This is a genomic window from Sphingobacterium sp. JUb56, assembly GCF_014191365.1.
Taxonomy (GTDB): domain Bacteria; phylum Bacteroidota; class Bacteroidia; order Sphingobacteriales; family Sphingobacteriaceae; genus Sphingobacterium; species Sphingobacterium anhuiense.
This window is the reverse complement of the sequence record NZ_JACHWL010000001.1, coordinates 2,941,246-3,056,588: the sequence shown is the minus strand read 5'-3', so window position 1 is coordinate 3,056,588 and position 115,343 is coordinate 2,941,246. Positions and strand designations below refer to the sequence as shown.

Annotated in this window: 117 protein-coding genes, 3 tRNA genes and 1 riboswitch (2 of these 121 only partly in view); of the genes, 64 read left to right on the top strand and 56 right to left on the bottom strand. The window is 35.4% G+C overall.

The window, feature by feature from the left end:
• Both FHR29_RS13045 and FHR29_RS13040 read right to left on the bottom strand, forming a co-directional pair.
• Nucleotides 1-225 carry the 5' portion of a hypothetical protein gene (locus FHR29_RS13045; protein ID WP_183915174.1) on the bottom strand. 180 nt of this gene lie to the left of the window's left edge, so the window shows 225 of its 405 coding nt (coding positions 1-225); its start codon is at nt 223-225; the stop codon falls past the left edge of the window.
• A gap of 27 nt (nt 226-252) precedes the next feature.
• Nucleotides 253-356 (bottom strand) — tRNA-OTHER (locus FHR29_RS13040).
• A gap of 836 nt (nt 357-1,192) precedes the next feature.
• Here FHR29_RS13040 and FHR29_RS13035 point away from each other — a divergent pair.
• The 10 genes from FHR29_RS13035 to FHR29_RS12990 all read left to right on the top strand — a co-directional run bounded on the left by FHR29_RS13035 (nt 1,193) and on the right by FHR29_RS12990 (nt 14,431).
• Entirely contained in the window at nt 1,193-5,899 is a 4,707-nt protein-coding gene (locus FHR29_RS13035) for a phage tail tape measure protein (protein WP_183915172.1), read from the top strand.
• Complete coding sequence (locus FHR29_RS13030) at nt 5,899-6,327, top strand: hypothetical protein (protein ID WP_183915170.1); 429 nt, start codon at nt 5,899-5,901, stop codon at nt 6,325-6,327. Before FHR29_RS13035 ends, FHR29_RS13030 begins: the two co-directional genes overlap by 1 nt.
• Entirely contained in the window at nt 6,324-6,839 is a 516-nt protein-coding gene (locus FHR29_RS13025) for a hypothetical protein (protein WP_183915168.1), read from the top strand. Before FHR29_RS13030 ends, FHR29_RS13025 begins: the two co-directional genes overlap by 4 nt.
• Nucleotides 6,839-9,568: a phage tail protein gene (locus FHR29_RS13020; RefSeq protein ID WP_183915166.1), complete on the top strand. Its 2,730-nt coding sequence runs from the start codon at nt 6,839-6,841 to the stop codon at nt 9,566-9,568. Before FHR29_RS13025 ends, FHR29_RS13020 begins: the two co-directional genes overlap by 1 nt.
• A gap of 22 nt (nt 9,569-9,590) precedes the next feature.
• Entirely contained in the window at nt 9,591-11,996 is a 2,406-nt protein-coding gene (locus FHR29_RS13015) for a hypothetical protein (RefSeq protein ID WP_183915164.1), read from the top strand.
• Between the two features lie 2 nt (nt 11,997-11,998).
• Complete coding sequence (locus tag FHR29_RS13010; RefSeq protein ID WP_183915162.1) at nt 11,999-12,616, top strand: glycoside hydrolase family 19 protein; 618 nt, start codon at nt 11,999-12,001, stop codon at nt 12,614-12,616.
• Nucleotides 12,616-12,951 (top strand): hypothetical protein, encoded by a 336-nt coding sequence (locus FHR29_RS13005; protein WP_183915160.1) that lies wholly within the window; start codon nt 12,616-12,618, stop codon nt 12,949-12,951. Before FHR29_RS13010 ends, FHR29_RS13005 begins: the two co-directional genes overlap by 1 nt.
• 166 nt (nt 12,952-13,117) lie before the next feature.
• The gene (locus FHR29_RS13000; RefSeq protein ID WP_183915158.1) at nt 13,118-13,645 is read left to right on the top strand and encodes a hypothetical protein; all 528 of its coding nucleotides are present in this window, start codon (nt 13,118-13,120) and stop codon (nt 13,643-13,645) included.
• Nucleotides 13,646-13,650: 5 nt separating this feature from the next.
• Nucleotides 13,651-14,100, top strand: a complete 450-nt coding sequence (locus tag FHR29_RS12995) for a hypothetical protein (RefSeq protein ID WP_183915156.1) — start codon at nt 13,651-13,653, stop codon at nt 14,098-14,100.
• Nucleotides 14,075-14,431, top strand: a complete 357-nt coding sequence (locus FHR29_RS12990; protein ID WP_183915154.1) for a hypothetical protein — start codon at nt 14,075-14,077, stop codon at nt 14,429-14,431. Before FHR29_RS12995 ends, FHR29_RS12990 begins: the two co-directional genes overlap by 26 nt.
• 163 nt (nt 14,432-14,594) lie before the next feature.
• Here FHR29_RS12990 and FHR29_RS12985 read toward each other — a convergent pair whose 3' ends face one another.
• Entirely contained in the window at nt 14,595-14,813 is a 219-nt protein-coding gene (locus FHR29_RS12985; protein WP_183915152.1) for a hypothetical protein, read from the bottom strand.
• Nucleotides 14,814-14,843: 30 nt separating this feature from the next.
• Here FHR29_RS12985 and FHR29_RS12980 point away from each other — a divergent pair, with 30 nt between their 5' ends.
• Nucleotides 14,844-15,182, top strand: coding sequence for a hypothetical protein (locus tag FHR29_RS12980; protein ID WP_183915150.1), 339 nt, complete (start codon nt 14,844-14,846; stop codon nt 15,180-15,182).
• Here the strand turns inward: FHR29_RS12980 and FHR29_RS12975 are convergent.
• On the bottom strand, nt 15,175-15,864 hold the full coding sequence (locus FHR29_RS12975) for an SOS response-associated peptidase (RefSeq protein ID WP_183915148.1): 690 nt from the start codon (nt 15,862-15,864) through the stop codon (nt 15,175-15,177). The genes FHR29_RS12980 and FHR29_RS12975 overlap by 8 nt on opposite strands.
• A 45-nt stretch (nt 15,865-15,909) precedes the next feature.
• Here FHR29_RS12975 and FHR29_RS12970 point away from each other — a divergent pair, with 45 nt between their 5' ends.
• From FHR29_RS12970 to FHR29_RS12960, 3 genes are all read left to right on the top strand, one after another.
• Nucleotides 15,910-16,383, top strand: a complete 474-nt coding sequence (locus FHR29_RS12970; RefSeq protein WP_183915146.1) for a hypothetical protein — start codon at nt 15,910-15,912, stop codon at nt 16,381-16,383.
• A 7-nt stretch (nt 16,384-16,390) separates the two neighbouring features.
• The gene (locus tag FHR29_RS12965; RefSeq protein WP_183915144.1) at nt 16,391-16,621 is read left to right on the top strand and encodes a hypothetical protein; all 231 of its coding nucleotides are present in this window, start codon (nt 16,391-16,393) and stop codon (nt 16,619-16,621) included.
• Nucleotides 16,622-16,687: 66 nt separating this feature from the next.
• Nucleotides 16,688-16,963, top strand: coding sequence for a hypothetical protein (locus FHR29_RS12960; protein ID WP_183915142.1), 276 nt, complete (start codon nt 16,688-16,690; stop codon nt 16,961-16,963).
• Between the two features lie 17 nt (nt 16,964-16,980).
• On the opposite strand, the gene FHR29_RS12955 is transcribed toward FHR29_RS12960, so the two are convergent.
• The 14 genes from FHR29_RS12955 to FHR29_RS12890 form a co-directional block, all read right to left on the bottom strand.
• Nucleotides 16,981-17,181: a hypothetical protein gene (locus tag FHR29_RS12955; protein WP_183915140.1), complete on the bottom strand. Its 201-nt coding sequence runs from the start codon at nt 17,179-17,181 to the stop codon at nt 16,981-16,983.
• Nucleotides 17,182-17,214: 33 nt separating this feature from the next.
• Nucleotides 17,215-17,580: an HNH endonuclease gene (locus tag FHR29_RS12950; RefSeq protein WP_183915138.1), complete on the bottom strand. Its 366-nt coding sequence runs from the start codon at nt 17,578-17,580 to the stop codon at nt 17,215-17,217.
• A gap of 213 nt (nt 17,581-17,793) precedes the next feature.
• A complete protein-coding gene (locus FHR29_RS12945) occupies nt 17,794-18,084 on the bottom strand; it encodes a hypothetical protein (protein ID WP_183915136.1) in 291 nt (96 codons plus the stop codon).
• Nucleotides 18,084-18,575, bottom strand: coding sequence for a hypothetical protein (locus FHR29_RS12940; RefSeq protein ID WP_183915134.1), 492 nt, complete (start codon nt 18,573-18,575; stop codon nt 18,084-18,086). The genes FHR29_RS12945 and FHR29_RS12940 overlap by 1 nt, the downstream gene beginning before the upstream one ends.
• Before the next feature lie 16 nt (nt 18,576-18,591).
• Nucleotides 18,592-18,915: a hypothetical protein gene (locus tag FHR29_RS12935; protein ID WP_183915132.1), complete on the bottom strand. Its 324-nt coding sequence runs from the start codon at nt 18,913-18,915 to the stop codon at nt 18,592-18,594.
• A gap of 15 nt (nt 18,916-18,930) precedes the next feature.
• A complete protein-coding gene (locus tag FHR29_RS12930) occupies nt 18,931-19,182 on the bottom strand; it encodes a hypothetical protein (protein ID WP_183915130.1) in 252 nt (83 codons plus the stop codon).
• A gap of 15 nt (nt 19,183-19,197) precedes the next feature.
• Nucleotides 19,198-20,106 carry a DNA cytosine methyltransferase gene (locus FHR29_RS12925; RefSeq protein WP_183915129.1) on the bottom strand — a complete coding sequence of 303 codons (909 nt, stop codon included), beginning with the start codon at nt 20,104-20,106 and terminating at the stop codon, nt 19,198-19,200.
• A gap of 15 nt (nt 20,107-20,121) precedes the next feature.
• On the bottom strand, nt 20,122-20,346 hold the full coding sequence (locus FHR29_RS12920) for a helix-turn-helix domain-containing protein (protein ID WP_183915127.1): 225 nt from the start codon (nt 20,344-20,346) through the stop codon (nt 20,122-20,124).
• Nucleotides 20,343-20,822, bottom strand: coding sequence for a hypothetical protein (locus FHR29_RS12915; protein ID WP_183915125.1), 480 nt, complete (start codon nt 20,820-20,822; stop codon nt 20,343-20,345). The genes FHR29_RS12920 and FHR29_RS12915 overlap by 4 nt, the downstream gene beginning before the upstream one ends.
• The gene (locus tag FHR29_RS12910; protein ID WP_183915122.1) at nt 20,815-21,300 is read right to left on the bottom strand and encodes a class I SAM-dependent methyltransferase; all 486 of its coding nucleotides are present in this window, start codon (nt 21,298-21,300) and stop codon (nt 20,815-20,817) included. The genes FHR29_RS12915 and FHR29_RS12910 overlap by 8 nt, the downstream gene beginning before the upstream one ends.
• Nucleotides 21,293-21,604, bottom strand: a complete 312-nt coding sequence (locus tag FHR29_RS12905; RefSeq protein ID WP_183915120.1) for a hypothetical protein — start codon at nt 21,602-21,604, stop codon at nt 21,293-21,295. Before FHR29_RS12905 ends, FHR29_RS12910 begins: the two co-directional genes overlap by 8 nt.
• A gap of 364 nt (nt 21,605-21,968) precedes the next feature.
• Nucleotides 21,969-22,376, bottom strand: coding sequence for a hypothetical protein (locus tag FHR29_RS12900; protein ID WP_183915118.1), 408 nt, complete (start codon nt 22,374-22,376; stop codon nt 21,969-21,971).
• A gap of 150 nt (nt 22,377-22,526) precedes the next feature.
• Nucleotides 22,527-23,153: a hypothetical protein gene (locus FHR29_RS12895; RefSeq protein ID WP_183915116.1), complete on the bottom strand. Its 627-nt coding sequence runs from the start codon at nt 23,151-23,153 to the stop codon at nt 22,527-22,529.
• 398 nt (nt 23,154-23,551) lie between these two features.
• On the bottom strand, nt 23,552-23,812 hold the full coding sequence (locus FHR29_RS12890; protein WP_183915114.1) for a hypothetical protein: 261 nt from the start codon (nt 23,810-23,812) through the stop codon (nt 23,552-23,554).
• Between the two features lie 556 nt (nt 23,813-24,368).
• Between FHR29_RS12890 and FHR29_RS12885 the strand changes: the two genes are divergently transcribed.
• From FHR29_RS12885 to FHR29_RS12870, 4 genes are all read left to right on the top strand, one after another.
• On the top strand, nt 24,369-24,683 hold the full coding sequence (locus FHR29_RS12885) for a zf-TFIIB domain-containing protein (RefSeq protein WP_132843318.1): 315 nt from the start codon (nt 24,369-24,371) through the stop codon (nt 24,681-24,683).
• A 382-nt stretch (nt 24,684-25,065) separates the two neighbouring features.
• Nucleotides 25,066-26,382, top strand: a complete 1,317-nt coding sequence (locus FHR29_RS12880; RefSeq protein WP_183915113.1) for a TolC family protein — start codon at nt 25,066-25,068, stop codon at nt 26,380-26,382.
• On the top strand, nt 26,382-27,443 hold the full coding sequence (locus FHR29_RS12875) for an HlyD family secretion protein (RefSeq protein WP_183915111.1): 1,062 nt from the start codon (nt 26,382-26,384) through the stop codon (nt 27,441-27,443). Before FHR29_RS12880 ends, FHR29_RS12875 begins: the two co-directional genes overlap by 1 nt.
• Entirely contained in the window at nt 27,443-29,020 is a 1,578-nt protein-coding gene (locus FHR29_RS12870) for a beta-carotene 15,15'-monooxygenase (RefSeq protein WP_183915109.1), read from the top strand. The genes FHR29_RS12875 and FHR29_RS12870 overlap by 1 nt, the downstream gene beginning before the upstream one ends.
• A 63-nt stretch (nt 29,021-29,083) precedes the next feature.
• Here FHR29_RS12870 and FHR29_RS12865 read toward each other — a convergent pair whose 3' ends face one another.
• The gene (locus FHR29_RS12865) at nt 29,084-29,542 is read right to left on the bottom strand and encodes a MaoC family dehydratase (RefSeq protein ID WP_183915107.1); all 459 of its coding nucleotides are present in this window, start codon (nt 29,540-29,542) and stop codon (nt 29,084-29,086) included.
• A gap of 226 nt (nt 29,543-29,768) precedes the next feature.
• On the opposite strand from FHR29_RS12865, the gene FHR29_RS12860 reads away from it, so the two are divergent.
• Nucleotides 29,769-30,290 carry a TlpA disulfide reductase family protein gene (locus FHR29_RS12860; RefSeq protein WP_183915105.1) on the top strand — a complete coding sequence of 174 codons (522 nt, stop codon included), beginning with the start codon at nt 29,769-29,771 and terminating at the stop codon, nt 30,288-30,290.
• A 45-nt stretch (nt 30,291-30,335) separates the two neighbouring features.
• Here FHR29_RS12860 and FHR29_RS12855 read toward each other — a convergent pair whose 3' ends face one another.
• Nucleotides 30,336-31,085: an isocitrate lyase/phosphoenolpyruvate mutase family protein gene (locus FHR29_RS12855; RefSeq protein ID WP_132772940.1), complete on the bottom strand. Its 750-nt coding sequence runs from the start codon at nt 31,083-31,085 to the stop codon at nt 30,336-30,338.
• A 71-nt stretch (nt 31,086-31,156) separates the two neighbouring features.
• The gene (locus FHR29_RS12850; protein ID WP_183915103.1) at nt 31,157-32,074 is read right to left on the bottom strand and encodes a DUF4377 domain-containing protein; all 918 of its coding nucleotides are present in this window, start codon (nt 32,072-32,074) and stop codon (nt 31,157-31,159) included.
• A 58-nt stretch (nt 32,075-32,132) separates the two neighbouring features.
• On the opposite strand from FHR29_RS12850, the gene FHR29_RS12845 reads away from it, so the two are divergent.
• The 4 genes from FHR29_RS12845 (at nt 32,133) to FHR29_RS12830 (ending at nt 37,257) form a co-directional block, all read left to right on the top strand.
• A complete protein-coding gene (locus tag FHR29_RS12845; RefSeq protein WP_183915100.1) occupies nt 32,133-33,014 on the top strand; it encodes a hypothetical protein in 882 nt (293 codons plus the stop codon).
• Between the two features lie 4 nt (nt 33,015-33,018).
• A complete protein-coding gene (locus FHR29_RS12840; protein ID WP_183915098.1) occupies nt 33,019-33,858 on the top strand; it encodes an alpha/beta hydrolase family protein in 840 nt (279 codons plus the stop codon).
• Between the two features lie 135 nt (nt 33,859-33,993).
• Nucleotides 33,994-36,324, top strand: coding sequence for a TonB-dependent receptor domain-containing protein (locus tag FHR29_RS12835; RefSeq protein WP_183915096.1), 2,331 nt, complete (start codon nt 33,994-33,996; stop codon nt 36,322-36,324).
• 111 nt (nt 36,325-36,435) lie between these two features.
• Entirely contained in the window at nt 36,436-37,257 is an 822-nt protein-coding gene (locus FHR29_RS12830) for a DUF4249 domain-containing protein (RefSeq protein ID WP_232789459.1), read from the top strand.
• Here the strand turns inward: FHR29_RS12830 and FHR29_RS12825 are convergent.
• Entirely contained in the window at nt 37,236-37,844 is a 609-nt protein-coding gene (locus FHR29_RS12825) for a polysaccharide deacetylase family protein (RefSeq protein ID WP_183915092.1), read from the bottom strand. The two genes, FHR29_RS12830 and FHR29_RS12825, sit on opposite strands and share 22 nt — an antisense overlap.
• Nucleotides 37,845-37,889: 45 nt before the next feature.
• Here FHR29_RS12825 and FHR29_RS12820 point away from each other — a divergent pair, with 45 nt between their 5' ends.
• The 5 genes from FHR29_RS12820 to FHR29_RS12800 all read left to right on the top strand — a co-directional run bounded on the left by FHR29_RS12820 (nt 37,890) and on the right by FHR29_RS12800 (nt 42,945).
• On the top strand, nt 37,890-39,260 hold the full coding sequence (locus tag FHR29_RS12820) for a TolC family protein (protein WP_183915090.1): 1,371 nt from the start codon (nt 37,890-37,892) through the stop codon (nt 39,258-39,260).
• A 20-nt stretch (nt 39,261-39,280) separates the two neighbouring features.
• Nucleotides 39,281-40,582, top strand: a complete 1,302-nt coding sequence (locus FHR29_RS12815; RefSeq protein ID WP_183915088.1) for an efflux RND transporter periplasmic adaptor subunit — start codon at nt 39,281-39,283, stop codon at nt 40,580-40,582.
• Nucleotides 40,583-40,672: 90 nt separating this feature from the next.
• Complete coding sequence (locus FHR29_RS12810) at nt 40,673-41,617, top strand: ComEA family DNA-binding protein (protein WP_183915086.1); 945 nt, start codon at nt 40,673-40,675, stop codon at nt 41,615-41,617.
• A 2-nt stretch (nt 41,618-41,619) separates the two neighbouring features.
• Complete coding sequence (locus tag FHR29_RS12805) at nt 41,620-42,150, top strand: adenine phosphoribosyltransferase (RefSeq protein ID WP_132843339.1); 531 nt, start codon at nt 41,620-41,622, stop codon at nt 42,148-42,150.
• A gap of 30 nt (nt 42,151-42,180) precedes the next feature.
• Nucleotides 42,181-42,945, top strand: coding sequence for a TerC family protein (locus FHR29_RS12800; protein ID WP_132772921.1), 765 nt, complete (start codon nt 42,181-42,183; stop codon nt 42,943-42,945).
• A 65-nt stretch (nt 42,946-43,010) separates the two neighbouring features.
• Here the strand turns inward: FHR29_RS12800 and FHR29_RS12795 are convergent, their stop codons facing one another.
• Nucleotides 43,011-44,423: an alkaline phosphatase gene (locus FHR29_RS12795; RefSeq protein WP_221197855.1), complete on the bottom strand. Its 1,413-nt coding sequence runs from the start codon at nt 44,421-44,423 to the stop codon at nt 43,011-43,013.
• A 221-nt stretch (nt 44,424-44,644) separates the two neighbouring features.
• Between FHR29_RS12795 and FHR29_RS12790 the strand changes: the two genes are divergently transcribed.
• Nucleotides 44,645-46,165: an OmpA family protein gene (locus FHR29_RS12790; RefSeq protein ID WP_132772917.1), complete on the top strand. Its 1,521-nt coding sequence runs from the start codon at nt 44,645-44,647 to the stop codon at nt 46,163-46,165.
• An 80-nt stretch (nt 46,166-46,245) separates the two neighbouring features.
• Entirely contained in the window at nt 46,246-46,551 is a 306-nt protein-coding gene (locus FHR29_RS12785; protein WP_183915084.1) for a hypothetical protein, read from the top strand.
• Here FHR29_RS12785 and FHR29_RS12780 read toward each other — a convergent pair.
• A complete protein-coding gene (locus FHR29_RS12780) occupies nt 46,548-47,081 on the bottom strand; it encodes a lipocalin family protein (protein ID WP_183915082.1) in 534 nt (177 codons plus the stop codon). The two genes, FHR29_RS12785 and FHR29_RS12780, sit on opposite strands and share 4 nt — an antisense overlap.
• A 134-nt stretch (nt 47,082-47,215) precedes the next feature.
• On the opposite strand from FHR29_RS12780, the gene FHR29_RS12775 reads away from it, so the two are divergent.
• The 3 genes from FHR29_RS12775 (at nt 47,216) to FHR29_RS12765 (ending at nt 50,452) form a co-directional block, all read left to right on the top strand.
• Nucleotides 47,216-47,680, top strand: a complete 465-nt coding sequence (locus FHR29_RS12775) for a DUF4268 domain-containing protein (RefSeq protein ID WP_183915080.1) — start codon at nt 47,216-47,218, stop codon at nt 47,678-47,680.
• Between the two features lie 67 nt (nt 47,681-47,747).
• Complete coding sequence (locus FHR29_RS12770) at nt 47,748-48,542, top strand: S1/P1 nuclease (RefSeq protein ID WP_021188444.1); 795 nt, start codon at nt 47,748-47,750, stop codon at nt 48,540-48,542.
• A gap of 128 nt (nt 48,543-48,670) precedes the next feature.
• A complete protein-coding gene (locus FHR29_RS12765; protein ID WP_132843355.1) occupies nt 48,671-50,452 on the top strand; it encodes an ABC transporter ATP-binding protein in 1,782 nt (593 codons plus the stop codon).
• On the opposite strand, the gene FHR29_RS12760 is transcribed toward FHR29_RS12765, so the two are convergent.
• Nucleotides 50,449-51,372 (bottom strand): multidrug resistance efflux transporter family protein, encoded by a 924-nt coding sequence (locus FHR29_RS12760; RefSeq protein WP_183915078.1) that lies wholly within the window; start codon nt 51,370-51,372, stop codon nt 50,449-50,451. The genes FHR29_RS12765 and FHR29_RS12760 overlap by 4 nt on opposite strands.
• Nucleotides 51,373-51,544: 172 nt before the next feature.
• Between FHR29_RS12760 and fabV the strand changes: the two genes are divergently transcribed.
• Nucleotides 51,545-52,741 (top strand): enoyl-ACP reductase FabV, encoded by a 1,197-nt coding sequence (gene fabV, locus FHR29_RS12755; protein ID WP_132772906.1) that lies wholly within the window; start codon nt 51,545-51,547, stop codon nt 52,739-52,741.
• A gap of 188 nt (nt 52,742-52,929) precedes the next feature.
• On the opposite strand, the gene purH is transcribed toward fabV, so the two are convergent.
• The 4 genes from purH to FHR29_RS12735 all read right to left on the bottom strand — a co-directional run bounded on the left by purH (nt 52,930) and on the right by FHR29_RS12735 (nt 56,880).
• Entirely contained in the window at nt 52,930-54,456 is a 1,527-nt protein-coding gene (gene purH / locus FHR29_RS12750; RefSeq protein WP_183915076.1) for a bifunctional phosphoribosylaminoimidazolecarboxamide formyltransferase/IMP cyclohydrolase, read from the bottom strand.
• A gap of 107 nt (nt 54,457-54,563) precedes the next feature.
• Nucleotides 54,564-55,199, bottom strand: a complete 636-nt coding sequence (locus FHR29_RS12745) for a uridine kinase (RefSeq protein WP_183915074.1) — start codon at nt 55,197-55,199, stop codon at nt 54,564-54,566.
• A gap of 34 nt (nt 55,200-55,233) precedes the next feature.
• Nucleotides 55,234-56,118: a LysM peptidoglycan-binding domain-containing protein gene (locus FHR29_RS12740; protein WP_260292093.1), complete on the bottom strand. Its 885-nt coding sequence runs from the start codon at nt 56,116-56,118 to the stop codon at nt 55,234-55,236.
• 9 nt (nt 56,119-56,127) lie between these two features.
• Nucleotides 56,128-56,880, bottom strand: a complete 753-nt coding sequence (locus FHR29_RS12735; RefSeq protein ID WP_183915072.1) for a hypothetical protein — start codon at nt 56,878-56,880, stop codon at nt 56,128-56,130.
• A gap of 45 nt (nt 56,881-56,925) precedes the next feature.
• Here FHR29_RS12735 and FHR29_RS12730 point away from each other — a divergent pair, with 45 nt between their 5' ends.
• Nucleotides 56,926-58,275 (top strand): nodulation protein NfeD, encoded by a 1,350-nt coding sequence (locus tag FHR29_RS12730; RefSeq protein WP_183915071.1) that lies wholly within the window; start codon nt 56,926-56,928, stop codon nt 58,273-58,275.
• Nucleotides 58,276-58,339: 64 nt separating this feature from the next.
• Here FHR29_RS12730 and FHR29_RS12725 read toward each other — a convergent pair whose 3' ends face one another.
• Together FHR29_RS12725 and FHR29_RS12720 are read right to left on the bottom strand one after the other, a co-directional pair.
• Complete coding sequence (locus FHR29_RS12725) at nt 58,340-59,905, bottom strand: hypothetical protein (RefSeq protein WP_183915069.1); 1,566 nt, start codon at nt 59,903-59,905, stop codon at nt 58,340-58,342.
• Nucleotides 59,906-59,975: 70 nt separating this feature from the next.
• Nucleotides 59,976-61,112 (bottom strand): hypothetical protein, encoded by a 1,137-nt coding sequence (locus FHR29_RS12720; RefSeq protein ID WP_183915067.1) that lies wholly within the window; start codon nt 61,110-61,112, stop codon nt 59,976-59,978.
• A gap of 176 nt (nt 61,113-61,288) precedes the next feature.
• Here FHR29_RS12720 and proS point away from each other — a divergent pair, with 176 nt between their 5' ends.
• The 4 genes from proS to FHR29_RS12700 all read left to right on the top strand — a co-directional run bounded on the left by proS (nt 61,289) and on the right by FHR29_RS12700 (nt 65,605).
• Entirely contained in the window at nt 61,289-62,761 is a 1,473-nt protein-coding gene (proS, locus tag FHR29_RS12715; protein WP_021192306.1) for a proline--tRNA ligase, read from the top strand.
• Nucleotides 62,762-62,778: 17 nt separating this feature from the next.
• Nucleotides 62,779-63,564, top strand: a complete 786-nt coding sequence (locus FHR29_RS12710; RefSeq protein WP_183915065.1) for a GDP-L-fucose synthase — start codon at nt 62,779-62,781, stop codon at nt 63,562-63,564.
• A 40-nt stretch (nt 63,565-63,604) separates the two neighbouring features.
• Nucleotides 63,605-64,750 carry a cystathionine gamma-synthase gene (locus tag FHR29_RS12705; protein ID WP_183915063.1) on the top strand — a complete coding sequence of 382 codons (1,146 nt, stop codon included), beginning with the start codon at nt 63,605-63,607 and terminating at the stop codon, nt 64,748-64,750.
• 78 nt (nt 64,751-64,828) lie between these two features.
• A complete protein-coding gene (locus FHR29_RS12700) occupies nt 64,829-65,605 on the top strand; it encodes a TIGR02757 family protein (RefSeq protein WP_183915060.1) in 777 nt (258 codons plus the stop codon).
• Between the two features lie 66 nt (nt 65,606-65,671).
• On the opposite strand, the gene FHR29_RS12695 is transcribed toward FHR29_RS12700, so the two are convergent.
• A complete protein-coding gene (locus FHR29_RS12695) occupies nt 65,672-66,547 on the bottom strand; it encodes a LysR family transcriptional regulator (RefSeq protein ID WP_183915058.1) in 876 nt (291 codons plus the stop codon).
• 91 nt (nt 66,548-66,638) lie between these two features.
• On the opposite strand from FHR29_RS12695, the gene FHR29_RS12690 reads away from it, so the two are divergent.
• The 5 genes from FHR29_RS12690 (at nt 66,639) to FHR29_RS12670 (ending at nt 73,084) form a co-directional block, all read left to right on the top strand.
• Nucleotides 66,639-67,370, top strand: coding sequence for a class I SAM-dependent methyltransferase (locus FHR29_RS12690; RefSeq protein WP_183915056.1), 732 nt, complete (start codon nt 66,639-66,641; stop codon nt 67,368-67,370).
• A gap of 380 nt (nt 67,371-67,750) precedes the next feature.
• On the top strand, nt 67,751-70,027 hold the full coding sequence (locus tag FHR29_RS12685; protein WP_183915054.1) for an ATP-dependent helicase: 2,277 nt from the start codon (nt 67,751-67,753) through the stop codon (nt 70,025-70,027).
• 52 nt (nt 70,028-70,079) lie between these two features.
• Nucleotides 70,080-70,895 carry a DUF4290 domain-containing protein gene (locus FHR29_RS12680; protein ID WP_183915051.1) on the top strand — a complete coding sequence of 272 codons (816 nt, stop codon included), beginning with the start codon at nt 70,080-70,082 and terminating at the stop codon, nt 70,893-70,895.
• Between the two features lie 113 nt (nt 70,896-71,008).
• The gene (murA, locus tag FHR29_RS12675; RefSeq protein WP_021192300.1) at nt 71,009-72,334 is read left to right on the top strand and encodes a UDP-N-acetylglucosamine 1-carboxyvinyltransferase; all 1,326 of its coding nucleotides are present in this window, start codon (nt 71,009-71,011) and stop codon (nt 72,332-72,334) included.
• 114 nt (nt 72,335-72,448) lie between these two features.
• On the top strand, nt 72,449-73,084 hold the full coding sequence (locus tag FHR29_RS12670; RefSeq protein ID WP_183915049.1) for a YceI family protein: 636 nt from the start codon (nt 72,449-72,451) through the stop codon (nt 73,082-73,084).
• Nucleotides 73,085-73,180: 96 nt separating this feature from the next.
• On the opposite strand, the gene smc is transcribed toward FHR29_RS12670, so the two are convergent.
• The 4 genes from smc to FHR29_RS12650 all read right to left on the bottom strand — a co-directional run bounded on the left by smc (nt 73,181) and on the right by FHR29_RS12650 (nt 78,867).
• A complete protein-coding gene (gene smc, locus FHR29_RS12665) occupies nt 73,181-76,723 on the bottom strand; it encodes a chromosome segregation protein SMC (RefSeq protein WP_132772886.1) in 3,543 nt (1,180 codons plus the stop codon).
• Nucleotides 76,724-76,866: 143 nt separating this feature from the next.
• Nucleotides 76,867-77,568, bottom strand: a complete 702-nt coding sequence (locus tag FHR29_RS12660) for a DsbA family oxidoreductase (protein WP_183915047.1) — start codon at nt 77,566-77,568, stop codon at nt 76,867-76,869.
• Nucleotides 77,569-77,621: 53 nt separating this feature from the next.
• Entirely contained in the window at nt 77,622-78,254 is a 633-nt protein-coding gene (locus tag FHR29_RS12655; RefSeq protein ID WP_132843383.1) for a nitroreductase family protein, read from the bottom strand.
• 1 nt (nt 78,255) lies between these two features.
• The gene (locus FHR29_RS12650; protein ID WP_021192297.1) at nt 78,256-78,867 is read right to left on the bottom strand and encodes a TetR/AcrR family transcriptional regulator; all 612 of its coding nucleotides are present in this window, start codon (nt 78,865-78,867) and stop codon (nt 78,256-78,258) included.
• A 593-nt stretch (nt 78,868-79,460) separates the two neighbouring features.
• Here FHR29_RS12650 and FHR29_RS12645 point away from each other — a divergent pair.
• On the top strand, nt 79,461-79,694 hold the full coding sequence (locus FHR29_RS12645; RefSeq protein ID WP_021192296.1) for a hypothetical protein: 234 nt from the start codon (nt 79,461-79,463) through the stop codon (nt 79,692-79,694).
• A 74-nt stretch (nt 79,695-79,768) separates the two neighbouring features.
• On the opposite strand, the gene FHR29_RS12640 is transcribed toward FHR29_RS12645, so the two are convergent.
• The gene (locus tag FHR29_RS12640) at nt 79,769-80,596 is read right to left on the bottom strand and encodes an alpha/beta fold hydrolase (protein WP_183915045.1); all 828 of its coding nucleotides are present in this window, start codon (nt 80,594-80,596) and stop codon (nt 79,769-79,771) included.
• Between the two features lie 188 nt (nt 80,597-80,784).
• On the opposite strand from FHR29_RS12640, the gene FHR29_RS12635 reads away from it, so the two are divergent.
• From FHR29_RS12635 to eno, 8 genes are all read left to right on the top strand, one after another.
• Nucleotides 80,785-80,858 (top strand) — tRNA-Arg (locus FHR29_RS12635).
• Nucleotides 80,859-81,028: 170 nt separating this feature from the next.
• Nucleotides 81,029-81,739 carry a hypothetical protein gene (locus tag FHR29_RS12630; protein WP_132843385.1) on the top strand — a complete coding sequence of 237 codons (711 nt, stop codon included), beginning with the start codon at nt 81,029-81,031 and terminating at the stop codon, nt 81,737-81,739.
• Between the two features lie 476 nt (nt 81,740-82,215).
• Nucleotides 82,216-82,289 (top strand) — tRNA-Arg (locus FHR29_RS12625).
• Nucleotides 82,290-82,359: 70 nt separating this feature from the next.
• Nucleotides 82,360-82,929: an adenylate kinase gene (locus FHR29_RS12620; protein WP_132772880.1), complete on the top strand. Its 570-nt coding sequence runs from the start codon at nt 82,360-82,362 to the stop codon at nt 82,927-82,929.
• A 44-nt stretch (nt 82,930-82,973) separates the two neighbouring features.
• The gene (gene obgE / locus FHR29_RS12615) at nt 82,974-83,972 is read left to right on the top strand and encodes a GTPase ObgE (protein WP_132843387.1); all 999 of its coding nucleotides are present in this window, start codon (nt 82,974-82,976) and stop codon (nt 83,970-83,972) included.
• Between the two features lie 112 nt (nt 83,973-84,084).
• A complete protein-coding gene (locus FHR29_RS12610; RefSeq protein WP_132843389.1) occupies nt 84,085-84,417 on the top strand; it encodes a TM2 domain-containing protein in 333 nt (110 codons plus the stop codon).
• Between the two features lie 280 nt (nt 84,418-84,697).
• The gene (carA, locus tag FHR29_RS12605; RefSeq protein ID WP_183915043.1) at nt 84,698-85,798 is read left to right on the top strand and encodes a glutamine-hydrolyzing carbamoyl-phosphate synthase small subunit; all 1,101 of its coding nucleotides are present in this window, start codon (nt 84,698-84,700) and stop codon (nt 85,796-85,798) included.
• 211 nt (nt 85,799-86,009) lie between these two features.
• Nucleotides 86,010-87,305 carry a phosphopyruvate hydratase gene (eno, locus tag FHR29_RS12600; protein ID WP_021192290.1) on the top strand — a complete coding sequence of 432 codons (1,296 nt, stop codon included), beginning with the start codon at nt 86,010-86,012 and terminating at the stop codon, nt 87,303-87,305.
• 110 nt (nt 87,306-87,415) lie between these two features.
• Here the strand turns inward: eno and FHR29_RS12595 are convergent, their stop codons facing one another.
• Together FHR29_RS12595 and FHR29_RS12590 are read right to left on the bottom strand one after the other, a co-directional pair.
• On the bottom strand, nt 87,416-88,294 hold the full coding sequence (locus FHR29_RS12595) for a DUF72 domain-containing protein (protein ID WP_183915033.1): 879 nt from the start codon (nt 88,292-88,294) through the stop codon (nt 87,416-87,418).
• 176 nt (nt 88,295-88,470) lie between these two features.
• Entirely contained in the window at nt 88,471-89,106 is a 636-nt protein-coding gene (locus FHR29_RS12590) for a YceH family protein (protein WP_132843394.1), read from the bottom strand.
• A gap of 128 nt (nt 89,107-89,234) precedes the next feature.
• Here FHR29_RS12590 and FHR29_RS12585 point away from each other — a divergent pair, with 128 nt between their 5' ends.
• The 3 genes from FHR29_RS12585 to FHR29_RS12575 are packed head-to-tail and all read left to right on the top strand — an operon-like array spanning nt 89,235 to nt 92,305.
• A complete protein-coding gene (locus FHR29_RS12585; RefSeq protein WP_183915031.1) occupies nt 89,235-90,140 on the top strand; it encodes a histone deacetylase in 906 nt (301 codons plus the stop codon).
• Between the two features lie 22 nt (nt 90,141-90,162).
• Nucleotides 90,163-91,218: a nucleoid-associated protein gene (locus FHR29_RS12580; protein ID WP_183915029.1), complete on the top strand. Its 1,056-nt coding sequence runs from the start codon at nt 90,163-90,165 to the stop codon at nt 91,216-91,218.
• 16 nt (nt 91,219-91,234) lie between these two features.
• Nucleotides 91,235-92,305, top strand: coding sequence for a DUF3810 domain-containing protein (locus FHR29_RS12575; protein WP_183915027.1), 1,071 nt, complete (start codon nt 91,235-91,237; stop codon nt 92,303-92,305).
• Nucleotides 92,306-92,347: 42 nt separating this feature from the next.
• On the opposite strand, the gene FHR29_RS12570 is transcribed toward FHR29_RS12575, so the two are convergent.
• A complete protein-coding gene (locus FHR29_RS12570; RefSeq protein ID WP_132772865.1) occupies nt 92,348-92,986 on the bottom strand; it encodes a hypothetical protein in 639 nt (212 codons plus the stop codon).
• Between the two features lie 65 nt (nt 92,987-93,051).
• Nucleotides 93,052-94,161 (bottom strand): lipid-A-disaccharide synthase, encoded by a 1,110-nt coding sequence (gene lpxB, locus FHR29_RS12565; RefSeq protein ID WP_183915025.1) that lies wholly within the window; start codon nt 94,159-94,161, stop codon nt 93,052-93,054.
• Nucleotides 94,162-94,472: 311 nt separating this feature from the next.
• On the opposite strand from lpxB, the gene FHR29_RS12560 reads away from it, so the two are divergent.
• On the top strand, nt 94,473-94,778 hold the full coding sequence (locus tag FHR29_RS12560; RefSeq protein ID WP_132772861.1) for a septum formation initiator family protein: 306 nt from the start codon (nt 94,473-94,475) through the stop codon (nt 94,776-94,778).
• 84 nt (nt 94,779-94,862) lie between these two features.
• Here FHR29_RS12560 and FHR29_RS12555 read toward each other — a convergent pair whose 3' ends face one another.
• From FHR29_RS12555 to FHR29_RS12540, 4 genes are all read right to left on the bottom strand, one after another.
• Complete coding sequence (locus FHR29_RS12555; protein WP_183915023.1) at nt 94,863-96,350, bottom strand: amino acid permease; 1,488 nt, start codon at nt 96,348-96,350, stop codon at nt 94,863-94,865.
• A gap of 361 nt (nt 96,351-96,711) precedes the next feature.
• Nucleotides 96,712-97,416 (bottom strand): hypothetical protein, encoded by a 705-nt coding sequence (locus FHR29_RS12550; RefSeq protein WP_183915021.1) that lies wholly within the window; start codon nt 97,414-97,416, stop codon nt 96,712-96,714.
• A gap of 111 nt (nt 97,417-97,527) precedes the next feature.
• A complete protein-coding gene (locus FHR29_RS12545) occupies nt 97,528-99,477 on the bottom strand; it encodes a M1 family metallopeptidase (protein ID WP_183915019.1) in 1,950 nt (649 codons plus the stop codon).
• An 87-nt stretch (nt 99,478-99,564) separates the two neighbouring features.
• On the bottom strand, nt 99,565-99,912 hold the full coding sequence (locus FHR29_RS12540; RefSeq protein WP_021192277.1) for an ArsC family reductase: 348 nt from the start codon (nt 99,910-99,912) through the stop codon (nt 99,565-99,567).
• Between the two features lie 226 nt (nt 99,913-100,138).
• On the opposite strand from FHR29_RS12540, the gene fbaA reads away from it, so the two are divergent.
• Together fbaA and FHR29_RS12530 are read left to right on the top strand one after the other, a co-directional pair.
• Nucleotides 100,139-101,218, top strand: coding sequence for a class II fructose-bisphosphate aldolase (gene fbaA, locus FHR29_RS12535; protein ID WP_183915017.1), 1,080 nt, complete (start codon nt 100,139-100,141; stop codon nt 101,216-101,218).
• 178 nt (nt 101,219-101,396) lie between these two features.
• Complete coding sequence (locus tag FHR29_RS12530) at nt 101,397-102,071, top strand: head GIN domain-containing protein (protein WP_132772856.1); 675 nt, start codon at nt 101,397-101,399, stop codon at nt 102,069-102,071.
• Between the two features lie 57 nt (nt 102,072-102,128).
• Here FHR29_RS12530 and FHR29_RS12525 read toward each other — a convergent pair whose 3' ends face one another.
• The 5 genes from FHR29_RS12525 to FHR29_RS12505 form a co-directional block, all read right to left on the bottom strand.
• Nucleotides 102,129-102,992, bottom strand: a complete 864-nt coding sequence (locus FHR29_RS12525) for a fumarylacetoacetate hydrolase family protein (RefSeq protein ID WP_183915015.1) — start codon at nt 102,990-102,992, stop codon at nt 102,129-102,131.
• A 184-nt stretch (nt 102,993-103,176) separates the two neighbouring features.
• Nucleotides 103,177-104,109, bottom strand: coding sequence for a 30S ribosomal protein S6--L-glutamate ligase (gene rimK / locus FHR29_RS12520; RefSeq protein ID WP_021192273.1), 933 nt, complete (start codon nt 104,107-104,109; stop codon nt 103,177-103,179).
• Between the two features lie 66 nt (nt 104,110-104,175).
• Complete coding sequence (locus FHR29_RS12515) at nt 104,176-104,610, bottom strand: RimK/LysX family protein (protein ID WP_021192272.1); 435 nt, start codon at nt 104,608-104,610, stop codon at nt 104,176-104,178.
• Nucleotides 104,611-104,663: 53 nt separating this feature from the next.
• On the bottom strand, nt 104,664-105,842 hold the full coding sequence (locus FHR29_RS12510; RefSeq protein WP_183915013.1) for an AIR synthase related protein: 1,179 nt from the start codon (nt 105,840-105,842) through the stop codon (nt 104,664-104,666).
• 59 nt (nt 105,843-105,901) lie between these two features.
• Nucleotides 105,902-106,387 carry a DNA-deoxyinosine glycosylase gene (locus FHR29_RS12505; RefSeq protein WP_183915011.1) on the bottom strand — a complete coding sequence of 162 codons (486 nt, stop codon included), beginning with the start codon at nt 106,385-106,387 and terminating at the stop codon, nt 105,902-105,904.
• A 121-nt stretch (nt 106,388-106,508) separates the two neighbouring features.
• On the opposite strand from FHR29_RS12505, the gene FHR29_RS12500 reads away from it, so the two are divergent.
• The 5 genes from FHR29_RS12500 (at nt 106,509) to FHR29_RS12480 (ending at nt 111,669) form a co-directional block, all read left to right on the top strand.
• Nucleotides 106,509-107,381, top strand: a complete 873-nt coding sequence (locus FHR29_RS12500) for an SPFH domain-containing protein (protein ID WP_021192269.1) — start codon at nt 106,509-106,511, stop codon at nt 107,379-107,381.
• A gap of 17 nt (nt 107,382-107,398) precedes the next feature.
• Nucleotides 107,399-107,587: an Arc family DNA binding domain-containing protein gene (locus FHR29_RS12495; protein ID WP_183915009.1), complete on the top strand. Its 189-nt coding sequence runs from the start codon at nt 107,399-107,401 to the stop codon at nt 107,585-107,587.
• A 166-nt stretch (nt 107,588-107,753) separates the two neighbouring features.
• A complete protein-coding gene (pepE, locus tag FHR29_RS12490; RefSeq protein ID WP_183915007.1) occupies nt 107,754-108,458 on the top strand; it encodes a dipeptidase PepE in 705 nt (234 codons plus the stop codon).
• 67 nt (nt 108,459-108,525) lie between these two features.
• Nucleotides 108,526-109,842, top strand: coding sequence for a magnesium transporter (gene mgtE / locus FHR29_RS12485; RefSeq protein ID WP_183915005.1), 1,317 nt, complete (start codon nt 108,526-108,528; stop codon nt 109,840-109,842).
• A gap of 93 nt (nt 109,843-109,935) precedes the next feature.
• Complete coding sequence (locus FHR29_RS12480) at nt 109,936-111,669, top strand: thiamine pyrophosphate-dependent enzyme (protein WP_183915004.1); 1,734 nt, start codon at nt 109,936-109,938, stop codon at nt 111,667-111,669.
• A 51-nt stretch (nt 111,670-111,720) separates the two neighbouring features.
• Here FHR29_RS12480 and FHR29_RS12475 read toward each other — a convergent pair whose 3' ends face one another.
• The 6 genes from FHR29_RS12475 to ubiE all read right to left on the bottom strand — a co-directional run.
• A complete protein-coding gene (locus FHR29_RS12475) occupies nt 111,721-113,016 on the bottom strand; it encodes a voltage-gated chloride channel family protein (RefSeq protein WP_183915003.1) in 1,296 nt (431 codons plus the stop codon).
• Nucleotides 113,017-113,066: 50 nt separating this feature from the next.
• A riboswitch (Fluoride riboswitch) is annotated at nt 113,067-113,129 on the bottom strand.
• Nucleotides 113,130-113,135: 6 nt separating this feature from the next.
• Entirely contained in the window at nt 113,136-113,510 is a 375-nt protein-coding gene (locus FHR29_RS12470; RefSeq protein ID WP_183915002.1) for a DUF423 domain-containing protein, read from the bottom strand.
• Nucleotide 113,511: 1 nt separating this feature from the next.
• Nucleotides 113,512-113,967, bottom strand: coding sequence for a GNAT family N-acetyltransferase (locus FHR29_RS12465; protein ID WP_168125866.1), 456 nt, complete (start codon nt 113,965-113,967; stop codon nt 113,512-113,514).
• Nucleotides 113,968-114,017: 50 nt separating this feature from the next.
• Nucleotides 114,018-114,467, bottom strand: a complete 450-nt coding sequence (locus FHR29_RS12460; protein ID WP_021192262.1) for a GatB/YqeY domain-containing protein — start codon at nt 114,465-114,467, stop codon at nt 114,018-114,020.
• 16 nt (nt 114,468-114,483) lie between these two features.
• Complete coding sequence (locus FHR29_RS12455) at nt 114,484-115,245, bottom strand: SDR family NAD(P)-dependent oxidoreductase (RefSeq protein WP_183915001.1); 762 nt, start codon at nt 115,243-115,245, stop codon at nt 114,484-114,486.
• A 29-nt stretch (nt 115,246-115,274) separates the two neighbouring features.
• On the bottom strand, nt 115,275-115,343 hold the end of the coding sequence (ubiE, locus tag FHR29_RS12450; RefSeq protein WP_132772838.1) for a bifunctional demethylmenaquinone methyltransferase/2-methoxy-6-polyprenyl-1,4-benzoquinol methylase UbiE. 672 nt of this gene lie beyond the right edge of the window; only the last 69 of its 741 coding nucleotides appear in the window; the start codon falls outside the window, past its right edge — the gene reads right to left on this strand; its stop codon occupies nt 115,275-115,277.

Genomic DNA, 115,343 nt, shown 5'->3' with positions numbered 1-115,343 from the left:
TTCTGCCTTAGCGATTGTAATCTTAGCCTGAGCCTGTAAGGTTGCTGATTCGTTTTCAGCTTTTGCTGTTTCAATTGCTGCTTTCTTAGAGTTCTCAGCTTCTGCTAGGACCATCTTGCCATTGTTTTCGGCATCTTTTAAATTTTGATCCCGATTGAAGTCATAGCAAGATGTTACTGAGAATAGCATTGCACCCAGTGCAATTAATAAACCTACTTTTTTCATGATTTTAAAGAACATTAGTTAATAAAGTGGAGAAGAAAGGATTCGAACCTTTATTTGCTATACGTTGTGAGTCTATCTAGCTTTCATCTCACTGCTTCTACGTAAGTGTAATACCACACTACCACTTCCCCTTTTTGTCTGTCTTTCCAGACTGTCACTATGGTTAAGGTCTCCAGTTATTCCCTCGGTTGGGAGACTCCACGGAACTATAATAGTTTCGAGTTTTTAACTCTCATCAGCCGTGTTAAAAAAAATCGAGGCTAGATGTCAGCTGTAGCCATAGACTGGCCCACGGGTGAACAGAGCAGGAATCGAACCTGCATGAGAAAAGATTTGTCATGCCTTTGCTAACCTCTACGAGGCTATGTTTTGGAATCTCCTTCAAATAATGCAAGTATTTATATTAATTATTTAATAGCTATACCTTTCTCCTTTACATTATTTTTATCTCTTATTGTCTTTAGCGTCTCTATTCCGCCACCTTGCTATATTTTAATCGTTCATAGGGGTTTCAACCTAAGCCATCTTTTCGGGACTATTACCCTCATAGGTTCCACTATTTTAGAACGAATTATCTTTAAAAACATCTTCCTCAGGGTCATTAGGTGGAAAAAATTCCGAAAACCACCATAATCGAGATTTTACGATTCCTTCTTGCGTTATGATTCACTCATCCGTACAAGACGGATAGAAGATGTTTTTATTGTTTCTTTAAAGAAGCGACCGCCGCAGGCTAATAGGACGTTATGAGCACCCTTGTTCAAGCATTTGTGAACCCTTATTGTATTTTGATTTACTCACCCGAAGGAAACGGTCGCTAAATATTCTATGTCAATGAACTATTGTAATGCAATTATAGAAATAAATATTAAGTAATCCAAATAGATTACTTAATATTTTGTAAAGTGGTCAATTACAGAATGTAATAATTAAATTCAAAATTGGCTTAAAGTACCTTTGAGCCTACATGGCAGAGGTAAAATTTAAATTCGTTGGTGATGATTCGGAGCTAAGAAAAAAGCTTGCAAATCTTGCTAAGATGCAGGCTGATATTAGCAATAATTTCAGGTCCACTCTTAGCAAAGGGGGGACTAATGCTGTGTCGGAAGCAATTAAGCAAGTTGGTAAAGATGCTATTGCTGCAGCAAAGGAAGCTGAGGTTCTAAATCGTACCGCGAATAATTCAGCTATTCGAGATGCTAAGCTTGCGGATATTGCTGCTATTAAAAAGCTAAGAGACGAACGATCCAAAGAAATAAGTGAATTAAATTTTCTAAAACAAGTTGAGCAGGAGCACAAAGGAATTTTAGCTGATAAAAAGTCAGTCACCGAATCCCTTATTCAAGAGGAAAAGGAATTAAGTATAGAATATAAAAAAGGGCAATTAAGCCTACAAGAATATAATAAATCACTAAAAGAAGCTGCAGAGGCTCGTCGCAAAGCAAGTGAAGAAGAACGTAAAGCGGAGAAAATTCTTCGAGATTCTGAAAAAGCTCGTAAAGATGGTGATCGAGAAGAAGCTAAAAGGCAAAAGGATCTTGAGAGAAGGAAAAAGCTATTAGAGCAAGAAAGCAGTGAATATTTTAAACTGAATAAAGCTTTAGGTGCAGTTAGAAAAGAAGCGAAAGAAGTTCTAGCTGAAATGTTCCGCATGGAGCGTCAAGGTCATAAAAATACTGCTGGTTATGAGGCTTTACGCAAGAAGTCAGAAGGTTTAGTTGCTCAAACTCAATTATTAGATCGGGGCATTAAGAAGATTGATGCTACTCTAGGAATTCATTATCGAAACGTAGGTAACTATGGAGAAGCGCTGGAGCTTATCAGTCCTCAGATCGCAAACATAAATCAGCACCTACAGATATTTGGAACTTCACTTGACGATTTGGCAAATAAGCCAGGTGCAATAAAAGAAGTTGGTGCAGCATTTCTTTCTATTGGGAAAGGAATCTTAGGATTTGTTCTTTCTCCAATTGGACTTTTTATTACAGCATTGGGTGCTTTATTCATGTTGTTTAAAGGGAATAAGCAAACTGTTATTGATTTCAATAACGGCCTACTCAACGTTGGTAAGACTACCGGTTTAGAAGGAAAAGCTTTGCAGGCTTTAGCTGATGATATCGTTGGACTCTCAAGAGCTCTAAAAACTGTATCAACTGATAAGCTACTAGAGTATGCTACTGTTGCTGGGCAACTAGGTGTTAAAGGTTCTCAAAATATACTTGCATTTACTGAGGCTCTTGCTAAGTTGGAAACCGCATCTGATATCAAAGGCGAAGAAGGAGGGTCTGAAATAGCTCGTCTGTTAACACTGACCGATGGAGGTGTTCAAAATATAAAAGCTTTTGGTGATGAGATCGTAAATCTTGGAAATAATTTCGCTGCTACTGAAAATGAAATTCTTAGCAATGCTACCAAAATAGCTCAATCAACTGGTGTATATAAAGTTGGAAGGCAAGAAGTATTGGCTTTTGCTACCGCAACTAAATCAGTAGGTGTAGAGGCTGAACTCGTTGGTTCCACAATGGGCCGAACATTAGGAACGCTTGAGAAAGTTATCAGATCGGGCAAAGGATTAGGAACGGTCTTGAAGCTAGTCGGTGGTACACAAGCTGAACTAAGCAAAAGATTCAGAGAAGATGCCAGTGGAGTCCTAATCGATTTTATCGGCGGTTTGAATCGTACCGGTAAGTCAGCAGCTGATTTCAACAAGTCTTTGGAAGCTGTGGGTATAACAGCTATTAGAGATCAGGCTGTGCTAGGATCTCTTGCCTCTAATGGTTTCGACATCCTAACAGATGCACTTACAAATGTTAAGGACGCAACTGGTGCTATGGATGCTGAATTTGAAACTGCTTCTGGTAAAATCGTCAATCAATCTGCTCGTATTGGAATTGCTTGGGACAATATGGTGCTTTCAATCGAAAATGGATCGGGAGCTATTGGGGTAGCTTCTGTTGCAGTAGTAGGTTTCTTTGCTGAAATTCTTGAAGGCATTACGAATGTAGTAACCTCAAGTTCTTGGGGCGAGTTTTTCACAAGAATTAATCCTACGAATTGGGGCAGGGGCGGTGAAATTAATGACGCTTTGGGTTTAAAAAAGGTGTTTGATGATGTAAAGAAGTATAATAAAGAAATAAGCAAAATAGGTGATGGATCAAACGCCTGGATAAGAACTGAGTTTTCCAATATGACTAGGCAAGATTTTGAAAAATCTTATAAGCTGGCTAAAGAATATTCTGATAAAATGGCAAAAGCTTCTTTAGAATATGAAGCAGCTGTGCTATCTGGTAGATTAAGTGAAAATGAAGATACTGTCAATGAATATAAAAAGCAAGAATCAATAGCTCGACTTCACCTTTCTCGAATGGAGCAAATCCGGAGTAAGAAAGGATATGATTTTTCAGGAAAACCGAAAGTGGGCATAGCAGGACTTGAAGAAGAATCTGAAAAAGAAAGACTTAAAAGAGAAAGAGCCGAAGCAGCGGCAGCTAAAAAAGCTGAACGAATAGTTGAAAATGCTAGAAAAGCGACAGAGCGTCAGCGTTCTCTCCAACTTGAAATTGATAAAATAAATGAAACAGCTTCAAGAAACCAACTTTCAAGAGATGAATCTGAGGTAGAATCTGTAAAAGATAAATACGCTAAAATAAAAGAAGAAGTAAGAAAATTCTACTCTGATCCTAAAAATAAGGGACAAAAAGTTGACACTAGTGGATTACTGGCAAGTGAAAAATTTGAGGTAAACGAAGCTGAGACTAAGTCTGGCACCAAACTTTTAGTTGAGTCTTTAAGCAAACAGAAACAGTTACTTGATGAATATAATGCTTTTGCTACACAAACTTCCAAAGAAGAAGCTGATAGACGATATGCAGACGAAATAAAAGCATTTAAAGGATATAAGGAGCGTCTAAGAAAAGAGTATATGGATATCATTGCTCTTCAAACTACAGCAAGCAGTGAAGGTTTCGAAGGATCTAATGTAAAACTAACTCAAGCGCAAGAAGAAAGGGCAAAGATCTTAAGAGAATTGATCGCATCTTTTGATAAAGAAGAAAGGGATAAGGAGAATGAAAAGTATATCTCGGCAGTACAGGCTTCCAAATCCTTTAATGACCAGATTATTGAGATTGAAAAAAAGCATCAACAGTACATGACATCTTTAGGTGAAAATGCTACTGACGAGCAAAAAAAGATTCTTAAAAAATCTTTGGAAGAAGAGAAAAGTGCAGTTCTTGTTGCTCAATTCGATCGTATCGCCAATACGGAAAGAATGTTTGAAAGATTATCTTTTCTAGGTAAAAAGGCATCATTAGATGCAATTGCAGCAGCCCGAAAAGTCTTAATTGAACAGCGCGCGAAAGGGATGACTGATAGAGATTTTGAAAAGAAAACTATTGAACTTGATAGTGCTGAAGCAATAATAATTATAGAAAAATCTTGGATAGCCTCCACACGAGCGCTAAAAAGATATAGAGAGCAACTTGCTTTGTACAGTAAAGATTCCGATCAAGCAAAACGATCTCAAAAAGATATGTTTTCTGCTTTGGCTTCTGATCTTCAAAACGCATCCTCAATAATTGGTGATGTAGGAGGTTTGCTTAGCTCATTGGGTGCTAGCGATGGAACTCAGAATACTGTTAATCAAATCGGTCAACTGGTTGGTGGAATGTCTGAGCTAGCCACCGGTATAGCATCAGGAAATCCTGTATCCATTATCTCCGGTAGTATAAAAACATTGACTTCTGTCATTGACATTTTTAATACCAAAGACAAGAAGATCCAAAAGCAAATTGATGCTTATAAAGATCAATTAGACTCTTTAGGTAAGGCATATGATAGATTACAAAATCAAATTAACAATTCTGTAGGTGAAAACTATTACACCGATAGCGACAAAGCTATTTCCAATCTCAGGGAGCAACAGAGGCTGCTTGAAGAAATGGCTAAATCGGAGGAGGGGAAGAAGAAAACCGATAAAGAAAAAGTTAAAGGATACTACAATGAGATCGATTCGATCAATAGTCAAATCGAAGAGCTTCAAAAAGCCATATCGGAAAATCTTGTACAAACTTCATTTAAAGAACTTTCTAATTCACTTGCTGATGCTTTACTATCAGCCTTTGAAGCGGGAGAGGATGGTATTCAGGCTCTTGATAAAACATTCGATCAATTCATCAAAAAAGCACTTGTCAATAGCTTAAAGCTTAAAATGATTGAGCCTATTGTTAACGAGATGGTTTCAAAAGTATCTGAATACATGAAGGGAAATAACAATTCTTTGATTGGATTTGATTTTGACTCTTGGAAGGATAAGATCGGAGAAGCAGGAAACAACTTTAATTCCGCATTGGATGAAGCTTATAAAGGAATTGGCCTTGAAAAAGATTCTACTAGTACTGGAGGTGGATTGTCAGGTTCTATTAAACAAGAACTAACAGAGGCTACAGGTAGCGAATTGACAGGGCTCTATCGATCAACTTTTGACTTAGCTAAAAGAAGTTTTCAGGAAAGCCAAAGCCAAGGATTAACCCTGAGCAAGCAATTGGATATTGCAAGCAGCAGCTTAACCGCTTTGAATGCAATTCAGAATAATACTGCAAATACAGTAACTGAATTAAAAAGCGCGGTGTATGAACTGCAAAAAGTAAATAAGAATCTAGGAGGAAAATTCTAATGAAAGAAATATATGAATTAGCTAAGAAAGCTGGGGCTTGTTCTCCTGGACTCCGTGAAATACAGAATGCGATAAGTGTAAACGACTTGATCCGGTTAATGAAAACAGGTAAGGGAATCGAGTTCATTATGGAAACGAATTTCTTAACAAAAACAGTATATAATCAATATCGCTCCGAACTGGAAAAAGAAAACATCTTCCTAGATGGTCCACATAAGCTTGTAAATCCCCGACTAGTAATTATTATGGGAGATACAATTGATATAGAAATCAGTGGTTTTCAGGTCTGTGAAATATATGCTAAGAATTCAGCTGTAGTCAATATTGTTGCTCATGATAATGCTTATGTGAGTGTAGAGCTTCGTCAAGATGCGAAAGTAAAAATTGAGAGTTACGAACAGTCAAAAGTAAAGGAGTATAGAAAATGAGCTTTGAATTAGATAATAAAAATATTGAAAGCTTAGGTCTTTTCTTCAAGCAAGGAACTCTTTACAAAGAACTTTTGAAGTTTCCGAAGCCTAAAACTCCCTTTACATACAATTGGGCTGATCAGCATGGTGAGGAAAGGGATACAATTTCCCCAGTTCGATATGAGCCTTTGCAATATGCTCTTGTATGCTATATGGTTGCAGATAATGTTGATGATCTAATGGCTAAGCGTACAAAAATTTTAGAACTGATATCTAATCCAAAAGGCTTTCTATTAAACTCAACAACGCTTGGTAGAAGCTTTAAACTGTACTATGAAGATAGCCCATCGTTTAATTTACTTACTCCAATACTAACCGCAGCAGGAAAGATCTATTGTGAATTCATCTTGAATGTGATAAATAATTTCGATGAAGTTGGGCTTATAGTTCCTCTCCAAGATATCAACTCTTATGTTTTGACAGAGTTGGGCCAGCAAATATATGTAACGATAAATAAACAATTGTTTTAATGAAGATCCAGGTTAAAAGAAAAGCAGTTGATACGGTCATGTTGCCGTTAAATCAATCAACATTCAATAAGAAATTGATGAGTGATCATAACCTTGCGTTCTCATTTGCGAGTATTACTAAACTTGATTTACGTATAGGTGATACGATAACTTATAAAGGCGAGCTTCTTACAATTAATCAAGAACCAAATTTAAAACGTGATCATCTATACCAGTATGATGTAGTATTTGAAGGCCATAGACACACGCTGTCTCGCTTTATCCTAAAAGACGAAGGAGCATTTACATTTAGTTATACAGGTCAACCTGATGATTTCATGTTCATGTTTCTTGAATGTATTAACTCGGTTGATTCTGGTTGGACTTTAGGTGAGATTGAAGAATCAGAAGATGTAACGATCGACTTTGATAAGGTTGATTGCTTATCTGCCCTCACAATGATCGCTCAGGCTTTTGAGGCTGAATGGGATATCAGAGGTAAAGTGATTTCACTTAAAAAGACCATCGGAGTTGCAAAAGACTTTCCTGTTTCCTATGGAATGGGTAAAGGCCTTTATTCTTTGACTAGACAATCTATCAATGATAAGGTGATAGTTACTCGTGCTTATGCTGTTGGAGGTGATAAGAATCTTCCTGAAGGTGTGAAAGGAAATTTAAAGCTGAATGATTACTTAGAAAACAATGTAGATCTATATGGAATCAGAGAAGGAATTTTTGAAGATGAAGAAATCTATCCAAAAAGAACCGGTACTGCCACTGCAGTTTCACAGAGTAGCGAAGAAATTTTCACCTTGACTGATACGTCGATAGATTTTAATCTTAATGGACTTAAGGTTGAAGGGGAGACGCCAAAGATAGTTTTCAAATCAGGATCGTTAAATGGGAATGAGTTTGAGATTACCAGCTACAATCATTCTACTAAAACTATTCGATACAAAGCAAATAAAGATAGTAACGGCAATTTCTTTCCTTTTGGGGTTACTGTAGCTGAAATAGGAGATAAATACACATTGGTTGGCATCAGAATGCCTCAATCTTATGTTGATGCTGCTTATGCAGAATTAACAGCAGGACGACTTAAATATTTAACTGGCAACTCAGCACCTAGAGTTGTTTATGATCTTGAGCTTGATCTTCTTGAATTGAAACGTCGTGAGACTTTACCAGATGCAGGTGATATCATACCTGTTACTGACTCAGAACTTGGAGTCAATGAAAATATAAGAGTGACAAGCGTGTCTTATCCCGGGCATTATCCAGATGTATTAGAAAATGGAATGACGTTCACCGCGGAGGTAGGCAATGAAGTTACATACACGCTAATTCAGAAAATCCAGAATGACGTTAAGGAGCAAAAGCAAGTAGTTACACAATATTCAAAGCAAAGTTGGGAAAACGATCGTAGAAATGCTCAAGCGTTGAATGAGTTTATCGGTAAGGTTTTAGATCCTGATGGCAATCTTGCACAACCTCTTCAGCAGGCTATTGTAGGAATGTTTGGTACTCCAAGTATGTATTATGATCTTGATGGTATTTCCATGTCTGTAAATGATGGAGGCAATCCTAATGCTTTTGCGATGACAGCAGGTAGATTAATCCACCGTGTTTTCAAAATTGATGGGTTGGGTTATATCTGGAATCTTGATCCATTTGCTGTTACTGGGCTTAATCCTTTGAAAAGCTATTATCTAGCTGCTAAATGTAGTAAGATCTCATTAACCGGCGAATGGGTTCTGACTGAAACACAATTCCCGACAGAAGGAGACGTGGCTTACTGGTATTTCAATTTCGGGATCCTATCATCAGTACTCGAAGGTGTAAGATCATTTAGAGCAACCAAGGGTTTTACGGTTATCAGTGGGGGACAGATTGAAACTGATGTCATTACTGCTTTTATGATCAATGTTCAAAGGTTATTTGCTCAATTGATTACGGTCGGTTCTGATGGATTTGTGAACGCTGGTATTTCGGGACTAGCGGATAAAGGAAATGAATCGCAGCGTTTTTGGGCAGGAGCTACCGAAGAAAACCGATATACAGCGCCATTTCAGGTCTTGAATGATGGAAACATCAAATCTTACAAAGGTGAAATAGGAGGATTCGAATTAACACCTACGAGTTTTCAATCAAAAGTAATCGATCCTGGAGGAGATCCCACAAGTGCATCATCTGGTATAATTCTAAGTGATTGGGGAGTTCTGAGCAGAAACGCAGGTATGAGCTTTTTACCTTCTTCAACTGGTCTCGATTTTTCGGCATCATTAGTAGGCGAAACATCGGTTGTAAGACCTATTGAAAGACCATTTTCAATTGCAGACGTTAGAGCTGGCATCTTTGGGATAAGAAGACAGGATTTAACAAGTCATGTATTAGATCAATTATGGCAGGCATGGGGAAGATATGGAGGTATGTTCTCAAGCCTAAAAGTACTCGGGGCAGTATATGAACCTGTAAGAGTTGACAATGAGAATGCAGATACCTATATGACTGAAAATGACTATTTCCTTGTCAAAGGAGGAAGCAATAATAAAGTTTTTTTACCATCTGAAGGTGTCGAAGTTGGGCGTACAGTGAGTATAAAAAATGCAAGAGGAGTTACAGAAATTGATGGTAATGGTTATGATATCTACATGATCAATAATTCAGTTTCAAGAACTGTTATCCTAGCTAGTGGAATAATTAGAGGGTATCGATTTTCAGGGAGTCAGTGGATAGAAACAAACGGTTAACAAAATATTAAATTATATTAAAATGGCAGGAGAAGAAGAAATAAAGAAACCTTGGCCAAGCGGGTACACCGAGGCCAAATCTGTCGAAGACTTTGATTATTTCATGACTGGTAAAGAGGGCGAACCTCTTACAAAAGTGCCAAAATCAAGATTAGCTGAGGTAATAGGAGTCGTTGGCGAGTCTATGCCTGCAATTCAAGGTGGATTAACTGCGGCAACAGCCGTTGCCTTACCTGCCGGACCAACTGGATATAACAGATTTTTTGATGCGAGTTGGGGTTATTGGAAGTACAACAATATCGTTTTAAAGAACCCAAAAGGAACAGATGGAATACCAGAAGGAAACGATGGGACATTATATTGGAACGGAACAGCAACAACTCCAAGCTGGAGTATCAGTAAGATGCAGGCTTTGCCTATCGCAACAGGAACAAATGTGGTTATCCCAGGAGGAACAGAAGTAGTTAATCAGGATGGAGTTTATAGATATTCAGCGACAAAAGATGAAGTAGCAGATAGTATTTTAGGTATAAGGGTCAATAAATTCAATAAAGATTCTCCTGATTTAGCTGTTTCTTTTAACATAAACCCTAGTAGTGGAATTTTATTTTCTAACGTAGGAACGAATGTATCGCCATTTATAAAAGTAATAGGCAGTACACAATATGCTGTTACTTCTAGGAGCCATTTGGTCTGGTTTGATGCGAATAAAGTTTATATAAGTGGTTTGAATTTTTCTACAAATACCGCATTGACTTTTGTTTCTCCTGCTAATGCGGTTTATGTTAGATACGGATATCTACAGAGTGTCAATGTAAATACAATGATGTTTGCTGAAGGAACCACTATTCCATCAGCTTATGTTCCATATTCTAAACAAGTTCTTCCTAGTGATGTCACAGTAACTAAAACTAACTTGCCAGATTCAATACCTCAGAAAGGAGAAATTATTCAACCTGATCTATTGTTTGCTGAAAGAAAGACTGGCATAAATTTGTTTAATAAGGATGATTGGCAAGTAACATTAGGTCGGTATATTAATAGTGCTACGGGTGGTCTTTCCAATAATGCAAGTTATACTGCATCTGGTTATATTGAGGTAAAAGCAAATACAGATTATTACTTATCAGCTAAAACACACCTTGCTTGGTACAATAGCAATAAGGTATATATTTCAGGATCGGGTTTTGAAAATCCCAACAATCTGCAAAGGTCGCCTGTTAATGCCAAATATCTAAGAACATCTATAGCTACTGCAAGCGGTTTGGGTAACTTCTATGTAAACGAAGGTTCTAATAAAGGAAATTCTGCTTATGAGGAATATTACGAGCTTAAGAACACCAAAGCAGGTATAGAATCATCTTCACGTGATGAGTTTTTATTGTTTATACCTGATAATATATATGTTGCAGAAGGGCGAACAATTGAAATGTATTTTAATCAGATATCATGGTGTGGAAATCACGATAACTACCATTTCCTTGTTACCGGAATTGGGAAAACATTAAAGAGAAAATGGCAAATTACGGGTACCTCAAGTAACCATGGGTCTTATTCTGCAACTTGTGTGGTGTATGATAATAATATGAAAGTAATAGCCTCTAAAGTTTTTACTGTCATTATAACGACAAATGTCATTTCATCTGCATTCACTGTTGTTCCGATTGGCGATAGTTTAACAAATGCGAAGCCTTGGTTAACAGAGGTCAGGAGTTTGGCAGCTAATAACATCAGTTTCGTAGGTACAAGGTGGTATGGTTTTCAAGAAAATGGAGTGACAAGACACGAGGGAAGAAGCGGCGCTACATCAGCATATTACACAGGGAATAATTCATATACTTTTGATACATCAGGAGAACAAGGGGTAGATGGTAGAGCACAAAATCTAAATCCGTTTTTCAACCCGAATTTAAACAAGGTAGACTGGACTTACTATAAATCTAATTATAATAAGAATCCAAATAAAATGATGATTTGGCTTGGAACGAATGCATTGGCCTTAGACCCTTTGACCTCAGTTTCAAATCTCAGGACATTTATAAATGGGTTACGCTCTACTGGTGCCTCTACGTTACCAATCTATATTGTTTTCACTCTTTATAAAAGTGACCAAAATGGAATTGGCAACCAAACTGGAACGGATGGATTTAATCCGAATCCCTCTTTAAAATTAATTGAAGACCGGAAGATATTCAATTTATTGAGTGCTATTTATACTGAGTTCAAAGGCGATGCGAATACTTATTTTATTCCTGTAGGATTATGTCATGATAGTAAAAATAATTATGGGGATGTGCCAACTCCAGTAAATCCTAGAGCATCTCAATTAGAATCATTTCCTGTTGAATCAGTACACCCTCAAAATCAAGGTTACATGCAATCGGCAGATGTTATTTTTTCAACGTTAGTGGCAACACAAACATTATAGTTATGACAAAGACAGAATCAATACAATATATACAGCATGTCGTCGGAGCTAATCCTGACGGCGTGCTTGGTAACGAAACACTAACTAAGTTCCAATGTCATTTTGGAATATCAACCAAGGCTATGGTAGCTCATTTCTTTGGAAACATGGTTCATGAAAATGGTGATTTTACGATCGTCATGGAAAACATGAGCTATACTACTATTGCAGCACTACGAAAAACATGGCCAACCCGTTTTACATCCAATGCATTAGCTGAGCAATATCTGAGACAGCCTGAGAAACTAGGGAACTTTGTTTACGATAATCGTATGGGCAACGGCAAAGGAGAAGGTTACAAATACCGCGGTCGTGGCTGGATGCAATTAACCGGAAAAGAAATGTATGATCTTTTTAGCAAATACATTGGTGAGGATTGCGTGAAGAATCCTGATCTGGTAGCGACAAAATATCCTTTGGAATCAGCTGTTTTTATGTTTAATCAAAAAAAGCTTTGGAACCTTGTGAAAGACGTAAATGATGAGGATATCAAAATTATTCGTAGAAGGGTTAACGGTGGATTGATCGGAATCGAAAGAGTGATTCCATTAGTAAAAAGATTTTTTAATATGATGAAGTAATGGCAGAAGAAAAGGTAGTTCAAAAAAAGCCAACATTTGCACAGGTTGTAAACCATCCGGTTACTTACGCATTGTTAGTCATTGTTTCTGTATTCTGGGCAGTATTTTATTTAATCATCGATGTAAATAAAGATTCTAGGGAAAGTGACAGAAAGCAAGCAGATAAAATGCTTGAGATGCAAGATAGACTTTACAAGCAGATGATTGAGGAAGTTAAACAACAAGTTACGCCGGCAGTAAACAAAGTCAATGAGGCGGCAACAAAAGTCGATAGTGCAGCAGTCAAAGTTGATAGTATTGCACAGCAACAAAAGAGAAAAGGAGGTAAAAGATGAAATGGATTTTAATAATACTATTTGTCAGCTCGGTATATACTGATGCAAGACCGAAGGTGCCAATGAAGCAACCCAAGGGTATTGCTAAGCCTTTGGAAGATTTAGTTCCTATGTTAGACGAAGTGACAAACAAACTCACAGATCTATCTCAAAAAATTGAAAAGCTATGAGAATAACCATGATATTAATAGTCTGCATCCTTATGAGTGGGTGCGGACTATTCCGTAAAACAACTAAGATTGACAAAAGCTCTGTTTCAGTAAGTACTTCCAGTGATGTCAAAGTAACTACAGATGTAAAAGTTAATAAGGTTGAGAAGGCAACAGATAAGACTATTACCTCAAGTGAAAGTGATGATCAGGTAAAAGTCTATCCTAAACCCGGTACTGAGGTTAAGATAGCTGCCGATGGATCGATGACATTAGAAGCTGACAGTATAATTTCCAATACAAAAAAGAAAACAAATCAGGCGAGGGATCTTACTAATCAGGTAACGACAAACCTGCAAAAGAAAGTCGATAGTATTGCGGCGAAGGATAGTACAGCTAATGAGAAGAGTTATAAGAAGGCTGTTACCAAAAAACCCAGTGCAAAAGGTATTTTTAGTAATTGGATAGGTGGAGGAGTTGTTTTAATAGGGTTAATAGCTTTCCTTCTGTGGTATTTTGGAATAAAACCTAAAAAGAAAAAATAATATGTATGTTTATAAAAATTAATTACTTTTGGGGAAAATTAACCAATATGCCGGATCATATAAAGCAGATTTTAGAACATGCAACTTCACAAGGATATAGGTCCAATGTCCTAAAGCCATTATATGGATTAATGGTTATTTTATTATTGGGTATGTGTTTAGGTTTATATTTAAAGAATGAAACTATAGCTTATATTTGTCTTGGATTTGCATTATTAATTGCAATGTGTTTTTTGGTTTGTTACTTTTACTGCTTATTTAAGAATCCTGATTTATTAAGATCGGAAAGATTTAATTTAGAGAAAACAGCATTAGAGAAAATATCTGTCACAGGAGATAGTACAGTTGGGAAGTTGAAAATGCAAGAGACGGATTATGTTGTAATTCAATCTGAAAACGTAAATGTTAAGTTAGAACAAGATTTGAGTAATGAGAATATACCTAGTAACGATTAGTGCACCATCTAATGAAGCCGATGAAAAATTCATGAAGTTCATCGAAGATAAAAATTTGGAATGGTGGAGATATATGCCTACTGTTTGGGGGTTAGCTACTCCTGATACCTTATCTACTAATGAAATTTTATTTAAGGTTCAAGCTTGTTATGGAACCACGTTTAGTTTTGTTCTGGAGGTTGAAATAAAAGATGTAGCAGGAATGTTCCCAATGTCTAAGGAAATGAAGGATAGTGTACCTGAAGGATGGTCTCCATTTACGTGGTTCAGTAATATTAGAGATAAAACATTTGTTCCTAAATGGGAAAAGGAAACTAATACAACAAAGTGATTTGCTAATTATTGTATTTATTCTTAATGGCCTTTTTATTTATTAAGGTGACTTTTTTGGTTAGGAATTATTTTGGTATTTAAAAAAGAAATAACTATTTTAGATAATCATAAAATAGGTTAAAATATGGCTAAACAGCTTTAGGCGCCCGCTTAAAGCTGTTTTATTTATGTATCTCTTTAATGGATTCAATGATAGCTCCGGCTAATTCTTCTTTCATAGTTCCATAAGCTAAGTGAAAGTCACCTTCATCATACTTTCTAAAGTAGTATACAGCTCCATTCTTTCCATTAATTATATAGTTCACTAAGCCATACTTACGTTCAAATTTGTAAGGTATTAATACCTCTTTTTTATTTACTATAATTTTTAGTACACTCATTAGCGTAAAATTAGTAAAATATGTCTAGTTTTGAATAAAATTAAAATTATGCAACCGTGGAGAGTAAAAGATAAAAAAGAAATTCCAGCAGAAGTGACTTCTTTGCACCGCTTTGCAATTCAGAATAACTGCTGGATATATCATGATGTTTCTCGGCTATTTTATACACCCGAAGAGTTTTTGGAGAAATGGGAGCGGATATATAAAGAGGAACATACTGGGTTAAGTAATATAAAAGAATTTGTAGTAAAAAGTCCGTACGCTGCTATTAAACAGAGAGCAGGGTGGATAAAAAGGGCAAATGAAGAGTTACAAGCCTTATTGATAAAGCTTGAAGATTATGATATAACTTTCAAACCACCTAAATAGCTTTTTGAATGTCTGGGTGATTTGTGTCTGTCAGTTTAGGATCTGTTACACGTACAACTTGATGGCTACCTAGTTCACCATCGTAAGGCTTCATCAATTTAATGATGTCTTCTTTATTGGTGGCATGTAACCAGGCATCTTCATCTTTTTGTGCAATGATCAGAGGCATACGTTTCTTTTCATTGTGGATTTCAGCAAGTAGGGGATTAGCCTCAGTTGTGATTATGGAGAATGTAGGATAAATTTCTCCAGTCTCATAATCTTTAAACTCACTGAAAACAATACCAAGGGTGAAGATCTCCTTTGATGGAGTGTAGATATAATAATTTTCGGTGTCCTTTTGTCCTGCGACTTTGTGAGGCTCATAAAAGCCATTCACATACAGGAGGCCCCGATTTTTCATTATATAGTTTTTGTAGGATGCTTTTTCGAAAATGGTACCGGAATCAGCATTCAATGTGTTAGCATACTTTTTTGCGTCATCTTCAGTTTTGACCCAAAAAGGAATTAATTTCCAACGAGCCTGAACAATCTTATCATCCTGATTGTTAAGTGTTACCGGTAAGTATGGGCGAGCGAAACCAGAGACGTGATAAATTTCTGATCCTTCAAAGATCACCTCTTTCTCAGGTCTTGCTTTCTTTAGATAAGTAATGTCCGGTGTGGAAACATGATAGCACATAATACAATAGTTTAAATGTTTAACAATTTTAAAACTTATATGTTTATGGATCAAGATAAATTAAATATGGAAGCTCGTGTTATTGCCTATGATAAGCATTACGGGTTTGTTGAAAATCCTCAGGATTTCAACTTTGAATATAATCCTCATCGTTTAATCGTTAAGAACTATGCACTTAGAACGGGAGATAAGGCTGCATATAATAAGTATTTGGATACCTTTTTTCCGGAGTTGACTGAAATTGAACTTAAGAACTTTGATACTGAGGTAAAGTATATCAAAGCATTGGACAATGAAGAATTGGCTAGGTGGTTAGCTAGTAATGATATTAAGCTAGTAGAATCAGATATTTCTGCAGACGATCCAGATGCTATTTTTAAGATGGTTGATGTATCTGATTCAGAAGATCCTGATATGTACGTAATCGAGGAAGAGGATTTTATCCTAAACCGGATATTGCCACGGACTCTAATAAAAACACCAAATAAAACTTGGGTAAATATTAAACTATCTAAATGATATAGTCATGGAATACGTAAAAGTAACACACGCCGTACTAAGTGAACTTAAGAAAGATCACTATAATGTTCTAGTTACTGATTCTACGGCAGATGACGATGATCCCAAATTCATACCAGAATTTAAAGCTGACCTTTGGGGTTATCTTGAAAGTCTGGACGGTGAATTAGCGTGTGCTGTGATCGATGATTTACTAGCGCTTAAAGAGGAGGATCTGAAAGGAACTGTTTTGTATTAGGGAAGGGGTAGAGAAATCTTTAAATCGGTATATTTATATTTGTATTCAATCAATTATAAAAAATGAATGAAAATTGAAGATCTAACTAAAAGCTCTTATGGAAGTACTAGTACTACCAATATTCCTGGTGATCCAGTATTATTTTACTCTTACGCATTCTACAAAGGAAAACCGGTTGGAGTGGGGGTATGGGATTATGCAAGTGAAAAATGTCTTTCAGCAATTATACTCGGAGATGATAAAGAAAAGGTTTACTTAAATAAGATTGATCCAAATGACCTTAGAATGTCAGGGGCATTGCACGAATTAGAAAGTTCATTCGAAGTGTTTTTAAAAGAGTAGGTTTATAGCCTACTCTTTTACATGTACTCTTTAACGTACCAAGCAAGGTGGAATATGTCTGTTGGATCAACATCGTACCCTTTCTTTGGGGTGATCTCCATACTTAGTTCATTAAATTTGACATCGTATGTTAAAAAGAATCCTTTGACGGCCATACAGTCTTCTTTGGCTTCCTGAATTGCCTTTATAACATCAGATGATGGTAGTGTTATTTTCATGGTGGTAGTTTAATAATTTAAAATTTGTTATGATTACGGATTTCCGTATGTCTCAAAAAAGAACGTAACTTCTGTAGGAACCTCCGATACTAATCCATAACGTTTTGCAAACTTGTACTGTGTTGAATCCCGATTAAGAGATTTAATAAATCCGCCTATAAGTTGTCTAAAGCCTTCTAAGCTCAATGAATTCTTAACTATATTACAGCTTGAACAAGAAGGATTAAAGTTGTCGATTCGATTGTTTTCTGGTCGCTCACATGTACCGTTCGTCCAGTTTCTAACTATAGGTTCGACATGATCCGCATGCCAGCGGTCGGGTAGGAGATTACCGCAATATGCGCAGCGACCTCCATATTTTTGTTTTAGCTGTTCGCGTTGTTGTTTGTTTAGTTTCATTTCACAATTTTTAATGACTCCTTTTTCTTAAATGATACTTTGCTTATGCTAATTATATAATCTTCTTCCTCAAAATTTTCAATGTCGATAGGTCTAAGGGTAAATGTTTCATTGTCAAAATTTGCAGATACTAAAATCATTTCAATATCTCCATAATGACTATGATGAATCAATATCATATATGGCTTGAAAGATCTTTTAATCATTTCTTCTCTAGTCATCGTATATACCTCCAAATTTCTCTACAAAAGGTGCTTGTTCGTATTCTCCCTGCTCGTTTACCCAACTAGGGCGATGACCATCTACATAGGAGATATGAGCGTGAATTACTTTTGCACCATATTCGTAAACTGTTTTGTATTTAAAGAATTTGCAGATCCTTTCCGCTTGTCCATGGATATCGGTTTTCTTCATCTCCTTAGGAAAGAATCCTACTTTGCGGAGTGTATAAAAATCGATGTGATCATTCAGGAAGTCTTTCAGTAGTTTATCGTCTTTTGTCATTATTCTACCTCCGTTCCATCAATATATTTCAAAACTCCGTTTTCCTCGTCCCAAACATGGTGATCATCACAACCGTTTTCATCATAATATTTATCACAAAATTTGCAATAGTCTATGGTGCCATATACTTCATGACTTAATTCTTCGTTGAAAGGGTCTATAATGTTGTTGCGTAGCGGTAATGGGTTCTTTAGTCTGGTGATATTTTTTGGTTTATACTTATCACTAAAAGAAGCTGACTCATGCATCCAGTATGAAGCTCCATTATATCCATCTACGTATGTAGGCGCTTGAAGATCTCTAATTGATCCACCGCCCCCAGAATGGTAATACATTAAGTTCTCATCATCATAGCATGACTTGTAAAAGTCGAAGTGATCACAGTATCCATTATCAGAACAGGTAACCTGATGAGGTACACCGTCTTGATATTCTATGTAAACCACTTCTAGTTCTTTAACTCTATTCGCGTAATCGTGTGTAAATTTCATCTTAAACCTCCTTTATTTAAATGTTATGATGTTTTCGGACCTCATCAAGCATTTGCCTGTACGATTGTCCAGTTGAACTTTTATTATTAATCTTCTCCCATTCAACTGCGACATGTGTCCAAAAATCATCCGAAGAGCAACCGCCATCGTCTAGATCATCCCAATCGATAATCTTTTCGACTATCTTATCGCAATGTATATGAGACTTCCACGTAAAAGCTGAATCACCTACATTAAATGATCGATTGTATTGTTCCCCTATATCTATAGGCATACCGCAGAAGTCACATCTATGCGACTTCTTTGCGGTTAATGTTTTTGAGCTTAGCATTTGTGTCATAATCTTATTTGATGGTTATTTGATTTTAAAGTCCATTTTTATCTGTGACCATATTCTCCAATTAGTGGCCATGTCTTTTGGAAGTTCCCCTGTATCCGTTAGAGCGGTGAAATAAACTTCTTTATCTTTATTGACGGCACAATAGATATAGTGCCCTTGCTCATGGATAATGTATTCTATGCTGAATTTCTTCTTTCTTCCTTCATTGAGATCATCTAGAAAGTCACATATTCTTGTATGAGCTATGCTTGTAAATAGATTGTTCATTTGATGGTTATTTGATTAGTTAAAATACTTCATTAGCTGTCTTCCTGCCCAAATTCCCATTTCCCTTGGTACTCCATTTCCGATGTACATGTAGTTTTTTTTAATATCACTACCATCTTTATGTGTTGGAAAAATAAAATCATCTGGCACACCCTGCAGTCTCGCATATTCACGAACGGTAAATGGTCTTACCCCATTTTTAAAATTCCTATCCTTTACAACCCGTGTGCCCTGGTCTTTAGAATAATGGGCCACACAACAAGGTGCAAATGAATTGCGGTCGTTTGGATCGACAATTATTGGTTTGTCCCGATAGTTTCCGTTAAATCGAGCGTAAAAATTTGGTGGAATGTTTAAGATCGGATCTTTCTCAATTATGTCCTTAATTGTTTTTGTCCTGACACTATTGGGAGCTTCAATGTTAAAAGGCTTTTTAGTTCCAATGATAATTACACGTTTACGATCTTGAGGCAACCAGTTCAACGCATTTACTGGGCAGAATACCTGCACATAATATTGAGGTAACTTTGTCATTGCTTCAACAACAACCGGAAATTTCATCATGCCCGGGACGTTTTCCAAAACAAAAGCTTCCGGCAACTCTATTGCTACATGTCTAAAGAAGTGTAAGTATAGTTCGTCTCCAGTTCTCACACCGTGGATATCACCAATGTCTGAATATTTAGTACACGGGTATGTTCCTATCACCATATCCGTTTTTGTTTGTGGTGTGACTAACATATCCTTTATATCCTCTGTTATTACTTTATGACTAAAGTATTGTGGATTCATTTTCATTATCTTGGTAGCGCCCTTGTCAATGTCAAGTGATTGAATTATATCTAATCCTGCTTCTTGAAGACCTATTTCAAAGATTCCGATCCCCGAAAAATATCCTTTTGCTGTTGGTTTATAATTGTTCATATTCTTATTTGATAGTTATTTGATTAGTTTATCCCCAACTATTTCAGGGTCGTTTATTTTACTTTGCCTTACCTTCATTGCAAGAATTGGATCACCTTCATACAGCTTTACCCAGCATTCTACAGTATGAGAGTTTAATCCAAGTATCTCAGCAGTCTTGTATCTAGGTATCCCTAATCCAATAACCATTTCGATTGCTTGAATTTTCAATGCGTTTGGGTGGCTGTATTGATTCTTCATAATCCTAACTTTAGTTGTGGGCGTGGTTGATTGAGATCGGGATTGTCGCTGTCTGTATTTTCAATTGGAATCAGCCTGTAACCTATCTTTTTAAAAGTTTCTTGTAGGAAGCACATTCCAACATTTGATCCTAACCATTGAATTGCTGTCGCTACTATCATTCTTTCACGTTTTGACAGTATGATAACTTCTCGTTTTGATTGTTCAGCATAGCTGATGAAAAGATCTTGTAATATTCCATTACCATGATTAGTTCCATGGGAGGGAATATTTTCTTTTAACCATTGCTCATGAAATGCTTTTTCACGTTCATTGAATTCCAATCGCTTTAAACTGATGCCCTGGTTAGCTTCGTAAGCATCTTGCCTTCTAACAACATTCATGAGTGTGATAATCTCATCTTCTGTTAGATTACATGTTCCGCCTTCTTGTTCAACGTTCGATATGAAAGCTTTAATCAAATTAATTTTACTCATGTTTTCCTTCTTTCAAAAATGCCATCCAAATAGTTTTTCCATTTTTACCCGATGTATGACCAAATAGTGGCTTGTAAGGGATTAGTTCTAAAATTCTTGATATCGGTATTTGAACTTCGTTCCATTTGAAAATTAAAGTTCCGTTGAATTTCAAAACTCTCATGCACTCGTCAAATCCAAGCTTTATATCAAGTTCCCAAGTAGGTAATAGAACACCGTATTTTTTAGCCATCCAAGTATCTTTACCTAACTTCTTTAAATGAGGGGGATCGAATACTACCATCTGAAAAGATTCGTCTGGATAGGGCATGTTTCTAAAATCAGCTACAACATCTGGACTTATTTCAAGAGGTCTACCATCACATAAAATATGGCTCTCTTCTCTGATATCTTGAAAAACTACATTCGGATTTTCTTTATCAAACCAGAACATTCGAGATCCACAACATGCATCTAGGATTAATTTTTCGTTACTCATATTTTTTCCCTTCCAGATTTTCCAAAATGTATTTTATTCCAAATCTCCAGCCATCTCTAAAAAGTCCTGATATCTTGCTATAAGAATATGCATCACGTTCCTTTCTAATTTCTTCATTCGTAGGTAGACTTATTTCCTCAAGCCAATGAGTAACACCGCTACAGTCCAGCATCTCTTCGTTAAAGCTAAATTGCTCTAGATATGAAGCTGAAAACCATTCACCGTGACTCTTTACTAAATATCTTCCCTCTGTTTGAGGCAAGCGATCTGATACGCTTACCTGTCTGTATAGTTTATTTTCCATTTGTTTACTATATTTATCCATTGGAAATGGATATTGAATTTTATATTTTTTTAATGGTTGTTGGCATCTTTGGATTAGCATTATCAATCAATGATTTGAAAAATCCTCAAAAGAAAGCAGAGCACGTTGCTTATAGAACTAACTATTTCATCCTCTTTTTTTGGAGTTCAATCTGTATATTAATTGCACTAGCTTACTTCATGAAATCTTATCTTATTTAATTTTAGCATTCACAATGACTGAAACCCATACTTCAAGTTTGTTTATTGCAGTTTTTTGCGTACTGCTTGGTTTTTATTTGAAAAGGTCAAAAGAGTATGACTCATTGCATGTTCGTTTTATTGGATTTGGTATCTTCCTTATTTTACTGATCATTTTTGACGCTTTTATTTGGACTAGGTGATTCATCTTGGGATCCTTCCATTTTTAACCAGCCCATATTAATTAATTCACCGACAGAAGCCCCCATAAAGGGAACTGCATAACCTTTTGATCTAATAAAATCACATTGTGTGCAATTAAGATGCTCTAGATATATTCTGCCTTTTTTAAAAGAAGGTTGAAAGGGAAATCTATTCCACATTATTTCAGTAAAATCCTCATCAGTAATCAATGAAACTGATTTAAGCTCTAAATGCATATTAAGTAAATGGTGCTTAGTCATGTGAGTAATCCCAACTTTACTTTTCATTGGTGCATCATTCCATTTGAAAACTTTTTGACCCCAATAAAGGGCAAAGAACTTTGCTTTGTTTTCTAGGTTGTTTTCCATGTTTTATTTCTATTTTTGATTATGACCGATGACCATGTATCCGGATTAGTAATTGCGACCTTTTGTATTGTAGTTGGCTATATTTTGAAAAGAATGGGTGAACCATCCTATTGGTATACTAGGCCTATTGCTCTAGGTGTCTTTGTCATTCTATTGATCATTTTTGACGCCTTTGTCGGATTTAGATAATTCATCTTGTATCTCGCTTTCTTTGCCTAGATATTCTCTTAGTTTAGGTAAGAACTTAGATAACCATACATTTTTTTGAGGCGTTTTAGTAACGATAAAATGCCACGGCTCTGTTGAAATGTAATTTATCATCTCGGTAAAGTATTCTTTGCCATTAGTGTATAAATCCTCACCTTGGTAATATTTTTCAAGGTTTATTGCCATCATTTGATTTATAAAATCATTTTGGTCAAAAGCAGTATTTTGGATGCTATTAAGGGTTGATCTTAATTCCTTATCATCTTCTGGTGAGAAGTACCACTTCCATTCAGTATCTTTTTTAATAGCTGATCGAACATTTACCATAGTTGCTTTCATGTCAATAGGACCTTCATTGTCTCTATCTCCAAGCTTATTAATCAAGTAGCCGTCATTCGTTTTTAAAAGAAACTTTTTAAGGTCATACCCTTGTCCCATTGATCCCCAGTAGTATGATAGGTTGTAATCGTAATCATCATTAGACAATATGATTTTACCCCTTCCTTCTTCGTAATCTTGAAGGAAAACATCAGTACCCAGCAATCGAAAATTAGTTAGCTTGTTTTCCATTTGGTTTCTTTTCTTTAATATTGCCCCATGTATATTTTAGAGCGAATTGGTTTTATAATTTTCTTTTTATTTTTGGCTTACCTTGGATATAGATCTCTGAAATCTGATATTAGAGATGATATGTCTACTTCATCAAAAATCAAATCTGTTTCTGTAATTGTACAAGGTGTTTTCTTTGCTATTCTTATGATTTATCTAATTTTTCAAGAGAAATAAGCTTATTTAATTATTATAAAAAACTGCTGTTAAATCAGCAATTGATGTGTAGTTCCGTCCTTGATATTCAGCCTGACCCAAAATCAATATTTGATTTACCTTTCCCTTGTACAGATCAATTTTGCGCTTTTTAGCTCTCTTGTTACAGAGCTTTCTTTTAATAGAGTAGGGGATCGCTATGTTCATCGTTGTTTATAAAGAATTACTTCCGCACAATAAAGAGAATGGTTCATTCCTATGAGATCATCAATAAGAGACTCACGGATGATTTCGCTAATGAACCGAGGTTCGGGTTTTACAAAACCTTGAATTGTTTTTTTGTCTGCTGATTTTCTGTTTTCTTCAGAAATCATTTTCATCCATTCATTATATCCATTAGGATCATTAGGATTCCAATCTAAAGGGTAGATTGATTTTTCGATAAGTAATTTGTCAAGCTTCATAATTTTGACGTTAAATAATAAAACCTGATCAGGTTTAGAGGAGTGCAGCCTCCGCCCCCGATCAGGCTTAAAATTTCTTTAGATATTTGCTCAGCTTCTGCACTTCTGAACTATCGACAGTTCAAAGGTGAATAATTAACTTAAGTAATCCAAATGGATTACTTGATATTTTTGTAAACATTTGTGTTACAAAGAATTAATTTACAAATAGTTTACAGTGTTGTTTTGTTTATGTTGTAATGTATTGAAAGGTAGGTGTTTGTTTCAATTGGATGATTAATTGGATACATTAATCATGTTGCAAAGATATGCTTTATTTCTCTCTTTTTTTAGAACATTTTTAAAGGTATTGTAAAGTAAAAGACATGTTATTCTTGAAATTTTGATAACGATATAAAAATATCAATGACACTAAATGCAGCGGATAACTGCTATTTTTATATCAAAATGAAATATCCTGTTAAATAATGTGAAATGTCGGACATCGTTGCTAGAACACAACCTTAATTTCAGTAAATTGCTATTTAATTAATTGAAAAATTAGAAATAGAAAAATATGAAATGTCCAAATTGCAACGAAACTTTATTGATGACAGAGCGTCATCAGGTTGAAATTGATTATTGCCCTATTTGTAGAGGTGTCTGGTTGGATAAAGGAGAACTTGATAAGCTGATGTCTTATGCCGCTGAGCAAAACAAAGTATCTTCAAATACTTATGAAGATCGATCGCTCCGTACAGAGCATAGCAATAGGGAAAGATCCGATTATCGTGAACATTACCGTGAGGGTCACCGTGATGACCATAATAAACATCAACAATATCCTAAAAAGAAGAAATCATTTCTTTCAGATTTCTTTGATTTTGATTAAAATCTGTTCTTAAATTATAACTGTTTTATTATAGCCAGCCAAGGAATAAGTTAGGTTTTTACGGTTGGGTCTGGCTAAAAAATATATGATACCATAAGGAAAAGGTCTGCTGAATACATTACCGTTATTCAGTAGACCTTTTTTACGTCATATGGGCTTTATATTAGAAAAAAAGACAATATGACTTGTAAATATATTTCTATTATAGAATTTAATTTTCATTAGCAGAATTATTATGTTTTTATAACGTGTCTTAATTGAGTTGTTTGGTATATCATTTATTTGATTTTGTCTTTTATGCATAATATATTGGCAATTGTGAAGAAATTATTTATCCAAATAGTCTCTATGTTTGCAACGCAAAATTTTTATAAAAACGAAAGTGATATTTATTACCAGCATGGTAAAGCAGGTGCTAACAATTGGGTTGTTGTTATCTGCTATTTCAGAAGTACAGGCTTCTGATACGTTACGAACATCTTTAGAAGATATAATCAGTAAGGCATTGCTGAATTCCAAGCAAATAGAAACGTCCTATTTGCAGATTGAAGAAAGTAAATTGGCGATCCAGCAACAGCGAATGGAATTACTCCCCGAAATTTCGTTACACGGTGCTGCCAGTTATGCGACCAATATGCCAGTTTATGATCATGGACTATTGAACAAACCAAGTCAACACGATGTCATTCATTATTTATATGATACGGGAATTGACTTTTATCTAAATCTTTACAATGGGCATAAAGATTTAATGAAAATCGAATCCCGAAAACTGGAACAGGAGCTTGCTTCTATTGCTTGGGTAAATGATAAAGCACGTATTAAATTGGATGTCTGTAATCTCTTCTTAGATCTAGAAAGATCTTATATGGATAAAACCCTAATTGAATCAGATATTGTCGATCAGAAAGCACAGTTAAAAGAGATAAAAAATTTATATACTTCGGGTGTTTTACTCCACAGTGATGTATTGCGTATGGAACTGGAACTTTCTAAACGCGAACTGTTGCTGGTTCAAATTGACCATGATATTCAAGCATTCAATCAGAGATTAAATTTCATTATTGGTGGCGATGCCACAATCGTTCCAGTGCTACATGATTTTATAGTAAAGGTTGATAGTTATGATGAATCCTGGGCTTTTGCTAAACACCATGCTTTTGTGTTGCAGCAGTCTGAGCAGGAAGTAAAAATTAAACAGTTGGCAATTAAACAATCTAAAGCAAATTATCTACCTGAACTTGGTTTTGCCGGTAATTTTACCTTTGCCAATCCACAGATATTTCTATACCCATATAATGATAGTTGGTATAATTTAGGAATTGTCGGTCTCAAATTGAAGATCCCAATTTCAGCTGTTTATCGGAATAAAAATCTCGTAAGAATTGCGCAAGTTGCATTGGATAGAGAAGAAGTAAAGCACCATCTAGAAGAAGAGAATATGCAACATCAACTTTTACAAGCACATCTGGATTATAAATTAGCTTGCGTACAACAAGATGTTTGCCTGAAGAATGCAGGTCTTGCCAAAGAAAATGCGCGTATTATCAAAAACCGTTATTTTAAATCATCAGCTCTTGTCACAGATCTGTTAGACGCAGACATGGAGCACCTAAAAACATTATTTGAACTCGAAACTGCTAAAATAGCAATACAAAAACACTATTATTTTATTGAATTCTTAAAAGGTACTATTTAATGAAACCCAAATCTCGTTGGTCATTGACCGATGCTAAGTTGACAAAATTAACAAACTGGATCGCAGCTCTTGTCCTATGTGCATTATTGTTCTGGGGAGGACGCACATTATGGATTCGGTTAAACTATGCTTACACAAATGATGCCCAGGTATCGCGATATATCAATCCTATTATCTCCCGAGTGGGAGGGTATATTGTCTCTGTGCATTACCACGATCATCAATTTGTAAAACGTGGTGATACGTTGCTGATTATTGATCAACGTGAATATAAATACGAGGCCGATCAAGCTAATGCTTCTGTATATAAAGAGCATGCTGAAATGAACGTATTGAGCAGTCAGAAGCAGATCTTGATGGAGGAGCACGAATCTTTAAGGAAATCTATTGCCGCCAATGAGGCTAGGGTAACGAAGCAACAGCTCGAGTATGACCGATATAAATTTCTTTACGAAGAAAAATCTGCCACAGCCCAGCAAATGGAAGATGTCAAAGCGACTTTAGACGTTTATAAAAGTGAATTGGCTGCACTTCAGCATAAATTGGAAGCTTCGCAAGAGCGGGTGAGAGATGTCGAAGTACAAAAAACAGTAGTCAGTGCAGAAAAGAATAGACTATCTGCGGCTGCTGGGAGAAAAAATCTGGATGTAGGATACACAGTGGTTCGTGCTCCTTATGACGGTATGATCGGTAAACGGAGTATTGAAGAGGGGCAGATGGTCAATGCTGGTGAAGTATTGGGATTTATTGTTAATGCTGAGACACCGACTTGGGTGACTGCAAATTTTAAAGAAACCCAATTGCGCTATCTGCGTATTCAAGATTCGGTAGAGGTGATCGCTGATGCTTATCCCGATCAAGTCTTTAAAGGGAAAATTATTTCAATTTCCCCTGCCACAGGCTCTTCTTTTTCTTTATTACCTCCCGATAATGCAACTGGAAACTTTGTTAAAATAGTCCAACGTGTTCCAGTGCGAATTGAATTGGAAAAGAAGCAGGGTGAACAAATTTTGCGTTCCGGCATGAACGTAAATGTATCTGTTGCTAAAAATAAAAAGTAGTGAGAGAGATATTTAAGGAATGGGTTCCGGAATGGTTGATTAAGCTAATATTATTTAGCTGCTTAATGCCGAGTATGGTATTATTCTTTTTGCCTGGAGCCAATATTCAAGTTACTGCAGGTTATTATGGCAGTCAGCCCAGTGATGTTCAGTTTTTGATAATTCTATTCTATGCCGGATTTGTTGGCTTTTATATCTTAGAAAGACGTTTCTTCCTCTTTTTTCCAGTAAAGCAGTATTATGTTATATTCAATTTATTACAGATACTGAATTGTTTTCTGATGTATCGAATTACGGATATTACCTGGGTCTATGGATTGCGCTTTCTGCAGGGAATGTTATTTGCCAGTGCGGTAAACCTATCCATATCGATGATTTTTTCAAGGTTAAATAGTGAACGAGCTAAGGAGGTAAGCTATTCTATCTTCTTCGGAATGTTGCTCTGCAGCTCCCCCTTCAATAGTTTTGTAACTGCAGAGTTTATTGATTACTTTAATTTCGATGTATTATACCTCTATGCTGCATTAGCCTTTATGCCGGGCTTATTAATGATACTGCTTTCGATGAAATCAATACGTCATATTAGGCCTTATCCTTTGTTTTCACTAGACTGGCCAAGTAGTATCTATTTTAGTGGTGTCATCATTGCCTTTGGTTACATGATGGTGTATGGACAAGAAGTGTATTGGTTTTCAGATCAGCATATGCAGGTTGCATTGTTGTTGGGAATCGCTTTGTTGATTTGCTTTATCATCCGTCAGTTGATTTTAAAACGCGTGTATGTTGATATTTCCATTTTTAAAAATCGACGCTTACTTTTAGGGTTATTGATCCTTTTTATGATGTATATCGAACGATTTTCGCTTTCCGTGTCCAATCAATATTTTTCTCAGGTTTTAAAATTAGATCCGATCCATTTATCCTATGTGCAATGGTTTAATATTTTAGGAATTATTATGGGGGTGTTATTTTCCATGTACTGGATTATTGCCCATAAAGCAGTCAAGTCGATCTGGATATTAGGTTATTGTTTTTTATTGAGTTTCCATCAGGTGATGTTTTTTTCTTTTGAAAGCGAAGGGAATGATTATTATTTCTGGATTCCTTTATGGCTCCACGGATTTGGGGTTGGATTGATCATGGTCCCAACTATTTTATTTACAATAGCGAGTGTAAAGTCACATTTGGCCGTTTCTGCGGCAGCGGTTTGTCTGGCTATACGGTATTTGGGATACACCAGTAGTATCGGTTTACAAAATTTCTTCAAATTATTTGACACCAATCAACATCAGATGGTTTTTCAAGACTATCTGCAGCAGAATAATATCATATTACAGCGTTATTTTGAAAAAGAAAGTGCAACGTTGCTGAAAAATGGTCTTCAGTTTCATGAACATGCAACAGCAGTCAAATTGGTGACAGAACGTGTCAAAAATCAGGCTTTTGTACGTTTTGCTATGGATTATTATGAATTGATGTCACTCATCAGCATTAGTATTTTGATTGTTATTTTTTTATCTCCGTCGCTTAAAAGTATGTATAAAAAACTTAAGCGGAATATGGTATCTCCCGCTTAGCTTTTCTTAAATATACAAAGCATCCATGTCCAATTATATGAACATGGATGCTTTGTATATTTACTACATGAAGTGATAAAGGAATATAACATCACCTACATATGCAGGTTTAGCATTATCTTTAATCAATAATGTAGCTTCGATAATAACTTTTATAACACCCCTTAAATTGTTCACAGATTTTACTTTTGCTTGCAACTGAACTTCACTATCAACTAAAACAGCTTGACCAAATTTTAGATTTTCAATACCGTAATTAATCTCCATTTTTACATTTCTAACCTCAGCAATCTGCTTCCAAAGGTAAGGAATGAGTGAAAGCGTTAAGTATCCATGAGCAATAGTAGATTTGAAAGGTCCTTCGGATTCGGCTTTTTCTTTATCGACGTGAATCCATTGATGGTCTAGAGTAGCATCAGCAAAACTGTTGATCTGTTGCTGATCAATTTTGTGCCATTCTGATAATCCCAAAAGCTTTCCTTCATAGGATTTATAATCTTCGTAATTGTTTATTGTAAGCATATTTGTTTGATATGTTAGTTGTAAGCTGATTATTTTTGATCATGTATCAGTTTGTTTAAATGAATATAGCGATTATATATTAAAATAAGATTAACATTTTAAGGAATATAGCAAAGGGTTATCTTTTGTTTTATTAATCTTTTGATTGTGAGGTTAGTATTTAGTTAGGCCTATCATAAAAGTTGATAAAAAATTCTATTTTTGAGATTGGACTACGGGTGATGTTATGCGAGTTTGTAAAAAAAATATAGGATGGTTAATTTCGGTGATCGGATTATTCTGTTTCTCCTTTATTGTTTCCATCAATATAAAAGATTATTCAGCAAGATTGCAGCAAGATTATGATGTTTTATTTGAAAATAGTGATGGTGAAGATATCAATTTAAGCAATCTGAAAGGCAAGGTTGTTGTGATCAATTATTGGGCAAAATGGTGTATACCCTGTTTAGCTGAGATGCCGGGACTGAATCAACTATATCTCGACATGAGGGAAAATAGGAATATCATTTTCATGGCAGTAGATATGGACGGCAATGCAGTTAAAGGAGGAAATTTTATGAAAAAAAGAAAGTATAGTATTCCAGTATACCGTATTAAAACAGAGCTACCATTGGATCTGCAAACGAAATCTATACCAACAACAATTATTCTGGATAGAAAAGGGGTACTGGTAAATAAACATGTAGGGGGAATGAACTTTAAGTCAACTAAATTTAAAGAAGCATTACAGCAGTTGAGTGAGGAGTAAAATTATAAAAGCCATTTTACTAAGATAAATGGCTTTTATAAAATATCATTTAGGAAGTTTTGGATTGGCCAAAAAATCATGAAATAGTTTCGTATTTTGAGCGACTAAATATTCGTAAATTTTTGCACCATGGCTCAGTCTTTTCACACCTAGTTCTGCTAATACAGCGGGTTTTGCGAGTTTATCCGTTAGAAATAAATTAAGCGGTAAACGTGTTGAATTAACAATTTTTTCAATATCTGTTTTACTTTCTGCTAGTGGTACAAATAAACCATCGGCACCTGCCTCTTCATAAATTTTAGCTCTTTTAATGGTTTCTTCGAGCGCATTTTCATGCTTAGTGGTAAAGGTATCAATTCTAGCATTGATAAATATGTTTTTAGTGCTCGATTTAATGGCTTCAATTTTTTCTGTTAAAATACCTGTTTTACCAAGCTTGCGTCCAGACTTAACCACCTTTCCGTCCTCCAAATTGATTCCTACAACGCCCATTTCAGAAAGCTGTGTTACATATTTGGCAACTTCAAATGGGTTGTCTGAATAACCAGATTCAAAATCGACAGAAACAGGTATTTTTACGGATTTCACTATTCTTTCGACGACAAATAATAACTCATTCACAGGTATTTGCTCTCCATCGGCATAGCCAAGTGAATTAGCAATTGCATGACTGGAGGTACCTAAGGCCTGAAATCCGGCAGAGGCCGCTATTTTAGCACTATGTGCATCCCAGACATTTCCTAAAATCAGCAAGTTACTCTGCTGATGCAGTTTTGTGAATTTTGTATATGACATAATTTCGATCTTTTTATTGTAAAACACATCATCCTACATATTTGTTTTTGTAAAGAGCATATATTGAAGACTTATTTTTCTGTCAGGCCGAAAATAGCAACGTGTTTATTTTTAATATACAGATTAAACGTCTGCTCCGCTATATCGTAATGAAGTTCCCTATTTTCAAGGACTTGATATAAGTCAGATTCAATATTATCACCCATACATGCCCGCATTGTGGTTCCTATATTTGGAAATTCAATCGTATTACTAGTTATGATAAATGGTCCAAAGAAATTATTACAGCTCGAGTTTCCTGATATCCGGCCCTTTTCAGCATCAAAAAGTAGGTGAGCATTATATTTAGCTACATCTTTTCCATTTAAACTAATCAATTTCCACTTATGTCTTGATAAGAATACTGCTGCTGTTGGTAAAGACCTTTTGTTTTTACTTGCTGTTTTCGTCACAATTTTTACAAGATCATAGTGATAAGCTGAAGCATCTTGTGGCGGATTTTCGATTTTGGTACGCTTCACTATTAATTTATAAATATAACCTTCTTCGTAATCAAATCCGTTTATATGACTGTGAAAATATTCCCAATCATCTTTGGGAGTAGACCTCACCTGTAGGCACTTCATTTGTCCTACACCCTGGCAGTCTACCCATTTATCATTAATTTCTAAGATTATTTTCTCCGAGTTTACCTGAGATTTTTGTACTGTATTCAGGAGAGTATAACGATAACTAGGTTTATTAGGAACTGAATTTGCTACTTTTGTTCTTCTAATTCGCAGTTCATAACTATAATTGGGATCGTAGGAGAAAGATTCTATTTTAGCATAAAAAGGTTCCCAATCTGCACTATTATAATATTTTACCTGCAATGCCTGCTCTTTCTGGATACCACTTTTCATTTTAATTGTAAAATCATTTGTTTGCGCCAAAGATGTTAAACTAAATGCTGTAAGAGGTAAACAGAGTAGAGTTGAAAATTTGATCATATGCTTCATTTGTAAATAGAAAACGTTGTTTGATTAAAAAATATTGTATTTTTAACGCATGAACCTATTAAACAAAGTTATTGTTTTTTCCTTTTTGTTTTTACAATTTCATATTGCATTTACCCAAACCAGTAAACCTCTTTTTAAATCGCAGGTAGCGTTAGGTGAGATTTCTGATAAGAAATTAAATGAATTGTCTGGAATTATCAGTGCGAAACAATCATCCTGTTTTTGGGTGCACAATGATAGTGGAGATGAGGCGCGGATTTATTTGATCGATAAGAAATGTAGGTTGTTATGTACATATGAACTGGAATCCGTTGCTGTAAAGGACTGTGAAGATATCGCGCGTGTGATCATCAATGGAAATTCATTTTTAATTTTGGCAGATATTGGTGATAATAAGGCTGAACGTGAAAATATTAAACTTCACATATTTCCTGAACCAACATATCAGCAAGAAGATACGCTAATTCATATTCCGAAGAAAACAATCCGTACCGTTACGTTGCGATATAAGAATGGACCTCGAGATGCAGAAGCTTTATTTGTTGATCCCGTAGATCATCAGCTTTATGTGATTTCGAAAAGAGATTTTCAATCAACAGTTTATAGCGCTTCAATATTTAATAATGTGAAAAAGAATTTCAGCCTATTGACACCGGTTCAAACATTGCCATTTACTTTTACAACTTCCGCAAATATCAGTCCTACAGGTAGTGCGATATTAATTAAAAACTTAACGCAAATATTTTATTGGACTAGAAATCGGACTGAGTCAATTGAACAGGTTTTGTCTAGGAAACCCACATTAATTCCTTATCAGATTGAACCGCAAGGGGAAGCTATTACTTTTGGATTAAACGGAGAAGGATTTTATACCATCAGTGAACGTCCGTTTGGACTTAAATCATCACTTTATTTTTTTGAAAAATTATAATACAATGAACATGAAACTCAAATATTTGTTAGTGGCACTATTTTTTTTATTTCTTTTTAAAGGTCATGCCGCAATTGTAGATACATTAACGATCAATAGTAAAAGTATGCTAAAGGGAATAAAGGCTGTCGTAGTCCTTCCTGAAAAATATGAGAAGAAAAATCAATATCCCGTGCTTTATCTACTTCATGGTTTTGGTGGCCGTTATGATAATTGGGTAAATAATGTTCCTGCTGTAAAAAAGCTTGTTGATAACTATCAATACATAGTTGTCTGTCCTGATGGAGGATTTGATAGCTGGTATTGGGACGTAAAAGGTGATCAAAATTATCAGTATGATACTTTTGTTAGTCAAGAATTAATAACTCACATTGATGCTAATTATTCAACAAAGAAAGATCGATCAGGACGAGCAATAACAGGATTGAGCATGGGAGGACATGGAGCCATGACATTAGCGCTTAATCATCAGGATATATACGGTGCCGCCGGAAGTACCTCTGGTGGATTGGATATTCGTCCTTTTCCTATGAATTGGAATATCAAAAGTAGAATCGGTAGCTATGTGACTCATCCTGTTGAATGGGAAAACAAATCAGTTATCAATCTGGTTCATTTGCTTGAACCCAATAAACTGGATCTGATCATAGATTGTGGTAAGGAAGATTTTTTCTATAAAGTAAATCTGGCAATTCATGATAAATTAGATTACAACAATATTCCACATACATTCATTACCCGGTCAGGTGCCCATAACTGGGATTATTGGTCTAAATCAATCATTTATCAGATGGCATTTTTCAATGAGTTCTTTATAAAAAAAGATACTTTTGTAAAAAATTAATAAATAATTGGCTATTATGAATAAATGATTTAATTTTGTTTTCCAAAATCTTTATTAATTAATTATAAACTTATGACACAAAGCCTTGCTAACCACAAGGCTTTTTTTATCTTTGGTAAACACTAAATCAAAATAATGTTACGATCTCTTAGACCTGCCTTCTTTGTCTTATTCTTTTTATTTTTTTCTCAAATTTTTGCTCAAGGCAAATTTCAATATTCTGGATACATTAAGAATGCCGCAAATGGCGAAACCCTTATTGGAGCTGTGATTCGAGATTTGAATTCTAGTCAAATTGCTAGAACAAATAATTATGGTTTCTACTCCATTCAGTTGCCGGCTGGAAGTCAGACTATTGCAGTATCCTATGTTGGCTTTGATGAAAAAAATTTTAATCTGCAGATTGAGCGGGATAGTGTACTCAATATTGATATGACCCCTGGAGGAAGAAAGCTGGAAGAAGTTGTGGTATCAGGAAGACGTAAGATCGGTAATGTATCTGGTGTGCAAACCGGTTTGGTCAAATTAGAAATAAAAGATATTAAAAATATTCCCGTTGTTTTTGGAGAGCAGGACGTTTTAAAAACAATTCAATTGCTACCAGGAGTGACAAGTGGAGGAGAGGGTAGCAGTTCTTTTTATGTGCGTGGCGGTGGAGGTGATCAGAACTTAATACTACTGGATGAAGCAGCGGTATATAATGCGTCACATTTATTTGGTTTTTTCTCTACATTTAATTCTGATGCGATTAAAGATGTAAATTTCTATAAAGGTGGTATGCCGGCACATTTTGGAGGTAAGGTTTCCTCCGTTATGGACATCAGTATGATTGATGGAAATAACAAAGAGTTTGGTGTAGAAGGAGGTGTGGGCTTAATCGCATCTAGACTTAAAGTGGAAGGACCTATAGTAAAAGACAAAGGGTCTTTTATGATTAGTGGGCGTCGAACTTATGCCGATTTATTTCTTAAATTATCGAAGGATGAAGATGTCAACAAAAGCAAATTGTTTTTCTATGACCTGAATGCTAAAGTAAATTATCGTTTTGATAATAAGAATTCCTTGTTTCTATCTGGTTACTTTGGAAAAGATGCAATGGCTTATAGTGATTTGTTTGATTTTAATTGGGGTAATGCGACTGGTACGATACGCTGGAATCACGTTTGGACTAATAAGCTCTTTAGTAACACGACATTTATCTATAGCGATTTTAATTACAACGTGAATATTGAAGATAATTCAAACTTCAAAATCACTTCAAAGATTGAAAATTTAAATTTTAAACAAGATTTTCAATATTATCCTAATAATGATCATCAGATCCGGTTTGGAGTTCAAGCATCTGTTCAGACAATTCGTCCTGCCAGTCTTTTTGGGGGAGAGGGATCCGCAGTAAACACAATTGAGATCGAACCAAGAAAAGGGTTGGAGACGGCTGTTTACGTGTCAGATGAATGGTCTATATCAGATAAATTTAAAGCATTGTACGGTATACGTGTTAATAACTATAGTATGTTAGGGCCAGGTACAATCTATAGTTTTGATGCCGATGGAAATGCCACAGAGAAAACTATTTATGAGAAAAATCAGATAATTCAAAATTACCTCACTGTAGAACCACGATTGTCATTAAATTATATGTTCAATGACAATCAAAGTATAAAGGCATCCTTAAATCGTAATTCTCAAAACTTGCATCAGCTGACGAATACAACATCAAGCCTTCCAACAGATCAATTTGTTTTAAGTTCCAATAATATCAAACCACAGTTAGCAAATCAAGTATCACTAGGTTATTTTCAGAATTTTGAAAATGCAAAATATGAAGCTTCGGTAGAAGCTTATTACAAAGATCTGCAAAACCAGATTGATTTTAAGAATGGTGCTGACTTACAGGCAAACGAAATGTTGGATGGAGAATTATTATTCGGTAAAGGAAGAGCTTATGGCGTAGAATGGTTTGTGAAAAAAAATAAAGGAAAATTAACAGGATGGTTGAGCTATACGCTATCGAAAAGTGAGCGTCAATTTGATCAGATTAATAATGGAGCATGGTTCAATGCCAGACAAGATAAAACTCATAATGTCGCTTTAGTAGCAATGTATAAGCTGACAGATAAATGGACTTTGGGCTCTACATTTGTTTACTACACAGGTGATGCGGTTACTTTTCCTTCTGGAAAATATCAGGTAGACGGTAAAACCTTGTTTTATTATACAGATCGCAATAGTTATCGGATGCCTAATTATCACCGTCTTGATGTATCTGCAACTTACGATCCAGGTGCCAAGCTTAATAAAAGGTATTCCTCATCGTGGTCTTTTGGGCTATATAATGCATACAACAGAAAAAACGCGTACTTAATTGATTTTAGAGAGAATGAGGATAATGCTAATATTACGGAGGCTTATCGAATCGCTTTATTCGGTATAATTCCTTCTGTGACCTGGAATTTTAAATTTTAATGATTTTAAAAGTAAGATACTGATAGGTACTCAAGAAGTTAAATCATCAAAACAAACATTAGCGTGCTGATCTATAAAAACTGATTATTAATGAATAAATAAATTATTGTGATGAATATAAAAACTGTTTTTAATTGTATCGTGTTGGTAACGGCCGTATTTTTAAGTTCATGTGAAGATAAAATAGATTTAGAGTTAGATGCTGTAGTCGGTAAATATGTTATTGTCGGAGATCTGCATAATGCAAATGTATCACAAATCATCTCCATTAATCGTGTTGTCGACTTTTCGAATACATCACCTAACGATCCGGTGCTAGGGGCGCATGTGCAGGTAACAAATATGAGCAGTGGCCGTTCTTATCAATTTGCTGATAGGAATAATGGTAGCTATATCATTGATAGAATGACTCTCAAAGAAGGTGATCGATATGCCTTATCAGTTACAATGTCTGATGGAAGCCATTTTGAGTCAACCTGTATTATGCCTAAATATGTAGCTGTAGATTCCATCGGTTTAGTTCGTAAAAAAAGATTTAATGATGAATATATATATGCTTCATTTGGTTTTAATGATCCGGCTAATCAAGAAAACTATTACAAGTATAAGTTGAAATTGAATGATGAGGAATTCAAATTTAGCGATGTATTTAGTGATAAATTTAATGATGGATTATTTGTTGAGCATGAAATAAGTAATGAAGATGAAGACATAAAAGTTGGAGACGAAATTCAAGTTTTGAGACAATGTATCGCCAAGGATGTATACACATATTGGTCCAATATTAAAGGGTTAAACCCAGGTTCTGCAGCTCCCTCGAATCCGATATCTAATATATCTAATGGTGCACTTGGATATTTTAGTGTTAGTAGTGCACAATACTATGAACTAAAAGTACTGGAAAAAGCAAATCATAACACTTCGAATCGGTAGTTTTTTTCTAATAGATAAGCTATAGTTTTAGGAAGTGCATATTCTACACGAGGTATTGCTTTTATGTTGTCGTGAAAAACGATAATTGATCCATTTTCGGTATTTTTAATTGCATTTTTTAAACATTGTTCGGGCGAAAGTGAGAGGTCAAAATCACCAGTTAGAACATCCCACATGATAATTTCATATGCAGAATAGAGTTCTTTTAATTGAGATTTTTTAGCTCTTCCATATGGAGGGCGAAATAGCTTACTTTTGGTAAGCTCTTGACACTGTCGGATGTTTTCGAGATACTTAGCATCGTCAGTTTTCCAGCCTTTTAAATGATTGTAAGTATGATTTCCGACTTGATGGCCTTCAGACAAAATTCTTTCGAATAAATGTGGATTTTTTTTAATATTTTCACCTACGCAAAAAAAAGTCGCTTTGATGTTGTACTGTTTTAAAGTATCTAAAACAAATGGAGTTAATTCCGGAATAGGACCATCATCAAAAGTGAGGTAAATTTTGTTTTCTTTCCTTGATTTATTCCAGATTGATTTTGGATATAATAATTTAAGAAAGAAAGGTGCTTTAACGAGATACATACATTTTTATTTTAGCAAAAATATTAAAACTATTAGGTTCTTACTATGGACGATAGAAAAAATTATAAGAAAATGGCTTTTATGACCATCATGTTTTCCTTGATGGGGTATGCGGGGTTTGGACAAGGACAAATAACCGTAGAGGAAGCTATTCGAATTACTTTAGAAAGAAACCTGCAGGTCAAGCAGGCTAGTTTAAATAAAGATTTAGCGGCGCAGGACGTCTATCAGGCAAAATCCAATTTGTATCCCGATTTGAGCCTAGGTGTGAATCAGCGATTTAATAATGGATTTGCATTTGACCAAGTATCGGGTACTGTGATCACAGGAAATGAATGGACGAGGACATCTAGCGCTTCTGTGAGTTCTAATGTAACCATTTTTCAAGGTTTTCAGAAGATCAACCAAATCAAAGCTAATAAATTACTATTAGAGTCGTCCGCTACGCAAATTGAAAAGATAAAATATGATTTGATGTTATCTGTATTGGTTAATTATTTGGAAGCAATCACAAACAGTGAATTGACGATTGCGAGCCAACAGCAGATTCTTTTATCCAAAGAGCAGGTGAAAAATGATTCCATCCAATTTCAAGTAGGTAATAAAACTTTGGCAGATCTTTCTCAATCTAAAAATCAAGTTGCCACGGATGAGCTTAATTTGGTCAATGCTAGAAATGCCTATGAATCTTCTTTATTGACATTGAAACAATTGATGGAGATGTCTCCACAAGCAGAGTTGAAATTGGTTAAACCAGAAGTAGAAGCGGTGGACTATGTGCTAGGTCAATATTCGGCAGTTAATGTCTTTGAAAAAGCTAAAAGTTTCAATCCAGAGGTAAAGAAGGCTCAATTAGATAAGGAAGTAGCATTAAAACAAATTGATATTGCCAAAGGAGGCTATTATCCTTCTCTTTCATTAGGAGTGAGTTATGGTACCAATTATTCTTCCAAAGGAAGAAATTTAATTACCGGAGATTATCTTCCTTTTGGTGACCAGTTTAATCAAAATAAATCATTTGGGGCAGGACTGACTTTGTCGGTACCAATTTTTGACAATAATAAAAACCGAATAAATGTATCAAAAGCTAAGATTAATCTAGAATTGGCAGAAACCAGTCAACAGCTTTTAGAAACAAATTTAAATAAAACCGTTAATCAGGCTGTTTTAGACCTTTCTGCCGCAGCACAGCGTTATCAATCTAGTTTAGCTGCTTTTAGTAGTGCGACAGATGCATTTCAAGTGATCAAAGAACGCTATGATATAGGTATGGCGAATGGTATTGAACTGTTTACCGCACAAACAAATAGAAATAAAGCTGAATTTGATTTAATCCAAGCAAAGTATAATATGATCTTTAAAGATAAAATAATTGATTATTATGTTGGAAATCCAATTAAATTTGATATTAAATAACCCCTTAATGAAAATCTGAAATGGCTAAAAAGAAAAGTAAATTACCAAAAATCATATTAATAAGTGCAGTTGTTCTATTAATATTGGTTTTAGTTGGCAGCAAATTGGGATGGTTCGGAAAAGGGGATATCGTTAAAGTTGCTGTAGATCCTGTAAAGGAAATGAATATCAATGAGCTGGTTTCTGCAAGTGGTAAAATTCAACCAGAATTTGAAGTTAAATTGAGTTCTGAGGTATCTGGTGAAGTTGTGGAACTAAATATTAAAGAAGGTGATTTAGTGAAAAAGGGACAAGTTCTCTGTCGTATAAAACCTGATATCTTGCAATCGGGTTATGAACGGTCTATTGCGACTTTGAATTCTCAGAAAGCAAATCTGGCAGCTGCACAACAACAATTAAAACAGCAACAAGCTAATTTTAGTAATGTTGAAGCAACTTACAAGAGAAATCTTGAATTGTTTAACAAAAGAGTAATCTCAGCAGCTGAAATGGACAAAAGCTCGGCAGAATACTACTCAACTTTAGCAGCTATTGAAGCACAAAGACAGACTGTATTATCTACGAAATTTGGTATAGACCAATCTCAAGCAACTGTCAAAGAAGCAAAAGATAATTTAGATCGTACTACAATTTATTCGCCAAGTGACGGTGTCGTGTCATTATTATCTATTGAGTTAGGCGAGCGTGTTGTTGGAACGGCACAGATGGCGGGTACAGAAATCATGCGTATTGCCAATATGGACGCTATGGAGGTCAATGTAGATGTGAATGAAAATGATATTAATCGTGTCCGTGTAGGAAACGAAGCAGAGATTGAAGTTGACGCTTATCAAGATCGTAAATTTAAAGGTATCGTTACTGAAATTGCTTCTTCATCTAAAAATATTGCTACAGTGACTGCTGGTTCATCAACCGAGCAGGTTACAAACTTTAATGTCAAAGTGCGTATACAATTGAGCTCTTATGAGGATTTAATTAAGGAGAATAGTGCCTCTCCTTTTAAACCAGGTTTATCTGCAACAGTACAGATCTTTACTAAACATCAGAAGGGGTTGGCTATTCCGATACAATCTGTTACCATAAGAAATGGTACAGGAGCAGATAGTTTAAGCACAGACAGTTTGAAAGAATATGTATTTGTCTTTAACAATGGACTGGTTAAACAAACCGTTGTGAAAACAGGCATTCAGGACGATAAAAATATTATAATTTTATCGGGTCTTAAAAAAGGTGATGAGGTTGTCTCAAGGCCATTTGATGCTATTTCTAAAACTTTAAAGAACGATAGTAAAGTAGAAAAAGTTGATAAAAATAGTTTATAACGTATTTTGATGTAGTATTTATCTGGTTTTCAGATTATTTAGTTTTGTTTTATTTAAATTTTATGTATTTTAAATGAAAACTAAATTATTGTGCTACGTCAGTTTTTTAAATACTTCAAGTTCTCAAGAATTGAACAGAATGGATTCTTTGTACTGAGTATATTGATGCTATTCCTGTTCAGTTTTCCTTTTATAGCCAATTTTTTTAGTAAATCCGACTTAAATTTAGAAAGTTACAATATTCAGGCTTTTACATCTGTTGAAAATGATACAACAGGTGTTGGTCAATCGAATGATTATCGGTCTTTAGGGGATCATAGGGATAAAGATACTTATGATAAAGGGGGTGAAGGTAGTTTATTTCGATTTGATCCCAATCGTTTGGATAAAGCAGGCTGGATAAAACTGGGATTGAAAGAGAAACAGGTTCAGGTTATACTCAATTATAGAGAAAAAGGAGGCCGATTTTATAAAAAGGAAGATTTAGCTAAGATCTATTCTATCTCTCCGGCTAAATTTAAGCAATTGGAAAATTATATTGAAATTGCACCAACGACAGTTAAAAATCAGGTTCAAAATATAGAAAAAAATAGTGCAGGTTGGTTTACAAATAATGCTGAAAATAAATTAAAACCATTAGAGGTCGAGATAAACAATGCGGATACTACTGCTTTTATAGCGCTAAGAGGTATCGGTTCAACTTTTGCCAAAAGGATTGTGAAATATAGAGAGTCTCTGGGTGGCTTTGTATCTGTTGATCAGATTAAAGAGATTTATGGGCTGCCTGTTGAAACATTTGATGCCATACTTCCTTTTCTAAAGATTAGTCCTCATCATGCAGTTTCAAAATTAACAATTAACGAGCTGGATGTAAAGTCTTTGTCTAAACATCCTTATATTAGTTTTAAGCAAGGTACTGCAATCGTCAATTACAGAAATCAACATGGTCATTTTCGTAATTTGGAAGATTTAAAAAAGGTCATCTTATTAGATGATGATTTTTTGCGTAAACTTGCTCCGTATTTAATCTTTTAAAGATGCTTGAAGAAAAATTAAAACATATTATTCGGGATGTATATGATTTCCCTAAACCTGGAATTGTTTTTAAGGATATTACACCGTTACTGCAAAATGCGCAGCTGTGTGAAGAGATGGTTGATGCTTTTGTAGAACAGGTAAAGGATTGTAAACTTGATGCTGTTGCTGGTATTGAGAGCAGAGGTTTTCTGTTTGGAATGATGTTGGCCAATCGTTTGAAGATTCCTTTTGTTCCCATCCGTAAGCAGGGCAAATTACCCTTTCATACAATTTCAGAGTCTTATGCTCTTGAATATGGGCAGGCGACTATAGAAATGCATGAAGATGCCTTTCCAAAAGGTAGTAGAATCCTGATCCATGATGACTTGCTGGCTACAGGTGGCACTGTAGTGGCTGCAAGTAAATTGATTGAAAAATTAGGTGGTGAAATAGCTGGATATTGTTTTGTCATCAGCCTAGATTTTTTAAATAGCCAGGGAAGATTAACCCGGTTTAGTCCCCATGTTTTTTCATTAGCACATTATAAATAATTTAATTTATAAAAACCCTCAACATATTTTATGGAATGGATCTCAGACCCACAGATTTGGATTTCACTACTGACATTGACAGTACTGGAAGTCGTGCTCGGAATAGATAATATTGTTTTTATCTCTATTCTTAGCGGTAAACTCCCTGCCGAACAGCAAAAGAAAGCCCGTCAGTTAGGTTTGATGTTGGCATTAGTGACTCGTGTGCTTCTGTTATTTTCAATTAAATGGATCATGTCTTTGACGGAACCATTTATTAATCTTGCAACTACTTTTGGTATCAACAATCCGGACTGGTCTCGTTATCTCGAATTGTCAGGTAGGGATCTGATTCTATTTATTGGAGGTCTATTTTTAATTTATAAAAGTACGACCGAGATACATCATAAAATGGACGGGCATACAGAAGAACATACAGTCAATAAAAAGGGCGTAACTTTTTTAAGTACAATTTTTCAGATATTAATCTTAGATATTGTTTTTTCATTGGACTCTGTGATCACTGCAGTTGGTATGGTCGATCAAATAGGAGTGATGGTTGCGGCAGTAATTATTGCTGTTGTTATCATGTTACTATCCTCCGAGCAGATCAGTAAATTTGTCAATAATTATCCTTCCGTGAAAATGCTGGCTTTGTCTTTTCTTCTTTTGATCGGGGTATCGCTGACAGCAGAAGCATTTGATCAGCATATTCCAAAAGGCTATATTTATTTTGCAATGGCTTTTTCTGTTTTAGTCGAATTTTTAAATATTAAAAGTGAGAAAAAACAAATGCATAAACAGCATGATAAATAGATGAAGATTTAAAATAAAAATGCGGGGGTAATCATTTTTGATTACCCCCGCATTTTTGTTGCTTATTATAAGCTTAATTCCGCAGCCTGTGCGATTTTCTTAGGAATATCCGTGTTTTCCATTTTGTGAGTAAATAGTTCAGAACCAGCTCCGATTGCATAAACAGGAACGTAACCTGCAGAGTGATTACCAGAAGCCCATGAAATATTAGCGACTTCATTTAATGTTTTGACAGCTTCAGCTACTAGTTTTTCGTCATTCGCATACAGGCTTTTTTCTGTTGCGTTTACATGTTTGATAAAACTATTCTCATAAGCCTGGAACATAGATTTTTCTTGACGTTCATTGACTTTAATTTTTGTCCATAAACCAAGATTCTCAGCAAGTACACTTTTGATCTGTTCCCAAGTTGTCTTAGGTTGTTCTACACGTATTTTAGTAATTATTTTAGAAAGTTCTCCCTGAGAAACTTTTTGATTTACGAGGGCTTTGAAGTTTAAATTGCTACTTCCATTTCCTAAAGTCATACCACCTGTTTCGTGGTCTGCGGTAATAATGATCAATGTTTCTTCCGGATGTTTTAAGTAAAAATCATAAGCAGCCTGTACCGAGTTATTGAAATCGACTACTTCATGCAGTGTAGTTGCCGCATCATTGCTGTGGCTGGACCAATCAATCTTACCACCTTCTACCATTAAGAAAAAGCCTTTGTCATTATTTTTTGTCAGCGACTCAATTGCGACTTCAGTAATTTCTTTAAGATTGAGATCTCCATCTTTTTGATCAATTGCAAATTTTAAAGATTCGGGATCAGTATCTTTATTGTTCATTAAGATGATTTTATCAGCTTTTGTTTTTAGTCGATTATAATCCGATTTTCCGAAAGCCAAAGTATAACCTGATTTCTCAAATAAAGTAAAAATAGGGGTAGCAGTTTCTTTAGAAGCTGTCGTATTATGATTTAAAAAGCCAGACCCCCCAAAAAAATCAAAATTTGATTTGGCGATATCGGTTGCTATTTCATAATATTTGTTTCTACTTGTTTGATGTGCATAGAATGATGCAGGGGTAGCGTGATCAATACTCACACTCGTGGTGATGCCAACTTTTAAGCCTTTTTCTTTAGCCGCATAAGCGATGCTTTTTAAAGGTTTTGTTTGTGTTGAGTCCATTCCAATTACACCATTTTTAGTTTTTGACCCTACAGCAAGTGCAGTTCCACCAGCAGCCGAATCGGTAATGCCATTGGATAGGGAGTATGTGGAGGCAAAAGTAGCGACAGGAAAAAGCGAAAATACTAAAGGTTTCAAACCGATTCTATTTTCAAGGTCTGCCAAATAGACTTCTGTAGAATTGACCTGATTGAGTCCCATACCATCACCGATCATATAGAATATATATTTAGGTTTATTTTGAGCAAATAAAATAGATAGTGATGCTAAATAGAAAAATGTCGTTGCGAGTGTACGTTTGATCATGTTTAATAATAGTTGATGTTGGTATTTATAGTCTTAATATCATATTAATGGGCTAATATAGCAAACCCATATTTGTTTAATGTTAAGTTTTAAAATTCAGCATTATATATTGTGTTAAAACAATTCTTGGTATGTAATTGTTAAAACAAGGTGAAATTGTAGCATAGCACTTGATCGTGAAGTGTAACTTAAAGTAACGGATAAACTAAAATTTGAACATTATGGAAATTAACCTTTTAAATTCTGCTAAAGAATTTTTTAATGATGAAGTCTTATCTAAGCTCGGTAATTCCGTAGGGGAAGATAAAGAAAAAGTGAAATCAGCTATTGGAGCAATTGTTCCTACTGTTTTCTTAGGGTTGCAAAAAGAGTCAGGAACTGGCTTAGCTGCAATTGTAGAGAAAGCTAAACAATATTATGGAGATTTTAATTTTGGTGACTTTTTAAAAACCAATACTGAAACAGGACGTATTAATGGATTGGTAGATGCAGAGCCTATTGAACCTCATCACAATGACCTTTTACAATCTATCTTTGGAGACAAGTTTAATTCAATTATTTCGAGCTTAGGCAGCCTTGTTGGAGGCAATGAATCCACTGTTGAAAAGTTATTAAGTGTTTCATTACCTGCTGTATTCTCGGGTTTAACACAAAATGGAACAAATTGGGATGTAAGTGCAATCGGTCGATTATTAAATGAAAATAAGGATAATTTTACAGCCGCATTGCCTTCAGGATTAGGACTAGCGGCATTTGGAACTTCTTTTGCTCAGGCGGATCAAATTAGATCCTCTTCTACTGATAGTGAATTACACGATAGCAGTATTACGGATAAGCCTGTAGAAGCAATATTGGTATCAGTGCCAGTTACAAAAGAGGAACCTAAAGTAACTCACCCAGAAGAGGTCACAAATGAAGCTGTTTCCAAAGATGAGGAGCTATCTATTGAAACGCCTCCGCTTGTTCCACCGCCACCTGTGCATCATGATACCCCCGTGGGTGTAGCACCTCCGATTGTACCTCCTATAGATCATGTGCCTATTATCCCACCTCCTCCTTCAGGCCCTATTGTTGATCCATTACATACAGAAACCCCGTCTTCTGGCGGTGGAGGAATTTGGAAAATTTTAATACCCATCGTAATTATTGCTGTTCTTTGGTTCTTATTCGGGAAAGGCTGTAAAGGTGATAAAGATCAGGTAGTTGTTACCGATAGCATGAATACAACAGCTGTAGACACAAGTTTGACTGTTGTTGCTGTTACTCCGGTCGTTCGCGAAAGTTTAGAGGTGATTTTGCCGGATGGTGTAAAGTTAAAAGCCTATAAAGGTGGTATTGAAGATCAGCTGGTGCAGTTTCTAAAAACAGACTACAAAGCGCTAAGCGAGGATGAACTGAAAGATAAGTGGTTTAATTTTGATAATTTAAATTTTGAAACAGGTACGGCTAAAGTGCTTCCTGAAAGTCAAGTTCAATTAGAAAACATAGCGGCAATTCTAAAAGCTTTCCCTGCAGCAACTGTAAAGATTGGCGGGTATACAGATAAAACTGGAAATGAGGATTTTAATAAGAAATTATCTACAGATCGCGCTGAGGTAGTTAAAGTATATTTGATTGGAAAAGGGCCTAGTAGTCAGGTTATTGGCGCTGAAGGTTATGGTTCTGAGTTTGCAAAAGCAGCAGCTGATGCACCTGAAGCGGAACGCGTATTGGATCGTATCGTTGCTATAAGCGTACGATAGGTCCAATTGGAACAGAAAAGGAGGTGAACGAAGTTTATCTCCTTTTTTTTATTTCACTATAATATTGCATTTTTGCGGATATGGAAAACAAGCTAAAGGAAATTTTAAAATCTGACTTTGAAAAATATATGCGTTTTGCAGTACATTCGGGCGCAGGATTTGGATTTGACATTTTCGGTGAATATGCAGTATCGGTATTAAATTTTTATGTGGGAAGTGCAATTTTAACCTATGAAAACAAGCTTCAGGCTTCCTTGTATTTGCTTGAATTATACAATAAGGGACTTGGTGGGATTATCACGGAGGAAGATCGTGAAGAGCTGGCTCGAGCTTTTGCTCAAGACCCAACTCTTGACTATGGTGTATTAAAACCTATTTTTGGCTAATCTTGTTTGGTCCAAACCAGGTTTTCGATGGCATAACCAGATTTACGCGCAAATTCCAAATAGGCTACTTTAATATCTTCAGGTATTGTCTTTTCTCTGGATAATATCCACATATAATCCAAATTGTCTCCAAAAATGAGTGCATATTGATAATCTTGATCAATTTTCACTACATGATAACCACTGTAAAATGGACCGAAAAAGGATACCTTTAAAGCTGCTTTTTTTGATGAATCAATAGGCTTTGCTTTACCGATTGACTGTTTCCATTTATTTTTTTGGTCATGAAATCCCTGATTATTTACCGCAATGCTACCATCATTATTTTTGTTATAAGTAGCAGTAACCTGTGACAGACCTTTTTCCCATTTAAAATCTAGCCTTGCTATTTCATACCACTTGCCTAAGTAACGATCTATGTCAAAAGGTTCGATGACTTTGACTTTGGATTTTACTGGTTTTAACGCATTGTAAGCGAACGTGACGGCAGCGGTAGCGGCGAGTATGAGAAGTGATTTTTTCTTATCCATAATAATTATGATTTGTTCATAAATCTGTGAGCTGTTCCTATGGGTACATGCAATAAAAACGCCAAAGTGGAGACGAATGTTTAGTCATTTATGAAAATAAAAGTAGTAATTTCGTCATTTTAAAATTAAGTACCATGTATTCAAGAGAAGAAGTAAAACAGTTGAAGGAGACTTTTTGGACCCGATTTGGACAGTATATGGCTTTAAATAACTCTGCTGATGGAGAGAAAATTAATTGGGTAAACTATAGAACCGGTATTAAAAATCTACGCTTTAAGATGGAGGCAGATAAACGCCTTTCTTTAATAGCAATTGAGTGGAGTCATCATGACCTATCAATGCGTAAACTTATGATGGAGCAGTTTGAAGAGTACAAAACCATTCTAACAGCTATACTAGGAGAGGAATGGACCTGGGAGCTGGAGGTGGAAGATGAACAAGGGAAATCTGTAAGTATGATCTATATGACTATGGAGGGAAAAAGTATTTTTAAACAAGAAGACTGGCCCGATCTGATATCATTTTTCAAACCAAGATTAATTGCTCTCGATGAGTTTTGGTGTGATGCTCAATATGGGTTTGAAATTTTCAAAAGTTAAATTATTACGTCAATAGGGTTTTATTTGAGGATGTAATTTTTACCTTTGCGCTAAAATTGTATTGTTTATGAAAAATATACTAAAAAGTCTAATTGTACTCGCAATGACTTTGCAGATTTCTTCCGTATTCGCATGGGGATCTACTGGACATCGTGTCGTTGCTGAGGTCGCAGAACGTCATCTGACAAAAAAAGCAAAAAAGAATATTCAAAAAATAATTGGAAAACAGAAACTAGCTTATTGGGCAAATTGGGGTGATTTTATTAAATCTGATCCGCATGATGAATTTAAAAAATTGGGGAATTCTCATTTTATAAATACTAATCCGCATCTACCTTGGGCTGATTTTCAGTTAGCAATGGAAAATTCCAATGAAGAAAATTTATACAAAACGGTGTTGCGATTGGAAAAATCATTTTCAGAAAAAGATTTAACGCTTGAAAAAAAGAAACAAAATTTATACATGCTGATCCATTTAATCGGTGACGCTCATCAGCCGATGCACGTAAGTAGAGCCGAAGATCAAGGTGGAAATAAAATTGAAGTGAGCTGGTTCGGAAAAAAATCTAATATACACCGTGTATGGGATTCAGATTTGATCGATGGTGAAAAATATAGTTATACTGAATATGCAACAGTGTTGGATATTTTAAGTAAAAATGAAGTTAAGCAGGTGCAAGGTGGTACATTAGCGAGCTGGTTGTATGAGTCAAATCAGCTTTCAGATAAAATCTATGCAGATGTTGAGCTCAACGCAAACTTATCTTATAACTACATTTATAACAATATTTATAAAGCAGAAAATTGTATGCTTAGAGGTGGTTTACGTTTGGCAAAAATCTTGAATGATGTTTTTGGTTAATCATTAGTCTTATAAAATAAAAAAGGGAAATGAATGTATTCATTTCCCTTTTTTATTTTCGGTATTATTGTTGTTGTCAGATTAATACAACGAATTTTCTTGTCGTTTTTATTTTTACGCCTTAATATATGACCATATCACTACTGTTCAAGAAGATAACACCATTTGCCAAGCCCTATAAAAACCTCATCTTTTATACCTTAGTTTTAACCTTGGTCGGATCTTTTGCCGCGCAGATTAATGCCTTCATCTTGAAATATACGGTAGATACTATCAGTGACTTGATGGTCGCTAAAGAACCGCTGTCTAGAGGTATGCATTTGATCGGGATTATCTCTGCAGTTCTTTTGGTAAAAGAGATTGTCTATTCCTTTATTCAGTTTGGACAGAAATTCTACGGTGAAAAGCTACGTATATTTATTGCAAGAGATTTTTCACAACAGATTGTAGAAAAAATATTGACGTATAAAATGGCTTTTTATACGTCAGAAGAAAATGAAAGCGGAAAATTGCAGACACGGATTGATTCGGGAATTAGCTCGCTGACACGTTTAGTTCAGAATTTCTTTATCGATATCCTTCCTTTATTTGCGAATGCCATCGTGGCGCTCGTATGTATGTTTATGGCTAATGTGTACGTCGGATTGGTTGGGCTCGCAGTTATACCAATTTATTTCTACATCAGTCAAACACAAGCTGGAAAACTCAGTGGATTTAGACGGCAAATGCGAAAATATAGAGAATCCAAGAATAATAGAATCATTAATTTAATTGACTCTATATTGGTCATAAAATCTTTTGTACGCGAACCTGAAGAAGCAGACCGTCATGAGAAGATTCAATTTGAAATGACGGAAAATCAGATGCAAACACGAAAGACGAGTTTCATTTTTGATAGTCTAAAGAATTTTATTGAGCAGATAGCAGTTGTTGCAATTATTGTTTTAACTGCTTTTCTGGTGCTGGACAATCAGATTACAATTGGAGCGATTATGTTTCATATTATGTTATTTTCAAATGTTTCAGCTCCGATTCGTCAACTGCATCGTATCTATGATGAGGTAAATGATGCTTTAATTTACTCGGAATCATTTTTCGAAATATTGGAGTCTGATGATTTGATTGAGGGAAGCGGTACTTTTATACCAGATAAGATCAAAGGCCATATTGTGATTGAAGACGTATCATTTGAATATCCTAACGGAACCCATGCACTAAGAGATATTTCTTTTCAAATCAAACCAAATCAGATCACAGCGCTTGTTGGATTAAGCGGTGCAGGGAAAAGTACAGTTATAAATCTTTTAGATAAATTTTATGAACCTACAGCTGGTCGGATTTTATTAGATGGAGTTGATCTTAAAAACTATGATACTAAATTTTTAAGAAAAAATATCGGTATGGTTCTTCAGCGCAACCATATTTTTAAAGGTTCTATTTTTGAAAATATTGAATATGGAAAGATAGGGAGTAGTAAAGAAGAAATTGTTAAGGCAGCTAAAGAAGCTTACATTCACGAACAGATTATGGAGTTGCCTCAAGGTTACGATTCTGGAGCTCATTTGCTTTCAGGGGGGCAACAGCAACGAATAGCAATTGCGCGCTTGTTTTTGAAAAATCCTCCGATTATCTTTCTAGACGAACCTACTGCGAATTTGGATGCCATTGCTACCGAACAAATAAAAAATAGTTTGGATGCTATAAAAAAGGATCGTACGGTTATTATTGTGTCTCATAGTATTTCCCAAATTATAGACTCCAATGAAATAGTGGTGATGGAAAAGGGTAGGGTAGTCGAGAAGGGCATTCATGAAGATTTATACGATCATCGTGGCACTTATTATAAGATCTTTTCTGCTATGGCTAATAGTCTCAATTTGGATAAAATTAGTAAAACATTAAATCATTAATGGTTTTTGCTGTGCAGGTACATACCTATTACTACAAGTAAAATACCGCTGATAGCCAAGTTGTTTGGGAAAGCAGTTTGCAGTATGATAATTTCCCCTATTAATGTGAAAATCACTTCCATAGCCTGTGTCGCCTCAACGGCGGCAAGTCCTTTATGGTCGTGTTGTACTAATTCTGTCCCTTTAAAAAAAAGTAGCGTTGCGATAACACCAGAAAATAAGGCTATCAATAAGGTCTGTAACAATTGACTTTCATCGGGAAGTCCATGCTCCTGATAGCCAAAGAACATCAGAATAATCCAGAATGGCATGCTTGCGAGCGTCATACCCAATGTACGCTGGTACGTGTCCAAAGAGCCTTTTGTTAAGGCCATCATTTTACGGTTACCAACAGGATAAGCAATTGCGGCTATTAGTACAGGAATAGTTCCGAGCAATATTGTTGACAACGGAGTAGATTTAGCCTCAGAAATTTGCATGACTAGGATACCCAAAAAGATGATACAGGAAAAAAATAATGTCGCTTTAGAAAATGGCTGTCGATTTTCTTTACGTTGCATGAAATGACCTATAAACATACCGGCAATAATGGTAAATTCAAAGGTTCCTGCAACTAACCAGGAAGGACCATAGCTTGCCCCAAATGTCAACAGAGCATAGAAAATTCCAAATCCAAGTGTACTCCAGAGCAACCATTGCCCTAGATTTCTCTTCATTTCAATCAATAATTGTTTTAAATTTCCACGTATAATAACGATAAGTAACAATATCGGTAGCATCCATACAAAACGTAAGGCTGAAGACCACTGCCATCCACCTCCAGAAACTGCCATGATGCGGTTGAGGACAAAAGTGCTAGCAAAAAATAATGAGGCTAATATACCAAATGAAAGTGCTTTTGATTTAGTGGTAAGGAGCATGTTTATATAAGAATCAGGATTTGTAACTTCTAAAGTAATTAATGAATAGGACAATGTCAAGACCGATTATATGATATGTCTTGAAAAGATATTCTTTATTTATGCATCAATTGTTACTAAAATTTGTTTATTTTGCATCCTTAATAAAACATGAGTAAGAAAATTAATCATTATGATTATACAACCAAGAACTAGAGGATTTATTTGTTTAACCTCGCATCCAGAAGGAACTGCGAAAAACATTAAAAACCAGATTGAATACGTAAAATCTAAAGGTGAAATTGCTAATGGCCCTAAGAAAGTATTGGTCATTGGTGCATCAACAGGATTCGGTATTGCATCTCGTATTTCAGCAGCATTCGGTTCTGGAGCAGCAACAATTGGCGTATTTTTTGAAAAACCGGCAGCTGAAGGGAAACCTGGTACAGCTGGTTGGTACAATACTGCTGCTTTTGAAAAAGAAGCACATGAGGCTGGTCTTTATGCAAAAAGTATCAATGGTGATGCTTTTTCTGATGAAATCAAAAAACAAACTATAGCATTAATCAAGCAGGATTTAGGTCAAGTTGATTTAATAATCTATAGTTTAGCTTCTCCGAGACGGACACATCCAAAAACAGGTGTTTCATATGCTTCTGTTTTGAAACCGATTGATGTTCCTTTTACAAATAAAACAGTGGATTTTCATACTGGTGTGATTTCTGATATCACGATTAATCCGATTGATAATGAAGAAGATATTGCGAATACAGTAGCAGTAATGGGGGGAGAAGATTGGAAATTTTGGATTGAAGATTTAAAAGAAGCTGGTGTATTAGCAGATGGTGTTAAAACAGTGGCTTATTCGTATATCGGTCCTGAGTTAACATTCCCGATTTACCGTAACGGTACAATTGGCCGTGCGAAGGATGATTTAGAAGGTACTGTACCTGCTTTAAACGATTTATTGAAAGATATCAACGGTGTTTCTTATGTTTCGGTTAACAAAGCTTTGGTAACGCAATCAAGTTCCGCAATTCCTGTTGTTCCTTTATATATTTCTTTACTATACAAAGTGATGAAAGAAAAAGGTATTCACGAAGGTACAATTGAGCAGATGCAACGTTTATTTGCAGAGCGTCTTTACACAGCTGACGGTAAAGTTCAATTGGATGAAAAAGGTCGTATCCGTGTAGATGATTTGGAAATGAGAGCTGATGTTCAAGCAGAAGTAGCGGCACTTTGGGAAAAAGCCTGTACAGAGAATCTATCAGAAATTTCTGACATTCAAGGTTACCGTGACGAATTCTTTAACCTATTTGGTTTTAATTTTGATGGTATCGACTATAATGCAGATACAAATGAATTGGTAAACGTACCAAGCATTTAAGCTGTTACTATTATATAATAAATAAAGGCGACCATTGGTCGCCTTTATTTATTATATGCTATTTTATGACACTTTTAAAGATTGTCGAAAATTGCTTCGTTCTGCAGATTGACTTTATTTATAAAAAAAAGAGACTGTCTCCTTATTAGGTAACAGTCTCCTCTATTGTATATGATTCAATCGGAAGATTAGTGTTTGAAATGACGCACTCCTGTCGTCACCATTGCTAATCCTTTTTCATTACACATATCGATTGATAATTGATCTTTGATTGAGCCTCCTGGTTGAAGAACTGCTGCAATACCCGCTTCAGCTGCAATTTCAACACAGTCAGGGAAAGGAAAGAAAGCATCAGAAGCCATTGAACATCCTTTTAAGTCAAATCCGAAAGCATTTGCTTTTTCAATAGCTTGTTTTAATGAGTCAACTCGTGATGTCTGACCAACACCTGAAGTGATCAATGTGCCATTTTTAGCAAATACAATTGTATTTGATTTGGTATGTTTAACAATTTTGTTTGCGAAAAATAAATCTTCTAATTGAGCCGCTGTTGGGACAACTGTAGTAACAGCAGTCATTTGCTCAGGTCCTTCAACGGTATTGTCTTTATCTTGTTGTATAACACCATTTAACAATGTTTTGAATTGTTGTGATGGTAATTCAACCTCCTTACGAACTAGAATAATACGATTTTTCTTTGCGGTAAGAATTGCAATTGCTTCTTCTGAGTAAGCAGGTGCAATAAGAACCTCGAAAAATAAATTATTGATTTCAGTAGCAGTTTCAGCATCTACTTCACCATTAGTGATTAAAACACCACCGAACGCAGAAACAGGGTCACATGCTAAAGCATCCACCCATGCTTGTTTGATTGTAGGACGTGAAGCTACACCACATGCATTTGTATGTTTTAAAATTGCAAATGTAGGCTCCGTAAATTCATCAATGATAGCAACTGCCGCATCTACATCTACCAAGTTGTTGTAGGATAATTCTTTGCCGTTCAGTTTTGTAAACATAGCATCTAAATCACCATAGAAAACACCTTTTTGATGTGGATTTTCACCGTAACGTAATACTTGAGCTTTTTGTTCCGATTGTTTGAATACATCAAGCGTATTTTCTTTATTGAAATAATTGAAAATAGCAGTATCGTAATGTGAAGAAGTATTGAAAGCAAGCTTAGCAAATTCTTTACGTTGCTCCAATGTAGTTGTACCTTCTTGGTTTGCTAACATTTCCTCTAAAGCTGTATAATCATTTTTAGAAGATAGGATAACAACATCATTGAAGTTTTTAGCCGCCGCACGAATCAATGAAATGCCACCGATATCAATTTTTTCAATAATGTCCTCTTCAGAAGCTCCAGAAGCGACTGTTTCCTCAAAAGGATATAAATCAACAATGACTAAATCGATTTCCGGAATTTCGTATTGTGCTAATTGCTGTTGATCGCTTTCTAAAGGTCTTCTCGCTAATATACCACCAAACACTTTTGGGTGCAATGTTTTTACACGACCTCCTAAAATGGAAGGATAGCTCGTTAAGTCTTCTACAGGAACTACATCAATACCTAAATCTTTGATGAAAGCTTCTGTGCCACCTGTAGAATAGAAGGTAACACCGTATTTGTTTAATAATTGAATTAATGGTGCTAAGTTGTCTTTATAATATACAGACACTAAAGCATTTTTAATCTTTACAGAATGGCTCATTAGTATAATTTGTTTGCTGGCGCAAAGATAGGTAAATAATAAGTATACACAAACCCTTTAGGAACGAATGAAAATAAAAAAGACTGTTCTACACAGTCTTTTTATTGTTATTTGTAAATTTTATCTTTTAAATCCGCGCAGATATCATCTGTGATCTTCCATATCGGTTCAGGATCGTCCGTATTATTAATTATTACCTGATCACAACTATTTTTGTAGGGCAATAAGTATTCATTGTAAGACGGTAAAACATGGTTTATCCACTTATAACGAACATCATCTTCAAAATAACCACGCTCTATTAAATCTCGTCGTAATCTGCGTTCCAATGCGATATCTTGGTTTGCATCTAAAAATATCCGATGATCGATTAACTTATTTACTTCTGTATAATGATATATAAACAGTCCTTCAATAATCAAAATAGGTGCTGGTTTAATTTCCAGCATCTTTGGTTTTATAGCAGGGTTATTGAAGGTGTATTCTTCTTTACAAATTGTTTTCCCGTCAAATAGATCACTAATGTCTTTATAAAAAGCATTTCGGTCAATCGAAGTTGGAAGATCAAAATTATACAATTTATTTTCTTCCTGCGTCTTTGTATTTGCTGGTATGTAATAGTCGTCTTGTGAAATAAGCGTCACTTCGTCGGGACTAAAGTGTTTCAAAAAACAGTTTAGAAAAAATGTTTTACCAGAACCGCTACTACCTGCGATTCCAATGACATATGGTTTTTTATTCATTTAATATATAATATTCGAAAAGAATCGATCAGCACTAATCCTCTAAAGGAACTCCGTAAGTAATTTCGACTTGAAAGCGCTTATCTAAAGCGCCTATGTAAGCGGCCGCAGATTTTGATAAAACAACAATGGCGTTATGTGTATCTGCATTTTCATTAAATTTACCAACCACTTTGGCGTAGGTCACGCTTCTTGTCATCGGATTGGTAATTTTAAGCACGGTACCTACTGCTGCAGTTTTATGTAATGCTAAATTACTAGTCCCATTTTCATTCAGTCCATCTATCCAAACGCCAATTCCACGTTCCGTTTTCTCGCGAATACCATATTTGTTAGCTGCAATAACGGGTTCTTCTATAGCAGTGGTATCTGGACCGATGAATAGCGTGTCTGGTTTTTGAGGTATATTTAAGTTTCTGTTATTAGGGATTTTTAATATTTGGCCTCCGCTGATACTGTTTGACCGCAGATTATTTGCTCTCTTTATTTCTTCAACAGTTACGTCAAATTTACGTGAAATAGCATACAGAGTCTCTTGGTCACCAACTTTATAATCGATCAGTTCTTTTTGGGAGCCTTTAACCGTCGAATTCTTTGAATTGTTTGGAGTTACATAAAACATGCGACCGGTCGGGATTTTGACAATCTGGCCAAGAGCTAAAGTTTTGTTCCCATTTAATTCCGTTATTTTACCTACGGTAGTTTTATATTTTTTGCTTAACTGGTAATAGTTATCGCCTTTTTCAATTTTGAAAAGAACATATTCTTGTCCATCAATTTTTTCAACTCCGATGGAGTCTGGTGTTGCTGCAATCGTAAATGTGCTCGCTGACACATTGTTATGATTTATCGCTAACATTGCTAATGATAAGAATGCTAGTGTTTTATATGTGGTAGATTTTGATAGAATGTTCATCATGTTTTACAATTATACTAAATACGATACAAATTCTTGTTTATTGTGTGTTAAAAGAAAAATCTGACACCCAATTTGAAAATAGATTTGCACCAGTTTTAAATCCAGATCGCTAATAATTAACGTTTCATCTAGAACTTGTTTTTTATCAGAAAGCAACAATCTGATGGTATATTTTTTGTCCCGTTTTTCATGATAAGACCATAGAAAATGATCATTGCATTTACTGATCCATAGATCTTCATTATTTTTAATATGCTGCAAAAATGAAGGTTTTTGCGCATTAAATTCCAAAGGAAAGACTATATCATTTTCAAAAGGTTTAATTTCTGAAGGTATTGTCGTTAAAATTTCTTTTGAAAGAAATGAGAAATACTGTTCGAAACCTGCAGTGATATGTTGTGGACGAACATGTACATAACCATTGAGTATCCCAAGATATTGGTATTGATGGTATAAATAAGTCGTATCTGGTTTTTGATGAAATAGCATCCAAACACCTGGAGATACAGGACTATTTTCAGAAACTTTCCTTAAAACGACAACTTGATCTTGGATAGCCGCTAAAGTCCATTCCTTTTCTGGTAGTCTAAAATGATCTAAATACACTGTACCTTTAAAATCCAGAACTGTGATGTAAGGAATAGTATTTTCAGGATCGCGGCACTCAATAGCAATTAATCTGCTTATTTCATCTATTTCTATTTTCCAGACCGAAAATCTGAAGGTTTGAGAAAATGCGTTAGAAATAGTATATTTAGACATAGCAAATGTATTAATCGCTTGTTTATTTTTTTAATAATCTTATTTATGGAAGGCAAAATTAGTAAATCATTTTTAATAACAGTCTTTTTAAGCTTGGTATTATTCACATCAAGTTTTGCCCAAAAGGTGTATGTGTTTGAATTAAAGGATGATATAGGGCCAAGTGCCTGGCGTACAGTAAAACAAGTTTACGACAGCGCACAGAGTAAAAAGGTGGATTATGTATTAATGGAATTGAATACATATGGAGGAGCCCTAAATTTTGCAGACTCTATCCGGACAAAATTGCTTGACTCAAAGATTAAGACGATTGTTTATATTAATAATAATGCAGCTTCTGCAGGAGCGCTGATATCCTTGGCGAGTGACTATATTTATATCCATCCGGGTGGAAGTATAGGTGCCGCAAGTGTTGTCAATGCTAATGGAGAAGTGCTTCCTGAGAAGTACCAATCTTATATGCGAGGACTGATGCGCGCAACGGCAGAGGTAAAACATCGTGATCCGAAATTGGCAGAAGCTTTTGTTGATCCTAATGTATCATTGCCGTCGATAAAGCAAGATGGACAATTGTTGACTCTAACAAGCAGTGAGGCTGTTAAGTTTGGACTGGCAAAGGGGGAAGTTAGCAATCGTAATATGATCTATAAAGACTTAAATATAGTCAATGTACAAGAAACAGTCTATCGTAAGGGTACAATTGATCATATTATCAGTTTTTTAATAAATCCAGCTGTAAGTGGTATACTGATTTTGTTAATAATAGGTGGTATTTATGCCGAAATGCAAGCTCCTGGTTTAGGATTTGCTATTGCTGTTGCGATTGTAGCGGCATTACTGTTCTTTGCACCACTCTATATTCAAGGTTTAGCTGCAAATTGGGAAATAGCTGTCTTTATAGTAGGACTTGTATTAATTCTTTTAGAAGTTTTTGTTATTCCCGGTTTTGGAATTGCCGGTATATTAGGAATAATTTTCGTTATTTGCGGTCTGACTTTTAGTCTTGTTGCCAATGATTTTTTAGATTTTAAACTCGCTTATCCAGGTATGTTATTTAATTCATTTTTATTAGTTGTAGGAGCCATGATATTGTCGATCATATTGATGGTCATCTTTGGAAAAAATCTGTTAAAGGCTCCAGTTTTTAGACGACTTGTTTTAAAGGAAGAGCAAAAATCGGAAGAAGGATATACCTCCTCTATTTTAAAGTCCAATTTATTGAATAAGGAAGGAGTAGCAAAGACTGTATTGCGCCCATCTGGTAAGATTGAAATAGAGGGAGTCTGGTATGATGCTGTGGCTTTGGATGGATTTATTGAAGAAGGGGAGGAGATTTATGTAGATAAGCATGAGAACTACAACTTATTTGTAAGACGAAAAGCAGAAAAGGCTTAACGGTAACTTATACGAAAAAAAGCCTATTTCATATGAAATAGGCCTTTTTTTCGTATAATAGGATCTAGAATTTTGATCCTATCGTTAACATTACATTTGTTCTGCTATTCTTAACATCAACACTTGGACTAACCGTATTCCAGTCGCCTTCATAAGTGATTCTATAAGGATTTTCTTTATAGTTGTTGGCATTATAAACACCTGTTAGATCAAGATATACACCACGGCCTAATTTAGCACCTAGACCAGCTGAAATGCCATAAGTTTTATACTCAGCATCTTTGTACGGATTACCATTATAATTGAAACCAGCTCTTCCGCTTAGTATCTGATTAAATAATACCTCGCCACCTACGCGTACATTGAAGGCTGCCTGGTATGTGCTTTTGAGGTTATCATTAATGCGTTTTTCTGTTAATCTGTTGTTATAAATATCTCTATAACGCATGCTAGCATAATCAACAAATTCAACTTCAGCAGTTAATAGACCGGCAGCGAAATATTGTGTTACACCAGCAGATAGTTTGTAAGGAGTTTGTAAATTATAGTCGTAAGAACTATCGTAAAAATCAGATTTATAAGTCGAAAACGAAGTTTCTTCGTTAGGTTTGAAATAGTTGATATCTGTATACGCTGTGGATTCGTCAGTAATAGATAAAAACGTAGGTGTTTTAGCAGTGAATCCTAAGCTAAGAGAGGGAATGGGTTTATAGATCATCCCCAATTTAAAATCATAACCGGAACCATGTGTTACTTGACCATAATGATCAAATAGTTCGTAGTCTACATCAACAAATTTTGCTTCTTCTTTATCAGGTTTTAAGTAATCGGAATTAGGATTCAATGCTTTAATACCAGCCGCATCTTTCGTTATTCCGTATTCTGTAAATACAGCAGATTTTTCATAACGGAAGTCTGTTAGGCTGAAAGTTGCTCCGATATAAAATTTATTACTATAATTGGAACCAAAAGATATTGCTGTTTCAGATTTCCCACCTTTGGTCCATACTGAATTTAGTTGTTCGCTCCCTTTATCTTCCGCTATTGGAAAATAAAATTTATCAACCTTATCAAAAGCTTCTTCGAACATAAAAGAACGATAAAAATCATTTGACCACGCAGAACCATCTTCATCAATCATTCGATCTGCATACGCATGTGTGATCGAATTGTCACTATTCATGCCACTATAGTCTAATTTATTGTTAAAAAGATTCGTACGATTGTAAGCAATACCAACATTAAAATTTAACCAGCCTTTTGTTAAGTCTCCGCCGTAACGGGTGGTTGGTAAATGAAATACAACACCACCGTTATCCAGGTTAAAATTGTCTGTTTTGCTATTGGTTTTGTTACCGAAATAATCCATCTTATTTTTCCCATATTGGTAACGTAAAGTTGCAGAAGCATCAGATTGGTTATAAAAACCTAAACCTGCAGGGTTTCCTGTTATAGCGCTAATATCACCACCTAATGCAGTTGAAGCACCTCCCATAGCCTTGAAACGAGCTGTTCCTCCATTGTCTCCTTGAGAAAACAAAAGTACATCTTCCGTCATTGACTGGGCCTTTGCGGTGCCAACCATACCTATAGCTAGTACACTCCCAAAAAGTATTTTTTTAATAGTCATATAGTTTTATATATAGTAGTAATGAAAGAGTGATTGAATTTTCATCAACCACTCTTCTTATGAATCATATTTATCTTGTACGGCCTCCACCACTGCGTGTAGCACCACCACCTCCGCCACCACCTGATGAACGAGTGGCACCACCGCCACTGTTAAAGCTTCCGCTTGATTGTGATCGCATCGTTGGTTGCGATGAACGAACCGGTTCGCTAGAACGTGTTCTTGAAGGTTGATAAGTATCTCTACTTGTACTTCTTGTCGCTGGGTTTGATTGTTGTACTCTTGTTGAACTTGTAGAACGTGTTCTGCCTATATTACCATTTGAGTTGTTGTAATTATCGGAACGTGTTGAACGTGTTCTGCCAACACCATTATTATAATCACCTCTGTTGGTATTGCTTGAACCGATACGTGTTCTTCCTGCTCTGGTATCATTTGGATTATTGCTTGATGCAGAAGAACGTGTTCTTCCAACACTGCTAATTCTACCGTTCGCATCTCTAGAGACGACAGCATTCGAACGTGTACGTCCAGTAGTTCTTCCACCATCACTGTAACGCGTACCTGATCTCGAACGTGTGTTGTAGTTATCACGGTAAGGTGAACGTGCTGCTAAGTCACGTGATCTGTGGTTACCCCAGTATCCGCCACCATAGCCACCACCCCAGTAGCCGCCGCCCCAATATCCATTTCCCCAATATCCACCGTAGCCGCCGCCCCAGCCCCATCCTGGGTACCATGGATTGTAACCCCAGCCAGAACCATAGCCGAAACCAAAACCAAGGCCAATGGACCATCTGCCACCTCCAAAACCATTACCATATCCGAAACCAAATGAAGGACCATAAAAGCCTCCGTATCCCATTCCCATACCATACCAAGGATCAAAGAATGGATCAAAGTAGGTCATACCTGGTGAAGAATAATAAAATCGATTAATTCGATTCGCATATTCCAAGTCTTCGTATTTTCCTTCTTCATATTCTGCATCAGAATATTCATCACTATAATATCCGTTATCTTGGACTTGATCAGCTTCACTTTCATCCGCATAGTAGTAATCCGGACTTTGATAAGCTGGTCTTGCCTGGGCATTATTATTATAGACATCATCACTATGAGTGATTGGTCTGCTAGTAGTACAAGATCCCAGCGTAAGGGCTCCTGAAATCACAATAGCGCCGAGTAAAAAACTATTTTTTTTCATAATATACTAAGTCGTTATGTTCGACAATACAGTCTAATTTACTATCTTAGACCCAAATTTCAGATAAGGGTTTAATCGTGTTCTCAAAAATAATAAATATTTATTTTTAAAACTTATATTCCTTTATTAGACGGAATTCTTAATCACAATGTTACAATAATTTTTGAATTAATAATATGGGTAAAGGTATAACAAGTCGTGAAGAAGACTATTCGCAATGGTATAATGACCTTGTGATCAAGGCTGACTTGGCAGAATACGCTGCTGTGAGAGGTTGTATGGTTATAAAGCCATATGGATATGCTATTTGGGAGCGTATGCAAGCGGTTTTGGATAAAAAGTTTAAAGATACTGGTCACAGTAATGCTTATTTTCCTTTGTTCATCCCTAAGTCATTTTTCTCGAAAGAAGCATCACACGTAGAAGGTTTTGCAACAGAGTGTGCAGTAGTGACACATTACCGTTTAAAAAATGATGGTAACGGAAATATTATTGTTGATGAAGATGCTAAATTGGAAGAAGAATTAATCGTTAGACCAACATCTGAAACGATTATTTGGAATACTTACCGTGGCTGGATTGAATCTTACCGGGATCTTCCAATTTTAGTGAACCAGTGGGCTAACGTTGTTCGTTGGGAAATGCGTACCAGATTATTTTTGCGTACCACTGAATTCTTGTGGCAAGAAGGCCATACCGCGCATGCAACTCAGGAAGAAGCAATTGAAGAGACCGAAAAGATGCTTCATGTATATGGTGACTTTGTTGAAAAATATTTGGGTGTGCCGGTTATACGCGGTCGTAAGACTGAAAACGAGCGTTTTGCGGGAGCGATAGACACGTATTGTATTGAAGCATTGATGCAGGACGGTAAAGCTCTGCAGGCAGGTACTTCACATTTTCTTGGTCAAAATTTTGCTAAAGCTTTTGATGTGAAATTTACTTCTAAAGAAGGTAAATTAGAGCATGTATGGGCAACTTCATGGGGTGTTTCGACGCGTTTGATGGGAGCTCTGGTTATGGCACACTCGGACGATCAAGGTCTGGTATTGCCTCCAATGTTGGCGCCAATCCAAGTTGTTGTTGTTCCAATCTTTAAAACAGCAGAAGAGAAGCAAGCAATTGATAATTTTATCGATGCTTTGTCTGGCGAATTGAAAAGTAAAAATATTTCAGTGAAATATGACGATCGTGATACGCAAAGACCTGGATTCAAGTTTGCAGAATGGGAATTAAAAGGTGTACCATTGCGCTTAGCTATTGGAGCACGTGATATGCAAAATGGAACTGCTGAATTAGCAAGACGTGATACACAGACCAAAGAGACTGTTGAACAAGCTGGATTAGCAGATAGAATCGAAGGTTTATTGACTGAAATTCAGGAAAACATTTTTAAAAAGGCTTTGGATTACAGAGATTCTCATATTACTGAAGTAAATTCATATGATGAGTTCAAAGAAGTTTTGGAAACGAAAGCTGGTTTTATATCTTGTCACTGGGATGGCACTGTGGAGACAGAAAAACTAGTGAAAGAAGAAACAAAAGCGACTATTCGTTGCGTGCCTTTAGACGCGAAAGAGGAAGCTGGTATTTGTATTTTTACAGGTAAGCCTTCGACAAAACGTGTTTTATTCGCAAAAGCGTATTAATCTATAATCAATCACTCATGCGTTATCTCATATTAGGTTGTGGATGGGTAGGAGAGTTTGTCGCTAATTTATGGTTGAAAGAAGGACATGAAGTCTGGGCATCTACCACTACAGCAGAAAAATACCATCGGTTAATAACCGATGGTATTTTTGCATTTGAGCAAAATTTCGACGAACCACTAACTCCTGCTATTAATTTGCCAAAAGACTTTGATTATATCTTGGTGAGTGTTCCTGCAACAAATAAATCAACAATAGAAGACCTGACTAAAAGGTTCCTTCGAGTAAGTAACTTTCTATCCAGTTTACACTATTGTAAAATAATATTTTTAAGCTCGATTGGAATATATCCCGATGTTTCGAAAGAAATAGATGAGGATAGTTTTGAAGAAGATGAACTACAGTCCAAATTACTGCTTGCTGAAAAATCTATCGGTTTATTTCCAAATACGCATATCTACCGTCTAGGAGGCCTGTTTGGTCAAAATCGCATTTTTGCTAAATATTTTCAGCAGAAAGAATGCACTACAGGCGGACAGCCTGCCAATTTTATTCATTTGGAAGATGTTGCGTCGCTGATAAGTGAGGGTTTTGTAAAGCCTTTAAACTATAAAATATACAACGTGGTATGTCCTCATCATCCATTAAAGCAAGCTGTTGTCGAAGCATCAGCACAGAAATACGGTTTTGAGCTACCAACTGCTTTTAATAATAGTGATTCATTTCAGAAAATAGTAAAGTCAAATCGTTTGCAAAATGACTTGAATTATACTTTTAAATATGAATCTCCGTTAGATTTTTAATAAATTTACTTTTTCAGAATTAATATAAATATTAAATAATATGGCATATAAATTTGCAACTAAAGCGATTCATGCTGGTCAACAGTCGGACCCTACAACGGGTGCAGTGATGACTCCTATATATCAGACTTCTACTTATCAACAGGCTTCTCCAGGCGAGCATAAAGGTTACGAATATTCAAGAGGAACAAATCCTACACGGAAAGCTTTAGAAGACTGTTTAGCTGCTTTAGAAAATGGTCAGCATGGTTTAGCCTTTTCAAGCGGTATGGCCGCTACGGATTGTGTTTTGCGTCTATTGAAACCAGGAGACGAAGTCGTTACGGGAGACGATTTATATGGTGGTTCCTACCGTATTTTTACTAAAGTTTATGAAGCCTATGGAATCACTTTTAAATTTGTAAATACTTCAGATCCTGATGCTGTACGGGAAGCGATAACGGACAAAACGAAGTTAATCTGGGTAGAAACTCCGACTAATCCGACATTGAAGATTGCGGATGTTGCGGCTATTGGCCAGGTTGCTAAGGAAAAGAAAGTGCTTTACGTAGTTGATAATACTTTTGCTTCTCCATACCTACAAAATCCTTTGGACCTTGGTGCTGATATTGTTATGCACTCAGCTACCAAATATATTAATGGTCACTCGGATGTGGTTATGGGGGCACTAGTTATGAATTCAGACGAGTTATACAAACAATTATTCTTTTTTTATAATGCCGTAGGCGGAACTCCTGGACCACAGGACTCATTTTTAGCGCTTCGTGGCATCAAGACATTACATTTACGTATGGAGGCACATTGTGCTAATGGACGTAAAGTTGCTGAATATCTTAGAAGTCATCCAAAAGTGGAAAAAATTTATTGGCCAGGATTTGAAGATCATCCTGGACATGATATTGCTAAAAAGCAAATGCGTGATTTCGGAGGTATGATATCTATTGTTTTAAAAGGTGCTGATCTAAACGAAACATTTCGCATTTCTTCGCAATTTAAAGTGTTTACACTAGCTGAGTCACTAGGAGGAGTGGAGTCTCTGATTAATCATCCAGCAACAATGACCCATGGATCTATTCCAAAAGAAATACGTGAGAAAGTAGGTGTGGTCGATAATTTGATCCGAATCTCAGTTGGCATCGAGGATGCTGATGATTTGATTGCTGATCTGGAACAAGCGTTAGTTTAATAATAGATTAAAAAGTTTTAGCCGTCAGTTCCTCCTGATAATTTTAACGGGAGGAACTGATGGTTTTTATTTAAATAGATGGCAGATTTTAATATTAAGGATTTTTTGGATAAAAAAGTCGAACAGTATAATCAACCCAATTTCATTCCGAATGATCCGATTTGTATTCCACATCGTTTTCAAAAGAAAGAGGATGTGGAAATCATGGGGTTTATAGCGGCAATATTAGCTTGGGGGCAACGGAAGACCATCATTAATAAATGCACAGAGTTGATAGAACGTATGGATGGAAGTCCACATGATTTCATCATGAATCATCAGGAGGTTGATTTAAAGCAGTTGCTCGGATTTAAGCATCGTACTTTTAACGATACCGATCTTCTGTATTTTATTCAGTTTTTTCGTTATCATTATAATCATTTTTCCTCTTTGGAAGATGCATTTTTAATTGGACAGGAAAATACGGCTACAGTTGTACTAGAAAAGTCTTTAGATGAGTTTAAAAATTACTTTTTTTCTCTTCCTGATTATCCATTAAGAACGAGAAAGCATATTAGTTCTCCAATACAGAAATCTACTGTTAAAAGGATTAATATGTTTCTGCGGTGGATGGTACGTCATGATGATAAAGGAGTAGATTTTGGAATTTGGAGCCGTTTAAATCAGAAGGATCTTATTTGTCCATGTGATCTTCATGTCGAACGTGTCGCTCGTAAATTTGGATTAATAACCTTGGATAAGGTAAACTGGAAAACAGCGCTGGAGCTTACTGAAAATTTGAGAAAGTTAGATTCACTGGATCCGGTTAAATATGATTTTGCTTTATTTGGCCTGGGAGTAGAACGTCAGTTGTAAAAAAACAGATCAGATGTTTCTTTGATCAACTGATCTGTTTTATAATTCAGAGCTTATAACTATGCGTTAAGCGGTATAATATTTTTTAATTAATGTAATAAATTGCTGTAAAACGGGATGTTGACTTTTGTTGTCATAAGCTAATATGACCTCCGTCTGAATATCCTGTTCTTTTAAAGCATGAAATTCTAATGGCAATTCGGTATTCTGTTTTGCTACCGAAGTTGGAACAAATGCTATACCTAATCCATTCGCTACCAATTCTAATATGGAATGCATGGTGTTACATTCGTGTACAATTTGTGGATGGAAACCGATCCGGTTTGCACAGGCTATGATCTGATTATGGTAATCATCAGCATAACTTGAATTGTACGAAATAAAATCTTCTTGCATTAAAGTAAGTGCATGAATGTCCTTACCCCACTTTTTAGGCGTTGCTAAGCAAAAGGAATCTTTAAACAAAGAATACACCTGAAGATTAGTTGTAAAGATAGGTGCTCGTAGTATTCCTAAATCAAGTTTCCCATTTTCTAATGCCATTTTTTGTTTCTGAGAAGAGGTCTCATACAGATAGACATGCAAGTAGGGAAAATCATTTTTGATTTGTTTCAATATCTTAGCCAGCATTTTCTTTGGGGTCGAACTAATGTAACCGAGTCTGAAATCTCCTGAAATAGCCTGATGTAATTGTTTGGTCATGAGCTTAGCCTTTTCCAGCTGCTGCATCAGTTGATCACATTCCTGTAAAAAATAGCGTCCTGCATTTGTCAATTCAACACGTTTATTATTTCGGTAAAATAAAATGACCCCTAATTCTTTTTCCAGATCTTTAATCTGACGGGTTAAGGGCGGTTGAGAGATATGCAATTTTTCTGCCGCACGACCGAAGTGTAACTCCGTTGCCACTGCTTTAAAATAATGTAAATGTCTTAATTCCATCGATACTTGAAAGGTATTATTAATTGCCTAAAATAGTATTTTTAAAGTATTATTCAATGTTTTAGATTTGAAAATATTAAAAATTAGAAAGATGGAATATAAATCAACGCTAAAAGAAATTGAAGAACGGTTTGACCAGGATGTAACACGGTTTTCAAATCTTGACACAGGACAGCAGACGACTTTAGATGCTTTGTTTAATATGGAACTGATTACAGATGGTATTGTCGCTGTGTATCCGGAATTAAATCACGTGCTAGATATTGGTTGCGGCGCGGGTAATTACCCTGTTAAATTAGCGCAAAAGATGTCCGATTTTGACTGTACTTTGGTTGACTTAAGTCAGCCGATGTTGGAAAAAGCACAAGAACGTGTACAAGAAGTCATAACTGGAGAGGTTCAGATATTAAAAGGTGACTTTAGAACTGCCGAGCTAAAAGAAAATCATTATGACGTTATTATTGCAACTGCTGTTTTGCATCATCTTCGTGATGACCAAGATTGGGAGCATGCATTTAAAAAACTGTACAGCTTACTCAAAGAGGGCGGGAGTATCTGGATTTTTGATCTGGTGATTCATGATCATGATGCCATTCAAAAATTGATTTATAATAATTACTATGGTAAATACCTTACAAGTTTGAAAGATGAATCTTACCGTGATCATGTTTTTGCTTATATCGAACATGAAGATACACCTCGGAGTTTAACTTATCAGCTTGATTTGCTTAAAAAAGTAGGATTCAATTCTGTTGATGTGCTCCATAAAAAATTGAATTTTGCCTCTTTTGTAGCTTTTAAATCTGGAACTACGGCTTCTTAAAAAGTATAGTTGATTCTTTTTAAATGACGATAAATTTTAGTTTGCAAATACCACGTTGTTGAGCTGCTATTTAATAGGAAATATACTGATATATACCTTATACTAAGGTACTATTTTTAGAGATATTCTAAAGGGATAATAGAGGGTTTCTAGAGATAAGCCCCTATAAATCCTCTATTAAAGCTGGATTAAATCTTATGAAAATCTTACAGAATATTTAACCATTATTATCTGAAGTGCAAAACAGTCTTTTACATCTTCATAAGAAGATGCAGATTTTGTTAAAAAATTATTATTTGTGACGATGACTGCCTATCCGCCAAATGATTTTCGTACTTTTATAAGCTATTTTAAATAACATATAATATTAGGAGAAAGCTTTGGATTTTTTAGCAGGATTGAACCCTTCTCAAAGAGGAGCTGTAGAACAAACTGATGGACCAGTAATGATAGTTGCTGGGGCTGGATCAGGAAAAACACGTGTCATTACTTATCGCGTTGCCCATTTAATACAAAAAGGAGTAGATCCTTTCAATATATTAGTTTTAACTTTTACTAATAAAGCCGCAAAAGAAATGCGTAATCGTATTATGTCGGTGGTTGGTGCTGAGGCTAAAAATATTTGGATGGGAACATTTCACTCCGTATTTGCCAAGATTTTGCGTGTAGAAGCTGAATTGATCGGATACCCGCGTAATTTTACGATTTACGATACGGATGATACGAAAAGTTTACTACGTTCCATTTTGAAAGAAATGAACTTAGATGACAAACTTTATAATGTCAATCATGTGTATGGGCGTATTTCTCAAGCGAAAAATAATCTCATATCGCCACAGGAGTATAATAAAAATGAAGCACTAAAAGCGGAAGATATTTCTAACGGGAGAGGTCAGTTAGGAGAAATCTATATGACGTATGCGCAACGTTGTTATCGTGCAGGGGCTATGGATTTTGATGATTTGTTGTTCAAAACCAACGTTTTGTTGAATAAGCATCCTGAAGTGTTGCATAAATACCAGCATCAGTTTAAATACTTGATGGTCGATGAGTATCAAGATACCAACTTTTCACAGTACTTAATCGTTAAGCGATTAGCTGCTGTTAATGAGAATATTTGTGTAGTTGGTGATGATGCACAGAGTATTTATGCTTTCCGTGGTGCAAATATTCAGAATATCTTGAATTTCCAAAAGGATTATCCTGCAGTCAAGGTTTTTAAATTAGAGCAAAATTACCGTTCAACTCAAATGATTGTTAACGCCGCGAATTCGGTTATTGCTAACAATCAAAATCAGTTGGAAAAGAATGTCTTTTCTGATAATGAAGAAGGAGAGAAGATAAAAGTTTCCCGTGCATTTTCAGATAATGAGGAGGGCAAAATTGTTGCAGAGTTAATTTCGCAAGAAAAGTCTTTAAAATCTTATAATTATAAAGATTTTGCTATTCTTTATCGCACCAATGCGCAATCTAGAGCAATGGAGGAAGCTTTAAGAAAAATAAATATCCCTTATAAAATATATGGTGGTACTTCTTTTTATCAACGAAAAGAAATTAAAGATTTAATTGCATATTTTAGACTTACTTTTAATCCAAACGATGAAGAGGCGTTGAAACGTGTGATCAATTATCCTCGTCGTGGTATTGGTGATACCACGGTTGAGAAAATCGTGATCGCCGCAGATCAACATCAATACCGTCTTTGGGATATTGTAGCGAATGCTCAAATGTTTATGGACGGACGTAGTGCCGCTTCTGTTGGAGGATTTGGTCAAATGATCTTGAGTTTTCAAGCGCTGGCAAAAACTAATAGTGCTTTTGATACGGCAATGCATATAGCACAGCATTCAGGTATATTAAAGGAACTATATGAAGATAAGTCTGTTGAGGGATTGACACGGTACGAACATATACAGGAATTGCTCAATGGTATTAAAGAGTTTTCCGAACGCGAGGATATTGAGGAACGTGGGTTAGACATTTATATGCAGGATATTGCTTTGCTGACCAATGATGACAACGATAAAGATCCAAATGCGGATACGGTTTCAATGATGACGATACACTCGTCTAAAGGTTTAGAATTTCCTGTCGTATTCATCGTTGGCTTAGAGGAAAATTTATTTCCATCTCAGTTGGCACTTAATTCAAGGACTGAACTGGAGGAAGAAAGAAGATTATTTTACGTTGCAGTTACCAGAGCTGAAAAAAAATTATTACTTTCGTACGCAACTTCTAGATATCGATGGGGAACACTTAATAACTGTGAACCAAGCAGATTCTTGGATGAACTGAATCCATCTTGTTTGGATCTGGATTTTAAACCAAGACAAAGTTCTTCTGCAGAATCTGGAAGTTTCCAAGGTGAGCGTATTGCCTGGCAGCAAAAAGAGACGGATAGTTTTTCGAAACCTAAGCCGAAACCTTTTAAAACTACCTCGATATTACCCAAAGCGCATACACCTTCCGCTGGTTTTACTCCATCCGACACAAATAGTTTGCAGGTTGGCATGGAAGTGGAACACGAAAGATTTGGTTTCGGAAAGGTTGTTAACCTCGAAGGATCAAAGGGAGAAGTAAAAGCAACTATTTTCTTTAAAGACTTGGGACAGAAACAATTGTTGCTTAAATTTGCAAAACTGAGAATTATTCAATAATTTAATACCAAAGTACAGAATACAACGTTGTATTGGTACTGAAATTCACTATATGAACTTTGACTACAACAGCACAAGACCGAAGCTAATCCTAGCTGAATACGGTAGGAATGTGCAAAATATGGTAAACTATATTTGTGATTTACCTACAAAAGAAGAAAGAAATAAGTATGCTCAAGTTGTCATTGATATGATGGGGGTGTTAAATCCTCATTTACGCGACGTGGCAGATTTTAAGCATAAATTGTGGGATCACTTGCAAATTATTTCTGATTTCCAGATTGACGTGGATTCTCCATATCCTAAAGCAACTCCAGAATTGGTGAAGCATGAGCCAGAATTGTTATCCTATCCGCAGCATAATATCAAGTACAAGCATTATGGTTTTACAGTGGAGAAAATGATTAATAAGGCAATTTCCATTACGGATGAAGAAAAACGTCAAAAAATGGCGCTTTCAATTGCCAATTTCATGAAGATGGCGTATACAACATGGAATAAAGATGCGGTAGCAGACGAATTTATTATTCAAGATTTAGCAGAATTGTCAAGTAAGGTATTGCAATTGCCAGAAGGTACAGTTTTGACCAAACAAGATTTCAAAAGTGCGCCTCCGGGAAATAGAGTTAAAGGAAATAATCCGACACAAACTACTAATAACAATTCCGGGCATTCTAATAATAACCATAGTCGGAGCAACAACAATAATAACTCAAATAACAGAAGACCTTCGGGAACAAATTCGTTCCAAAAACGAAGCAATTCAGGTGGCGGAAGTAGTAACAATAACAATAGACGTCCTTACCAAAATAATAATAACAGCAACAATAATAATAGCAATAGTAACAGCGGTTATAAGAGAGGATAATTGTTAATACTTTAAGTATGATATAAGGCAATTGTGAAGTGATTTATATTTCTTTTCAATTGCTTTTTTTCTTATAACATCAAAGGAAAATATAAAAAGATATAGGTGTACGCATGAATGCATTTGAAATCAATGGCGGGAAGCCATTAAAAGGAGAGATTATTCCTCAGGGAGCGAAAAATGAAGCATTACAGATTTTGTCTGCAGTATTGTTGACTGAAGAACCCATCACAATTAGTAATGTTCCAAACATTAAGGATGTCAATAAATTAATAGATCTCTTAATAGCATTAGGTGTACGTGTCAATCGTATTGATGAGGATACTTATGTTTTTGAAGCTAAGGATATCAATATAGATTATTTCCAATCGTCAGAATTTAAAGAAAAAGGAGGGAGCTTAAGAGGTTCTATTATGATTGTAGGACCCTTATTAGCACGTTTCGGGAAGGCAGCTATTCCAAAACCCGGAGGCGATAAAATTGGTCGTCGTCGTTTGGATACTCACTTTTTGGGTTTTGAAAAATTGGGAGCCAAGTTTATCTACGATTCGGAAAATCATTTCTTTAATGTCGATGCTACTCAATTAAAGGGAGCTTACATCTTGTTAGATGAAGCATCTGTTACAGGTACTGCTAATATTGTTATGGCGGCAGTATTGGCTAAAGGTAAAACTGAAATCTATAATGCAGCTTGTGAGCCTTATTTGCAACAGTTATGCAAAATGTTGAATCGTATGGGAGCTAATATCTCCGGTATTGGTTCAAATTTGCTCACGATAGAAGGTGTGGAGCGTTTGGGTGGAACAACACACCGTATGTTGCCAGATATGATTGAAATTGGCTCTTTCATCGGATTAGCAGCTATGACTGGTTCTGAAATTACCATTAAGGATGTCTGTTACAAAGAATTGGGGATTATTCCTACCGTATTCCAACGTTTAGGAATTAAAATGGAGTTGCGTGGTGATGATCTTTTTATTCCAGCGCAGGATTCATACGAAATAGATACATTTATTGATGGTTCAATTTTAACGATATCAGATTCACCTTGGCCAGGATTTACACCAGATTTATTAAGTATTGTTTTGGTTGTGGCAACACAAGCAAAGGGAAATGTATTGATACACCAAAAAATGTTTGAAAGCCGTCTTTTCTTTGTTGATAAACTGATTGATATGGGGGCTCAGATCATACTTTGTGATCCACACCGTGCAACTGTAATCGGATTGAATAAAATGTATCCTTTACGTGGAATTGAAATGACTTCACCTGATATCCGTGCAGGCGTATCTTTATTGATCGCAGCATTATCTGCAAAAGGTACTTCAACTATTCATAATATCGAGCAAATAGAGCGTGGTTACCAGAATATCGAAGAGCGATTAAAGAAATTAGGCGCTGATATTCGTCGCGTTGATGTTGCTCCTAAAGGACACTAAAACATGTTATTGTCATAATTTGATATTGTATAGTATTTTAGTAGATTTTATTTAGATCTTATAATATCTTTGGTTAATCAAGTGTTTAAACATATAAAATAGATTAAGTTAGTTATGAAAAAATTATTAGTATTACCTGCTATCGCAGCTGTTATTATGTCTTCTTGTGCTGGAAATCCAGAAGGAAAAAAAGCGGAAGTGCAAGATTCTGTTGCGACAGAACAAATTGCTACTCCAGCTGGAGAGGTGTTTAATGTAGATGCAACACAGTCAAAAGTTGTATGGACCGGAACGAAAGTGACAGGTGCACATACAGGTACGATTGCGATTAAATCAGGTTCATTAAATGTGAATAATGGTGTGTTAACCGGTGGTACGTTCACATTGGATTTGAATACAATTAGTTCTACAGATCTTGAAGGAGAGTACAAAGAGAAATTAGATGGCCATTTAAAAGCTGCGGATTTCTTTGATGTTGCTAAATTTCCTGAAGCTACATTTGTTGTGACTAAAGCTGAAGCTGGTGCTACAGCACAAGATGTGAAAATTTCTGGTAATTTAACAATCAAAGGTATTACTAAAAATATCTCATTTGATGCTAAGGTAATTGAATCAAATGCTACAACAATCAAAACAGAAGCTGATTTTAACATCGTTCGTGCTGATTGGGGTGTAAGTTATGAAGGTAAAAAAGATGATTTAATTTCTGCTGAGATAAACTTTAAGGTTTCTCTAGTAGCGACTAAATAAGCTCATTAGAATAATTATAAAAAAGGGAGTGATACACATCGTATCACTCCCTTTTTTATAATAGCAAATCTAGTAAATAATAAGATCTGTTATTTCTTAAGCGACATCTCGTAAGTCAACTGCAACAACACGTGAGACACCTTGTTCTACCATGGTAACTCCATAGATGATGTCTGTGCTCGCAATTGTTTTTTTGTTGTGAGAAACCACTATAAATTGTGAGTTCTTAGAAAAATCACGAATGATATTATTGAATTTATCAATGTTAGTATCATCTAATGGTGCATCTACCTCATCAAAAATACAGAATGGTGCAGGCTTCGAAAGATACAGTGAGAATAGAAGTGCTGTTGAGGTGAGTGTTTTCTCTCCTCCTGATAGTTGATTGATCGACAATGGTCTTTTTCCTTTAGGACGCGCAATAATATCAATATCCGAATCTAACGGTTTAGATGGGTCTGTAAGGATTAAATCACAGCTATCTTCTTCGTTAAATAGGGAGCGGAAAACTTTGATGAAATTATCACGAACACTATTGAACGTAAACATAAATTGTACCTCTGCAGTATCATCAATCTCTTTAATGGTTGCCATTAAAGATTCTTTTGCCTCCAATAGATCTGATTTTTCTTTATTGATGAAGTTATAACGTTCATTCATCTCATCGAAAGCCTCTTTGGCCATAAGATTGATTGAACCGTACTCATTCAATTGTTTTTTGAGTTTCGTACACTTGGCGACAAGTACATCTTGATCTTCTGTGATTGTTGGCGTTTCTTCTTGTTCTAATAGATCTTTTAATTCAATATTAAACTCTGCAGAAAGGCGTTCTTTTAAAGTATTAAGATCAATTTGAAGTGCTGTTTTCTTATCTTTTATTTCAGAAATTAGGAGATCATCTTGTTCTTTTGATCGACGGTATTGTATAATTTGCTCTTCTAACTCATTTATTTGTTTACGAACACCATAGTAGCTCTTTTCTAATTCTTCTAAACCTTTTTCCAGTGCATCCTTCTGCGTATACATTTCCACCAGATCTTGGTCTTCTTCATCTACAAATTGGGCTGTATTTTTTAAAGATAACTGTACTTCTTCGAGATCTTTTGTATTACGTTCGATACGAGATTGAAAATCCTCCTGCTGCGTTTCGCGGAATTCGAGATCTTTATTGATGTTTGAAACTTTATTCTGTTGCTGATGGTATCCGAGATTTCCTTGATTGTAACTTGCGGATTTTTCAGTTAAAATCTCTGAAATTTCATTAAATCGGTCCTGAAATTCTTGAAGATCACCTACCTGCTGCTCACGTTCGTTTTTGAAATCTTGAATTTGAGGTTCGACAATCAGTAAATCATTTTCAATAGCTATTATTTTATCTTGAATATCCTTCTTGCGGTTTAGTGCATTAGTAATGAAGGTTTGATATTGTTCTTGTTTTGTTTTGACAGATATCAATTCATTATTTAGACGGTTTAGTTGAAAACGAAGCTCATCAATCATTTCCTTTTGGGAATTAGACTGTAATGCTGCTAAACGTCCGGATTCGTCAGCTATTTGATCCTGTAGCTTATTGATGTTTTCATTAAGAGCTTTGATTTCCTTTGCTAAGATTTCGATGTTTTTAGCGCGTCCGATTCGTTTACCTTCAAATAATCCCACAGAACCACCTGATAGACCTAACCTGTTTTTCGAAAATTTACCATTTTTCTGCAAAATAACAATATCTCCCTCGGGCAATGGTAATTCAAGTTCATGGTCGCGTTCTCGTTGCAAAATATAGACATTTTGTAATAAAACTTCGCAAAGAGGCTTGAATTTGTCATCAACAGTAATAACATTCAAAGCTGGAGTTAAGATATCATCATTAATCGATGAAGATGTCTTTATGGATGGGATGGCATCCAATATGAAGAAATTTGCACGACCACGTGCAGCATCGCTTAAAAGATTAATTGCCTGTACCGCATCTTGCTGTGTTTCCACGACATAGTGATTCATGATCGATTCCAGGTAATTTTCAATAGCTACGCGGTAGTCTTCCTCGCAAAAAAGAACATCTGAAAATAATGGCGGTTGTTTTTTCCAACCTGCATTCTTCTTTAAAAATCGGATTGAATCAGGAAAACCTTCTAAATTATCAATTAAGGATTTAGTTAAGTTATATTCATTCTGTTTCGCATCTGCTAACCTTGACTCTTTATTTAATTCGTCCTTAAGGGTATTTATATTTGCTGTATGATTTTGAATTTGCGATTGCAATTCTTCTTCCATCTGTATGGCGGTCTCATACTGTTGTTGCTGCGTTTCTACACGGCCCTCTAATTCAGCTACAGTAATATTAAATTGATTTAACTCGGCTTCTTTGGATTCAGTATCTGTTACCGTTCGGATGGATTCTTGTAATAAAGCTTCTTTTTGAATATTTAAAACAGCAATATCTTTTTCAAGCTTATAGATATTGTCCTGTAAAGTTGTACTGGCCTTGTTATAGCTGTCTAATTTTCCTTTGGCAGTTTGTTGCTGACCTCTTAGCTCTTCGACTTCAAATTTATCCTTTTCTAGGTTTGTTTGGAAATTATCCAATTGCTGTTGTTCATGAAATAACTCTTCATTTAACCTTTTGATCGTATAAAGAACATGATTGAGTTGTTGATTGTCATTGTTGATTTCAAAATTCAATCTGCTTTCTTTATCCTGAAGATTCTTAAGCTGTTCGTTTTTAACTTTTTTTTCCGACTCGTAATTTCGGATTTTATTAATAAATTCCTGGGTGGCTTTCTGTTGTATGGAAACATTTTTTTCCTGCTCCAGATTGTCTTCTCGGATTTGCTTTAGTGCATTTTCAGCTTTATTAATATGTTCTTGTGCGTCGGTACTCTGCTTGTTTAATTTGGATTCCTGACCTTGGAGACGTTCCAGTTCACTGCTAAAATCGGCAATGCGGTAATAGGCTAAATTGATACTACTCTGGCGGTATTCATCTTTTAAAAGCGTATATTTTTCTGCTTTTTTAGCTTGTCCTTCTAATGATCTTAGATTTTTGGTAATCTCAAACATTAAATCATCTACGCGACTCAAGTCAAGTTCAGTATCTCTTAGCTTATTTAGCGTTTGTTTTTTACGGACTTTATATTTGGATATTCCAGATGCTTCTTCAAATAGATTTCGACGGGAGTTTTCTTTATTATTGATGATTTCATCAATCATTCTCAGTTCGATGATCGAATAAGAATCTGCTCCAACTCCTGTATCTAAAAACAAGTCTGTAATATCTTTTAAGCGACATTTTACATCGTTCAATCGGTATTCACTATCACCGTTTCTAAACAGCTTACGTGTCACAGTGACTGTTGTAAATGCTGTTGGAAGTACGTTTTTATTATTGTCAAAAGTGAGTGAAACTTCTGCCAGGTTTGCCGCTTTACGATTTTTCGTCCCATTAAAAATGATGTTTTCCATTTTTTCTGAACGGAGCATACGTGTACTCTGCTCTCCCAAAACCCAACGTATCGCATCGACGACATTTGATTTGCCACAACCATTTGGGCCCACAATTGCGGTGACGCCTTCATTAAAATTGATTGTAATCTTATCGCCGAAGCTTTTGAATCCTTTTATTTCTAGTTTAGTTAACTGCATTTATACTACAATTTTTCTGCATTAAATAGGAAACGAAATTAAGAAATAAGTTCAACTTATTTGCACGATTTTGGGATTCGGGAGCAGAAGTTTAGCTAACTCTTTGGTTATGTCTGACAATCAAAATTGCTAATAGTAAACTATTAGCAATTTCCGGTTTCACTGTCGCAGCTAGGTCCTTCATTATCATTCATGATAATAACTGTTTTAGCATCTTCATATGCTTGACGGAGTGTCTGTTCAAACATTTCTAAAGGTTGTGCTCCAGCAATACCAAATTTTTGATTAAATACGAAGAATGGAACGCCACGTAAACCTAGATTTACACCTTCTTGAATATCCTGAGTGACTTCGTAAGTAAAACGATCAGAAAGCAGCATTTCTTGGACTTCTTTTTTGTCCATCCCCACTTCCGCAGCAAGGTTTACTAATATATTGGTATCATTAACGTCTACTCCTTCACTGAAATGGGCTTTTAGTAGGCGTTCTTTTAAAATATTACCAAGACCATGCTCTTGTGCAAAATGTATAAGACGATGTCCATTGAGGGTATTGACAATTAGTGATTTTTCGAAATCAAAATCAATCTCTAGAGATTTTCCTATGGACTGAACCTGTTGCATCATACCTAAAGTTTCTTCCTTAGTTAGACCTTTCGCATTTTTAATGTACTCTACTGCGGGAATACCAGCTGCATCTTGTGGGAATTGCGGGTGTAGTTGATAAGATTTCCAAATAATCTCAACTTCATCACGATGAGGAAATGAAGCTAATGCTTGTTCCAATCTTTTTTTACCAATATAACAAAATGGACAAACGATGTCCGACCAAATTTCTATTTTCATAATGTATGTTTAAGAATCGGGAACTCCTAATAATTGAGTTCCCAAAATATGTTTTAGTTGAATTTAATAATGAAATCTTCGTGGCTTGGTCTTACTTTCTTTAAGTTAACTAACCAATCGTTTGCTTCATCGCGGTAACCCAGGGCTAAGATTGTAACCGATTTAAGGCCTAATTTGTCTAACTCAAGTAAGGCATCTAACTGTTGGTTGTTAAAACCCTCCATAGGAGTTGCATCAATTTTTTGTTCTGCCGCCGCGGCTACGGCTAATCCAAAACCAATATAAGCCTGACGTGCCGCATGGTTAAATTGCTGTTCTTGGGACAACGCTGATAATTGTGTATAAAGATTGTTTTTATAATCATCTGCAAATCCTGATGGCAATCCTCTTTCTTCCGCCTGTTGCGCAAATGGTGCTTCTACACGTTCTTTAGTATAGGAATCGTAAGCTGCGAATATTAAAATATGTGAACTGTCTACGATTTGGGATTGACCGTAAGCGATAGGTTGAATTTTTGCTTTCAATTCGCGATTTGATATTTCAATTACTCTATAAGGGTGTAGCCCAGAAGAGGTAGGAGCCAAACGAGCAGCTTCTAAAATGTAATCAACTTTTTCTTGTGCTACTGGAGTGCCATTCATCTTTTTTGTGGCATATCTCCATTTTAAATCTTCTAATAAACTCATGTTATTTATTGTGGTGTTTTAATGATATAATAAATCCCTCAATAGCATCTGTTAAGATAGGGGATACTACTTCTGGATCTGTTGCTGTATTTGATATGAATTCGATGGTAATAATACCATGTAAAATAGACCAAAAGGTTTTGAATTTTAAAAATAGATCAATTTGTTCGACTTGATTCTCTTCAATACATTTGGAAATACAATTTAACATGACATCTGATGCGACTTTCATCTCTTTGATACTGTTCACAACTTCGCATTGGGGAATACCCAAACCGAACATAATTTCATAGTATTTCTTATTTTCGAATGCGAATTTCCAGTAAGATGTCGCTAGATGATACAAGTTCAGGTCTGCGGTTCTGCTTGAATCTACAGCAGATGCAAGTTGTGTTGCCAGCAAAGAAAAACCGACTTTTGTAAAATAGGCTACAATAGCATCTTTGTTTTCAAAATGTTTATAGATAACGGGAACACTATATTCAATGGCATCTGCTATTTTTCTAATGGATAGTGCTTGCCAACCTTCCTCCTGTACAATAAGCCAGGATTGTTCAATTATTTGTAACCTAATTTTTTCTAAATCTCGCAATTTCCGCTCTGATACACCCATCTTTAAAACTTTAGTTAACAGTGTTAGCAAAAGTAACAATGATTTTTTTTAAATTAAATAGCCTGTAAAATTTAGTACATTTTTATGACAGATTATAATTATTCAAGATTATAATTATTCAATCGTAGAGTTTGTCTAAAAAAGCAATTTGTTATTATTAAAATTTGGCTGCAGTACTGGAGGTAATTAGAGGTCATTTTTTTATTTGCTCTTATTTTATAGCTGTTTACAAAATCAAGTAACTCGTTCTTTAGCTAAAATTTTCCGCGTAGCATTTGTTTTTGTCTAAAAAAATTAGTACATTTGAAGTTGATGTAAAATTAATTACTACAAGTTTTTTAATTTTTGTCAGTTTTTAAATATAAATCATTGCTAAAACTTACCGGTTTTACCTTCTCCATACACTATTGATTTTTTTAAAAATTGACCTGATATTTTGATTTATCAATATATTGGTTCTTCTCCACCAGTTAGTTTTCTGATCATTTATATTTTTCAGTAGGCTAGCCATTTCAAGATACGGCATCACAGGTTTTATTCAGACGTCTGGCGGTAGAGTCAGCGTATTATTCAGTCACTTTAAATTATACGAAATGTTAGGATTTATTATGAAATTTTTATTAACGGTTATTGTTTCAACTTGGTTAATTATGCAGGGTACTACGGGTAGCTTCTTGAGCATACCTGTTCTTTTTGCAATATTGGTGTTTGCTTTGTTTATATGGGATTCCATTATTTCTTACCGTAAATCGGAGGAAAGAAAAGAAAACTTACAACATTTGAATGATTTCTTTAAATATAAACAAAGTAAATACCGTGGTTTATAAGAAATGTTTTCTTTTGGTACATCCAATTTAATGCAGTGTTGATTTTTATCCACTGCATTTTTTTATGTCTGTAACTAGAGCGAGTTTAAGAAGGAGTTGACCTCTCCACTGAATTTTTCGGGCTCTTCCAAATTAGGTAAATGACCTGATTCCGTAAATTCAATAAATTTAACGTGGGCAATATTGTCAAGTAAGGTTTTGGTCTGTAGATCTGTGATTAACTTATCTTCTTTCCCTTTGATGACCAATGTGGGCACTGTTATAGTGTTTAACATAGCTGTTGTATCTGTACGGGCCGCTAATGCTAATTGTGTCGCACAAATGTTTTGCAGATCGTTTCGCCGAATGGCACTCTTTATTGTTTCAATCGCTTCTGGGTTTTCAGTTAATGTCTTTTTTGAAAATACTGTTTCAATAAAACCTAATGAAAATGGACGTTTTCCATATTTTAGTAAAGCTTGGATTGAATCAAAACGTTTTTGTTTTGCCATATTGTTATCGGCAAAAGAATGGGTGTCACTTAAAATGAGTCCTTGAAGTGTACTTCCTATTAATTCGTAAGTGCGCAGTGCAATGTAGCCTCCCATCGAAATACCACAAAGTACAACGTTATTTAAATTTAAATGTGTGATGAATTGGATTAAATCCTTTGCAAAAACATCCACACTAAAAAAGCCATGACCTCGCGTGCTGTGTCCGTGTCCTCTAATATCTATTGCTATTCCGATAAATTGTTCGTCTAATTGTTGCATCTGTGCGCGCCACATATTTTTATTGAAAGGGAAACCGTGTAAAAAGATAACTGTTTTTTCAGCTTTATCTGTCTTACTAGGTCTTATCATATATGAAATGCTGATGTCGTCAATACGTATTTTGCTGAGTTTCGTTTCTTTTTTGGACATAAGTACGTCTTTGTGAAAAAAAATATTAAAAAAATAACCTTTGTAAATGTAATACTATCAAGAAGATAATAAAAATATTACTTTTTTTGTCTAAAAAAGTTTAAAAATAGTTTGCAGAATTGAAAAAAGTCCCGATATTTGTATCACCAAACAAAAGGGTATGACTTTAAATAAAAGTCGCTCAAAATGCACTCATGGCTCAATTGGATAGAGCACCTGACTACGGATCAGGAGGTTAGGGGTTCGACTCCCTTTGAGTGCACTACTAGAAAGCTTAGTCCATTACGACTAAGCTTTTTTTGTTCCATTCCAAATTATAAATAGAAGGTTTCATCATATAGTTTAATTGGGGTTAATAGGAATATGACACTCCGTTTAAACTCTTTATTTAACTATCCGCTATTTTTGTTGCTATATTTAAATTTCGCCAAAATGAATTATAAAAGTATTTGTCTCCTTTTTTTACTCTTCACTTTCAAAATAATATCTGCCCAGCAAGCTCATTATCCTGATAAGCCTAATATTCATGGAATGTTATTGATGGGGATGGAGACTATATATGCTGAACATTTACCTATGTTTCATCAGCCACACGACTATCAGATTATTCTGGAGCTTGAATTTTCTAAGGCCGATCTAGAGCAATATCGCACTAGCCGTTTAGCATTTCCTGAAGAATTTGTTTATACGATTGAACCAGAAGTTTTTGTTTTGCCAGAAATGGTTAATCAGACCAAAGTATTTAAGGCAAATGTATATAGAGGTCATTTTGAAAGGGGAGGATTTAAGCTTTTAGATTCGATTTCTCTTAAAATCAAGCAGGTTGTCTATTATAAACAGTTTGATAAAGATAATCCAAGGCCTGTAGATTTGCAGTACATCTTATTCGGAAATATGAAAGAACAATTTCTGAGCCATTTGATCAGTAGAAAACCTGATTTTCATGAGGTTTTGTCTGTTAAGTTATCGGATGTTAAGCAGATGAAAACAGACAAGTCTTATCAGCTGCTCGTTTTGAAGGAAAGGGAGAATCGTGTTCCTTTTTCTTGGAGTAAGTCGAAGGCAATGATTCTGGGAACTAAACGACCGGTTAGTTTTATAAACCACAAACAGCTGTATGTTGAATTTGGTGATTTGGAATAAAGAATATTCCATATTCCTTTTATACGAGTCTTTCTGGTTAAAAGGTTTTTATTTTCTTCTATTTTTAAAATAAGATCTAGTTTATGGGTTGACAGAGGTACAGGTAAAGTATTTCAAATGCAATCAGCATTTTATATAGTAACTGAAAAAATTGCTTTAGAGTTTTGGGAAACTTTTTTTAATTATTTTAAGATAATCCTTTCAAAGATGAAATAACTTGAATACGTATAATGGGTGATTTAGGGATTAAAAATTCTTCTTTGGTGGTTATATATATCGAATTTCGCCGTGTGCGAGCTCTTTATATCTGTTGATTATGATTAAGCATAATTGTATTTGATTGATGATTTTTTATTTTGTTTCATTATCAGTCTATTAGATAAAAATTGAAAAAAAAATTTGGAGGCAGTGCTATTTTGCCTATATTTGCATCACCAAAACGGAAGAACAGCAATGAAGATGACGTAATGGTTGACGCGCTCATGGCTCAATTGGATAGAGCACCTGACTACGGATCAGGAGGTTAGGGGTTCGACTCCCTTTGAGCGCACTATTTGAAAAGCCTAATCAATATAGCGATTAGGCTTTTATTTTTTTACTCTATTACTCTAAATACTACTATGCTAAACCTTGTAATATTTGGCCCTCCGGGGGCAGGAAAGGGAACACAATCGCAGAAGCTTATCGATAAATATCAGTTAGTTCATGTTTCAACAGGTGATATCTTTAGAGCTCATATTCAAAACCAGACAGCTCTAGGTCAACAAGTCAGTCAGATTATTGCTGACGGAAACTTAGTGCCTGATTCGGTTACGATTGCGATGTTGGAAGAGGAGGTGAAGAAAAATCCGGACGCAAAAGGATTTATTTTTGATGGCTTTCCACGTACTGTGGCACAAGCAGAGGCGTTGGACGCATTTTTAACTGGTATTAATTCTTCTATCTCTGTAGTTATAGCTTTAGATGTAAATGAAGATGAATTAAAAACACGCATTGCTAAACGTCAGGAGATTTCTGGCCGTGCGGATGATGCTGCTGATAAATTGGTAAAACGTATTGATGAATATTTTACAAAAACTATTCATGTGTTACCATATTATGAAGCACAAGGTAAATTGTCCAAAGTAAACGGTATTGGTGATATCGATTTTATTTTTGGAGAATTGACTGCTATTATTGACAATTATTAAATAATAAAGCGGAGACGTTTTAATAACAAATATATTTTATTTCTATGGCGCAAGGTTCTAATTTTGTCGATTATGTGAAGGTGTGTTGTCGATCGGGACACGGAGGATCAGGCTCAGCGCACTTACATCGAGATAAAACAACCATGAAGGGTGGACCCGATGGAGGTGATGGTGGTCGTGGAGGTCATATTATCCTTAAAGGGAATACACAATTATGGACTTTATTGCACCTAAAATATAGGAAGCATATCATTGCTTCCAGTGGTGAATCAGGTAGTTCCGCTACAAGTACGGGTGCCTCAGGGAAGGATGAAATTTTAGAGGTTCCTGTAGGAACAGTGGCTAAAGATGCTGAAACGGGAGAGGTTTTATTTGAAATCACTGAGGATGGAGAGATGCAAATTTTAACTCCCGGTGGTAAAGGTGGGTTAGGTAACTGGCACTTTAAATCTTCAACTCAGCAAACGCCACGTTTTGCGCAGCCGGGTCTACCTGGACAAGAGCGTTGGATTATTCTAGAATTGAAAGTATTAGCCGACGTAGGATTGGTTGGTTTTCCAAATGCGGGAAAATCTACATTATTATCTGTTGTTTCAGCGGCGAAACCTGAAATTGCGAACTATCCTTTTACTACCTTAGTTCCTAATCTTGGTATCGTGAGTTATCGTGATGGGAAATCTTTTGTAATGGCAGATATTCCTGGTATTATTGAGGGTGCCTCTAAAGGTAAGGGTTTAGGGTATCGATTCTTAAGGCACATTGAACGAAACTCTGTCTTATTATTTATGGTGCCTGCAGATACGGAGCGCACGATAAAGCAGGAATATGATATTCTATTAAATGAGCTTTCAGTTTATAATCCAGAACTTCGTGATAAACCAAAATTATTGGCGATTACTAAGGCTGATATGTTGGATGATGAATTGGAGAGAGAAATGGAAAAAGAAGTTCCGGAAGGATTACCGTATATCTTTATATCATCTGTTGCAGGAAAAAATATTTTGCAATTGAAGGATATGATCTGGAAAGCAATCAATTTGTAATTGATTATTTTTTGGTAAAAAAGCGATTACATACGATGTAATCGCTTTTTTTATTTTTTAGCTCCTGTATTGAACGGTAGTTTGTAACTTTAGTGTCTAAACTAATTATATTATGAATCAAGCAGCACAAAAATATTGTGTAGAATGCGGAGCTATTATTAATGCGAAGGCAGAAATATGTCCATCATGTGGTGTTCGTCAACCGATGTATTATACCCAGCAATCTAATAATCAAAATAGAGATGAGAGGTGGTTAGCCTGTTTATTACTTTGTATTTTTTTAGGACCGTTTGGTGTTCACCGTTTTTATGTAGGTAAGATCGGTACTGGGATTATTCAATTATTGACCTTTGGCGGATGTGGTATCTGGTATATTATTGATCTTGTTATGATTGTCATTGGAAATTTTCGCGATGCATCGGGCAATGTAATTGAAAGTGATTAATAAACACTTCATTATCTTATTAAGATTGGTGATTTTAACGTTATATTTTGGGAATATCACAATATTATAAAAAAAGTCTTTTTACTTTGATGATTTTGTTATACCTTTGTCTCCTGTGAAAATTGAAGTAAATGCTTTCGCAAATGTTGTAAAAAACGATAATTTCGTTATCGTTGAATCAATTGTTAATTGATTATTTAGCCCATTTAGGGCTTTTTTTATACACCAAAACTTCGATAAAGCAAGGAATTAGGAAAAACAATTTTATATTTAATAAATAATGACCAACTACAGCAAATTGCCTGCAATTTTAGTTTTAGAAGACGGAACGGTTTATCACGGAAAAGCAGCGGGAAAAATTGGAACGACTACTGGCGAAATTTGTTTCAATACCGGAACTACAGGTTACCAAGAGATTTTTACCGATCCCTCATATTTCGGACAAATTATGGTAACAACCAATGCCCATATTGGTAACTATGGAATTGATGAAGATGATACTGAATCTAGTAAGATTCAAATCGCAGGATTAGTTTGTAAAAATTATAATATTAACTATAGTCGCAAAATGGCCGACGAATCTATTCAGAGCTATTTTGAAGAGGGAAATTTAGTTGGTATTTCAGATATTGATACGCGATCTTTGGTGCGTCATATCCGTAATAAAGGTGCAATGAATGCTATTATTTCATCTGAAAACTTAGATGTTGAAGCATTAAAAGCTACTTTAGCTACTGTTCCTTCCATGGATGGACTTGAATTATCATCTCAGGTTTCTACAACAGAACCTTATTTTTATGGTAATGAAGATGCTCCTGTACGTGTGGCAGTATTAGATTTAGGTATTAAAAAGAATATTCTTCGCAATTTCTCTCAAAGAGAAGTGTATGCAAAAGTATTCCCTGCTAAAACTACTTTTGCAGAAATGCAAGAATGGAATCCTGCAGGATATTTCATCTCTAATGGTCCTGGTGATCCATCAGCGATGAGTTACGCAATTCAAACGGTAAAAGATATCTTAGCGGCAGACCAACCGATGTTTGGAATCTGTCTTGGACACCAGATATTGGCTTTGGCAAATGATATCCGTACGAAAAAAATGCACAACGGTCACCGCGGTATCAACCATCCGGTTAAGAATATTATTGCTAACCGTTGTGAGATTACCTCACAGAATCATGGCTTTGGTGTTGTTGCAGAAGATATTGAACAGTCAGAAAAAGTTGAAGTTACGCACATCAATTTAAATGACCAATCGATTGAAGGTATCCGTGTAATTGGAAAAAATGCGTTCTCGGTACAATATCATCCAGAGTCGTCACCTGGTCCACATGATTCACGTTATTTATTTGATGATTTCATTGAGTTGATTAAAAAATAATCGATCAGTATAAAGATAGGGGTTAGCAATTTGCTAACCTCTTTTTTTGCACTTTATATATTCATTCTTGTCATAAAATTGTGGTTTACGTTTTTTAATAAGCTCAATTTTATTTATATTTGATTATTAAATCAGAATATAATTTTTTAGTGTAAAAATTACACTAAGTATTGTATAAAATACTATATAAAAAGTTTAAACCAATATTACAATGAGTTTAATTATTGATGTACATGCGCGTCAGATTTTGGATTCGCGCGGAAATCCTACTATCGAAGTAGATGTAACGACACAAAATGGTTTCGTTGGACGTGCTGCAGTGCCTTCTGGTGCTTCTACAGGTGTTCACGAAGCAGTAGAGTTGCGTGATGGTGATAAATCAAAATACTTAGGTAAAGGTGTTTTGAAAGCAGTAGAAAATGTAAACACTAAAATTGCTGAGGCTTTAGCAGGTGTTGATGTTTTTGAGCAAAATGCAATCGACAAAATCATGATTGATTTGGACGGTACTGAAAATAAAGGAAACTTAGGCGCTAATGCTATTTTAGGTGTTTCTTTAGCTGTTGCAAAAGCTGCTGCCCAAGAGTCTCGTCAACCATTATACCGTTATATTGGTGGTGTTAATGCTAATACATTGCCTATTCCGATGATGAACATCATTAATGGTGGTTCTCACTCTGATGCTCCTATTGCTTTCCAAGAATTTATGATTATGCCAGTAGGCGCTCCTTCATTCTCTGAAGCTTTACGTTGGGGAACGGAAGTATTCCATAACTTGAAAAAGATTTTACATGACCGCGGTCTATCTACTGCAGTAGGTGATGAAGGTGGCTTTGCTCCGACTTTTGATGGTACTGAAGATGCTATTGAAACTGTATTAAAAGCAATTGAAGCAGCTGGTTACAAACCAGGTTCTGATATTTGTCTAGCTTTAGATTGTGCTGCTTCAGAATTTTATGTAAACGGTAAATACGATTATACTAAATTTGAAGGTGATAAAGGTGCTATCCGTACTTCCGAAGAACAAGTTGCTTATTTAGCAGAATTGACTGAAAAATATCCAATTATATCTATCGAAGATGGTATGCAGGAAGATGATTGGTCAGGTTGGAAATTGTTAACAGAAAAAATTGGCGCTACTATTCAATTGGTTGGTGATGATTTATTTGTTACAAATACAAAACGCTTGCAACAAGGTGTGGATACAGATACTGCAAATTCAATCTTAGTAAAAGTTAATCAAATTGGTTCTTTAACTGAAACAATTAATGCTGTTACTTTGGCACAGAATTCAAACTACACTTCGGTTATGTCTCACCGTTCTGGTGAAACTGAAGATTCAACAATCGCTGATTTAGCTGTTGCTTTGAACTGTGGTCAAATTAAAACTGGGTCGGCTTCACGTTCTGATCGTATGGCTAAATACAATCAATTGTTACGCATTGAAGAAGAATTAGGTGCAAATGCTCGTTTTATTGGAAAGAACTTCCGTTTTGCGAAAAAATAATTTGCAATAAATATCAAAAAGAGGCATCCTTTATTTAAGGATGCCTCTTTTTTTACATGATATTCTAAATTAGATTTACAATTTACATCATGCACTGCTAAGTGATAATTTTAAAATAATTTATCACTACCTGGAATATGTAAATCAAGTTTTAATTCCTTGTTCAGCTTTTTGATGAAATAACTTGCTAAAAGTGGTGATTCCAGTTCGATGTTTTGATGAATGAAAAAATATAGTTTCTGTAGACCTGCTTCCCGCCATTGTTTGATGACCATAACCCAGTCGTCCAATCTGGTGTAATCAGACGGATCATTGGCTCCGACATAGCGAATGAATGCCGATGGAGTAGTTAAACGCATATGTAAGAGGTCGCGTCTTCCTGCTGTGTCAACTAAGACATTTGTAATGTCAAATTCCTCAAGTAACTTGTAAAATGCAGTTGCTGTTTCAGCTTTGGAAAACCATTCCTGATTACGAACTTCTACTGCAAGTGGTAGTCCTTTCGGAAATTTAGAGAGAAACTCACGGAGGCGTTCCATATCTTTTGGTTTATAGTTATCATGCATTTGTAAGAAGATCATTCCTAACTTTTCTTCAAAGAGAGCGATGTTATCTGTAAATTCCTTTACTTTTTCATCAGTGTTTAATAGACGGCTATAATGACTTATTGATTGCGGTATTTTAGGGAAAAATTTAAAGTCTGTGGGAGTCTTTTTTTTCCAAGTCTCAACTTGCTCTTTTGATGGTGCATTATAAAAGGTTGCATTGAGCTCAATACTGTTAAACTGGCTACTGTAGTAGGGAAGTTCATCTTTTGTTCCTTTCGGATAAAAGCCCTTTAAGTCCGATTTATTCCACTTAGCACATCCGACATAGATGGCAAATGCTTCCTTGTTTTTATTCTTTTTTAATAATTTTAGCGTATCCGGGGAAGTAGGGGGTAACGTAAAATCTATTTCTTGTGGATTTGATACCTGTCCAAATTTCATGTTGTTCCGTTTTATATTGTTTATAAAAAGTAAAGCGAAGCTGCGGATTTAAATAATGTAAACTGATTTTATTTTTATCTTACATCACATGATCTTTTTTGAAGTTGAGCTTACCATTGTGCGCTCGCGATTCTTAATATATCACATTGAAAGAAGGATAAAATAAGCAGTATATTTTAATGCAGTTCATCCCAAAGTTCTTGAAATTGTTGTTTCAATTGTGCTAATTCTTGTTCTAATGTTTCAATTCTTTTATGAAGGAGTACCGTATTTTCGGATAGGGGATGTATTTGCTCAAATTGTTCCAAATCGATATCACCGAGTAAATGTATATATCGCACTTCCTTATGTCCTGGTTGTTTTTCTAATGCTTTTACAAATCCTTCTGATGCTAATTTTTCAAGATGTTCTGTAATGTCTTCCAAGGCTTCAAAATCATACAGACGACCTGAATTTGAATTTATTTCTCCGGCTGTTAATGGTCCGCGAAGTAGTAGAAGACAGATGATTGCTAGTTCTGATGGAACTAATGGAAATTGTATGGCAAAATTATGTTTATACTTTGTCACACGGCTACCTCCACCTACAACATGCGCGATAAGACCCTTTTTTTTCAGTATGGCTAAGGTATTGATAATGGTCTCATCGGAATATTGTACCACAGGTCTTCGAGCCGTTTTTTGGTTGCAGGCACTTTGGAGACCGTTCAGTGACATCGGGTAATATTCTGGGGTGACCTTTGACTTCTCGATTAAAGAGCCTAATACACGTTGCTCTTCGGCTGATAATTGTGGTTTGGTGCTAAGTTCCATAAATTTAATTAGTTGAAATCAAATATGCTATTTTTTAGAGGGGGAAACAATTATTTTTAAATATTATCCACAATAAAAACCATTAAATATCCTTTTTATTATCTTAGTGAAGTTTTAAATATACAGCTTTGTTAAAGATCGCGTTCCATCCCGAATATATTCATCCTGTACGTGCAGGCCATCGATTTCCGATGGAAAAATATGAATTGATTCCATTACAGCTATTACACGAAGGGGTAGTGAAAGCGGAAAATTTTTTTGAACCTCTACTTGTGTCATTTGAAATTGCTTGTTTAGCGCATGATCCCGACTATGTGCAGACTTTATTTGATTTGACATTAGATCCTAGGATGGTTCGGAGAATTGGTTTTCCGTTAACAGGGAGTCTAGTTGATCGTGAACGTTATCTGGTAGATGGTACGATAAAGTCCGCACTATATGCGCAGCAATATGGTATCTCGTTTAATATTGCAGGTGGAACACATCACGCAGGTTATGATTTTGGAGAGGGCTTTTGTTTATTGAATGATCAAGCCGTGGCCGCTCGTTATTTGCTTAAAAATAAGCTAGCAAAAAAAATTTTAATCATCGACCTCGATGTGCATCAGGGCAACGGAACCGCTCATATATTTCAAGACGACCAAGATGTTTTTACATTTTCGATTCACGGGGATAAAAATTTTCCATTTATCAAAGAAAGTTCTGATTTGGATCTTCCTGTTTCGGATGGTATAACTGATGATGTATATTTGCAGTTGCTTAGCAAGCATCTGCCGAATCTCTTCAGCAAAGTCAAACCAGATTTTGTTTTTTACCAGGCTGGAGTTGATATTCTGGCGACAGATAAATTGGGAAAATTGAAACTTTCTCCAGCAGGCTGTCGATTAAGAGATGAGTTTGTTCTGTTAAATTGTTTGCAATATCAGGTTCCAGTTCAAGTTTGTATGGGGGGAGGCTATTCTTTGCATATAAAAGATATTGTTAATGCACATTGCGAAACATTTAAAATCGCTGTCGATTTATATAATTTTTAAAAATAAGATTTAAATAGGAAATATGTTTTTTCATCAAGATGCAACTTTCGATCAACTTTCTATCCATCGTGTAGGCAACAAGTCACAAGAGGAGTTTTATATATTATCAGAGCAACCTGTTCCACTTGAGAATGACGATGTATTGCCTCCTCTACTTATGCAATATTTTATGAGTCCTTTTGCAAAGGTAAATGAAGTTTATCGCTTGTTTCATCCCAATGGGGAGCTGGCGTTAAATGAAATTTTTCATTTTACAAAGCAATTCTTTAATGAGCAATTAGCTTTTCATGACTATTCTCAGCAGATAGCAAAACACTTATATGAAGTTTGTATGCACCCAAAGATCAAACCCGGCGAGGTGTATGTGGTTTCATTGAAAAATGTACAGATTGAGGGGGATAATTATGATGCTGTCGGAATTTTTAAGTCTGAGAACAAGGAAACCTATCTAAAAGTATATCCGAATCAAGGTGGTTTTCAATTGGATTATGAGGAAGAAGCAATTAATATTAATAAACTGGATAAGGGTGTGATCATAGTCAATGTAGAAGAAGAGGAAGGTTATAAGGTGCTGGTTGTCGATCAAACGAATAAAACAGAGGCAGTTTATTGGAAAGATGATTTTCTAAAGATAAAAATTCGTAATGATGATTTTAATCAGACGGGTAACTATTTGAAAGTTTATAAAAACTTTGTAAATGAGAAATTGGATGATATGTTTGAGTTAGAAAAGGCTGATAAGATTGATCTGCTCAATAAATCATTGAATTACTTTAAAGAAAAAGAGACTTTTGATCAAGAGGAATTTGAGGAGGAAGTAATTGGTAATCCTATTGCAGCAACAATGTTTAATGACTTCCGATCTGGATTTGAAGATGAATTTGATTCTCCTTTTCAAAGCAGTTTTGATATCGCTGACAAAGCGGTTAAAAAAATGGAAGCATCTTATAAGACCGTATTAAAGCTGGATAAAAATTTTCATGTTTATTTGCATGGTAAACGAGAATATATTGAAAAGGGATTTGATGAAGAAAAAGGGATGAATTATTACAAGCTATATTTTGAGAATGAGAGCTAATATCTAAACAACGTTTATGTTAAAGAAACCACTTATCTGTTTTGCAATACTGTGTTTTATTACTGCAATAATCACCATTCTGGAAGGAAATACTTTTTTTGTTGAGCATTATTATTCAAGAATGTGGTATCCTTCTTTTTCATATTTACCACAAGCTCTTTTTGGTTATTTACCTTTTAGTATTGGGGACTTATTTTACTTTTTTGCTGTTTGTTGCCTTTTACTACTAATCGTTAATGTTGTTAAGTACCTATTTAAAAAAAGGTATGTTTATGCAGGTAGATTCCTAGTATATCTTATTAACGTAATTTTGGGCTTATACTTGTTTTTTTACATAAGCTGGGGGATGAACTATTACCGGATACCCATTGTACAAAATATAGGTTTAAGCACAGATAGTCTAAAGTTGGCTGATTATCTTGTTGTCCTGGAAACATGTCTCGATTCGACAAATATTTTGCGGTCCCAAATAAATCCAAAGCAATGGGAACATCAGGATGAAAAGATAAAAAGAGAGATGATAGCATTAGTACAGTCGGATACGACTTTTCAATCTTTTCTTTCAACGACTTTAGTTGGTGCAAAGGGTCCCCTTAATAGTCATTGGGTCTCCTATTTTGGTGTGTCAGGATATTTTAATCCTTTTACACATGAAGCACATGTGAATACAGCAATGCCTGTTTTTTCTAGTCCTTTTACATATGTTCATGAATTGGCTCATCAACAGGGTGTGGGTTTTGAAGACGAAGCAAATTTTATCGCCTATGTGCGATTGAAAAATCATCCAGAGCTTTTTTACCGCTATTCCAGCTATTTACAAACAACATCATATATGCTACAGGAGCTGAGGGGAATAGATGTGGAATTGTTTGCTACTTATAAAAAACGGCTTTCCCAACTTGTAGTAGCTGATCTAAAGGAGGAAGCTACTTTTTGGAACAATTATACTGGCTGGACTAATAAAGTCTTTGGTATCTTCTATAATGGCTATTTGAAGCATAATAATCAAAAGGAGGGTATGGCCCGCTATGATAGAATGACGAGACTTGTCGTAGCTTATGAATTAAAGCTTAAAGGCTGCCTTTAAAATAATTTTAAATAAGAAAAAGCGAGCATTGCTCGCTTTTTCTTATTTAATCGTTATAATCTCAGTCTTGCCATCTGTTCCCGGGCTACCGGAATAGATCTGACCTTGAGGAAGTCCTCTCAAGCCAGCTGGAGCTTGTCTCACGCGATCATAAATAGATCTTAAATCGCTGGTTGCATTGACATTTTTACCACCACCTTCATTTGCAATCTGCAAATAATTAGGTTGTTTTTTATTTTCTCTTTGCGGTACAAGACTATTTTCTGAAAGTGTTAATTTAACATTTCCACCATTTCCATTTGGAAATGTTTTTGTTCCATTAAAGGCATTATCTCCTTTCGCTATAATATACAGCGACCCTAATTTTTGAATATTAGCTTGAATATCAAAATTGGAACCGTTATTTTTTCCATCCGTCCCTGAAATAGAAGCATTATTACCTATAATGGCGTGACCAACATTTAAAATGACATTTTTGTTTGCGTAAAACATCAAGGAAGCTTTATCGCCCATTATCAACGTGTCAATATGCAAATTAATCGTCGAGTCAGAGGATTTGGTATTGTAGACTTTTTTAGCCTTTTTCCCAATTTCTAATTTGCTGATGTGCTCAACATTACTTTGTGCATATGATTGAAATCCCAAAAAAGCAAGGGCAAAAATTGTAATTATTTTTTTCATGGCTATTTGTTTTTTATGTTAAACAACATCTGTTTGACGAATAGCGTTTTTGAAGGTTTAATGCGCTACTTCAAATACTGAACAATTAATTTAGCGGTTTTGTTTGATGCTCCTGGTTCTCCTAGTTTTTGGGCCAATGTTTCATAATTTTCCATTACACTTGCCCGGTATTCTGCTTTATTGATCAATTGATCTAACTCTTGTGCAATATCGTAAGTGGTACAATCGTCTTGAATCAATTCTCTTACAGACAAGAAGTCATTAATTAAATTGACCAGCGAAATGAATTTTACTTTAATGACCTGTTTAGCAATCCATATAGATAGTGCATTGGCTTTATAAACAACGACTTGAGGTACTTTAAGAATTCCAGTCTCCAATGTTGCTGTCCCACTTGTTACGACTGCTGCTTCGGCATGTTTTAATAAATCGTAAGTAGCATTAAATACAATTGGTATATTTTGATCACCAATGTATTGCTGGTAGTATGATTTATCAAAATTTGGTGCTCCTGCAATTACAAATTGATGCATTGGAAAGAGGTAGGTTAAATTTGCCATAACCGGTAATAACTTTTCTATTTCCATTTTACGGCTACCAGGCAGCAATGCGATGATTGGCCGTTCGCTGAGCTGTTGTTCAGTAATGAAATTAGGATTGAATTTGTAAGATGAAATGGCATCTAGTAATGGATTTCCAACATAGTCAACGGGCATTTTCCATTTTTTATAAAAATCGACTTCAAAGGGAAGGATACAGAACATGTGATCGACGACACGTTTAATTTTAATCACACGTTTTTGATTCCATGCCCATACTTTTGGAGAAATATAGTAACATGTTTTTATACCTTTTTTCTTGGCAAAATCTGCGATTTTTAAGTTAAAGCCAGGGAAATCAATTAAAATGACACAATCAGGCTTTTCTTTAATAATATCTTCTTTTACCTTTTTTAGATTTTTTGAAATGGTACCTAAGTTTTTTAATACTTCGACAAAGCCCATAAAGGCCATTTGCGAAGTGTGTATTAGGGCTTTTTGATCAGCAGATTCTTCCATCTGCGTGCCGCCTACGATTTTGAAGGTAGCGTCTGGATCTTCGACTTTTAATGCGTTGATCAAGTTTGCACCATGTAAATCTCCGGAAGATTCGCCTGCTATAAGATAATATTTCATTTGCTCGATTCTATTCAATAATAGGGTTAAACTTAGATAATTTTGCTTAGATCCGCAATATTATTGCGCTTATATAAAAGTAATGATATTGGATTTCTCGTTTTATGGATATAGTATGGGTGATTCATTTTTTGATGATGATTGCGCATTTCTAATGAAGAAAGTTACAAGTTCCTTTTATAATAGATGATTATCACGCAGTTTTTCCATAATTAATGTGTTCATAATTAGACTTTAGCTAATTTTCAGATAAATGTTTTATATTTAATTGAGATTTAGCATGTATAGATCTTAAATATTACTTTTGTACTATGGATAGATTTTTAGCACTTATTCGAAACAAATATTTTTTAGCTGGTATAGCTTTTACTGTTTGGATGTGTTTTTTTGATCGTAATGATTTTGCAACACAATATAGTTACCAGCATCAAAAAAGTAATTTGGAGAGAGAGAAAGCGTTTTACGAGAAAGAAAATGAGAGTATTATAGAAACCATAACAGACATCCGCTCTGATCAACGTGAAGTGCAAAGGATAGCTCGTGAAAAATATAAAATGAAGAAAGAAAATGAGGATGTTTATATTGTAACCGAGGTCGAACCAAAAGAAGAAAATTAAATCCAAGTTTCCTTTCTTTAGGATATTGAATTATTAGAATAACATAAAAAAGGCTGTTTCGATCTCGAAACAGCCTTTTTTATGTTATTCTTCTATCTTATGCTCTGCGGCATATTCTTTTCTTATTTTCGAATGTTTTTTGCTATAAACAAAGTAGATTATTACACCGATCAACATCCAGATACCTAGTCGTTCCCAAGATTCAATAGGTAATGATGCCATCATTAATACACAGACTAAAATACCGAGTATTGGAATAAGCGGTACAAATGGTGTTTTAAATGGACGTTCCAGGTTTGGTTCTGTTTTGCGTAATACAAGTATCCCTATGCACACTAATGTAAATGCAAATAAGGTACCAATACTGACCATGTGGCCTAAATCGGATACGGGCACAAATCCGGCAAAAATACTTACAAATACCATGAAAATTAAATTTGTTTTCCAAGGAGTCTGTCTTTTTGATAGATCTGAAAATATTCGAGGTAATAGACCATCTTTACTCATTGAATAAAATACACGGCTTTGTCCTAAAAGCATGACCAAGATTACAGATGTATATCCAGCGATAATCGTTACGATTAAAGCTGTGTTTAAGAAGGTATAACCTGTTTTTGCAAATGCTGTGGCAACAGGTTTGGCGTCACCTTTAAACTCAGTGTATGGTGCTAATCCAGTCAATACATATGAAAACAATACATATAGTAAGGTACAGATAATCAAAGAACCAATAATACCGATTGGCATTCCTTTTTTAGGATTTTTAGCTTCTTGCGCAGCAGTACTAACGGCATCAAAACCGATAAAAGCAAAAAATACAACTCCAGCCGCTCTCAGGATACCGCTAAAACCAAAATGACCAAAATCATCGCTACCCAGAAAACTCCAGAAGCTTAACTGGCCACTTTTCACCATTTCTTCTCCATGATTGGCAGGTATAAAAGGTGTGTGATTCGCTGGATCTATGAATCCCCAACCCAGTACAATGAAAATTAGAACTACAGCAACTTTTAGAATAACTAAAATGTTATTTACAAAAGAAGATTCTTCTGTACCGCGCATTAAAAGTAGTGATAGTAAACAAACAATGATAATTGCAGGAACATTGACAATACCACCTTCCCAAGGACCATGTAGAAATTGAGTTGGAATTTCGACGCCTAATGTTAAGAGAAGTTGATTGAAGTATTGGGACCAACTAACAGATACCGTAGCTGCTGCCAAAGCATATTCTAACACTAGATCCCATCCAATTATCCACGCCATAAATTCACCCATCGTAGCATATGAATAGGTATAAGCAGATCCAGCAACCGGGATCATCGATGCAAATTCTGCATAACATAAACCTGCAAAACCACAGCCTACAGCCGCAATAATAAAAGAGAGTACTACAGCAGGACCAGCATGGTCGGCCGCCGCTATACCTGTCAGTGAAAATAAGCCTGCACCTATAATGGCACCTACTCCTAATGCAATAAGTCCAGAACTGGAGAGTGTACGTTTTAATGTACCTTGGCCATTTAGCTCTGCTTCTGCGATTAATTTGCTAATCGATTTTTTAAAAAGCATAAATATGTTTTAAGTGGGTTGTTTTTTAATGTTTATTGATTGTCTTTTCAAAGTCAAATATAGTTTATTATATGAAAAAAGAGGAAGTTTTTTTTGTTTCTGTTCTTGATATAATGATAATTAATGTTTATAAAGCTGTTGTAAAGTATTTTTACATAGCCTAACTTATTTAAACTTGTTCAAAATAAAAGAAAGAAATTTTTAAATAAAGTATGGGGAGTTTGAACACAGAATGGTAAAGAATCTGCGCGTTAATGATTCAATGTTCGTATAAAGGCTTTAAAAATGAAAAAGCTTTAAACCTTATATGTGAAATATTTTGGTTTAAAGCTATTTTGAACTTATAATAAAGTTGAATTTACTATTTTCCTTTTTTCGTGTTGTATTTTTTGTAGGCATCTATAATATACAGCTTAACATCTTCTGCTGAGGCTTGCTCAATGAATTTGTAAGTCGGTCTGTATTGCTCTTTGAAAAGTGCCAAATCTGGATTTTTTAGAGGCGTTACGGATTGGATTAAGTCATCTGTGAATTTACGATCGATAGCTCTTTTATGTTGCTCCTCTACTAAAAGTTTGTAGTTTTGACGTGCTCTTTTTCCTTCTTTACTAAATAGTCGAGAAGGAGAGAGACGGATACCGCCACGTTGTTGACCAACATCAGAGTATTTTCCTGCGATTTTTGTTGCATTGATTTCTGCAATTAATCTACTATCTGTCATTCTTTCAATATAGACTTCATTTAGTTCAATTACTGAATTTAATCTATTTAGATAGACTCTTTTAACACCATAATCATAGACAAAAACAGTGTCTTTTTCATATCCGGTAGCCTCTATCGCTAAATAATCATTCAATTGAGCATCAATAATAAAATTGCCTTCTTGATCTGTTTGCACAATTTTATTTGTACGGGTATTTTTGATAGAAACTCCTTCAATTTTTTGACTACTGACCAATTCCATGGCAATTCCTTTTATTTTTTCCTGCGCTTTGAGATTGCTGAAGATACTGGAAATTCCCAGAAGTGTCAATATGCTTAAACTATGTATGAATGCTGTTTTCATTTTTCCTTTTTATATAACCAAAAATACATAAATATAAGTAGTAATGTATTTAAAAGAAATTATTTTAATAAAAAAATCTCATATATGATTGTATATGAGATTTTCTGTTTTTTATTTTGCTGTCCAGATATTGTTTTCCGGAACATGATCTGGAAAAACTTTATCAGGATCTAATTGAACTGATATTAAAGGTTCTTTTGAATCTATTTTGAAGTCAAAAGATTGGTTTCTTTCCCAAACTTCTACGGGTAATTTTTTTCGAATTTTCTTTCCTGATACTGTTGTGGCTTCAACCACTACAGGCATAGGAAGTTTTTCTAAATTTTGAACCGTAATAACGGAACCTAATTTAGGGTCATTTTTTATGTATGTTACTTTATTGATTGCCTGATCAAGACGCCAGTTGTTTAGAAACCAACCGCGCCAAAACCAATTTAAATTTTCCCCTGTCCCATTTTCCATTGAACGGAAAAAATCTTCTGGTGTCGGATGTTTATAGGCCCAATCAGAAATGTATTTTTTGAATGCATAATCAAAACGTTCTGCGCCAATAATTTCATTTCTTAATAATTTGAGACCATAAGCAGGTTTATAGTAAAGCAATATACCAATATTGCGTTCATCCATGCTTTGTGGTGTATTCATTATCGGTTCTAAGCGAGGATCTGTAAATCGGACTGCTTGACTGTTTGGATCTCCAACTTGTTTAAAATATTCACCGTTATTGAAACTTTCGGTTGCAATTTCATTTATGAAAGAGTTGAATCCTTCATCCATCCAGCCAAATTCTCTTTCGTTGCTCGATACAATCATTGGAAACCAGTTATGGCCAAATTCATGATTTGTTACTCCCCATAAGGATCCAGCACGTGCTTTATTGCCACAAAAAGATAATGCAGGGTATTCCATACCTCCAACATTGGAAGCTACGTTGACAGCTACAGGATAGGGATAATCAAACCATTTGTTGGAGTAATGTTCAATGGCCGCTTTGGTATACTCGGTAGAACGTTCCCAGGCATTATTACCATTACTTTCTTCTGGGTAAGCAGAAATAGCAAGTGATTTTTTTCCATTGACCAAATTAATTCTCGCTGCATCCAATATAAAAGAAGAGGAAGAAGCCCATGCAATATCTTGCGCATTATTTAAAATGTATTTCCACGTTAGGCTTTTCTTATTTGGTCTTGAGTTTGCTTGAGTGACCTCTTGTGCAGAACGTATGATGACTGTCTGGTCACTATTTTTGGCATTTTCATAGCGTTTAAACTGTTCTGCCGTAAATACTTCTTGTGGGTTCTGAAGTTCTCCCCCCAAAACTACAATGTGATTCGCGGGAGCCGTTATCTGTACCTGATAATTACCAAATTCACGATAAAATTCGCCAGGCCCCGTATAAGGTATTGTATTCCATCCTCGAATGTTGTCGTAAACGCATACTCTAGGGAACCATTGTGCGATGGCAAAAACATTACCTTTGGCGGCTTTTAGTATTCCCGTTCTATCGGCACCATACTCTGGTATTGTGTATGAATATTGTATTTTAAATCCTGTTTTACCACCTTTTGCTGCTAAGGCTTGAGTTAGCCTAATTTGCATGCGGGTATCTGTGATGATGTAATCAACCGGTTTACCAGTTAGATCGGTGACAGAAGATATCGTATAGCCACCATCAAAACTCGCGTTAGCATCACCATATCTACTTTTTGTTAATGGAGATATGGCTTGACCTCGACCTTCTTTGGAGAACATATTTTGGTCTAACTGAAGCCATACATAGTCCAGCTGATCTGGACTATTATTGCTATAATTTATTTCAACATTTCCAGCAATTGTATTTTTTCGATCGTCTAATGTTGCTGTAATTTTATAGTCAGCATTGTTTTGCCAGTAAGCTGGTCCTGGTTTTCCACTTGCTGAGCGAAATTCATCACCATTATTATTAAAAAATAAAGGAGCAAATGCTTCAGTATAACTATAATTGCTTTTTTGTTGAGCAAAACTTGGAGTTGATAATGATAAGGACAGAATACTTATTGACAATAAGGGTAATCTTTTCATACTTAATTGTAGGGATTGTTCTGCCTAAATATAGTATGAAAAGATGTATTGTTAAATTTTTTCGAAGAAATAGTCGGATTGTAACGATTATTTTAGAGAGGAAGCGTATTCTAGTTCATCGAAACCGAGCAAAATTTGCTTTCCTCCTTCAATTACAGGTCTTTTAATCATACTTGTGTTTTTGATCAGAACTTGGTTAGCGGTGTGTGCATCTGTAACGGTCGCTTGTTCTTCTACATCAAGTTTTTTCCATGTGGTTCCTTTTTTATTCAGCAGTTTTTCCCAACTGATTTCTTTTTCCCATTCCTCGAGTTTATTTTCAGAGATGCCTTCCTTTTTATAGTCGTGAAATGTATAAGGCAATTGATGTTCTTCTAACCAATTGATCGCTTTTTTCACTGTGTTGCAGTTTTTGATTCCGTATACGTGTAACATATTTGTTCTATATTTTAATTCAAACTTAGAGAAATTGTAATTGATATCCAATATCGTATAGGTGAATATTAAATTATAGATGCTATTGGGTAAACTTCTTTATTTAGTGAGCATGGATCATTATGTTAGTGTAAGAAGTACACTTTATAAATTATGTAGAACAATATTTTTTTTTTAACTTAGTCCATAAATAGTGAGATTATAAATAACAAAAGCAAATTATAATATGAGCCTAAAAGATTTTAAAGGTGTATTGACGGGAGATCAAGTACAAGAATTGTTTGAATTAGCAAAAACGCACAAATTCGCATTACCAGCTGTTAACGTAACTGGTACAAACTCGATTAATGCTGTAATGGAAACTGCAAAAGCGGTTAACTCACCAGTGATTATTCAATTGTCAAATGGTGGAGCACAATTTTATGCTGGTAAAACGTTAAATAATGATGGATTAAAGGCATGTATTCTAGGTGCTGTAGCTGCTGCTCAACACGTTCATTTATTAGCAGAGCACTATGGTGTTGCAGTTATTTTGCATACCGACCATGCTGCTAAGAAATTATTACCTTGGATCGACGGTTTATTAGATGCTGGTGAGAAGTTTTTCGCACAACATGGTAAACCATTATTCTCTTCTCATATGTTAGATTTGTCTGAAGAGCCAATTGAAGAAAATATTGAGATTTCGGCAAAATACTTAGCACGTATGAAGCCGCTTGGAATGACTGTTGAAATCGAATTGGGTGTAACAGGTGGTGAAGAAGATGGTGTAGATAATTCTGATGTTGATAGTTCAAAATTATATACACAACCGGAAGAGGTAGCTTATGCTTATGAAGAATTATCAAAGGTGTCTGATAAATTTACTGTAGCAGCAGCTTTTGGTAATGTACACGGGGTATATAAGCCAGGAAATGTAAAATTACAACCTGTTATTTTATATAACTCACAAGAATTCATTCGCGAGAAATTTAATTTAACTGCTGATAAACCTGTTAATTTTGTTTTCCACGGTGGTTCGGGCTCAACTCCTGAAGAGATTGCAGAAGCAATTTCATATGGTGCAATCAAAATGAACATCGATACAGATATGCAATGGGCTATGTGGGATGGTGTTCGTGAGTATGAAGCTAAAAACCATGATTATTTACAAGGTCAAATCGGTAATCCTGAAGGAGCTGATTCTCCAAATAAAAAATACTACGATCCCCGCGTTTGGTTACGTAAGGGAGAAGAAGCTTTCGTTACACGTTTGAAACAAGCTTTCCAAGAATTGAATGCAATTGATGTTAATAGCAAGTTATAATATCGATTGAGTCTACATTTAAGTAGTACTAAAAAGCGTATGAGGTAATTTCACTTCGTACGCTTTTTTGTTGGGGCTGTGTTGTTTATTTATTTTTGTTAAAATCTGCTAAATTTTATCTTAAAGTCAGGAATGGTGCATATTTTGCAGAATAGTTATACGAATAGAATATATTGATATGAAAAAATTAGGATTAGGTGCTATTTTATTTTTTATTGCGCAATTAGGAATTGCTCAGACAAAGCAGAACGTGGGTACGTTTAATTCGGTAGATGTTACAGATAAAATTCAGGTTGAATTAATTCATGGCAATTCCAATGAGGTTGTGACTGAAGGGGCTAATTCTGAGAATATCCAAGTTATCAACAAAAACGGTGCATTACGTATTAAAATGAATACTTTAAATGCGCTTCAAGGAAATAATATCAGTGTTAAGGTATACTATCAATCTTTGAATAGTTTATCTGCCAAAAAGGGAGCGAAGATCGTTAATAGAGAAAAAGAGAAAATAGTAGCCGATCAATTAAATGTTTCCGCGGCAGAGGGTGGTTTAGTGGTTGTTTATGTGGAGGCTAAAAAGGTAGATGTTAAGCCTACTTCAGGTTCTACAATTTCACTTATTGGAAAAAGTATCACACAAGATGTTGTGTCTAATTTTGGCGGTAAATATGAAGGTAAAGAATTGATAACAGATGTAACCAATGTTACGGTCAATGGCGGTGGTCAAGCAGAGGTATATGCAAAAGATTCTATTGTTGCTAAAACGCGTGCGGGTGGCGTTATTGAAGTTTATGGCAAACCTGCACATAAATCTGAGAAGAAATTGGCTGGTGGAATAATTAATTATAAATAATCTACTAGAGCAGATTAAAAAAAGCACTTAATTTTTTAAGTGCTTTTTTTAATGATTTTAACTGGATTCTTTCTGGAAGTTAATCAGTGTGTTCTTAGCAACACCTAAACCTTCTATTCCATATTCAATTTCATCACCCTCTACTAAAAATCGTTGCGGTACATGTCCTATACCTGTGCCAGCAGGTGAGCCGGTTGAAATAATATCTCCGGGGAATAATCCAAAGAAATCCGAAATATAGGAAATTAATTCTTTAACAGGAGTAATGAAATTTTTTGTATTTCCTTCCTGCATTAATTTACCGTTGAGTTTTAACCAAATTCTTAAATTCCCATCGTCTTCAATTTCGTCTTTTGTTACAAAATAGGGGCCTAAAGGAGCAAAAGTATTATAGCCCTTTCCTTTATCCCAGGTACCACCTCTATGTTTCATAAAATGACGCTCTGTTACATCATTCATCATAACATATCCAGCGATATAATCTGATGATTCCGCTGTCGAAATATGTGTGCCCTTTTTTCCGATCACAACAGCAAGTTCTGTCTCCCAGTCTGTATGGTATGAGTTTTTTGGAATTATAATGTTATCAAAGGGGCCATTTAATGCTGAAATAGCTTTTAAAAATAATATTGGCTCTTGTTCTTGAGCTAATCCAGTTTCTTTTGCATGGTCAGAATAATTAAGTCCTACGCATACAATTTTAGTTGGATTTGCAATTGGTGTTCCGATACGACTTTCGGAAGGAATTGGCTTTAAGCTTGTACGGTTATTTATCACAAACTCTTCTAATCTTTCGAGCCCACCATTAGCGAGAAATTTATTGTCATAATCTTCTCCAAAATCGGAAGTGTCATAGTGAACTTCATTGATTAAAATTCCTGTTTTTTCTTCATTTAGTGGTCCGTAGCGAAATAACTTCATAGCATCTTAAAATATAATCGGCAAATGTAACCGTATAATCCTATTTATTCGTTTTAGTATTGTCAAAATCAGGTAATGAAATTAGGGGCTTTTCTATCATGTATTCTAAACAGATGATTTTTCATATCATTATATGAAGTTCATATAAACAAAAAAGGTTCCTTTTTTAGAGGAACCTTAATTTTTATAAATCGCTTTGCTTTTTCTTCTTTTTACGAATCTCTGGTTTGGCAGCTTTCTTTAATTCAAACTGTTTTTCGAGATACATGATAATTTCTCCAGCAATATCTTTTTTTGTTGCTTTTTCTATTCCTTCTAATCCAGGAGATGAGTTTACTTCGAGTACGAGAGGACCTCTGTCTGATGGCATCATATCAACACCACAAACTGTTAATCCCATGGAAGCCGCAGCTGCAATGGCAGTCTCACGTTCATTTTTTGTAAGTCTGATAATTTCTGCTGTTCCACCACGGTGGATGTTAGATCTAAACTCTCCTTCTTTGGCTGTTCTTTTCATTGCACCGACCACTTTTCCTCCGACAACAAATGCACGTATATCTGTTCCTTTCGCTTCTTTGATATATTCTTGTATTAAGATATTATTTCCTAATCCATAGAAAGCTTCTATAACTGAGGAGGCAGCTTTCTTCGTTTCAGCTAATACTACACCAATTCCTTGTGTTCCTTCGAGTAATTTAATAACTAAAGGTGCACCACCGACCATACTAATCAGGTCGTCAACATCAGATGCAGTACGGGCAAATCCAGTAATGGGAAGACCGATTCCTGCACCAGATAAAATTTGCATACAACGAAGTTTGTCTCGTGATCGTGTGATTGCTTGACTTGGATTGGCTGAAATTACGTCCATTACCTCAAATTGCCTCACAATGGCCGAACCATAGAAAGTAACCGAAGCACCAATTCGAGGAATTATTGCATCAATATCTGAAATATCTTGACCTTTATAGTGGATGCTAGGTTTGCCTTGTTGAATTCCTACATAGCATTTGCTATGATCGATGACAACGCATTCATGTCCACGTTTTTCTGCAGCTTCTACTAATCGACGTGTCGAGTATAAGCTTTTAACTGTTGATAATACAGCGATTTTCACTTTGCTATGATTAGAATGATTTAATTGTAATGTTGGTTCATAAACAATTGTCTATGAATATTCTTTTTATCCAACAGATTTTTGAGATAAGTTAGATCTTGACACGTCCACGATAAACCTTTTTGATAGGAAACTTTTTCCTAGTAACATAGGATATCGCATGGAAGAACGGTTTCTAAAAGATAATTTAATTTCGAAAAACTGATTATATAATTTGGCTTTTGTTAATATGTAATAACGCTTTTCTTTTTGACCGAATGAACTTTTTACAATTTTTTCTCGATAAACAGGAAATTTGAATATGCGAAGTTCTCTTGTTTTAAAATTAACGATAATATGGCAAATAATCCACTTTTGATTTTCAATTATTTTGATTTCATAAGATTCACAATGTAAAACAGATGATCCCGCACCTGTATCTACTTTTGCTTCAATATTAAAAATACCAAGTTCCGGTAAATCTAATGATTCTTTCCAACCCACAATTAGTTTATCTTTCATGGTTATTAGGAGTCATTAGACTTGATAAAATACCAAGTCTAATGACGTTTTAGTTATTCGTAAATAAACTCGCCGTAAGGAGATTTAACTGTTACTTGTTTTGTAGCAGCAGCTTCTACGCGACCAATAATTTGAGCGGGAATACCATAAGATTCGGAGATTGCAATAATTTCTGATGCAATTTCTTCAGGTACATAAAGTTCCATGCGGTGTCCCATGTTGAATACTTTGTACATTTCTTTCCAATCCGTATTTGATTCTTTTTGAATCAAATCAAACAATGGAGGGATAGGGAAGAGGTTGTCTTTGATAACGTGTACTGCATCAACAAAGTGTAATACTTTCGTTTGTGCACCACCTGAACAATGTACCATTCCGTCAATTTGAGAACGGTAAAGATCTAATATTTTTTTGATTACCGGCGCATATGTACGTGTTGGAGAAAGAACTAGTTTTCCTGCTGTAATTTCTTCACCAGTTTCAACTGTGATTTTATCGGTTAAATTTTGACTGCCTGAAAAAACTAAGTCATATGGAACAGCAGGGTCAAAACTTTCTGCATATTTTGCTGCAATATTTTTATTAAAGACATCATGACGTGCTGAAGTTAATCCATTGGATCCCATTCCTCCGTTATATTCGGTCTCATAGTTAGCTTTTCCTGAAGAGGATAAACCAACAATTACATTGCCTGGTTTTATGTTGTGATTAGAAATGATGTCTTCACGTTTCATGCGACAAGTTACCGTACTATCTACAATAATAGTACGTACTAAATCGCCCACATCTGCAGTTTCACCACCTGTTGAATAGATACCGATACCCATCTCACGGAGCTCTGCTAGAATTTCTTCTGTTCCATTAATAATTTCTGCAAGAACTTCTCCTGGAATGACATTCTTATTACGACCAATAGTAGATGATAATAAAATGTTATCGGTAGCGCCTACACAAAGTAAGTCATCAAGATTCATGATGATTGCATCTTGTGCAATACCGCGCCAAACAGATATATCACCTGTTTCTTTCCAGTAAACATAGGCCAAGGAAGATTTCGTACCTGCACCATCAGCGTGCATAATATTACACCACTGTTCATCACCACCTAGAATATCAGGAATGATTTTACAAAAAGCTTTTGGATACAATCCTTTATCGATGTTCTTAATAGCATTGTGTACATCCTCTTTACCTGCGGATACACCTCTTTGGTTATATTTTAAATCTGACATGTTGCTGCAAAAATAATGATTCGTTATGAATTTTAAGCTTTTATTGTAGTAAATATTTGTTAATCTTTTTTAAATATGACTTGCCATTCAAGAAGTAATTTTTCTAAAGAGTATTGAGCATTTGCAGGACTTGTGCTGGGTAGTGTGTAATACTGGTATTGATCCGCTTTTTTAAAGTGTTTATCAAATACTTTACGTGCTTTTTGTCCATTAAATATGATGGTATGGAGGTGTGGGTGCTGGGAAAAGAATGTAGTGAGGTCATTTGGAATTTCCTCAAGGATATCGAGATCCATACTGCCTTTTCTTTTTGCTTGTGCGCACACATCCCATAGACCGATCCTATTTTCTAGCAGTATATTTAATTTTTCTGAATAAGAATGAAAGTCAGTTATATTAAAAATCCGTTGGATTAATTTCCAGAATCGATTCTGAGGATGTGCATAATATTCTTGGGCTTGAAGGGACCTGTCTCCGGGTAAAGAACCCAATATTAATACTTCAATATCGTTATTTTGAATGGGTAAGAATGATTGTTTAAACATCTTGATAATAAACATTTATGCCGAATATAAAGAATCCTTTTTGATCTGGCATATTTTATTTTGAAATGAAATCTAAATGCTATATATTTGATATCAAACTAATATCAAAACTTAAAAAAATATGGAAAAATTAATTAAACCTCTTTCTGGTTATTTAGCTCTTTTAATTGCTATTGTTCTTTTTGTACTTGGAATCGTATGTTTCTTTCAAGCAGAAGCTTCTTCCTGGTATATTGCGGTGGGGATTTTATTTATTTTAACCACACTGTTCTTGTTAAAGGGTCTGATGATCATTAATCCAAATCATTCACGTGTGTTGAATTTCTTTGGAAGTTATATTGGTACAGTAAAAGAAAATGGGTTATTTTTTGTTAATCCTTTGTACTCTACTTTAAATGTTAGTCTACGATCGGATAATTTACAGGGACAAACTTTAAAAGTAAATGATAAAATGGGTAATCCTATTGAAATAGGCGCTGTTATAGTTTGGCAAGTTGGTGATACTTATAAGGCTACTTATGATGTGACAAATTATACTTCATATGTCCGCACACAAAGCGAAGCGGCTGTGCGACATTTGGCAGGTAGTTTTCCTTATGATAATTTGGAAATAGATCCTAATAATCAAGCAACAATTACTTTGCGTGAAGGTGGAGATACTGTTAATCATATCTTAGAAAAAGAATTATTAGATCGTTTGGCTCCAGCTGGTATTATTATAAAAGAGGCGCGGATCAGTCATTTAGCGTATGCTTCTGAAATTGCCGGAGCAATGTTACAAAGGCAGCAGGCAACTGCGATTGTTGCCGCTCGTGCTAAAATTGTTGAAGGTGCAGTTGGTATGGTAGAAATGGCTTTGCAAAGATTGTCTGAAAAAGATATAGTTGAGCTGGATAATGATAAAAAGGCAGCAATGGTTAGTAATTTGATGGTGGTACTCTGCGGGGAAAAGGCGGCATCTCCTGTGTTAAATACGGGAACCCTGTATCAATAGTTTTATTCATAAATAATATGGCGGAAAAAAAGAATTTCATGCTCCGGATTGATAGTGATGTATATAAGGCATTGGAAAAATGGTCTGCCGACGAATTTAGGAGTGTGAACGGGCAAATAGAGTTTTTATTGAATAAGGCATTGAAAGAAGAAAAGCGCTTACTTGATAAAAAAATAAAAATAACTTCAGATAAATCAGCAGAGTAGTTTGTGGTTGGTTTAACATCCTTAATTGAGATTTATTGCATTTGACATGTGATAGTTGCTAGTGTGAAAGTAAAGGTTTTTAAAATCATTTTCACACTAGCTTTTTTAATGATGAAATAACATAATAAATTTTAAATTTGAATGAATTTTGAGTGGTAAGATAGATATGAATAATAATTTTAGATTGCTTGTTATCAGTACAAGTACGATCCATGGAAGTTCTTTTTTGACCTATATAAAAAATGATTTGGTTGACTTTATTCAGACCGATGAATTGATATTTGTACCTTACGCAAGGCCATCTGGTATTTCTTATGATGAATATACAGCTAATGTTCAGAAAGCTTTAAAAGATAAAGGAATTCGGGTAAAAGGTCTACACACTTTTTCTGATCAAAAGGATGCAATAAAAAAAGCAAAAGCAATTTTTATAGGGGGAGGAAATACTTTTCTTTTGCTCAAGACTTTGTATGAATTGGATCTTGTTAGTGCAATTAAATCGGCTGTTGCTTCTGGTTTACGTTATGTGGGTACTTCAGCTGGATCTAATTTAACGGGCTTGACAATTGGTACAACTAACGATATGCCGATCGTTTATCCCCCAAGTTTTGAAGCATTACAGTTTTTACCTTTTAATCTCAACCCACATTATCTTGATCCAGATCCTAACTCTACACATAAAGGTGAAACGAGAGAGACAAGAATCCAAGAATTTCATCAATTCAACAGTCAGGCTGTGTTGGGTTTACGAGAGGGTAGCTGGTTACATGTTGAGCATGGTCAAATTGAATTGAAAGGTGTACTGTCTGCACGATTATTTCAACAAGGAAAAGATCCCATTGAGCTTAATCCTGGTCAACTTCAATTTTGAGATATTTACAAAATACTTTAGCAATTTAGCTTCTAGATTTTAGCGGTGATTAAAAAAGTAATTATTTATGAGTAAAAAAATAAAAGTACATCCCGCAGATATTGCTGAAAATCTAAGTAAATTAGACAAAGAGGCTTTGTATGAGCAATTTAATCATTATGATTTTGACTTGCAACTCGAGATATTTTCTTTTTTAGAAAAGGATGTTCAATATCGCCTAGCAAAATCCCTCTCAGAATCGGAACTGACAGAATTACTTAACAACTTAAAGCCTGATATTAGGAATCAGCTATTTTCTGATTTACCTGATGATTTGATTAAGTACTTAATTAATTTGTTAAATGAACGTGAAAAACAGTTAGCGTTGAAGCTGATTGGCTATGATGAAAATAGTATTGCACATCTCATGACCCCGATGTATGTCCAAGTTAGACCATATTTTACTGTTGAACATGTTTTTAAGCATATTAAGCTTTTTGGAAAGAAGGCTGAAACCTTAAATTTTATATATGTTGTCGATGAAAAGAATGTGCTTATTGATGATTTAAAAATAGGTGAGTTGTTATTAGCCGATACAGATACTGAAATTTCAGAACTGATTGATCATAATTTTGTTGCTATCAGAGCCGCAACTCCTATGGAGGAGGCATTTGAGATTTTCCAGAAATACGATCGAAGTGCGCTTCCGATCACGACGGATAATGGTGTATTGGTCGGTATTGTGACATTTGATGATGTATTGGATCAGATAAAAGATCGAGATACGGAAGATATCCAACGTTTTGGCGGGATGGATGAACTTGATGTCGCTTATACAAAAACTCCGCTACTTAAATTGATTCAAAAAAGAGCTGGTTGGTTGATTATTTTGTTTTTAAGTGAAATGCTAACAGCTTCAGCGATGGCTTACTTTGACGGAGAAATTGAAAAGGCTGTAGTTCTTGCTTTATTTGTTCCATTAATTATTTCTAGTGGCGGAAATTCTGGATCGCAAGCTGCATCATTAATTATTCGAGCCATGGCTTTGGGAGAAATAAAACTTAAGGACTGGTGGTATGTCATGAAACGTGAGATTTCATCTGGTCTGATTTTGGGAGGTATATTGGGTACTATTGGTTTTCTTAGAATTTTACTTTGGCAAGAACTGGGGATATATGATTATGGTATTTACTGGGTTTATATTGCACTAAGTGTTTCTTTATCTTTACTTTTTGTTGTGCTTTGGGGTACATTATCCGGTTCGGTTATCCCATTTGTACTACGCAGATTCGGTTTAGATCCGGCAACTGCTTCAGCACCTTTTGTCGCAACTTTGGTTGATGTATCCGGATTGATTATTTATTTTACCGTTGCGGGCTTATTATTATCGGGTAGGCTATTATAGCCTTTATTAACAGAATATTTTAAAACTGATTCTATTTTTCATTGTTATTTAGTATAGGGGGTGTTGATTTCCCCTTAACTTAAATAATTTAATATGGCAAAGATTGTAGCAGATCAGTTGGTTGAAATGCTTGTGGAAGCAGGTGTAAAACGTGTTTACGCGGTTACTGGAGATAGTCTTAATTTTTTTAATGAAGCAATACGTAAAGATGGCCGACTTAAATGGATTCATGTGCGTCATGAAGAAGTTGGGGCTTACGCAGCAGCTGCTGAAGCGGAACTGGATGGAATAGCATGTTGCGCAGGTAGTTGCGGGCCTGGTCACGTTCATCTCATAAATGGCATGTATGATGCTCATCGTTCACACGTTCCTATGATTGTAATTGCTTCTACAATCAATACCTCGGAGATGGGGATGGGGTATTTTCAAGAGACAAATACTGTAAAGCTTTTTGATGACTGCAGTTGCTACAACCAATTAATAACTACTGCGGAACAGGCTCCTCGAATTATTCAGACTGCCATACAGCATGCAATAGGACAGAAAGGAGTTGCTGTCATCGGTTTGCCAGGGGATGTATCAGAAATGAAAGCTGAAGATTCTTCGGTGTCTACCCAATTATTTTATGTAAATCCTGTCATTCGGCCTTCTGATAGTGAATTAGACGCTCTTGCAAAAGTTATTAACGCGAGTAAATGTGTTACCGTTTTTTGCGGAATTGGAGCATCTGGGGCTCATCCTGAAATTGTACAATTATCTCAAAAGATTTTGGCCCCAGTAGGGTATTCTTTTAGAGGTAAAATGGGGATTCAACATGATAATCCTTACGAAATAGGAATGACTGGTTTGCTAGGGCAAGCCGCAGCCTATCAAAGTATGCATGAGTCAGATTTGATTTTATTATTAGGTACGGATTTCCCTTATGATAAGTTTATGCCTACTAATAATAAGATTATTCAAATCGATACTGCTGTTGAACGATTAGGACGACGCGCAAAATTGGAAATGGGATTGTGCGGGGATATCAAACATACTTTACAAGCACTTCTTCCGTTGCTGGAACAAAAAGAAGATGCAAGTTTCCTTGAAGCTCAGCTGAAGATCTATGAGAAAGTAAAGGACAATATGCGTAGTTTTATGCAAGAAAAAGGGGGGGAGGATACAATTCAGCCAGAATATTTGGCACACTGTATTAATGAACTGGCTACGGACAGTGCTATATTTACGGTGGACACGGGGATGACCTGTGTCTGGGGGGCGCGCTTTATTTCAGGGACTGGTAAACGGCAGATGCTCGGTTCTTTCAACCATGGATCTATGGCCAATGCCATGCCAATGGCAATTGGAGCTGCTTTGTCTCATCCAGAACAGCAAGTTATTGCATTATGTGGTGATGGTGGATTGTCGATGTTGCTTGGTGATTTAGCTACTATTAATCAATATCAACTGCCTGTAAAAATATTTGTTTTTAATAATCGAGCTCTTGGTATGGTCAAATTAGAGATGGAAGTTGCCGGACTTCCTGATAACGAAACCAATATGGTAAATCCTGATTTCGCCGCTATAGCGGAAGCGATGGGTTTTAAAGGTATGAATGTACATAAACCTGAAGAGGTTAGGAATGCTGTTGAGTTTGCTTTATCGCATCCTGGTCCAATTCTATTAAATGTTTTTACGAATCCAAATGCGCTAGCTATGCCTCCTAAGGTTGATTTTGATCAAATGGTAGGAATGGCAAAGTCAATGTCTAAATTAATGCTTGGGGGTAAAATGCAGGAAGTTTTGGATACGATTAAATCTAACTACAAACACCTTAAAGAATTGTAGTTGAAAAAGTTCAAGGATGGATTATTGGCGACAAATCCTTGAACTTTTTTATTATAGATTCCTTAATCGTTCGTAGACGTCATTTTGCCTTTTTTTTATGTGGAGATAGAAGTGATGTTTAGGGCCTGTGATGATCTGAGTTGTATAGATTCCTTTTGCTCCAGAAAAGAAATAGGCGACAAAACAGGCAATTGCAAAATAAATACTGGCTTCAAACCCAAATAATTCTACCCCCATCAGTATACAAGCCAGCGGTGTATTGGTTGCTCCTGCAAAAACAGCAATAAAACCCATTGCGGCCAATAATCCCATTGGTAGCGGAATAATTCCAAATAGGACATTACCTAGAGTTGCACCAATAAAAAATAATGGTGTTACTTCTCCACCTTTAAATCCTGCGGAAAGGGTGAAAGTGGTTAGTAATAGTTTGATAATAAAATCATAAGAATTTAATTGACTTTCGAATGAGGCTAATATGGTAGGAATTCCTAAACCTATATATTGTGTAGTTCCTAGCTGCCATATTAGGAAAATAAGGACAATACCTCCAATAAAAGGACGCAGGGGAGGGTATTGAATCTTTCTGAAAATGTAGCTAAAGATATCTCCGAATGCAGTGAATAGATAAGCTACTAATCCAAAAATTATACCTGCAATGACCGTATAAAGTAGATGTTGCGGATTGAGTGCGGGGATGATTTCTCGAATGTGATAATGTGTATGCGATACATTCCAGAAAGAACAGGCATAGTTGGCAATAAAGGCTGTCATGATACTTGGTATAAGTGCTTTTAATCTTGACTTTCCACCAGTTATAACTTCTAGTCCAAATAATGCACCTGCCCAGGGGGTTCCAAAAACAGAAGCAAATCCCGCACTTATCCCGATAATGATTAAAATCTTTCGATCGTCATGAGTTAACTTGAAAATTCTTGAGTATTGATCGGCGATTGCACCTCCTATTTGTACAGCGGTTCCTTCTCTTCCTGCGGAACCTCCAAAAAGATGTGTAAGCAACGTGCTGAATAAAACCAAAGGTGCCATTCTTAATGGGATGGTCTGTTCGCTTTGGTAATATTCTTTAAGCAGGAGATTATTGCCTTTGCTTGAAGCGCCACCATAGTAGTGATAAAGTAATCCAATTATTAAACCTGCTAATGGTAATCCTAGCATGATGACCGGATGAAGATCTCTGTAATTTGTTACCCAGGATAGGCTCGTGAGAAAGAAAGCTGAGATTGATCCTACAATAAACCCAACTGAAATGGCGATCGCTATCCATTTTAAAACACAAAAAGTCTTCTCTTTAAGTGCTATTTTTGATAAAGTGTTACTTTTAGTTGACATGTCTACTTACTTATTGTCATAAACGATTCTAGCGGATACAAAAAGTATCAGCAAAAGTAGACGTCATCAGCTCATTAAAGCGGTTAGTGGCAGACATCATTGCCTTGATATAGGTAAAGTTAAATAAAACGAATGATTAACGCAACCCAGCCAGCGATCATTAACAGTCCCCCTAATGGTGTAATTGGGCCTAAGAATTTTAAATTTTTATTCCAATATTGAGCAAAAGACAGGAGGTAGATACTGATAGAAAATAATAAAGTTCCTGCCGTTATACTATAAAATACAAAACGTTCACTGTAAAGGTCGAAATGTAAATTAAACCCTAAGACCAGTAAGTTAATAGCCGAATACATTTGATAACGTACACCTACTTCAAAAGAGGTCAGTTTTTCTTCGCTAATTAGTTTCTTAAAAGCGTGTGCACCAAAGGCACCCAGCATAATGGCTGTAGAACCTAATATTGCGGCAGTAATAATAACAATATGATTCATATTAGTAAGTTTTAGGTTTTATCATGTCAATATGTGGGATTCCATAATCCAGGTATTCATCAGATACTTGTTCAAATCCGAAGCTTTCATAAAATTTCTTTAGATAGGTTTGCGCACCTATCTGAATCGCTGTGGTTCCATACTTTTCAGATATGCAGGTAAGCGATTTATTTATAAGAGCTTTCCCATAATTACAACCTCTAAAGGATGGGTTTGTTACAACTCGGCCAATTGCCGGTTCCGGATAAGATAGACCTGGTGGTACAATTCGGGCATAAACAACAATATCATTATTGATTTCTGCCCAAATATGGGCGCACTGATCATCTTTATTATCCAATTCTGGATAAAAGCATTGTTGCTCATTCACAAAGACATCAACACGTAATTTGAGGATGCGATATAATTCTTCTGTTGTTAATTCAGAGAATGTCTTATATTTCCAAAATAATTCCATAAAAAGAAGAGCTATATTACTATAGCCCTTTTTATATTAAGTATATGTAATTAAGCGAGTAAACTTTTTACAAGCTCGGAAATTGTCCTTCCGTCGGCTTTTCCTGCTAATTGTTGGTTAGCAGCACCCATTACTTTGCCCATATCTTTTACTGTTGAAGCTCCAGTTGTGCTGATTATTTCTTTGATAATCGCTTCCACTTCTTCTCTGCTGAGTTGCTTTGGTAAGTATGCTTCAATTACTTCTTGCTCTTCAACTTCGATCGCATACAGATCATCTCTGTTTTGAGTTTTGTAAATTTCCGCGGATTCTTTACGTTGTTTTACTAATTTTTGAAGAACTTTAATTTCTGTTTCTTCTGTCAATTCTTCGCTGTGGCCCTTTTCCGTTTTTGCTAATAAAATAGCTGCTTTGACAGCACGTAAGCCACGTAATTTGTTCGCATCTTTTGCGATCATTGCGGTCTTGATATCTTGATTTATTTTTTCCTCTAAAGTCATATTAAACTGAATTTTATTATTTTCTATTTACAATCGTTCCTGTTGCTTGTGCGGTTGGCATAATAATGAGATCGTTGATGTTAACATGCTTGGGTCTGCTAATCACAAAAGATATTGTTTCAGCAATATCTTTTCCCGTTAAAGCGTCAACTCCGTTATACACATTTTTTGCACGCTCGATGTCACCTTTAAAACGCACTTCTGAAAACTCTGTTTCTACCATTCCCGGATTTATGCCGGTTACTTTTATTCCTTTCGGAAGTAAGTCAATTCTCATTGCTTTATTAAGTGCATCTACTGCATGTTTACTGGCGCAGTAGACATTTCCATTTGGATACACCTCTTTAGCGGCTATAGATCCTAAATTGACAATATGTGCTCCCTCTTGATTTTCTAATAGCGGTATGACGGTTTTTGTAACATATAATAATCCTTTGACATTAGTGTCGATCATGCGATCCCAATCGCCGATATCGCCATCTTGGATGCTATCTAAACCCTGGCTTAATCCTGCATTATTAATAAGTACATTTATATTTTTCCACTCTGAAGGTAAGTTCTCAATTTTAGATTTTACTTCATCATAATTGCGAACATCAAGTTCAAAGATATGGATCGCAATTTGTGGATATTGTTTATTAAGTCTATCCTTAATTTCCTCTAATCTTTGGAAACGACGCGCACAAAGTAATAAATTATATCCTTCACGCGCTAAGACTTCTGCACAAGCTTCTCCAATACCTGAACTTGCCCCTGTAATGAATACTTTTTTTGACATTGAATTAATTTTAAAATAAATTTGGTTCTCTATTTTGTGGCAATATATATCGTACAAACGCCAAAAGTCTGGGGGCGAATTATTGTGTTTGAAAAACC

Bases quoted from the DNA above. Each gene is read 5' to 3' on its own strand.
- FHR29_RS13035 (WP_183915172.1), top strand. From the start codon at position 1,193: ATGGCAGAGGTAAAATTTAAATTCGTTGGTGATGATTCGGAGCTAAGA.
- FHR29_RS13030 (WP_183915170.1), top strand. From the start codon at position 5,899: ATGAAAGAAATATATGAATTAGCTAAGAAAGCTGGGGCTTGTTCTCCT.
- FHR29_RS13025 (WP_183915168.1), top strand. From the start codon at position 6,324: ATGAGCTTTGAATTAGATAATAAAAATATTGAAAGCTTAGGTCTTTTC.
- FHR29_RS13020 (WP_183915166.1), top strand. From the start codon at position 6,839: ATGAAGATCCAGGTTAAAAGAAAAGCAGTTGATACGGTCATGTTGCCG.
- FHR29_RS13015 (WP_183915164.1), top strand. From the start codon at position 9,591: ATGGCAGGAGAAGAAGAAATAAAGAAACCTTGGCCAAGCGGGTACACC.
- FHR29_RS13010 (WP_183915162.1), top strand. From the start codon at position 11,999: ATGACAAAGACAGAATCAATACAATATATACAGCATGTCGTCGGAGCT.
- FHR29_RS13005 (WP_183915160.1), top strand. From the start codon at position 12,616: ATGGCAGAAGAAAAGGTAGTTCAAAAAAAGCCAACATTTGCACAGGTT.
- FHR29_RS13000 (WP_183915158.1), top strand. From the start codon at position 13,118: ATGAGAATAACCATGATATTAATAGTCTGCATCCTTATGAGTGGGTGC.
- FHR29_RS12995 (WP_183915156.1), top strand. From the start codon at position 13,651: ATGTTTATAAAAATTAATTACTTTTGGGGAAAATTAACCAATATGCCG.
- FHR29_RS12990 (WP_183915154.1), top strand. From the start codon at position 14,075: ATGAGAATATACCTAGTAACGATTAGTGCACCATCTAATGAAGCCGAT.
- FHR29_RS12985 (WP_183915152.1), bottom strand. From the start codon at position 14,813: ATGAGTGTACTAAAAATTATAGTAAATAAAAAAGAGGTATTAATACCT.
- FHR29_RS12975 (WP_183915148.1), bottom strand. From the start codon at position 15,864: ATGTGCTATCATGTTTCCACACCGGACATTACTTATCTAAAGAAAGCA.
- FHR29_RS12970 (WP_183915146.1), top strand. From the start codon at position 15,910: ATGGATCAAGATAAATTAAATATGGAAGCTCGTGTTATTGCCTATGAT.
- FHR29_RS12965 (WP_183915144.1), top strand. From the start codon at position 16,391: ATGGAATACGTAAAAGTAACACACGCCGTACTAAGTGAACTTAAGAAA.
- FHR29_RS12960 (WP_183915142.1), top strand. From the start codon at position 16,688: ATGAAAATTGAAGATCTAACTAAAAGCTCTTATGGAAGTACTAGTACT.
- FHR29_RS12955 (WP_183915140.1), bottom strand. From the start codon at position 17,181: ATGAAAATAACACTACCATCATCTGATGTTATAAAGGCAATTCAGGAA.
- FHR29_RS12950 (WP_183915138.1), bottom strand. From the start codon at position 17,580: ATGAAACTAAACAAACAACAACGCGAACAGCTAAAACAAAAATATGGA.
- FHR29_RS12945 (WP_183915136.1), bottom strand. From the start codon at position 18,084: ATGACAAAAGACGATAAACTACTGAAAGACTTCCTGAATGATCACATC.
- FHR29_RS12940 (WP_183915134.1), bottom strand. From the start codon at position 18,575: ATGAAATTTACACACGATTACGCGAATAGAGTTAAAGAACTAGAAGTG.
- FHR29_RS12935 (WP_183915132.1), bottom strand. From the start codon at position 18,915: ATGACACAAATGCTAAGCTCAAAAACATTAACCGCAAAGAAGTCGCAT.
- FHR29_RS12930 (WP_183915130.1), bottom strand. From the start codon at position 19,182: ATGAACAATCTATTTACAAGCATAGCTCATACAAGAATATGTGACTTT.
- FHR29_RS12925 (WP_183915129.1), bottom strand. From the start codon at position 20,106: ATGAACAATTATAAACCAACAGCAAAAGGATATTTTTCGGGGATCGGA.
- FHR29_RS12920 (WP_183915127.1), bottom strand. From the start codon at position 20,346: ATGAAGAATCAATACAGCCACCCAAACGCATTGAAAATTCAAGCAATC.
- FHR29_RS12915 (WP_183915125.1), bottom strand. From the start codon at position 20,822: ATGAGTAAAATTAATTTGATTAAAGCTTTCATATCGAACGTTGAACAA.
- FHR29_RS12910 (WP_183915122.1), bottom strand. From the start codon at position 21,300: ATGAGTAACGAAAAATTAATCCTAGATGCATGTTGTGGATCTCGAATG.
- FHR29_RS12905 (WP_183915120.1), bottom strand. From the start codon at position 21,604: ATGGAAAATAAACTATACAGACAGGTAAGCGTATCAGATCGCTTGCCT.
- FHR29_RS12900 (WP_183915118.1), bottom strand. From the start codon at position 22,376: ATGGAAAACAACCTAGAAAACAAAGCAAAGTTCTTTGCCCTTTATTGG.
- FHR29_RS12895 (WP_183915116.1), bottom strand. From the start codon at position 23,153: ATGGAAAACAAGCTAACTAATTTTCGATTGCTGGGTACTGATGTTTTC.
- FHR29_RS12890 (WP_183915114.1), bottom strand. From the start codon at position 23,812: ATGAAGCTTGACAAATTACTTATCGAAAAATCAATCTACCCTTTAGAT.
- FHR29_RS12885 (WP_132843318.1), top strand. From the start codon at position 24,369: ATGAAATGTCCAAATTGCAACGAAACTTTATTGATGACAGAGCGTCAT.
- FHR29_RS12875 (WP_183915111.1), top strand. From the start codon at position 26,382: ATGAAACCCAAATCTCGTTGGTCATTGACCGATGCTAAGTTGACAAAA.
- FHR29_RS12865 (WP_183915107.1), bottom strand. From the start codon at position 29,542: ATGCTTACAATAAACAATTACGAAGATTATAAATCCTATGAAGGAAAG.
- FHR29_RS12860 (WP_183915105.1), top strand. From the start codon at position 29,769: ATGCGAGTTTGTAAAAAAAATATAGGATGGTTAATTTCGGTGATCGGA.
- FHR29_RS12855 (WP_132772940.1), bottom strand. From the start codon at position 31,085: ATGTCATATACAAAATTCACAAAACTGCATCAGCAGAGTAACTTGCTG.
- FHR29_RS12850 (WP_183915103.1), bottom strand. From the start codon at position 32,074: ATGATCAAATTTTCAACTCTACTCTGTTTACCTCTTACAGCATTTAGT.
- FHR29_RS12845 (WP_183915100.1), top strand. From the start codon at position 32,133: ATGAACCTATTAAACAAAGTTATTGTTTTTTCCTTTTTGTTTTTACAA.
- FHR29_RS12840 (WP_183915098.1), top strand. From the start codon at position 33,019: ATGAACATGAAACTCAAATATTTGTTAGTGGCACTATTTTTTTTATTT.
- FHR29_RS12835 (WP_183915096.1), top strand. From the start codon at position 33,994: ATGTTACGATCTCTTAGACCTGCCTTCTTTGTCTTATTCTTTTTATTT.
- FHR29_RS12830 (WP_232789459.1), top strand. From the start codon at position 36,436: ATGAATATAAAAACTGTTTTTAATTGTATCGTGTTGGTAACGGCCGTA.
- FHR29_RS12825 (WP_183915092.1), bottom strand. From the start codon at position 37,844: ATGTATCTCGTTAAAGCACCTTTCTTTCTTAAATTATTATATCCAAAA.
- FHR29_RS12820 (WP_183915090.1), top strand. From the start codon at position 37,890: ATGGACGATAGAAAAAATTATAAGAAAATGGCTTTTATGACCATCATG.
- FHR29_RS12815 (WP_183915088.1), top strand. From the start codon at position 39,281: ATGGCTAAAAAGAAAAGTAAATTACCAAAAATCATATTAATAAGTGCA.
- FHR29_RS12805 (WP_132843339.1), top strand. From the start codon at position 41,620: ATGCTTGAAGAAAAATTAAAACATATTATTCGGGATGTATATGATTTC.
- FHR29_RS12800 (WP_132772921.1), top strand. From the start codon at position 42,181: ATGGAATGGATCTCAGACCCACAGATTTGGATTTCACTACTGACATTG.
- FHR29_RS12795 (WP_221197855.1), bottom strand. From the start codon at position 44,423: ATGATCAAACGTACACTCGCAACGACATTTTTCTATTTAGCATCACTA.
- FHR29_RS12790 (WP_132772917.1), top strand. From the start codon at position 44,645: ATGGAAATTAACCTTTTAAATTCTGCTAAAGAATTTTTTAATGATGAA.
- FHR29_RS12785 (WP_183915084.1), top strand. From the start codon at position 46,246: ATGGAAAACAAGCTAAAGGAAATTTTAAAATCTGACTTTGAAAAATAT.
- FHR29_RS12780 (WP_183915082.1), bottom strand. From the start codon at position 47,081: ATGGATAAGAAAAAATCACTTCTCATACTCGCCGCTACCGCTGCCGTC.
- FHR29_RS12775 (WP_183915080.1), top strand. From the start codon at position 47,216: ATGTATTCAAGAGAAGAAGTAAAACAGTTGAAGGAGACTTTTTGGACC.
- FHR29_RS12770 (WP_021188444.1), top strand. From the start codon at position 47,748: ATGAAAAATATACTAAAAAGTCTAATTGTACTCGCAATGACTTTGCAG.
- FHR29_RS12765 (WP_132843355.1), top strand. From the start codon at position 48,671: ATGACCATATCACTACTGTTCAAGAAGATAACACCATTTGCCAAGCCC.
- FHR29_RS12760 (WP_183915078.1), bottom strand. From the start codon at position 51,372: ATGCTCCTTACCACTAAATCAAAAGCACTTTCATTTGGTATATTAGCC.
- fabV (WP_132772906.1), top strand. From the start codon at position 51,545: ATGATTATACAACCAAGAACTAGAGGATTTATTTGTTTAACCTCGCAT.
- purH (WP_183915076.1), bottom strand. From the start codon at position 54,456: ATGAGCCATTCTGTAAAGATTAAAAATGCTTTAGTGTCTGTATATTAT.
- FHR29_RS12745 (WP_183915074.1), bottom strand. From the start codon at position 55,199: ATGAATAAAAAACCATATGTCATTGGAATCGCAGGTAGTAGCGGTTCT.
- FHR29_RS12740 (WP_260292093.1), bottom strand. From the start codon at position 56,118: ATGATGAACATTCTATCAAAATCTACCACATATAAAACACTAGCATTC.
- FHR29_RS12735 (WP_183915072.1), bottom strand. From the start codon at position 56,880: ATGTCTAAATATACTATTTCTAACGCATTTTCTCAAACCTTCAGATTT.
- FHR29_RS12730 (WP_183915071.1), top strand. From the start codon at position 56,926: ATGGAAGGCAAAATTAGTAAATCATTTTTAATAACAGTCTTTTTAAGC.
- FHR29_RS12725 (WP_183915069.1), bottom strand. From the start codon at position 59,905: ATGACTATTAAAAAAATACTTTTTGGGAGTGTACTAGCTATAGGTATG.
- FHR29_RS12720 (WP_183915067.1), bottom strand. From the start codon at position 61,112: ATGAAAAAAAATAGTTTTTTACTCGGCGCTATTGTGATTTCAGGAGCC.
- proS (WP_021192306.1), top strand. From the start codon at position 61,289: ATGGGTAAAGGTATAACAAGTCGTGAAGAAGACTATTCGCAATGGTAT.
- FHR29_RS12710 (WP_183915065.1), top strand. From the start codon at position 62,779: ATGCGTTATCTCATATTAGGTTGTGGATGGGTAGGAGAGTTTGTCGCT.
- FHR29_RS12705 (WP_183915063.1), top strand. From the start codon at position 63,605: ATGGCATATAAATTTGCAACTAAAGCGATTCATGCTGGTCAACAGTCG.
- FHR29_RS12700 (WP_183915060.1), top strand. From the start codon at position 64,829: ATGGCAGATTTTAATATTAAGGATTTTTTGGATAAAAAAGTCGAACAG.
- FHR29_RS12695 (WP_183915058.1), bottom strand. From the start codon at position 66,547: ATGGAATTAAGACATTTACATTATTTTAAAGCAGTGGCAACGGAGTTA.
- FHR29_RS12690 (WP_183915056.1), top strand. From the start codon at position 66,639: ATGGAATATAAATCAACGCTAAAAGAAATTGAAGAACGGTTTGACCAG.
- FHR29_RS12680 (WP_183915051.1), top strand. From the start codon at position 70,080: ATGAACTTTGACTACAACAGCACAAGACCGAAGCTAATCCTAGCTGAA.
- murA (WP_021192300.1), top strand. From the start codon at position 71,009: ATGAATGCATTTGAAATCAATGGCGGGAAGCCATTAAAAGGAGAGATT.
- FHR29_RS12670 (WP_183915049.1), top strand. From the start codon at position 72,449: ATGAAAAAATTATTAGTATTACCTGCTATCGCAGCTGTTATTATGTCT.
- smc (WP_132772886.1), bottom strand. From the start codon at position 76,723: ATGCAGTTAACTAAACTAGAAATAAAAGGATTCAAAAGCTTCGGCGAT.
- FHR29_RS12660 (WP_183915047.1), bottom strand. From the start codon at position 77,568: ATGAAAATAGAAATTTGGTCGGACATCGTTTGTCCATTTTGTTATATT.
- FHR29_RS12655 (WP_132843383.1), bottom strand. From the start codon at position 78,254: ATGAGTTTATTAGAAGATTTAAAATGGAGATATGCCACAAAAAAGATG.
- FHR29_RS12650 (WP_021192297.1), bottom strand. From the start codon at position 78,867: ATGGGTGTATCAGAGCGGAAATTGCGAGATTTAGAAAAAATTAGGTTA.
- FHR29_RS12645 (WP_021192296.1), top strand. From the start codon at position 79,461: ATGTTAGGATTTATTATGAAATTTTTATTAACGGTTATTGTTTCAACT.
- FHR29_RS12640 (WP_183915045.1), bottom strand. From the start codon at position 80,596: ATGTCCAAAAAAGAAACGAAACTCAGCAAAATACGTATTGACGACATC.
- FHR29_RS12630 (WP_132843385.1), top strand. From the start codon at position 81,029: ATGAATTATAAAAGTATTTGTCTCCTTTTTTTACTCTTCACTTTCAAA.
- FHR29_RS12620 (WP_132772880.1), top strand. From the start codon at position 82,360: ATGCTAAACCTTGTAATATTTGGCCCTCCGGGGGCAGGAAAGGGAACA.
- obgE (WP_132843387.1), top strand. From the start codon at position 82,974: ATGGCGCAAGGTTCTAATTTTGTCGATTATGTGAAGGTGTGTTGTCGA.
- FHR29_RS12610 (WP_132843389.1), top strand. From the start codon at position 84,085: ATGAATCAAGCAGCACAAAAATATTGTGTAGAATGCGGAGCTATTATT.
- carA (WP_183915043.1), top strand. From the start codon at position 84,698: ATGACCAACTACAGCAAATTGCCTGCAATTTTAGTTTTAGAAGACGGA.
- eno (WP_021192290.1), top strand. From the start codon at position 86,010: ATGAGTTTAATTATTGATGTACATGCGCGTCAGATTTTGGATTCGCGC.
- FHR29_RS12595 (WP_183915033.1), bottom strand. From the start codon at position 88,294: ATGAAATTTGGACAGGTATCAAATCCACAAGAAATAGATTTTACGTTA.
- FHR29_RS12590 (WP_132843394.1), bottom strand. From the start codon at position 89,106: ATGGAACTTAGCACCAAACCACAATTATCAGCCGAAGAGCAACGTGTA.
- FHR29_RS12580 (WP_183915029.1), top strand. From the start codon at position 90,163: ATGTTTTTTCATCAAGATGCAACTTTCGATCAACTTTCTATCCATCGT.
- FHR29_RS12575 (WP_183915027.1), top strand. From the start codon at position 91,235: ATGTTAAAGAAACCACTTATCTGTTTTGCAATACTGTGTTTTATTACT.
- FHR29_RS12570 (WP_132772865.1), bottom strand. From the start codon at position 92,986: ATGAAAAAAATAATTACAATTTTTGCCCTTGCTTTTTTGGGATTTCAA.
- lpxB (WP_183915025.1), bottom strand. From the start codon at position 94,161: ATGAAATATTATCTTATAGCAGGCGAATCTTCCGGAGATTTACATGGT.
- FHR29_RS12560 (WP_132772861.1), top strand. From the start codon at position 94,473: ATGGATAGATTTTTAGCACTTATTCGAAACAAATATTTTTTAGCTGGT.
- FHR29_RS12555 (WP_183915023.1), bottom strand. From the start codon at position 96,350: ATGCTTTTTAAAAAATCGATTAGCAAATTAATCGCAGAAGCAGAGCTA.
- FHR29_RS12550 (WP_183915021.1), bottom strand. From the start codon at position 97,416: ATGAAAACAGCATTCATACATAGTTTAAGCATATTGACACTTCTGGGA.
- FHR29_RS12545 (WP_183915019.1), bottom strand. From the start codon at position 99,477: ATGAAAAGATTACCCTTATTGTCAATAAGTATTCTGTCCTTATCATTA.
- FHR29_RS12540 (WP_021192277.1), bottom strand. From the start codon at position 99,912: ATGTTACACGTATACGGAATCAAAAACTGCAACACAGTGAAAAAAGCG.
- fbaA (WP_183915017.1), top strand. From the start codon at position 100,139: ATGAGCCTAAAAGATTTTAAAGGTGTATTGACGGGAGATCAAGTACAA.
- FHR29_RS12530 (WP_132772856.1), top strand. From the start codon at position 101,397: ATGAAAAAATTAGGATTAGGTGCTATTTTATTTTTTATTGCGCAATTA.
- FHR29_RS12525 (WP_183915015.1), bottom strand. From the start codon at position 102,992: ATGAAGTTATTTCGCTACGGACCACTAAATGAAGAAAAAACAGGAATT.
- FHR29_RS12515 (WP_021192272.1), bottom strand. From the start codon at position 104,610: ATGAAAGATAAACTAATTGTGGGTTGGAAAGAATCATTAGATTTACCG.
- FHR29_RS12510 (WP_183915013.1), bottom strand. From the start codon at position 105,842: ATGTCAGATTTAAAATATAACCAAAGAGGTGTATCCGCAGGTAAAGAG.
- FHR29_RS12505 (WP_183915011.1), bottom strand. From the start codon at position 106,387: ATGTTTAAACAATCATTCTTACCCATTCAAAATAACGATATTGAAGTA.
- FHR29_RS12500 (WP_021192269.1), top strand. From the start codon at position 106,509: ATGGAAAAATTAATTAAACCTCTTTCTGGTTATTTAGCTCTTTTAATT.
- FHR29_RS12495 (WP_183915009.1), top strand. From the start codon at position 107,399: ATGGCGGAAAAAAAGAATTTCATGCTCCGGATTGATAGTGATGTATAT.
- pepE (WP_183915007.1), top strand. From the start codon at position 107,754: ATGAATAATAATTTTAGATTGCTTGTTATCAGTACAAGTACGATCCAT.
- mgtE (WP_183915005.1), top strand. From the start codon at position 108,526: ATGAGTAAAAAAATAAAAGTACATCCCGCAGATATTGCTGAAAATCTA.
- FHR29_RS12480 (WP_183915004.1), top strand. From the start codon at position 109,936: ATGGCAAAGATTGTAGCAGATCAGTTGGTTGAAATGCTTGTGGAAGCA.
- FHR29_RS12475 (WP_183915003.1), bottom strand. From the start codon at position 113,016: ATGTCAACTAAAAGTAACACTTTATCAAAAATAGCACTTAAAGAGAAG.
- FHR29_RS12470 (WP_183915002.1), bottom strand. From the start codon at position 113,510: ATGAATCATATTGTTATTATTACTGCCGCAATATTAGGTTCTACAGCC.
- FHR29_RS12465 (WP_168125866.1), bottom strand. From the start codon at position 113,967: ATGGAATTATTTTGGAAATATAAGACATTCTCTGAATTAACAACAGAA.
- FHR29_RS12460 (WP_021192262.1), bottom strand. From the start codon at position 114,467: ATGACTTTAGAGGAAAAAATAAATCAAGATATCAAGACCGCAATGATC.
- FHR29_RS12455 (WP_183915001.1), bottom strand. From the start codon at position 115,245: ATGTCAAAAAAAGTATTCATTACAGGGGCAAGTTCAGGTATTGGAGAA.